Origin of the sequence: Kitasatospora herbaricolor, assembly GCF_030813695.1 — a bacterium.
Lineage (GTDB): Bacteria > Actinomycetota > Actinomycetes > Streptomycetales > Streptomycetaceae > Kitasatospora > Kitasatospora herbaricolor.
This window is the reverse complement of sequence record NZ_JAUSVA010000002.1, coordinates 228,179-343,521: the sequence shown is the minus strand read 5'-3', so window position 1 is coordinate 343,521 and position 115,343 is coordinate 228,179. Positions and strand designations below refer to the sequence as shown.

The 115,343-nt window shown below is 71.4% G+C and carries 102 protein-coding genes and 5 pseudogenes (2 of these 107 running past the window's edge); 69 read left to right on the top strand and 38 right to left on the bottom strand.

From position 1 onward, the window contains the following. Together J2S46_RS01930 and J2S46_RS01925 are read left to right on the top strand one after the other, a co-directional pair. Positions 1–127: the 3' portion of a hypothetical protein gene (locus tag J2S46_RS01930; RefSeq protein WP_191294472.1), read on the top strand. The gene continues 215 nt to the left of window position 1, outside the view; only the last 127 of its 342 coding nucleotides appear in the window; its start codon lies beyond the left edge, outside the window; its stop codon occupies positions 125–127. 288 nt (positions 128–415) lie between these two features. Next, positions 416–835 (top strand): hypothetical protein, encoded by a 420-nt coding sequence (locus J2S46_RS01925; protein ID WP_191294449.1) that lies wholly within the window; start codon positions 416–418, stop codon positions 833–835. Positions 836–1,374: 539 nt separating this feature from the next. On the opposite strand, the gene J2S46_RS01920 is transcribed toward J2S46_RS01925, so the two are convergent. After that, positions 1,375–1,674: a hypothetical protein gene (locus J2S46_RS01920; protein WP_191294450.1), complete on the bottom strand. Its 300-nt coding sequence runs from the start codon at positions 1,672–1,674 to the stop codon at positions 1,375–1,377. A gap of 263 nt (positions 1,675–1,937) precedes the next feature. Further along, positions 1,938–2,237 (bottom strand): hypothetical protein, encoded by a 300-nt coding sequence (locus tag J2S46_RS01915; protein WP_191294451.1) that lies wholly within the window; start codon positions 2,235–2,237, stop codon positions 1,938–1,940. A gap of 943 nt (positions 2,238–3,180) precedes the next feature. On the opposite strand from J2S46_RS01915, the gene J2S46_RS01910 reads away from it, so the two are divergent. Genes J2S46_RS01910 through J2S46_RS01895 form a run of 4 tightly spaced genes read left to right on the top strand, consistent with a single transcriptional unit; the run spans position 3,181 to position 7,574 of the window. Further along, on the top strand, positions 3,181–4,458 hold the full coding sequence (locus J2S46_RS01910) for a molybdopterin-dependent oxidoreductase (protein ID WP_229913393.1): 1,278 nt from the start codon (positions 3,181–3,183) through the stop codon (positions 4,456–4,458). A gap of 4 nt (positions 4,459–4,462) precedes the next feature. Continuing rightward, positions 4,463–5,278 carry a hypothetical protein gene (locus tag J2S46_RS01905; protein WP_191294453.1) on the top strand — a complete coding sequence of 272 codons (816 nt, stop codon included), beginning with the start codon at positions 4,463–4,465 and terminating at the stop codon, positions 5,276–5,278. Further along, on the top strand, positions 5,275–6,111 hold the full coding sequence (locus tag J2S46_RS01900; RefSeq protein WP_191294454.1) for a class I SAM-dependent methyltransferase: 837 nt from the start codon (positions 5,275–5,277) through the stop codon (positions 6,109–6,111). Before J2S46_RS01905 ends, J2S46_RS01900 begins: the two co-directional genes overlap by 4 nt. Then, the gene (locus J2S46_RS01895) at positions 6,108–7,574 is read left to right on the top strand and encodes a hypothetical protein (RefSeq protein ID WP_229913388.1); all 1,467 of its coding nucleotides are present in this window, start codon (positions 6,108–6,110) and stop codon (positions 7,572–7,574) included. The genes J2S46_RS01900 and J2S46_RS01895 overlap by 4 nt, the downstream gene beginning before the upstream one ends. A gap of 1,314 nt (positions 7,575–8,888) precedes the next feature. Here the strand turns inward: J2S46_RS01895 and J2S46_RS01890 are convergent. The 3 genes from J2S46_RS01890 to J2S46_RS01880 form a co-directional block, all read right to left on the bottom strand. Next, entirely contained in the window at positions 8,889–9,779 is an 891-nt protein-coding gene (locus J2S46_RS01890) for a DUF4394 domain-containing protein (RefSeq protein WP_229913389.1), read from the bottom strand. A gap of 902 nt (positions 9,780–10,681) precedes the next feature. Further along, the gene (locus tag J2S46_RS01885; protein ID WP_191294455.1) at positions 10,682–11,179 is read right to left on the bottom strand and encodes a hypothetical protein; all 498 of its coding nucleotides are present in this window, start codon (positions 11,177–11,179) and stop codon (positions 10,682–10,684) included. A gap of 3 nt (positions 11,180–11,182) precedes the next feature. After that, positions 11,183–12,109, bottom strand: a complete 927-nt coding sequence (locus tag J2S46_RS01880; protein ID WP_191294456.1) for a DUF6192 family protein — start codon at positions 12,107–12,109, stop codon at positions 11,183–11,185. Between the two features lie 435 nt (positions 12,110–12,544). On the opposite strand from J2S46_RS01880, the gene J2S46_RS01875 reads away from it, so the two are divergent. The 16 genes from J2S46_RS01875 (at position 12,545) to J2S46_RS01800 (ending at position 28,482) form a co-directional block, all read left to right on the top strand. After that, positions 12,545–12,970, top strand: coding sequence for a hypothetical protein (locus J2S46_RS01875; RefSeq protein WP_307348357.1), 426 nt, complete (start codon positions 12,545–12,547; stop codon positions 12,968–12,970). After that, a complete protein-coding gene (locus J2S46_RS01870) occupies positions 12,942–13,472 on the top strand; it encodes a DUF6879 family protein (protein WP_191294457.1) in 531 nt (176 codons plus the stop codon). Before J2S46_RS01875 ends, J2S46_RS01870 begins: the two co-directional genes overlap by 29 nt. A 22-nt stretch (positions 13,473–13,494) precedes the next feature. Then, complete coding sequence (locus J2S46_RS01865) at positions 13,495–14,343, top strand: helix-turn-helix domain-containing protein (RefSeq protein WP_191294458.1); 849 nt, start codon at positions 13,495–13,497, stop codon at positions 14,341–14,343. A gap of 269 nt (positions 14,344–14,612) precedes the next feature. Further along, positions 14,613–15,047, top strand: coding sequence for an ATP-binding protein (locus J2S46_RS01860; RefSeq protein ID WP_191294471.1), 435 nt, complete (start codon positions 14,613–14,615; stop codon positions 15,045–15,047). A gap of 221 nt (positions 15,048–15,268) precedes the next feature. Beyond that, positions 15,269–16,402 (top strand): methyltransferase domain-containing protein, encoded by a 1,134-nt coding sequence (locus J2S46_RS01855; RefSeq protein ID WP_191294459.1) that lies wholly within the window; start codon positions 15,269–15,271, stop codon positions 16,400–16,402. 895 nt (positions 16,403–17,297) lie between these two features. Further along, the gene (locus J2S46_RS01850; RefSeq protein WP_229913391.1) at positions 17,298–17,870 is read left to right on the top strand and encodes a DNA-binding protein; all 573 of its coding nucleotides are present in this window, start codon (positions 17,298–17,300) and stop codon (positions 17,868–17,870) included. 81 nt (positions 17,871–17,951) lie between these two features. Continuing rightward, positions 17,952–18,266, top strand: coding sequence for a hypothetical protein (locus J2S46_RS01845; protein WP_191294461.1), 315 nt, complete (start codon positions 17,952–17,954; stop codon positions 18,264–18,266). 113 nt (positions 18,267–18,379) lie between these two features. Further along, positions 18,380–18,676, top strand: a complete 297-nt coding sequence (locus J2S46_RS01840) for a hypothetical protein (RefSeq protein WP_191294462.1) — start codon at positions 18,380–18,382, stop codon at positions 18,674–18,676. Positions 18,677–18,805: 129 nt separating this feature from the next. Continuing rightward, the gene (locus J2S46_RS01835) at positions 18,806–20,317 is read left to right on the top strand and encodes a helicase associated domain-containing protein (protein WP_191294463.1); all 1,512 of its coding nucleotides are present in this window, start codon (positions 18,806–18,808) and stop codon (positions 20,315–20,317) included. Positions 20,318–20,779: 462 nt separating this feature from the next. Continuing rightward, positions 20,780–21,037 carry a hypothetical protein gene (locus J2S46_RS01830; protein ID WP_191294464.1) on the top strand — a complete coding sequence of 86 codons (258 nt, stop codon included), beginning with the start codon at positions 20,780–20,782 and terminating at the stop codon, positions 21,035–21,037. A gap of 606 nt (positions 21,038–21,643) precedes the next feature. Further along, on the top strand, positions 21,644–22,735 hold the full coding sequence (locus J2S46_RS01825; protein ID WP_307348353.1) for a dsDNA nuclease domain-containing protein: 1,092 nt from the start codon (positions 21,644–21,646) through the stop codon (positions 22,733–22,735). Beyond that, entirely contained in the window at positions 22,725–23,306 is a 582-nt protein-coding gene (locus J2S46_RS01820; protein WP_191294466.1) for a hypothetical protein, read from the top strand. The genes J2S46_RS01825 and J2S46_RS01820 overlap by 11 nt, the downstream gene beginning before the upstream one ends. Beyond that, on the top strand, positions 23,303–25,228 hold the full coding sequence (locus tag J2S46_RS01815) for a hypothetical protein (RefSeq protein WP_191294467.1): 1,926 nt from the start codon (positions 23,303–23,305) through the stop codon (positions 25,226–25,228). Before J2S46_RS01820 ends, J2S46_RS01815 begins: the two co-directional genes overlap by 4 nt. Positions 25,229–26,449: 1,221 nt before the next feature. Then, positions 26,450–26,674: a hypothetical protein gene (locus tag J2S46_RS01810; RefSeq protein WP_191291772.1), complete on the top strand. Its 225-nt coding sequence runs from the start codon at positions 26,450–26,452 to the stop codon at positions 26,672–26,674. 6 nt (positions 26,675–26,680) lie between these two features. Next, positions 26,681–27,703: a helix-turn-helix domain-containing protein gene (locus J2S46_RS01805; RefSeq protein ID WP_307348352.1), complete on the top strand. Its 1,023-nt coding sequence runs from the start codon at positions 26,681–26,683 to the stop codon at positions 27,701–27,703. A 260-nt stretch (positions 27,704–27,963) separates the two neighbouring features. Beyond that, entirely contained in the window at positions 27,964–28,482 is a 519-nt protein-coding gene (locus J2S46_RS01800) for a hypothetical protein (protein ID WP_191291774.1), read from the top strand. Between the two features lie 33 nt (positions 28,483–28,515). Here J2S46_RS01800 and J2S46_RS01795 read toward each other — a convergent pair whose 3' ends face one another. From J2S46_RS01795 to J2S46_RS01745, 11 genes and pseudogenes are all read right to left on the bottom strand, one after another. Continuing rightward, the gene (locus J2S46_RS01795) at positions 28,516–28,779 is read right to left on the bottom strand and encodes a hypothetical protein (protein ID WP_307348350.1); all 264 of its coding nucleotides are present in this window, start codon (positions 28,777–28,779) and stop codon (positions 28,516–28,518) included. Between the two features lie 220 nt (positions 28,780–28,999). Beyond that, complete coding sequence (locus tag J2S46_RS01790) at positions 29,000–29,701, bottom strand: HNH endonuclease family protein (protein ID WP_191291776.1); 702 nt, start codon at positions 29,699–29,701, stop codon at positions 29,000–29,002. A gap of 488 nt (positions 29,702–30,189) precedes the next feature. Next, a complete protein-coding gene (locus J2S46_RS01785) occupies positions 30,190–30,873 on the bottom strand; it encodes a hypothetical protein (protein WP_229912984.1) in 684 nt (227 codons plus the stop codon). Between the two features lie 205 nt (positions 30,874–31,078). Continuing rightward, the gene (locus J2S46_RS01780) at positions 31,079–31,657 is read right to left on the bottom strand and encodes a DUF6417 family protein (RefSeq protein WP_191291777.1); all 579 of its coding nucleotides are present in this window, start codon (positions 31,655–31,657) and stop codon (positions 31,079–31,081) included. Between the two features lie 139 nt (positions 31,658–31,796). Beyond that, positions 31,797–32,546: pseudogene (locus tag J2S46_RS01775) on the bottom strand (transposase); the annotation flags it as partial. A gap of 15 nt (positions 32,547–32,561) precedes the next feature. Then, a pseudogene (locus J2S46_RS01770) lies at positions 32,562–32,654 on the bottom strand (hypothetical protein); the annotation flags it as partial. Between the two features lie 12 nt (positions 32,655–32,666). Beyond that, complete coding sequence (locus tag J2S46_RS01765) at positions 32,667–33,281, bottom strand: recombinase family protein (protein WP_191291908.1); 615 nt, start codon at positions 33,279–33,281, stop codon at positions 32,667–32,669. Between the two features lie 404 nt (positions 33,282–33,685). Continuing rightward, positions 33,686–34,606 (bottom strand): carbohydrate ABC transporter permease, encoded by a 921-nt coding sequence (locus J2S46_RS01760; protein ID WP_191291778.1) that lies wholly within the window; start codon positions 34,604–34,606, stop codon positions 33,686–33,688. A gap of 13 nt (positions 34,607–34,619) precedes the next feature. Continuing rightward, the gene (locus J2S46_RS01755; RefSeq protein WP_191291779.1) at positions 34,620–35,564 is read right to left on the bottom strand and encodes a carbohydrate ABC transporter permease; all 945 of its coding nucleotides are present in this window, start codon (positions 35,562–35,564) and stop codon (positions 34,620–34,622) included. Between the two features lie 86 nt (positions 35,565–35,650). Further along, positions 35,651–37,087, bottom strand: coding sequence for an N-acetylglucosamine/diacetylchitobiose ABC transporter substrate-binding protein (ngcE, locus tag J2S46_RS01750; RefSeq protein ID WP_191291780.1), 1,437 nt, complete (start codon positions 37,085–37,087; stop codon positions 35,651–35,653). Positions 37,088–37,177: 90 nt separating this feature from the next. Continuing rightward, the gene (locus J2S46_RS01745; RefSeq protein WP_191291781.1) at positions 37,178–38,467 is read right to left on the bottom strand and encodes a Gfo/Idh/MocA family protein; all 1,290 of its coding nucleotides are present in this window, start codon (positions 38,465–38,467) and stop codon (positions 37,178–37,180) included. Positions 38,468–38,569: 102 nt separating this feature from the next. Between J2S46_RS01745 and J2S46_RS01740 the strand changes: the two genes are divergently transcribed. The 3 genes and pseudogenes from J2S46_RS01740 to J2S46_RS40755 form a co-directional block, all read left to right on the top strand. Further along, positions 38,570–39,751: an ROK family transcriptional regulator gene (locus tag J2S46_RS01740; RefSeq protein WP_191291782.1), complete on the top strand. Its 1,182-nt coding sequence runs from the start codon at positions 38,570–38,572 to the stop codon at positions 39,749–39,751. A 465-nt stretch (positions 39,752–40,216) separates the two neighbouring features. After that, positions 40,217–42,364 carry a discoidin domain-containing protein gene (locus tag J2S46_RS01735; RefSeq protein ID WP_191291783.1) on the top strand — a complete coding sequence of 716 codons (2,148 nt, stop codon included), beginning with the start codon at positions 40,217–40,219 and terminating at the stop codon, positions 42,362–42,364. A gap of 643 nt (positions 42,365–43,007) precedes the next feature. Next, positions 43,008–43,355: pseudogene (locus tag J2S46_RS40755) on the top strand (CocE/NonD family hydrolase); the annotation flags it as partial. Here the strand turns inward: J2S46_RS40755 and J2S46_RS01730 are convergent. Continuing rightward, positions 43,282–43,632 carry an ATP-dependent endonuclease gene (locus J2S46_RS01730; protein ID WP_191291785.1) on the bottom strand — a complete coding sequence of 117 codons (351 nt, stop codon included), beginning with the start codon at positions 43,630–43,632 and terminating at the stop codon, positions 43,282–43,284. The pseudogene J2S46_RS40755 and the gene J2S46_RS01730 overlap by 74 nt on opposite strands. 140 nt (positions 43,633–43,772) lie before the next feature. Further along, positions 43,773–44,255 carry an NUDIX hydrolase gene (locus J2S46_RS01725; protein ID WP_191291786.1) on the bottom strand — a complete coding sequence of 161 codons (483 nt, stop codon included), beginning with the start codon at positions 44,253–44,255 and terminating at the stop codon, positions 43,773–43,775. A 233-nt stretch (positions 44,256–44,488) separates the two neighbouring features. Here J2S46_RS01725 and istA point away from each other — a divergent pair, with 233 nt between their 5' ends. Both istA and istB read left to right on the top strand, forming a co-directional pair. Beyond that, positions 44,489–45,748: an IS21 family transposase gene (gene istA, locus J2S46_RS01720; RefSeq protein ID WP_191291787.1), complete on the top strand. Its 1,260-nt coding sequence runs from the start codon at positions 44,489–44,491 to the stop codon at positions 45,746–45,748. Further along, positions 45,748–46,572 carry an IS21-like element helper ATPase IstB gene (istB, locus tag J2S46_RS01715; RefSeq protein ID WP_191291788.1) on the top strand — a complete coding sequence of 275 codons (825 nt, stop codon included), beginning with the start codon at positions 45,748–45,750 and terminating at the stop codon, positions 46,570–46,572. Before istA ends, istB begins: the two co-directional genes overlap by 1 nt. Positions 46,573–46,989: 417 nt before the next feature. Here the strand turns inward: istB and J2S46_RS01710 are convergent, their stop codons facing one another. Together J2S46_RS01710 and J2S46_RS01705 are read right to left on the bottom strand one after the other, a co-directional pair. After that, positions 46,990–47,289 (bottom strand): hypothetical protein, encoded by a 300-nt coding sequence (locus J2S46_RS01710; RefSeq protein ID WP_191291789.1) that lies wholly within the window; start codon positions 47,287–47,289, stop codon positions 46,990–46,992. Beyond that, a complete protein-coding gene (locus J2S46_RS01705; RefSeq protein ID WP_268255708.1) occupies positions 47,286–47,420 on the bottom strand; it encodes a hypothetical protein in 135 nt (44 codons plus the stop codon). The genes J2S46_RS01710 and J2S46_RS01705 overlap by 4 nt, the downstream gene beginning before the upstream one ends. A gap of 881 nt (positions 47,421–48,301) precedes the next feature. On the opposite strand from J2S46_RS01705, the gene J2S46_RS01700 reads away from it, so the two are divergent. Beyond that, entirely contained in the window at positions 48,302–48,880 is a 579-nt protein-coding gene (locus J2S46_RS01700; RefSeq protein ID WP_191291790.1) for an RICIN domain-containing protein, read from the top strand. Between the two features lie 174 nt (positions 48,881–49,054). On the opposite strand, the gene J2S46_RS01695 is transcribed toward J2S46_RS01700, so the two are convergent. The 4 genes from J2S46_RS01695 to J2S46_RS01680 all read right to left on the bottom strand — a co-directional run bounded on the left by J2S46_RS01695 (position 49,055) and on the right by J2S46_RS01680 (position 53,940). Further along, positions 49,055–49,939 carry a phosphotransferase family protein gene (locus J2S46_RS01695; protein ID WP_191291791.1) on the bottom strand — a complete coding sequence of 295 codons (885 nt, stop codon included), beginning with the start codon at positions 49,937–49,939 and terminating at the stop codon, positions 49,055–49,057. After that, positions 49,936–51,315, bottom strand: a complete 1,380-nt coding sequence (locus J2S46_RS01690) for an NsdA family TPR-like regulatory protein (protein WP_229912986.1) — start codon at positions 51,313–51,315, stop codon at positions 49,936–49,938. Before J2S46_RS01690 ends, J2S46_RS01695 begins: the two co-directional genes overlap by 4 nt. 336 nt (positions 51,316–51,651) lie before the next feature. Then, a complete protein-coding gene (locus J2S46_RS01685) occupies positions 51,652–52,551 on the bottom strand; it encodes a phosphotransferase family protein (RefSeq protein WP_191291793.1) in 900 nt (299 codons plus the stop codon). 33 nt (positions 52,552–52,584) lie between these two features. Next, complete coding sequence (locus J2S46_RS01680) at positions 52,585–53,940, bottom strand: NsdA family TPR-like regulatory protein (RefSeq protein ID WP_191291794.1); 1,356 nt, start codon at positions 53,938–53,940, stop codon at positions 52,585–52,587. A 266-nt stretch (positions 53,941–54,206) separates the two neighbouring features. Here J2S46_RS01680 and J2S46_RS01675 point away from each other — a divergent pair, with 266 nt between their 5' ends. Beyond that, positions 54,207–54,731 carry an ATP-binding protein gene (locus J2S46_RS01675; RefSeq protein ID WP_191291795.1) on the top strand — a complete coding sequence of 175 codons (525 nt, stop codon included), beginning with the start codon at positions 54,207–54,209 and terminating at the stop codon, positions 54,729–54,731. 42 nt (positions 54,732–54,773) lie between these two features. Next, positions 54,774–55,376, top strand: a complete 603-nt coding sequence (locus J2S46_RS01670; protein WP_191291796.1) for a hypothetical protein — start codon at positions 54,774–54,776, stop codon at positions 55,374–55,376. 128 nt (positions 55,377–55,504) lie between these two features. Here J2S46_RS01670 and J2S46_RS01665 read toward each other — a convergent pair whose 3' ends face one another. Together J2S46_RS01665 and J2S46_RS01660 are read right to left on the bottom strand one after the other, a co-directional pair. Next, positions 55,505–55,993, bottom strand: coding sequence for an SAM-dependent methyltransferase (locus J2S46_RS01665; RefSeq protein ID WP_191291797.1), 489 nt, complete (start codon positions 55,991–55,993; stop codon positions 55,505–55,507). 78 nt (positions 55,994–56,071) lie between these two features. Beyond that, entirely contained in the window at positions 56,072–57,460 is a 1,389-nt protein-coding gene (locus J2S46_RS01660) for an NsdA family TPR-like regulatory protein (protein ID WP_191291798.1), read from the bottom strand. Between the two features lie 400 nt (positions 57,461–57,860). Here J2S46_RS01660 and J2S46_RS01655 point away from each other — a divergent pair, with 400 nt between their 5' ends. The 18 genes from J2S46_RS01655 (at position 57,861) to J2S46_RS01570 (ending at position 75,146) form a co-directional block, all read left to right on the top strand. Beyond that, positions 57,861–59,069: an ATP-binding protein gene (locus J2S46_RS01655; protein ID WP_191291799.1), complete on the top strand. Its 1,209-nt coding sequence runs from the start codon at positions 57,861–57,863 to the stop codon at positions 59,067–59,069. Continuing rightward, the gene (locus tag J2S46_RS01650) at positions 59,066–59,476 is read left to right on the top strand and encodes a roadblock/LC7 domain-containing protein (RefSeq protein ID WP_191291800.1); all 411 of its coding nucleotides are present in this window, start codon (positions 59,066–59,068) and stop codon (positions 59,474–59,476) included. Before J2S46_RS01655 ends, J2S46_RS01650 begins: the two co-directional genes overlap by 4 nt. Positions 59,477–59,496: 20 nt before the next feature. Continuing rightward, positions 59,497–59,820 carry a DUF742 domain-containing protein gene (locus J2S46_RS01645; protein ID WP_229912987.1) on the top strand — a complete coding sequence of 108 codons (324 nt, stop codon included), beginning with the start codon at positions 59,497–59,499 and terminating at the stop codon, positions 59,818–59,820. Next, a complete protein-coding gene (locus J2S46_RS01640; protein WP_191291802.1) occupies positions 59,795–60,397 on the top strand; it encodes a GTP-binding protein in 603 nt (200 codons plus the stop codon). Before J2S46_RS01645 ends, J2S46_RS01640 begins: the two co-directional genes overlap by 26 nt. Further along, positions 60,394–61,803 (top strand): cytochrome P450 family protein, encoded by a 1,410-nt coding sequence (locus J2S46_RS01635; protein ID WP_229912988.1) that lies wholly within the window; start codon positions 60,394–60,396, stop codon positions 61,801–61,803. The genes J2S46_RS01640 and J2S46_RS01635 overlap by 4 nt, the downstream gene beginning before the upstream one ends. Next, positions 61,800–62,906 carry a cytochrome P450 family protein gene (locus J2S46_RS01630; protein ID WP_229912989.1) on the top strand — a complete coding sequence of 369 codons (1,107 nt, stop codon included), beginning with the start codon at positions 61,800–61,802 and terminating at the stop codon, positions 62,904–62,906. Before J2S46_RS01635 ends, J2S46_RS01630 begins: the two co-directional genes overlap by 4 nt. Before the next feature lie 222 nt (positions 62,907–63,128). Continuing rightward, on the top strand, positions 63,129–63,710 hold the full coding sequence (locus J2S46_RS01625; protein ID WP_307348325.1) for a DUF5999 family protein: 582 nt from the start codon (positions 63,129–63,131) through the stop codon (positions 63,708–63,710). Next, positions 63,707–64,633: an SAM-dependent methyltransferase gene (locus J2S46_RS01620; protein WP_191291804.1), complete on the top strand. Its 927-nt coding sequence runs from the start codon at positions 63,707–63,709 to the stop codon at positions 64,631–64,633. Before J2S46_RS01625 ends, J2S46_RS01620 begins: the two co-directional genes overlap by 4 nt. After that, entirely contained in the window at positions 64,630–65,310 is a 681-nt protein-coding gene (locus tag J2S46_RS01615) for a hypothetical protein (RefSeq protein ID WP_191291805.1), read from the top strand. Before J2S46_RS01620 ends, J2S46_RS01615 begins: the two co-directional genes overlap by 4 nt. 88 nt (positions 65,311–65,398) lie before the next feature. Beyond that, positions 65,399–66,067, top strand: a complete 669-nt coding sequence (locus tag J2S46_RS01610; protein ID WP_307348321.1) for a hypothetical protein — start codon at positions 65,399–65,401, stop codon at positions 66,065–66,067. Continuing rightward, a complete protein-coding gene (locus J2S46_RS01605; protein WP_191291807.1) occupies positions 66,064–66,549 on the top strand; it encodes a hypothetical protein in 486 nt (161 codons plus the stop codon). Before J2S46_RS01610 ends, J2S46_RS01605 begins: the two co-directional genes overlap by 4 nt. Continuing rightward, the gene (locus tag J2S46_RS01600) at positions 66,546–68,501 is read left to right on the top strand and encodes a hypothetical protein (RefSeq protein ID WP_191291808.1); all 1,956 of its coding nucleotides are present in this window, start codon (positions 66,546–66,548) and stop codon (positions 68,499–68,501) included. The genes J2S46_RS01605 and J2S46_RS01600 overlap by 4 nt, the downstream gene beginning before the upstream one ends. Positions 68,502–68,695: 194 nt before the next feature. Next, entirely contained in the window at positions 68,696–70,726 is a 2,031-nt protein-coding gene (locus J2S46_RS01595) for a glycoside hydrolase family 15 protein (RefSeq protein ID WP_191291809.1), read from the top strand. Continuing rightward, complete coding sequence (locus J2S46_RS01590) at positions 70,723–71,805, top strand: helix-turn-helix transcriptional regulator (RefSeq protein ID WP_191291810.1); 1,083 nt, start codon at positions 70,723–70,725, stop codon at positions 71,803–71,805. The genes J2S46_RS01595 and J2S46_RS01590 overlap by 4 nt, the downstream gene beginning before the upstream one ends. Then, positions 71,802–72,809, top strand: coding sequence for an NUDIX hydrolase (locus tag J2S46_RS01585; protein WP_191291811.1), 1,008 nt, complete (start codon positions 71,802–71,804; stop codon positions 72,807–72,809). Before J2S46_RS01590 ends, J2S46_RS01585 begins: the two co-directional genes overlap by 4 nt. 213 nt (positions 72,810–73,022) lie before the next feature. Further along, entirely contained in the window at positions 73,023–73,157 is a 135-nt protein-coding gene (locus J2S46_RS01580) for a hypothetical protein (RefSeq protein ID WP_268255709.1), read from the top strand. 220 nt (positions 73,158–73,377) lie between these two features. After that, positions 73,378–73,767 carry a hypothetical protein gene (locus J2S46_RS01575; RefSeq protein WP_191291812.1) on the top strand — a complete coding sequence of 130 codons (390 nt, stop codon included), beginning with the start codon at positions 73,378–73,380 and terminating at the stop codon, positions 73,765–73,767. After that, on the top strand, positions 73,764–75,146 hold the full coding sequence (locus J2S46_RS01570) for an NsdA family TPR-like regulatory protein (protein ID WP_307348313.1): 1,383 nt from the start codon (positions 73,764–73,766) through the stop codon (positions 75,144–75,146). The genes J2S46_RS01575 and J2S46_RS01570 overlap by 4 nt, the downstream gene beginning before the upstream one ends. A gap of 45 nt (positions 75,147–75,191) precedes the next feature. Here J2S46_RS01570 and J2S46_RS01565 read toward each other — a convergent pair whose 3' ends face one another. From J2S46_RS01565 to J2S46_RS01540, 6 genes are all read right to left on the bottom strand, one after another. Continuing rightward, positions 75,192–76,559 (bottom strand): NsdA family TPR-like regulatory protein, encoded by a 1,368-nt coding sequence (locus J2S46_RS01565; protein ID WP_191291814.1) that lies wholly within the window; start codon positions 76,557–76,559, stop codon positions 75,192–75,194. Between the two features lie 74 nt (positions 76,560–76,633). Next, complete coding sequence (locus J2S46_RS01560) at positions 76,634–77,194, bottom strand: histidine phosphatase family protein (protein WP_191291815.1); 561 nt, start codon at positions 77,192–77,194, stop codon at positions 76,634–76,636. 27 nt (positions 77,195–77,221) lie between these two features. Further along, positions 77,222–78,343: an IS630 family transposase gene (locus tag J2S46_RS01555; RefSeq protein WP_307352705.1), complete on the bottom strand. Its 1,122-nt coding sequence runs from the start codon at positions 78,341–78,343 to the stop codon at positions 77,222–77,224. A 207-nt stretch (positions 78,344–78,550) separates the two neighbouring features. Next, complete coding sequence (locus tag J2S46_RS01550) at positions 78,551–79,444, bottom strand: glycosyltransferase family 2 protein (RefSeq protein WP_191291817.1); 894 nt, start codon at positions 79,442–79,444, stop codon at positions 78,551–78,553. Between the two features lie 148 nt (positions 79,445–79,592). Then, on the bottom strand, positions 79,593–80,195 hold the full coding sequence (locus tag J2S46_RS01545; protein WP_191291818.1) for an HD domain-containing protein: 603 nt from the start codon (positions 80,193–80,195) through the stop codon (positions 79,593–79,595). A gap of 22 nt (positions 80,196–80,217) precedes the next feature. Then, the gene (locus tag J2S46_RS01540) at positions 80,218–81,276 is read right to left on the bottom strand and encodes a helix-turn-helix domain-containing protein (RefSeq protein WP_191291819.1); all 1,059 of its coding nucleotides are present in this window, start codon (positions 81,274–81,276) and stop codon (positions 80,218–80,220) included. 555 nt (positions 81,277–81,831) lie between these two features. Between J2S46_RS01540 and J2S46_RS01535 the strand changes: the two genes are divergently transcribed. From J2S46_RS01535 to J2S46_RS01500, 8 genes are all read left to right on the top strand, one after another. After that, the gene (locus tag J2S46_RS01535; RefSeq protein ID WP_191291820.1) at positions 81,832–82,197 is read left to right on the top strand and encodes a hypothetical protein; all 366 of its coding nucleotides are present in this window, start codon (positions 81,832–81,834) and stop codon (positions 82,195–82,197) included. A 132-nt stretch (positions 82,198–82,329) separates the two neighbouring features. Then, positions 82,330–83,577: a methyltransferase domain-containing protein gene (locus J2S46_RS01530; RefSeq protein ID WP_191291821.1), complete on the top strand. Its 1,248-nt coding sequence runs from the start codon at positions 82,330–82,332 to the stop codon at positions 83,575–83,577. Between the two features lie 128 nt (positions 83,578–83,705). After that, positions 83,706–84,422, top strand: coding sequence for a uracil-DNA glycosylase family protein (locus J2S46_RS01525; protein WP_191291822.1), 717 nt, complete (start codon positions 83,706–83,708; stop codon positions 84,420–84,422). Between the two features lie 87 nt (positions 84,423–84,509). Next, entirely contained in the window at positions 84,510–85,289 is a 780-nt protein-coding gene (locus tag J2S46_RS01520) for a nucleoside 2-deoxyribosyltransferase (protein ID WP_191291823.1), read from the top strand. Between the two features lie 166 nt (positions 85,290–85,455). Continuing rightward, positions 85,456–87,240 carry an AMP-binding protein gene (locus J2S46_RS01515; RefSeq protein ID WP_229912990.1) on the top strand — a complete coding sequence of 595 codons (1,785 nt, stop codon included), beginning with the start codon at positions 85,456–85,458 and terminating at the stop codon, positions 87,238–87,240. After that, positions 87,237–88,370 carry a beta-ketoacyl synthase N-terminal-like domain-containing protein gene (locus J2S46_RS01510; protein ID WP_190213701.1) on the top strand — a complete coding sequence of 378 codons (1,134 nt, stop codon included), beginning with the start codon at positions 87,237–87,239 and terminating at the stop codon, positions 88,368–88,370. The genes J2S46_RS01515 and J2S46_RS01510 overlap by 4 nt, the downstream gene beginning before the upstream one ends. Next, complete coding sequence (locus J2S46_RS01505; protein ID WP_191291824.1) at positions 88,367–89,335, top strand: beta-ketoacyl synthase N-terminal-like domain-containing protein; 969 nt, start codon at positions 88,367–88,369, stop codon at positions 89,333–89,335. The genes J2S46_RS01510 and J2S46_RS01505 overlap by 4 nt, the downstream gene beginning before the upstream one ends. Positions 89,336–89,377: 42 nt before the next feature. Then, complete coding sequence (locus J2S46_RS01500; protein WP_191291825.1) at positions 89,378–90,520, top strand: thioesterase domain-containing protein; 1,143 nt, start codon at positions 89,378–89,380, stop codon at positions 90,518–90,520. Here J2S46_RS01500 and J2S46_RS01495 read toward each other — a convergent pair. Next, positions 90,457–90,846, bottom strand: coding sequence for a hypothetical protein (locus J2S46_RS01495; RefSeq protein ID WP_191291826.1), 390 nt, complete (start codon positions 90,844–90,846; stop codon positions 90,457–90,459). The two genes, J2S46_RS01500 and J2S46_RS01495, sit on opposite strands and share 64 nt — an antisense overlap. A gap of 357 nt (positions 90,847–91,203) precedes the next feature. On the opposite strand from J2S46_RS01495, the gene J2S46_RS01490 reads away from it, so the two are divergent. The 7 genes from J2S46_RS01490 to J2S46_RS01460 all read left to right on the top strand — a co-directional run bounded on the left by J2S46_RS01490 (position 91,204) and on the right by J2S46_RS01460 (position 98,196). Beyond that, a complete protein-coding gene (locus tag J2S46_RS01490; RefSeq protein WP_191291909.1) occupies positions 91,204–91,425 on the top strand; it encodes a hypothetical protein in 222 nt (73 codons plus the stop codon). A 67-nt stretch (positions 91,426–91,492) separates the two neighbouring features. Further along, positions 91,493–92,599 carry a phosphotransferase enzyme family protein gene (locus J2S46_RS01485; protein ID WP_191291827.1) on the top strand — a complete coding sequence of 369 codons (1,107 nt, stop codon included), beginning with the start codon at positions 91,493–91,495 and terminating at the stop codon, positions 92,597–92,599. Between the two features lie 523 nt (positions 92,600–93,122). Beyond that, entirely contained in the window at positions 93,123–93,257 is a 135-nt protein-coding gene (locus J2S46_RS01480) for a hypothetical protein (protein WP_268255710.1), read from the top strand. 125 nt (positions 93,258–93,382) lie between these two features. Then, positions 93,383–94,276, top strand: a complete 894-nt coding sequence (locus J2S46_RS01475) for an aminoglycoside phosphotransferase family protein (protein ID WP_191291828.1) — start codon at positions 93,383–93,385, stop codon at positions 94,274–94,276. A 509-nt stretch (positions 94,277–94,785) separates the two neighbouring features. Further along, a complete protein-coding gene (locus J2S46_RS01470; protein WP_191291829.1) occupies positions 94,786–95,865 on the top strand; it encodes a cytochrome P450 in 1,080 nt (359 codons plus the stop codon). A 25-nt stretch (positions 95,866–95,890) separates the two neighbouring features. Next, positions 95,891–96,643, top strand: coding sequence for an enoyl-CoA hydratase/isomerase family protein (locus J2S46_RS01465; RefSeq protein WP_191291830.1), 753 nt, complete (start codon positions 95,891–95,893; stop codon positions 96,641–96,643). A 383-nt stretch (positions 96,644–97,026) separates the two neighbouring features. Further along, positions 97,027–98,196, top strand: a complete 1,170-nt coding sequence (locus J2S46_RS01460) for a hypothetical protein (RefSeq protein WP_307348298.1) — start codon at positions 97,027–97,029, stop codon at positions 98,194–98,196. Positions 98,197–98,323: 127 nt separating this feature from the next. Here the strand turns inward: J2S46_RS01460 and J2S46_RS01455 are convergent, their stop codons facing one another. From J2S46_RS01455 to J2S46_RS01445, 3 genes and pseudogenes are all read right to left on the bottom strand, one after another. Continuing rightward, entirely contained in the window at positions 98,324–100,351 is a 2,028-nt protein-coding gene (locus J2S46_RS01455; RefSeq protein ID WP_191291832.1) for a helix-turn-helix domain-containing protein, read from the bottom strand. Positions 100,352–101,114: 763 nt separating this feature from the next. Beyond that, a pseudogene (locus J2S46_RS01450) lies at positions 101,115–101,792 on the bottom strand (SDR family oxidoreductase). Positions 101,793–101,818: 26 nt separating this feature from the next. Further along, positions 101,819–102,013 carry a hypothetical protein gene (locus tag J2S46_RS01445; protein ID WP_191291833.1) on the bottom strand — a complete coding sequence of 65 codons (195 nt, stop codon included), beginning with the start codon at positions 102,011–102,013 and terminating at the stop codon, positions 101,819–101,821. Between the two features lie 424 nt (positions 102,014–102,437). Here J2S46_RS01445 and mobF point away from each other — a divergent pair, with 424 nt between their 5' ends. The 6 genes and pseudogenes from mobF to J2S46_RS01415 all read left to right on the top strand — a co-directional run bounded on the left by mobF (position 102,438) and on the right by J2S46_RS01415 (position 113,220). Next, positions 102,438–107,273, top strand: coding sequence for a MobF family relaxase (gene mobF, locus J2S46_RS01440; protein ID WP_191291834.1), 4,836 nt, complete (start codon positions 102,438–102,440; stop codon positions 107,271–107,273). A gap of 166 nt (positions 107,274–107,439) precedes the next feature. Then, positions 107,440–109,365, top strand: a complete 1,926-nt coding sequence (locus J2S46_RS01435) for a hypothetical protein (protein WP_191291835.1) — start codon at positions 107,440–107,442, stop codon at positions 109,363–109,365. Further along, positions 109,362–109,649: pseudogene (locus J2S46_RS01430) on the top strand (WhiB family transcriptional regulator); the annotation flags it as partial. The gene J2S46_RS01435 and the pseudogene J2S46_RS01430, both read left to right, overlap by 4 nt. Before the next feature lie 335 nt (positions 109,650–109,984). Further along, the gene (locus J2S46_RS01425; protein WP_191291837.1) at positions 109,985–110,638 is read left to right on the top strand and encodes a hypothetical protein; all 654 of its coding nucleotides are present in this window, start codon (positions 109,985–109,987) and stop codon (positions 110,636–110,638) included. Between the two features lie 1,200 nt (positions 110,639–111,838). After that, complete coding sequence (locus J2S46_RS01420) at positions 111,839–112,894, top strand: beta-ketoacyl-[acyl-carrier-protein] synthase family protein (RefSeq protein ID WP_191291838.1); 1,056 nt, start codon at positions 111,839–111,841, stop codon at positions 112,892–112,894. A gap of 107 nt (positions 112,895–113,001) precedes the next feature. Next, positions 113,002–113,220: a hypothetical protein gene (locus J2S46_RS01415; protein WP_191291839.1), complete on the top strand. Its 219-nt coding sequence runs from the start codon at positions 113,002–113,004 to the stop codon at positions 113,218–113,220. Positions 113,221–113,320: 100 nt separating this feature from the next. On the opposite strand, the gene J2S46_RS01410 is transcribed toward J2S46_RS01415, so the two are convergent. Both J2S46_RS01410 and J2S46_RS01405 read right to left on the bottom strand, forming a co-directional pair. Further along, positions 113,321–114,145, bottom strand: a complete 825-nt coding sequence (locus tag J2S46_RS01410) for a hypothetical protein (RefSeq protein ID WP_191291840.1) — start codon at positions 114,143–114,145, stop codon at positions 113,321–113,323. Beyond that, positions 114,142–115,343: the 3' portion of a DnaB-like helicase N-terminal domain-containing protein gene (locus tag J2S46_RS01405; RefSeq protein ID WP_191291841.1), read on the bottom strand. 247 nt of this gene lie beyond the right edge of the window; the window shows 1,202 of its 1,449 coding nt (coding positions 248–1,449); its start codon lies off the right edge, out of view; its stop codon occupies positions 114,142–114,144. The genes J2S46_RS01410 and J2S46_RS01405 overlap by 4 nt, the downstream gene beginning before the upstream one ends.

The window sequence follows — 115,343 nt, the reverse complement described above, 5'->3', positions numbered from 1 at the left end:
TGCGGAGTGCCAGGCTGCGGAGGTGCGGCTGCGGGCGGGTGCGACCCCGGGCGCGGAGGTGGATCTGGTGCTGGGTGCGTTCGCGGCGCTGGCGTGGGTGTGCGGGCACCACGACGAACGGCCCTGACCTGGCAGCGGCGACCGGGGGCGAAGGGGCCGACTTTGCCGGCCGCCTGTCGGTCGGCGCCGGCCCCGGCCTGCACCCGCCGCAGGGCGAGGTCCAACACGTCGAGGAGCAGGTTCACCCTCGTGGAACGGTAGTGGTGCAGGACTGTGGGAAGGAGCCAGACGCGGGTGGCCGGCCACTTGCATGCCGCAGTGACCTGGGCCCGGCTGGCGAATCTCCAGGAATCGCCCGCTCCGGCAACCGGCTCACTTCCGTTGCACGACACGGCCCTGGGCGAGTGAGGTAGGCATGGTGAGCGGCAACGAAGAGGTCCCGCGGCATGTCCGTCCGGCAGGGATGGACGGTGCGACGGTCCAGGCGCTGGGTCTGCTGTCGCAGGCGTTGGAGACGACGCAGCGGGCGCGGTGGCGGTTGTACGACTTTCATCAGCTGATCGGTGGTGCGGACCGGATGGTCGGCGAGGCTGTGAAGGCGCTGCCGGAGGCCGGGCGCGGTGAGCAGGCCGATCTGGTGGAGCGCGAGGTGCAGGGAGCGGACGTGCTGCAGGGCGCCGACGTGCTGATGTGGACGCTCCAGGTCGTGGAGGCCTACGACGACGGCTATCACCGTCGGTTGACCGAGAGGGAGCGGCTCGTGCGCGAGGCCCTGGCGGACGGTGTGGATCACATCGCCGAGGTCGGGATGAACAAGCGCGGCCAGACGCGCTGACCACCGGCGGGTGCCGGCCCGGTGCGAGGGTGCTCGGCCCGCTCGCCTTTCGGTCGAAGTCCGGACCCGGGGCGGCTTCCTGGCGGTGAGGTGTGACCCCTTGGTGCTGGTGCCGGGTGGCTGATGCGGTCCTGCGTGGCTGGTACCGATGACCTCCAGAGGCTCGTCGACGCTGTTGAGCCGGTGGCCGGTGAGAGGCTCCAGGTGCCGGGGCCGGTGGCGCGTCGGGCCTGGTCGGTGGTGGCCTCCTACGCCCGCGACGAGGAGGACTGCCTTCTGCTGCTGCAGGTCTTGGGCCTGACTCAGGAGGGGGAGAGTATGTGGGGGAGGAGCCGCGGGTCGAGGGCCGGGCCGACGGCGAGGGGCGGCAGGTGCCTGCGCCTCCGCGCCCGGACGGCGATGAGGGTGCGGGCGGGCGGCGGCGTCTTCGGCCGTGACCGGCGGCGGCATGGCCGGGCCCGGGCCGCGCGCCACCGCCGACCTGGAACTCGTGCCACCGGCAGGGCAAGTACGGCCCAGGAGCGTCCAGTGCTGCCCGATCAGGGTGTTGGTGCGTGCCACGGCTGGGAGCGTTGGTGCAGGGGGCTGAGGCGCAGGTAGGCGGGGAGCGTCGTGTCGCTGGGTGCTCGGGGCGTGTCGGTGCCGGATCTCGGGACCGTGGTGGCGGCCGCCTGGGGCGGATTGCGGTAGAGGGCGGTGCCGGCGTTGATGAACGCGCTGTATGCGTCGTCGTCATCGGGGTCCGAGCTCCACAGGGCTTTGGCCCGCTGCCAGGCGAGGCGTAGTTCGGCCGGGGTGGGTGTCGGCTCCGGAAGGTCGTCGGGCCGGTTGTTCGTCACGGCCGTCATCGTAGGGCCGTGCCCGGCGGTGGTGGTTCGGCACGCCAGGGCACAGATGCACACATTATGCAGGTGCGAAATGTTTGTGGGCTGTCCGGGTGATTGCTGGTCCCGGGGGCAGTCCGGGGTTCTGCGGGCGGCGAATGGGGGTTGCGTGCGCGGGCCGGCTTCTGGGGCGGCTGTGCGCGCGGGGCGGGGCTCCGGCACTTCACGGGTGGGGCCCCGCCTCCTTCGGCCTCAGGGCCGGTGGAGGTGCTGCGGTGTTACAGGCCGAGCAGGCCCAGGCCCAGGATGCCGCCACCGTGGTAGCCGTTCTGGTGGCCGTAGCCGCCCTGCTGCCCGTAGCCGTTGCGGCCGTACTCGTCGCAGTCGTTCCCGGCGTAGTACGTGGTGCTCTCGCTGTAGTACACGTGCTCGGTGCCGGCCTGCACCTGGTGGTTGTAGAACTGCTCGGAGCTGCGGTTGCCGTGGCCGACGGCGAAGGCGGAGCCGGCGGCCGGGACGGCGACGATGCCGGCGGCGAGCACGGTGGTGGCCAGCGTCCGGGCTATGCGCTTGTTCATGGGGGATCACTTTCGGTACGGGGACGGCGAGTTCCGCCCCTCACCGGCGACGCTAGGCGCCCCGACCGGCCGGCGCGCGCCGGTGCGGCCACCCGGCCCACCCGGCCGGGTGGAGGCCGCTGCCGTTCGTGCGCCGCCCGGGTGAAGGCCACGAAGGTGCCGGTGCGTCCCGCCCGCTTCTCCCGGACCGGGCCTATGGTCGAGGAGCGGGTGTGACAGCACCTGGCTTTGCGGCTCGGCCACCGATCCCCCCGGTTGGCCGGGCCGCGCCGTACTCGGCTCGGGCTCCCAGCAGTGCCCGGCCGTGCTCGGGGTGGCCCGGGAGGTGTCCCGGGCCACCACAGCACTCAGCGGCCCGCCTCGCCGGTGCACACCTCGGCCGCCACTCCAGCTGGCAATCCGCCACCGCTCCCGGACCGTCGGCCCGCACTCACCTGTGGACGGTACAACGGGGGGCGTCGAGGGCCTGCCGGCCCGAAGGCACCCCTTTCGGAGCTGAATGGGGTCAATTTTCAGAGACCGGCGACAGCGGGCTCATGCCGGTACGCCGTGCCCTCGCGTCTGAGAGCCATGGGGACTGATCCGTGTCCGGCCTGCTTGTCTGCTGGGTTGGGCCGTAGGAGGGGTAGCGCAGCCCACCGGTTCGGATGAGCGGGGGTTGGCGCGCGGCGTCTCGGAGAATCGCGTTGCGGGAGCCCGTAGGACCCCGATCTTCGACAGGTGACGTTGGGACTCGGCAGTGTCAGGTGAAGAGAACCGCGAAGGCCCCGACGTCACCGACAGTGGTGTCCGTCCGGGTGGCCCGGTGGGAGAGGGCGTCCGTCCCGCAGGCCCGGGCCCCGGCGCGGCCTCCGCGGCCCCGAGGCCGACCGTGCCCGGGACATCCGAGGAGGACGGTAGCCCGTCCGGCCGGGTCGGTGTGCTGGTGGGGCGGGCGGTCGCGTTGGCGAAAGACCCGCCCCGCCCGCCGGGGCCGTTCGAGCCCGGGTTCTGGCGCTCACCGATCCGCGGGCCGTGGCTGACTGCCGTCCTCGGCCTGGTGCTGCTGGCGGGGATCGGCGTCCTGTTCGTCACAGGGCTGCTGTCCTACGCCGCCTACAACCCGCGACTCGGCGCGGTGAACGACCAGACCCCGGGCAAGGGGATCCTCGGCTTCTACCTCTTCACCTGGCCCACCGACCCCTCCTGGCTCTATCGACTCACCCAGGGCGTCCACGTCACCCTCGGCGTCGTCCTCGTACCGGTCGTCCTCGCCAAGCTCTGGTCGGTCATTCCCAAGCTCTTCGAGTGGCCGCCCACCCGTAGTCCGGCCCACGCCGTGGAGCGGCTCTCGCTGCTTCTTCTCGTCGGCGGTGTGATCTTCGAGTTCGCCACCGGCATCCTCAACATCCAACTGCACTACATCATCCCCGGCTCCTTCTACCCCTTGCACTTCTACGGCGCCTGGGTGTTCATCGCCGCGTTCGCCGTGCACGTCGCCCTGCGTCTGAACCGGATGTGGCGCGCGCTGCGGTCGCGCCGCCTCGCCGAGGTCCTGCGTACGGACACCGCACACACGGTGCCGGAACCGCCCGACGACTCCGGTCTCGTCGCGGCCGATGCCCGCGCGGCGACCATGAGCCGACGCGGCGCCCTGGCCCTGACCGGCGCTGGCTCCCTCGCGTTGCTCGCGGTGACGGCAGGCCAGAGCATCGGCGGCCCCTGGCGGCGCACTGCCCTGCTCGCCCCGCACAACCGCAACCCCTCCGACGGTCCGAACGGCTTCCAGGTCAACAAGACCGCCGCCGCCGTCGGTATCACGGGCGAGGACATCGGGCCCGCCTGGCGGCTGAACATCCACGGCCCGGCCGGCACCCTGACCTTCACCCGCGACGCACTGCTGGCGATGCCCCGGTTCACGGCGGCGCTGCCGATCGCCTGCGTGGAGGGCTGGTCCACCGAGGACCAGATGTGGTCGGGCCTGCGCCTGGCAGACCTCGCCGCGCTCGCCGGGCTGCCGGACGCCGGCAGCGTCCTGGTGGAGTCCGTCCAACGCGGCGGGTCCTTCAGCAAGGTGCTGCTGGCGGCCAACCAGATCCGCGACCCCCGCTCCCTGCTGGCCCTGCACGTCAACGGCGCCGACCTGTCCCCGGACCACGGCTACCCGGCACGGATCATCGTTCCCGCCAACCCAGGCGTCAACAACACCAAATGGGTCGGCAACCTCACCTTCCGGACGTGACCCGGTGAACCGACGCCCACCCGCACCGGACCGCTTCCGTCACTGGTACGGCGCCCACCCCCTGCACCTGCTCCTCATGGCCGCCTGCTTCGCCCTCGCCACCTATGCCGCCGTTCAGCTCCTCAGCGGCCAGACCCTCAAGGTCGCCCTCTGGTTCATCGGCGGCGCGCTCCTGCACGACCTCGTCCTCGTCCCGCTCTACTCCGGCGCCGACCTCACCACCCAAGCCGCCCTCCCACCCCGCACCACCACGTCCGGCCACCTCGGGAGGAACGGAGCCGTCAACCATGTCCGGGTGCCGGCCTTCCTTGCCCTCCTGCTCCTGCTGGTCTGGTTCCCCCTCATCCTCGACCTCTCCGAGCCCTACCCCGGCGCCACCGCACTCTCCGAGAACATCTACCTGGGCCGCTGGCTGCTGATCACCGCCACCCTGTTCGGGGCCTCCGCCCTGCTGCTCGCCGCGCGTCTCCTGTCAGGGCGACGCGGTGCCCGCCAACACCGGCCCCGGACCGCCCCAGAATCGGAGCCGGAACCGCCTGCGGGGGCAGGAAGCGAACCGGACGTCCTCCCCACCCCCGCCACCGGCGCACCACCCGTCCCCGGCGACGCCAACGCCCTTCCTGCACGACCATCCCCTTCCCCCGACACCGCCTCCGCCCGGCCCCAGGCCCCCCACCCCCCGGCCCCGGTCAGGCGACGTACCGGCCCCGCGATCGCGGCCGCCGCCCTGGTGGCCGCGGGAACCGCGGCACTGCTCGTGCGACGAGCACGACGCCAAAGGCACCTGCACCACGGCGCAACACAAGGAGGACGACAGTGACGCACCCTCCCCAGGACGCCGTCGACTCGGCCAATCGCGTGCCGCGCAGGCCCGCCGACCTCTTCGCCGAGGCCCTGCGCGCGACCGCTCCACGGCTGGCACTGCGCACGGCGGAAGGGACGTTGCTCCCCCTGGACGTACATCGCTGGCGCTGCGAAGCCGCAGGTGCCGATCAGCCGCTGCTGGACCGGTGCCGCGCCCCGGTACTGGACGTGGGCTGCGGCCCGGGTCGCCTCGTCGCCGCCCTGACCCGGCGCGGCACCGAGGTGCTCGGCGTGGACGTCACCCCGAGCGCCGGCGCACTCGCCCGCGCCGCAGGCGCCACCGTACTGACGGCCAGCGTCTTCGAGACGCTCCCCGGCGAAGGACGCTGGGGCACCGTGATCCTCGCCGACGGAAGCATCGGGATCGGCGGCGACCCCCTCACCCTGCTGCGCCGGGTGCGCCAACTGCTCGATCCCAGAGGTCTGCTCCTCCTGGAGGTCGAGCCACATGAAACACACGAGCGACTGACCGTACGACTGGAGGACGGCGAGGGACAGCGCAGCGCTCCCTTCCCCTGGGCACGCCTGGGCCCCCGTGCCGGCCGGCAGGTCGCGCTTCGGGCGGGGATGCGCCTGTGCGAGCAGTGGTCCGCCGGCGGCCGGCGCTTCCTTTCCCTCACCCCGGCCACCGGCGACGAGCAGGAACCGCTCACTGTGTCCTTCGACGACAACGCCGGCGTCCGCACCGGCCGCCGGCCCGGCGGCGATGACGGCGCGCCGAGCTTCACGACCGAGTCCGGAGCTGTCGCACCCGCAGCAGGTCGCGCCTCGAAGGGCCGCATCCGATGACCGACTCCCACCCGAGCGCGGCAGAACACCAACGACTGCACGTCGAGCAGCCCGAGCCTGCACCCGAGCACGACACGATCGTGGACACCGACCCCGAAGGCAACAAGACGCACCCGGCGCGAAGCGGCCGGCGGGCGGACGTGGTGGCCGCCGGCGCCGGCATCCTGCTGATCGCGGCGGCGGTCCTGATCGGGGCCGAGATCCAGCGCACCGACGGAACCCTCCACGTGCCGTGGCCACCCCTGCAGGCGTACTGGCTGCCCCACTGGGGCCCGGGAACGCCGGCCGCAGTGCTGGTCGCGGTGCTCGGCATCACCTGGATGCCCGGCCTCGCCCTGCGCCTGCCCTGGCGCCGGCTCCTGCTGGTGACCTGGGCAACGGCCATGGCCTGGACCTGGACGCTGGCACTCGTCGACGGTTGGCAGCGCGGCGTCGCAGGCAGACTGGCCACCGACTACGAATACCTCTCGGAACTCAACCGCTTCACCGACATCCCCGCCGCCCTGCGGGACTTTACCCACCACATCCTCAGCACCCAACCCCAGCCCTGGGCCACCCACGTCGCCGGACACCCGCCCGGCGCCGTCCTGACCTTCGTCGGCCTCGACCGCCTCGGCCTGGGCGGCGGAGCCTGGGCCGCGACCTGGTGCATCACCACCGGCAGCTCGGCAGCCGTCGCCGTCCTGCTCGCCGTCCGGGCCCTGGCCGACGAGACGACGGCCCGCAGAGCAGCGCCCTTCCTGGCCCTGTCCCCGGCCGCGATCTGGATCGGCGTCTCCGCCGACGGATACTTCACCGCCGTCGCCACCTGGGGACTCGCCCTGCTCGCCCTGGCAGCCATCCGGACCACGGCCAGACCCCTGGCCGCCGCCCTGGGCGCCGGGCTCATGCTCGGCTTCGCCGCCTACCTCTCCTACGGACTGCCGCTCCTCGCCGTCCCGGCCCTCGCCGTCCTGGCCACCGCCCGCACCGCGAGACCACTGCCCGCCGCCGTCCTCGGGGCCGCCGCAGTCGTGGCCACCTTCACCCTGGCCGGCTTCGCCTGGTGGCAGGCCTACCCACTGCTCGCCCAACGCTACTACCAAGGTGCCGGCGGCATCCGGCCCTACAACTACTGGGTATGGGCCGACCTCGCCTGCGCCCTCCTCAGCACCGGCCTCGTCGTCATCGCCGCAGCCCGCCGCGCACTGGCCGCCGCACCCTCGGCCCTCCACCACCTGCGCAGACGCACCCCCAGCGCCCCGCAAGCGGTCGCCGTCCTCGCCTGCGCCGCACTCCTCAGCATCCTGATCGCCGACCTCTCCGGCATGAGCAAGGCCGAGACGGAACGCATCTGGCTACCCCTCACCATCTGGCTCCTCCCGGCGGCAGCGCTGCTCCCCGCGCGCGACCATCGCCGCTGGCTCGTCAGCCAGGTCGTCCTCGCCCTCCTCCTCAACCACCTCCTGCTCACCAACTGGTGAGAGGTCCTGCGCCTGGCCCGGGCCTGACGACACTAGACTGCACGGTCCGAGCCCCGAGGTGGTGAGGGCGGCCGGGACGCCCCCACCACCACCGTCATCGCCTTCGCTTGCGTCTTCGACCTCGCGGCGCCGCCGCCGGCAGTCGGCTCCCTCGCGCCCAGGGTCGAGGTTGTTCCCGGCCGGGCAGCAGGTGGTCGGCCTTCGGGCTGGGCGGGGGCCGGATGGTGGCAGGTCGCGTGGGGTGTGGCTGGCGGCCATCTTCGGTGTGGCCGTCGATACCAGCTCGCTGGCCCGGCTGCTGGAGAACGGCCCGGCGGCCGCGTGGTCGGCTACCTGTTGTCGGCGCGGCTGGAGGGGCACACGGCCGCGGTGACCGGTGCCCGAGGCGAGGCGATGACGGCGTGGGCGAACCCGGACGAGCCGCTGCGCGCGCACCCGCTTGCACAGCCACCTCTGAGCACCCGCACGCGCGGCTGCGCAGAGCCGGCCGCCGCATGGATCGTGCTGCGCAGTGCGGCGCCCGGGGCGGTGTGCGGTGCGGCCGGTGGGCGTCGGTGAGGGGCGCGTCCTCTTCGTGGCGTGCTTCGTATCCCGGGTAAGTTCATCCGGTGACTGCCCATGGCCCCGAAACGAGAGGACGACTCGTCGGACGGGCTTGTACCGGGGGCCCGCCGTGTGGTTCGTGCGATGCTCCGCTGCAGCCCGGACCGAGGGGCCGCCTACCCCCGCAGCGCAGCTTGACGGCCCGGCCATTTCAGAATCGGCGCCTCGAGATCGCGAGCTCCGCTGACGGGACAACCGGTGCCGATCCCGCCTTCGCCGGCGCAGCCACCCGCGGCGTTCAGCGGGCGGTGGCCGGCAGCTCCGGCTGGTACTCCGTCACCGAGTGCGCGCCCAGGTGCGGACGCTCTGTGTGCTGCCGCGTCGATGCCTCGCAGGGTGTACCCGCCCGCCGGGTCGCGCGGGCTCTCACGCTCGCGGGCCCATGATCGGCGGGGCGGGCCCGCCTCTGGTGCACGCGGCCGTCGCCGTGCGGGCCCGGGTGCGGCCGACGCGCCGCCGGCCGGGGCCACCTGGTGAACCCCCGGGTGGTGGTGTCCGTCCCGCAGCGGCAGCCCGGGTGCGTTGGATCGTGTGGTGGGCAATCCGCTCGGGGGGCGTCTTCGAATGTGGTGTGCGGTCCGGTGCGTGCTGTTGCGGCGGGCACCGACCGCGTGGGCGGGACCGTCGGTACACCATGGCCGTGGTGGACGGTTCCGCCTCTTCTGTTGTCAGCTGACGGTGCGTCTGTCAGCCGGTGCTTCGGTCCGTGTGTCAGTCCTGGGCGAGCGGGACGGCGATGTCGACGACGGCCTGGTCGGAGGTGAAGTTGCCGAGCGCCACGGCCTGGCCGGTGAGGACGTCGACGCGGTAGAAGGTGCGCGTGCCGTTCACACCGAGGGTGGCGTAGCCGTGGTTGCTGCCGTGGCTGGGGGAGTAGTAGATGTCGAAACCGGCGTCCGGTCCGGCATCGACGCCCAGGCGTCCGGTGGGGGCGAGGGTGCCGGTGTTGGCGGGCGACTGCAGGGAGACGCGGTCGTTGCTGGTGTCGACGTCGAAGAGGGTGGTGGCGGTGGCCGCGTCGAGGTCGTTGTTGGTGTACGCCACGCCCGTGACGCCGGTGGCGGTGGTGCCGGTGGTCGCGGGCGGTACGGCCGGGTTGGTGAGGGTGCCGTCGACGGCCGTGGTGCCGGCCGCGGGAGCGCCGTTGGGGTCGTCGATGTTGTGGCGCAGGTTCTGCCCGGTGTCGGAGACGATCCGCAGGCGGTTCGCGGCGGGGTTGAAGTCGACGCCGAAGTACGTGCCCTGCAGCGCGACCGACAGCTGCGAGATCTTCGTGGCGCAACCCGTGGTGTCGTCGATCGTGTAGATGCCGCCCTGGTCGCCGACGCCGTAGAGCAGGCCGTTCTGGACGCGGTAGTCGATGCCGACCAGGCGGGTGTCCCCCTGCAGGCCGTCGATCTTCCCGATGGTCCAGGCCCGGTCGGGGTGCAGGACCGGGAAGGCGACCAGGCGCTGGTCGTCGGTGAGGCCGACCGAGCTGAGGTTCTCCCAGACCTTCCCGTTCGAGGGCTGGGCGGGCTCGGGGGCGACGGCGGCGTGGGCGGGGACGACGGCCGCGGCGGCGGCCATGACGACAGCCGCGGCGAGCAGAGTGCTGCGCAAGACGAACTCCTTGCTGGACGTGCGGTGCCGGAATGGCGATCCGCTGGGCCCAGCAACGCACGCCCGGCGGTGCGGGAGCGGCAGGCCGTCCGGGGAACCCGGGCATCTCACCCGCACGGCTCCCCGGCATGCGGTCGCGGACCCCGGCTGCCCTCGGATAGGCACGTCAGTGGCTGACTGCGCATCCACCGACTGCGGCTGCGCCTGGCAGGCACGGCCCCGGCCGCCCAGGGTGTGCGTGCCGCGGATGCGGCCCGCACCCGCACCCGCACCCGCACCCGGGCACGGGCACGCCGGGCCACGACCTGAGGCGGGCAGACCGCGTCCTGTGCCGCCGCAGACCCCCGCCGGGGATTCCGTCGTCGGCAGTCGCTGCGCCCAGGTGCCGCGCCCCGCGGCCCTCAGCGGTCCGTTGCCGTCGCAACCGCGGATCTCGTGTTCGACGCGGTGCTGCAGGAGGGGTCGGGGTGTGACCGGGCGATCACGACCGCCTCCTCTACAAGGCAGTGCAGGGCCACTGCTGGGCGGCTCCGGCGTCGGAGGCGGGCACACCGTGGCCCCCACCCGGGGTGGGAGTCTCGCTTCGGAACCCCGCCACCGGGCCTCGGCCAGCTCCGTTCGGACCGTGTGGTGCGCCGTCCAGCGCGGCCCACGCGGAGTTCGCCCGGGCCGACCCGGCTGCGGGCCAGCCGCCCAAGCAGGAGGGCTGATGCGTTGCGGTTCTACGGGGATCGAAACGTTCGCGGCGAGTGCCTGTGTGGGCGCTCTGTGGATCCACCCTGGAGCCGATCAGCGTGTACCGGCCCGAGGCGACGTTCGCCCGGGCCGGTCTCGCAAAGTCGTGCTCTGATTTGCGGTGCCCTGCTTGAAATCATCAGTGGGGCGGGGCGGCTGGGCACCTCTCACCGAGCGGCTGGTTTGCGGCTCCCCCGAGAAGCCGTAGATTTTCTTGCCCGCCGAGTGGTTCCTTCGGCCTTGACCGCAGTTTCCGGCGAGAAGCCGGAAGCCTCAAGGACGTCCATGGCAGCGATAATCGACTGGCACTGCACAGTGAGGAGCCTGACTGTCGGCAGCTTCTGGGCCTCCGGCGGCAGGACGGACAGCGAGCAGTCATAGATCCTGACCGCCTGCTTGTACAGGGACCTGAGTCGGTCGGAGGCGTAGAGAGTGCACTTGTCCGGGTCGAGGGTGACCACGTAGGCCCCGTGGTGGTAAACCCAGGCCTTCTTTTCGGACTTGCACTTTGTGTCCTTGATCCATGCCTTGCCGCGTTCGAACTGGCCTTGGGTGTTGTGCCCGATGGCCTTCTGTTTCAGCAGGCCATCCTCGCCCGCCTTCGCGACCCGGGTCCAGATATCCTCGCCGGTGTCGTGCGCCGCCTGGCGGCGCGTGGTGGTCATGGTCTATTCGCCTTCGTCCTCCAGCAGGCGTGCGAGCGCCTGGTCCATGTCGGTCCTTCCGGTCGTGATGGCGGACTCGCACCAGTCGAGGAACGAGCGCGCCTTCGTGACGTTGTCCAGAACGGCCTCCTTTGTGTCCTCGGTGTAGTCCTGGGAGTGGACGGCGGGGATGATTCGCTGCAGCGATACAAAGAACGAGGCGAACGTCCCGATCAGCTGCAGAATCTCCAGCGGCGCCTGCTGGTACCCGAGGGCCGGTGCTGTCGGCTCAGGTGCACTCGCGGTCTCCTGGGTGTCGTCGGCAGGCAGCAGGTCCTCGGCTTCCTCCACTCCTCGGTCGACCTGGCGCCAGTGTTCGAACTGTGCCTGACGCAGCATGTGCCGGTTGCGCTGATCGGAGACCACCCTGGCCCGGACGTCCGGGCGGCTGATGAGCTCACTCACTGCCTCGGCCGCGTCCTCGTCGCTGCTCAGAAGCCGCCGCGCCTTGTCGAGGCGTTCCTCCCGGTTGGTCGGCGTCTGGGGTACATGGGCGGCCGCGCGCTGCGCCTCGTTCACGGTCCACCGTTCTTCGCCGGTGAACGGGTCGCGGGGGTTTCGCTGGATCTGTGCGAACCGTCGGGGGGAGTAGGCCAGCTCCTTGTGGACCGTATAGGGGACGTCGTCTCGTCGCTTCTCCTGCGGCCACTTCTGCGCGACCAGATAGTAGGTGTGCAGTGTGTCGGCGTTAACGCCGATCTGGTGGGCAAAGAGCTCGATCACCTCACCCACCTCGCCATGGCCGCGGTCCCGGCCGTCCAGCATGTCGATCACGATGTCACCGAGGGCAAACTGGATGCCGCTGATCTGCTTGACCAGCTTTCGGCCCAGCCGGACGTATCTGTCCCACTCCGCCTTGGCATAGCCGGGGGGAATGATTGGCGTGGTCACAAAGCCACCTTCTTCCCTCACGTCGCAGTGCAAGAGAGGGAGTGGATCGGCAGCTGCGAGGCAGTGACTGCCGGGGCGCTCGGTCTGCCGTACATCGGCGTGAGACTCGACTGCGGGGACGCCACCAACTGCAGCGCCTTCGGCTGCCTCCAATCTACTCCTATGTATACAAACAGAAGTGGTTGGAGAGGCTTCCGAGCAACGCCAGGAAGTGGCAGCCAGGATCGGGGAGGTGCGGCCGGGGCCTCTGGGGTCGATGACCTGGGCTGCCCAGTCGTAGTCACGGGGCTCCGCCGAGATTGAGACTGTGCGACGGCCCGGCCCGAGCAGCGGATGGAACCGCTCCACTGGCCTGCCGATCCGCCTGCGGGGATGTGCTGGCTGCCGGCTGGCCCCCGCACCGCCGTCCCGGCCCCACTTCTTCGGAGGAGACGAGTGGCCGCCACCCACCCCACCAGTGGCTGCGGTTTCCCACCCGCCCCCCAAGAGTCTGCGGCGCGTGCCGCTCTGCTGCAACCGCGCACCCTTGACGGGCTGTCAGTCGCGCGGGACAGTGGCTCGCAAGTGACCGCAACCGGTTTGGTGCAGGAGGGTGTCGTGGGGCTAGATTTCGTAGGGATCGACCCGGAGACGGGTAAGGAGGGTTCGCCGACGGTGTGGGTGGACCGCCCCAACCGCAGGATCGTGTTCCAGGGCGTGAAGGCCGAGGAGGACCTGGAGGCCGAGATCGGGGGGCGGAGCTGGGCACCGGACCACGAGGCCGGCATCCCGGGCCACGAGGCCGTGGTGTGGATCCCCACCCGGATGATCCCGATCCTGCGAAAGGCATGCGATGACGCAGAGCGAGATGGGCTTCTCTGACCTGCTGGCCACCGCCCGGTACTCGGCGGTTCACCTGGAGATGCGCGACAGCTACGGCGTGCCGGACGAGGCCGAGGCCGTGGAGCGGTTCCGGCGGACCGGCGAGTCCGATCTCGACCCGGAGTCGGAGTACTGGCAGGACTGGACGGCCATGCTCCGTGAGGCGAACGCGCGGGGGGTCGTCATCCGCCGGGCCCGGATCGTGTCCGAGCCCGTCACCCTCTACACGCGGTACCTGCACGCCATGACCCCGGTCAACATCACGGCCGGCGAACAGGTGCGCTGGCTGGCGCGCCGCAACACCTGCGACCTGGCACTGCCCGGCACCGACTTCTGGCTGTTCGACGACCACGCCGTGCGCTTCAACCACTTCACCGGGGACGGCGACTGGGCTGAGCCGCGCACCTCCTACACCGAGGACCCCGCCGTGGCGAAGCTCTGCGCCACCGCGTTCGAAGCGGTGTGGGAGCGGGCCGTCCCGCACGACCAGTACCCCGTCTAGCCCCCGCCCGAGCAGACAGCCCATGCCCGCATCCCCCTCCTCCAGCGCCCAGGCGGCCCGCGCCGCGCTCGCCGCCCGCCTGCGCGAGCTGATGCTGGACGCCGGGATCGACGGCAAGGACCTGTCCGCCCGGTGCGGCTGGCACCCCTCCAAGACCTCCCGCATCCTCAGCGGGAAGTCGGCGCCCTCCGAGAGCGACCTGCGCACCTGGTGCACCGCGTGCGGCGCAGACGGCCAGGCCGCCGACCTGATCGCCTCGCTGCGCGCGGTGGAGCTGATGTACCTGGAGTGGCGCCGGATCCACCGCGCCGGCATGCGCCAGGTGCAGCAGGAGTCACTGGCCCTCCACCAGGAGACGTCGGTGTGCCGGGCCTACGTCTCCAACGTCGTTCCGGGCTTTCTGCAGACCACCGCCTACGCCACCGCCCTCATGCGCTCCATCACCGACTTCCAGGGCACCCCCGACGACGTCGCCGAGGCAGTCGCCGCCCGCACCGAACGGGGCCGGCTGCTCCACGACGGCCGCCACCGGTTCGTCATCCTCATCGAGGAGACGGTGCTGCGTTACCGGATCGGCGACGCCGAGACGACGGCCGGCCAGCTCGGCCACCTCCTGGCGGTTATGCCGCTGCCCACCGTCTCCCTCGGGATCATCCCCTTCACGGCGCAGCGCACCGTGTGGCCGCTGGAGGCGTTCTACCTCTTCGACAACGAGCAGGCCTCGGTGGAGACGCTGACCGCCGAGGTCACCGTGACCCAGCCCCGCGAACTCGCCGACTACCACCGCGCCTTCGCCGGGCTGGCGAAGATGGCCGTCCACGGCGCCGCGGCCCGCGCCCTGATCACCGCCGCGATCGAGGCCCTCGGGTGAATCCCCGCAATCGGAAGCAACCGCGTTGAAGCCGCGCGGGCCCACTCCCTACCGTCGAACCGTCGCCCGCAGTGACGGACCGGACACCCGGCCCCGTCGGTGTGCAGGCGAGTTGGGGCCGCTGCGCGGGCCCGTCCCCCGTCGGGCCCGCGCAGCCGTCACCCGCCGACCAGAGAGCGGAGTCCGACGTGACCACGCACCCCATAGCCCGCCCACCCACCGCGGTGCGGGTAGCGGCGGCACCGGCGGCTGCGGGGCACACGGTGAGCGTGGCCGTGGAGACCCAGGAACGGCCACCGGTCACGGACACCACGACCGCGCTGCTGCCCTACGAGCCGCAGTCCGCCGCCGCGGCCCGCCGCCTGGTGCGCACCGCCCTGCGGGGGTGGGGGTTGGGTGACGTGGTGGAGGCCGGCGAACTCATCGTCAGCGAGCTGGCTGGCAACGCCGCGAAGACCGGCTGCCGAGGCAGCATGGCGGTCACCGTCGAGCGCGTCACCGACCGGAGCGTGCGGATCAGCGTCCGCGACAGCTCCCGCACCCTGCCCTGCCTGATCGACGCGGGCCCCGCCGCCGAGTCCGGCCGCGGCCTGGCCCTGGTCCACCACCTCACCGGCGGCCACTGGGGTGCGACCGCCGGGCCCTTCGGCAAGACCGTTTACGCCGACCTGCGCGCACGCCCTGCCGGCCCCGGCCCGGCATGAACCCGCGCCCCGGTGCGCCGGCCGGGACCTCTACTCCTCCCGGTCCCGGGAGGGCACCATCACAACCACGACAAGGAGCCCGTCATGGACATCGCCCAGGCCCACAGCGGCGCGTCAAGGGGTGGTGAAGGGGACAACCTCCCCGGCACCCCGTGGACACCGCCCCAGGACCCGCCCTCGCCCGACGGCGGCCCGCCGCCCGGAGACGGGGGACACCGGAAGTGACGCTCGCACCCGAGAGCGAGGGCCGCCCCGCGACGGGGCGGTCCTTCCCGGTCGCCGACGCGTGGGCGCCGGCCTTCGACGCCGTCCCGCGCTCGCTGTTCCTGCCCGACCTGATATGGGCGCACGAACTGGCCACCGGGACGAGCCGGCCCGTCGACCGGACCGAGGACAAGGCCGCCTGGCTGGCGGCCGCCTACGCGGACGTCCCGATCGTCACCCAGTGGGACGACGGCGAGCACCAGGGCGCCGAGCCCGGCACGGTACCCACCAGCTCGGCCTCGCAGCCCTCGCTGGTCGCCTCGATGCTGGAGGACCTGCAGGTCGAGCCCGGGATGCGGGTACTGGAGCAGGGCACCGGCACCGGCTGGAACGCCGCCCTGCTGAGCCACCGCCTCGGCGACACCAACGTCACCACCATCGAGATCGACCCGGCAGTGTCCGCCCGCGCCGACACCGCCCTGACCGCCGCCGGCTACCACCCGCACGTCGTCTGCGGGGACGGAGCCCTCGGTCGCCCGGCCGGAGCCCCCTACGACCGGATCACCGCGACCTACGGCCTGCGCACCATCCCGCAGGCCTGGATCGAGCAGACCCGGCCCGGCGGACTGATCCTGGCGCCGTTCGGCACCCACTACTCCAACGCCGACGCACTGGTCCGCCTCACCGTCCACGGCGACGGCACCGCCTCCGGCCCGTTCCTCCAGCCGGTGGAGTTCATGAAGATGCGCTCCCAACGCCTCACCTGGCCCCGCAACCCTGCTGACGGCGGCACCGTCGCCGAACACACCACCACCGCCACACTGCCCGGCCACGGCAAGTTCGACCCCTTCCCGCTCGCCGCCGGCCTGCGCCTGCGCGACATCGTCCACGCCATCCAGCCCCACGACGACGGCGCCCGCACCCTGTGGCTCTACTCCCTGACAACCCCGGCCTGGGCCGCCGCGACCTTCCGAGACGGCCAGGACGCGCACCAGGTCCGCCAGTACGGCGGCCGCCGCCTGTGGGACGACTTCGAACATGCCCTCGCCTGGTGGCACGCCGCCGATCAGCCCGGAGTCGATCGGCTCGGACTCACCGTCACTCCCGACAGCTGGCACGCCTGGCTGGACGACCCTGCCCAGGCGTTCTGACTCACGTACCCTCCCAGCGCCCTGGTCGTTGACAACGTGCCCGACCAGGGCGCACGGCTGCACCGGGCCGGTCCGACCGACATCTTGGTGCGGATGCTGGAGATCACCGGCGCCCGGGTGCCCCGATCGTGGAACCCGGCCGGTTCAACGCTGGCTCCGGCTCCCGGGCGTGGGCGGGCTCCAGGACGATTGCCGTCGCCGACGGGCACGGCACCCGGCCCGGCCCCGCCGGTCAGGCGATGCGGTCGATGGTGGTGCGGGCGATGCCCGTGGCCTGGTGGATCGCCGCCGGCCTGAGCTCCGAGTGCCGGGCCCAGCGGACCAGCGGTCGCGCAAGTCCTGGACCGCGGCCCAGCCGGTCAGCAGGCTCATCGCGATGTGCACGGCGAGGGGCGCGAGGAATCGTCTGCGCCGGTCGTAGGCAGGTTCCAGGAGGTCGGGGCCGGGGCGGTGAGGTCGGCGGCGGCCAGCGCCACGGCCTGCGCCGTCGCGGCCTGCCCGCGCAGCCGGTCCATGGCCAGCCGGCCCACGCTCCGGCGCGCCCCCGGGACGCCTCCTAGGCGGTAGCTGGTAGGCGCCGCCGGAGTTCGGCACCGGCCAGCTCAGGCCGCCACATAGAGGCCCTGCGGCCGCAAGGCCCGCTCCTGGGCCGACTCCACGATGACGACATCGAGCTGGGCAGCGGCGTTCGACACGGCAGGGCTCCTCGAACCTGTGGGGGCGACACCCCTGACTGGGCCACGCTTATACGACTTGCTAAAAAGGCATGGCGGCGACGACGGAGAGGCGTAGGGTCGTCCTAGCTTTTCAAGTTAGGGCGATAGGCGTGGGGGTTGTGGGTGTGTTCGTGACGACGGGTCAAGCCGGGACGGCCCTTGGGTGCTCGATTCCGACGGTGAGGAAGCTGATGGCCACCGGCGTGGTCCCCGGCGTGCGCGACACGGGGCGGCAGGTGTTCCCGCTGGCCGCCCTCCAGCGGTTGCAGACCCGCCCGGCCACGGACCTCACCGTGCTTGGCGCGCCGGAGGTCGCGGTGCTGCGTTCGGATGCCCCCGTGCGGGTGGAGGAGCCGGGCCGGGAGTGGATCGGCTTCGGCACCGGCCTGGACCAGGCGCAGCTGCTGGCCGCGCTGTCCGGTTGGTGGCGGTGCGATCCGGCCCGCGTCGCGGCCGGCGCCGTTCTGCCGGTGACGGTGGCCTCCTTCGTGGTTGCGGTGCTGACCGGCCTCACCGAGTGGGAGGCCGACGGCGCGGTCGGCACTGCGGGCCGTTACCGGTTCACCAAGGCGCGGCTGGCCGGCTACCTGACCGACCTGACCTCCCCGGTGAACGCCGCAGACCCGGCTGACCCGCAGGACGCCCGGCTGGCGGGTCTGCTGCTCGGCACCCGCCTGTCGTCGGTCTCGGGCGGCCCGATCGCCTACGTCACCACCGATCCGACCGCCGCCACCGCCGACGAGGGGGAGTAAGCCTGATGGACCGCCGGACGTACACCGCCGAGCTCGCCGGCCTGCGCGAGCTGCGCACCGATCGGCCAGGCCGAGAAGGTCGTGGCGGCCGCGCAGAAGGAGCTGGACAAGCTCGCCGCTCAGCGTGCGCGCCGGGTTGCCGGGCTGGCGGGGTACGAGGGTGCGCAGGCCGCGCCGATCGCGAAGGCGTCCGGTCTGACGCTCGCGGACGTGGTGCGGATCGCGCCGCTGCTGGATCCCACCCCGGCCGCCGTCCGTACGGCCAAGGCCGGCGACCAGGCCGCACCCGCACCCGCACCGGCACAGGCACCTGCACCGGCATCGGGGCCCGTGCAGGCACCGGTTCCGGTGGCCGAGGCCGTGCGCAGCCTGTCGTCGCGGTGGCCCCGGCGCTGACCCGCCCCGCCCCGGCGCCCGTACCCGGGCAGCCGGCCCCAACTCCCGCTCCGGTCCAGGGCGAGGCTGAGGATCAGGGCGCCGCTCCGCAGACGGCAGGGGCGGCCGCGGGGGTGACAGAACCCGGCGTACAGGCCGCCTCGGAGCGCACCACCGCGTCGGTGCCCGGAGCCACCGGGCAGGATGCGGTCGATCCGGTCGCTTCGGTCGCTGTGCCGGTGCGTTCGGCGGGGGAGTCGGTGCCGCGTGAGCTGCCGGCCCTCCCGGAGGGTTCGGAGGGTGTGCGGTTCGAGGCGGTGACGACGGGCCTGGTGTCCAAGCGCCCGCCCTACACCCAGCAGGCCCGTTCCACGGTGTTCCTGGACGCCGCGAGCGTGATCTGGCGGTCCGCGACCAGGTCGTGCGCCTGACCCTGGGCGCCCGCACGCCGGGGGAGATCCTGGACGCCATCCTGGCCGCCGCGCCGGGTACGGAGCGTCTTCACCTGGACACTGCAACAGGGCATCGAGCACGGCTACCTCGCCGACTACCGGGTGCTGGTGCCGGTCGTCACGGACGAGGACCTTCGCGAACTGCTCAACCTGCCCGCCGTCGCCGACCTGCGCTCCCAGCGCTCCAACGAGGAACTGCTGAGCCTGGCCCTGCAGATCGCGGTGCTCCGCGCGGTCGCCGACCTTGATCTCCGCCGGGTCATCACCTTCCACTCCCGCGTCGCCGCCGCCCGGGAGTTCGCCGCCACCATGAACGCCACCGCCGAACTGCTCCCCGTCGCCGACCGCCCGGAGCGGGTGACCGCGCTTGCGGTGGCCGGCTCCGACCGCCTTTCGGAGCGCCGCGCCGCGTTCGCCACCTTCACGGCCACCACCGGCGAGCGGCCCGGCGAGGAGGGCGAGGAGTGCTGCATCATCTGCAACAGCCGGCTCCTGAACGAGGGCATCGACGTCGCTGCCGTCGACGCCATCGTCTTCGCCGACCCCAAATCCTCGGTCATCGACGTCGTCCAGGCCGTCGGCCGGGCCCTGCGCCAGTCCTACCGGCAGGGCAAGGTCTCCTGGGTCATCATCCCCGTCTACCTGCCCACCCCCGCCATCGGCGACGACACCATGGCCGCCGACCCGGCCGCGGTGCGCGATGCCGGGGAGGCGGCGCGGGCCGAGGCCGAGGAGGAGATCGAGGCCAGCTCGTTCCGCACCATCTGGCGCGTCCTGCGGGCCCTGGCCGCCCACGACGCCCGCGTCGTCGGCCGCATCACCGAGCTGCGCACCAAGCGGGCGGGCGAGAGGGACCACACCGCCGTGTCCGACCCCGACGCAGGCGAGGCCGTGGACGCCGGGGCCGGCCGGGGCGACGCCGAGCAGCCGGCGGGGGAGTCGCCGGTGGACTGGCTGCGGATCAACGCCCGCAAGCACGCCGCGCAGATCCTCCGGACGGTGAAGCTGCGCGCGTTCAACCCGCGCGCCACCGAGTGGCAGCGCATGTTCGCCCTGGCCGCCGCGTTCCACACCGGGCACCACCACCTCGACCCGACGGACAAGACCCGGGACGGCGCGCTGATCTCCTGGCTCGACCGCCAGCGCTACCTGCGCGGCGCCGGCCTCCTCGCCCCGGTGCGGACCCACGAGCTCGACCAGCTCGGCATGATCTGGGACAAGCACGCCCGCTCCTGGGACCGCGGCTTCGCCCACGCCCGCGCTTGGGCCGAGACCCACGGGCACCTGGCGATCCCGGCCGCCGAGAAGCTCGACGGCCACGCGGTCGGCGCCCGGATGGGCCGCCAGCGCAAGAACACCAAGCTCACGGTCGAACAGGACGCGAAGCTCACCCTGCTGGACGCGATGTGGCGCACCGAGCCGGACTGGAACCGCTCCTACCGCCGCCTGCTCGCCTACCTCGCCGCCGGCGGCACCCTGGACGGCCCCGCCAATCGCACCGGCACCGACACCGACCCGACCTTTCGCCCCGGCGCCTGGCTGCGCAAGCAGGACAAGGCCCGCACCGACGGCAAACTCAGCCCCCAGGAGACCGCCCTCCTCGACGCCCTCCACACCTGACCGACACCACCCCCGCACGCTCGCGCATGCCCATGAACACGACCGAAGGGGACCCACGCGGTTCCCGCTCACGCTCTACCGACACGACAGCGGCGAGCTGATGATGCCGGCGACCCACGTGACCGCCCTGCTGCGCCACACCGCCGAGACCTTCCGGCTGGCACGGGCGCGGGTGCGGGCGAGGAGCGACTGGACCTGGAGACCACCACCCGGCTGTACGACTCCCTGGTGCAGTACGCCGCCGACCTCGACGCCTTCATTGCCCACGCCGCTGCGCACGGGCAGCCCGACCCGACCCGGCGACGGCCCGCGCGAAGGCGGACGAACTCGCCCAGTACCTGTACCTGGCCGAGCTACCCGGCGCCTACCTCGCTGCCGGGTAGCTCTCTCCGGGACCGCCTGCCAGCTGACCCCTCACACCGCCGTCCCAGCCGGGCCGGCCCGCCTCTTCCGAGGAGACGAGTGACCACCACCCACACCACCCAGCAGCCGCCGAAGATCTCCTGGTACGCGCAGTGGGAATGCAGCTGCGGCGACGGCGGGGAAGCGCTGTTCGAGGACGGCACCATGGTCGACACCGACCACGACTGCGACGAGGAAGGCGGCGGCGAGATCAGCTGGGAGGGCCGCGCCGAGTGCACCTGCCGCTGGTCCCTGGAAACCCAGTTCGCCGACGGCGACTACGTCGAGGCCGACCACGACTGCAACGCCGACCAGTAGCGCCAGTGCCCCGGGATGGCCCGCATGCCGGGCTGCCCCGCACCGCTTGGAGGAGGACCTGATGCACGGCTACGGCCGCACCCTGCGCCTCCCCGCCGAACAGGCATCGGCGGCCATCTCCCGGCCGGAGTACGACGTCCTCGTTCAGGGCTGCGCCGCATCCTGGCGGAGGGAGGCCGCCCTGGAGCCGCTGCGGACCTGGCCCCGGTGGACGAGTTCGACCGGATCCGGGCGGCGCTGGCCGGCTCCTGGATGTGGGAGGCGAACCTGCTGGTGGCCGTCTCGGGGTCGTGCTCAACAGCCGGCCCGAGGCTGCTACCGCGCGTGCTTGCTGCCGGGCATCGGGCCACCACCGTGTCGGCTCGGCGATCCCTCGGGGCGGGCCCGAGCTGCACGACGTCATGCTGTTCGATTTGTGATGGATCTGGGCAATGGCGTGTGAATGGCCGGTGGATCTCTCGCGGACTGTTGCACCCATTGCCACCGTCCGTCACTGAGTGGTCTACTTGGCCGATCATCAACTGATGGTCTAGGGGGTGATGTTGGTGCCTCTGCCGCCAACATGGTCATCGGCGGTCACCACGCGGCTGTCCGCGGCGGATCGGGGTGCGGGTGTCTGCAGCGCCGGCTGACGGAGGACGGCGGAGCCGGCGCGGCTTCGCCTACCAGGACGTGATCACTCTCCTCGACTGCCTCGACATGCACGAAGGCATGTGGACACAGGTCTCTTGGGAGGACTTGGAAGACATCGTCTGTACCAAGGGCGAGGCCCCGGTCTACCGCCAGGTGAAGACGATTGAGGAAGCCGGCAAGCGCCACAGTGTCGCCGATGTCTGCCGCGCGGACATTCCCAAGAAGCCCGAGAGCAGCTACCTGGGCAAGCTGTTTCTCGGCAAGCCCCTCCCGACCGACGCCCGCTTCACCTTTATCGTCAACGAGAGCCCGCAGGCCGACTTCCACGCGTTCGTCACCGAGCGCGGTGTGCCCCGTGGCCATGTTCCGCTGGAGACGCGGGCCGACATCGTCAAGCGGCTCAACGGTGTGGTCCTGCCGGACGAGCGCGACGTTGGCTGGTGCGTCGACCGTCTCGAAGTCTTGATCGAGGGAAGAACCATTTCGGAGGTCGAGGACAGGGCGCTTCGGAGGCTCGGGCCGATCGTCGGCCAGAAGCTGGGGCAGCCACCTCTGACCACCGAGGTGGAGGAGGTGATGGTCTGGTTGGGCGTCCGCATCGCCCGCGACGCGATGACTCCCCAGCCCCGTGCCCTGATGGCCGCAGAGTTTCACGACATGTTGCAGGCAGCGATCGCCAAAGCCACTGGCCGGCGTCCTGACGGCAGCACCGCACCGTTGACGAAACTGGCGAACAAGCTCGCTGTCGCAGGCATCTCGGCCGAAGAAGCGGAGGCCCATCAGGAGAACGCCTTCAAGTACCGCCGGGCCTGGCGGGCCGGCCTCGCTCCGATGCGCGAGCAGATGGATGAGTTCGCGGACGAGGTCTACGCGGTCTGCTCCCGAGTCATGGCCGAACGCCGCGCCGGACGCATCCCAGCAGGGTCGGAGGCTTACTTCGAAACCCTCTCCCGGGTCGAGAGCCTTCCCGCAGTGAGCAGCGGAACCGTGTCCCTCGCTCGTGCCCACGCCGTCCTTGCGGACATCACCGCCCGCTGCCAGAACCGGTATGCCGATGCCTCGTAGCATCGGCCGAAGTGTCGTTCCACCGCTTCACCGGCCCTGGGACCCTGACGACTCGCCGGACTTCCACGCCTCGCGCCTGCTCCTTCTCCTCGCCGAGTGCGGCAGCCAGCCGGGCCCGCACATCGCCGGACGGACCAAGCTTGCGAAGCTCGACTTCTTCCTTCGCTACCCCGCCTTCCTGGAACGCGCGCATGAGGTACTCGCGGACACAGCCCACGGCGGCACGGTATTCCGAGCATCCATGCCCGAAGAAGTCGAGGCCCCGATGATCCGCTACCGCTTCGGCCCTTGGGACCCCCGTTATCGCCAGTTCCTGGCCTTCCTCGGAGCCCGCGACCTCGTCACCATCACGACGAGCCACAAGCCCGAGCGCGTCCGCCTGACCGTCAGGGGCAAGAAGACTGCCACCGTCCTGGCGGCGATGGAGGAGTTCCAGCCCATCGTGGCCCGTTGCCACGCCATGCGCGGCAACCTCGCCGAGTGGTCCGGCACCGAGCTGAAGGATCTCGTCTACCAGCTGTTCCCGACGGAAGTCGCAGACCTTGCCTACCACCAGGAGATCAGGCCATGACCGAGCTCACGGCACCATCCCGGTCCGGGCTCCGGATCGAGGCGATCACACTGGTCCACGCATCGGGCGAGATGGACAAGTACACCTTCAACACGGCTGGCCTGAACATCGTCCAAGGCATCCGGAACAGCTCGAAGACCACCACCCTCAACGCCATCGACTACTGCCTGGGCAACCGCTCCAGCCCCGCCGACGCGCTGAAGGCAGCGGTCGCTGACGAGTACACCGAGATCCTCGCCGACCTGACCATCAACGGAGATCCGACCGAGATCCGGCGCAGCCTGGAGCACGGGCGCCAGAACAAGGTTGTCGTGAACGGCAACGAATTTCCCGTCGCCGAGTTCTCCGGCCGGATCTTGAGAGCGCTTCGATGGCCCGACCTCAGCATCCCCAAAGGCATCCACGCCGCGTCTGCGACAGAACTTGTGCCCCTCAGCTTCCGCAGCGTGCTGCGCCACATCTACCGCAATGAGGACTCCTGGACCAAGTTCGCCGACAAGGAGCAGGAATTCCACCGGCGTGCGGTGATCAGCTTCCTGCTCGGCTTCGCCCCCGCCAGGTATAACAACAACGACTTCGCCGTCGCAGCGGCTCAGCGCAACCTTGCGCAAGCCCAAGCGGCGGAGAGGGAAGTCCACGACAGCACAGACCGGGCCATTGCTGCCCTGTGCGAGAACCTGCAGCTCCCGATCGCCCGGACACAGCAGCAGGTCGACTCGGTTCGCGTCGAACTTCGTGCCGAACTCGACTCGGTCCACGAGCAACGGCGCCGGCTGACCCAGGAGGTAGAACTCCTCGTCGCCGTGGGTGCCCCCAGTGGAGTTACGCCGGGCTACGACCCCACGCTTTCCGGGCAGTACGAGCGTGCCACCCAGGAGTTGGCACAGGCCGCCGAGACAGTTGCCGACCTCGAACAGGTCCTTGCAGCCCACATCCAGTCCCAGAACACCGTCAAGGCCGAGATCGCTCGCATGGACCGGCTGATCGCCTCGGTGGATGTGTTCGGCAGCCTGCCCGTACGGCTCTGCCCTGCCTGCGAGCAGAAGATCGACACACACCGTGACCACCCCGAGGGCTCCTGCTACGTGTGCATGCAGCCTGTGACCGACGACCAGCGCCGACGTCGCGGAGAACTGGAGCAGCGATCGCTGACCGCCGAGGCCGAAGACCTTGAGGACGTTGTCACCCGCACACGCCGAGACCTCCACCAGGCCAAGGCCGACCACCAGGGAGCCCAGAGCCGCCACCACGATCTCGCCGCCCGGCTGAACACTGATCGCGCCGCCAGCCTCGCGCCGTTCGTGAGTACCCTCGAAGAGATGGCAGCCCGACTTGCTCAACTGCAGCAGAAGCTCATGGCGCTGCCTGTAGTCGACGAAATGATCACCCGCAAAGCAGCCTCCACGGAAGCAGCCGAGGCGGCCGCTCGACGTCTCGATCAACTACAGCGGCAGAGCGAAGAGGACCCGCAGCTTGGCATGACACCCCTTGACCGATGCGCGGTATTCGCCGAACGGATGAACGAGTTCCTCGACCGCCATCGCGACGATGTGTGGGTGACCGGCAACGTGGCGATCAGCGCCGACGACCTGACCTTCTACGTCGGCACCCGGCCCTGGCATCAGGCCCTCGGCGCCGAAGCTATGGTCCTCTTCTTCCTCGCCTACAGCAGGGCACTGCTCTTCCTCGCCCAGGACATGGGCGGCGACTGCCCGTACCCCGGACTGCTGATGCTCGACAACCCCTTCCAACACGGCATCGCTAACGAGGTCGTCCACGGCGTCCTTCGCGACATTGCCGAAGCCGCCAGGCAGACCGGTGCCCAAGTGATTTCCACCCAGGCGGTGCCGGTCCCAAGTCCCGCGGCTTCGATCAAACAAATCCGCATGCCGAGGACTTACATCGGAGAATCGCCCAGCTGAGAGCGCGGGGCCAAGGTCGACAGGTGTCGGCCCGTCAGCCCCGGCACACCAGCCCCTTGGCCCGGGCCTTGGCGCGTGGCCGGCGGGGTTTCCTCGGCGGGGCCAACCTGGTCCCCGAGCTGGGCGGCCCTCCCCCGGTGACGGATCCCTGAGGTCACCACATGCCGCCCCGCTGGCTGCCGGGGTGTGGTGGCCGTCGGCCTACTTATCTGTGCTGCCCGGCCGGCTGCTGGGTTTGGGCTGGGCGGTTGGGTGACCGGCTGTTGGTGACGGAGTACGAACCGCCGGGACGGCCAGCCCGGGCCGCCGCGCCGTCCTGCGCTGGTCATTCGATCGGGTGGCCTCCTCTGCTGCCACGACCACACCCCGACCGCGGGCGGCGAGGGGCAGTCGGGTGTTCTGCGTCAAAGTCCTGCGAGGCGCGAATGCCCGGGCCGGTGGTGACCAGCCCACGGTAGGGCTCGGCCGGAGACGGTGCTCTGCTTGCGGCAGTGCCGGATCCGGACGTGCCGGGCCGCCCGGGCTCTGAGGACGGGGCCGCGCAGCGCGGTGTCCCCCGTCTTCGTGTCGGGGCAACCGTCCTCCTTCTGCACACAGTCGGAGAGCGCCCCACCTTGTTCCAGGCCCGGCAGGACAGTACCGATCACCAAGACCGTCGGCCGTCGGCTGCGTCCACGGCCGACGCCGCGGGTTGGGCGGCGTGGTCGGGGCGACGGCCGCTCGCGCCGGCATTCTCAGGCCCTGGAGACGAGCGGAGGGTGGTCGCACCGCTGGGGTGCGCCACCCTCGTGGGCGCCGCGCTCGAATTCGCGGTGATGCCCGGTCCCTGTTCCATGGTGCGGCCACGACGCCAGGGGTGGATCCGGCTCGGTGGCCGGATTCAGCGCTGTTGAGAGGGTGGCACCGTCGGTGGGGCCCGGGCAACCACGGCCCGGAAAAATGTGTACCAATCCGAGGCGTTCGGCATGTCTGAGCTGCTCGGACGATTCGGTGGTCGAACTGCCGGGGGGTGGCGTTCGGGAGGGTGTTCCGGCCGTCCGTGAATCAATGACCGCCATCTGTCAACACCGATTGTGATCGCGGGCTGGCTTAGTGGGAGTATCACACCGTCCGACGGTCAGGGGGCCTCGAATCCCCCTGTCGGACCGTCAAATATGCGGCCATGCCCAGCTCGTGCGCGTCCCTCCGGGTGACGCGCACCTTCAACGACAGGGAGAACCCTTGCGCTCCGTCACTGCCATGCCTGCCTGCGGCCCCGAACGCGGGGGCCGGACCCTGACCAACGGTGAGATCGTCATCGTGGTCGTCATCATGATCCTCGCTGCGTCCCTGGCCGTCGCCGGCCTGCCGATGTTCGGCATCCTGGAGTTCGTCGGCGCCGTCGCCTTCCTGGCCTGCCGCACCCTGGAGCGGCTGCGCGCCCCGCGCCCGGCCGAGGGCCTCTAGCGGCTCGTGGGACGGCGTGAGAGCGCCGTTGTCGTCGTCACCCGGCAGTGCGAGACGTTGGCGCTGTGGCTGCGTGAGCAGCGCCAACGTGCCGGGCTGACCTACACGGCAATGGCCGCGAGAACCTCCTACACCCCTTCGATGCTCTCCCGTGCCGCCAGCGGCCGCAGCGTTCCGTCGCTGTCCCTGGTGGAGGCGTTCACGAAGGCCTGCGACGGTGACCTGGCCAAGGCCCGCAAGTTGTGGAAGGGCGCCCGCTGGGCGCACGCCAAGCGCCGTCGCACCGAGCGCCGCGCCGCTCGCGCGGAGTTCCACGACCTCACGGTCGCCTACGACCGGCTCCTGCTGGTGCACCCCGGGATGATCGAGGACTACCGGCAGCTGGTGCGGGCCATGGTCGAACTGCGGGCCAGGAGCGGCCAGCCCTCCCTGCTGGAACGGCAGGACAAGGCCGGCCGGACCGAGGGTGGCGGGAGAAGGCTGCCGAAGAGCAGCCTCAGCGCGATCCTTCGCGGCGAGGCCCTTCCACGCCGCGGCCACGTCATCGCCTTCGCGGAAGCCCTCGGTGCCTCACGCGGCGCCGTCGCCGAGTGGGAGAGGGCATGGGAGCGGGCCGCCCGTACGGCTGAGCCGCCGTGGGCCCCCTCCCCTCGGCCCGCAGGAGCGGCCTACCGCCGGGTGGAGCAACCCGAGATACGGATCCGCATCTCCCCGCCCACCACCCGGTCGGACCGGGTCCTGCGCTTTCGGACCGCGCCCCCGCAACCACCCGGCCTATGGCTCGACGACCTGGACCGAATGCGCACCCGGATGCCGCACCCCACCCCGGAGACCCTGCTCCTCAACGTCCGGCTCGGCCCCCGGAGACCCAACCCGCCAGCCGGCCGCACCCACGCCGGACTCCCTATCCGAAACCCCCGCCGCTACGAACCCCCCAGCCCACAACGACACCGCCGCACCCACCCACTCGGCCCGGCGCACCCGGACCAACCACACCCTCCCCTGCCGAACCACACCCCAGCCCCGTAGCCACCTCGATTCCTGGCCGGACGCCTATCCACCAGCGGCGCGCCCGCCAAGGTGAGCAGAGCCGGGGCCGCCGGCGGCTCACGCGGGCCTGCCCGGGACCTGGGACGTTCGCGGGAAGGACGGAGCACTGTCCCTCCCGCCCGGACCTGCAGTGCGGCCCCAGGAGGTCACAGGACCGCCCGGGCCCGGCCGTGCTGCGGACGCCGTACTCGCCGCCGCCCGGCCCGTGACCCTCACGGGTTCGGGCGGGTTGAGAGGGCATGACGAACGAGGACCCTCGCCCCGACCGCGGCACCCTCCCGCCGGCCCGTACCGCGACCGCCCTCGCGGACCGCCCGCAGGACCAGGACCTGCTGGTGGTGCGCCGGGCGGCGGTGTGCGGGGAGCTGGCCGAGGAGTGGCTGCGAACCCTGGCCGGGCGGCACCCCTGGACGGAGACGGGTGCGGTCCTCACCGACATGGAGCACGCCGTCGGCGAGGTCCTGGGCCGGTACGCCCTCACGGACCTGCCCGCCGGCCAGGACGAGACGGACAGGCTGGGCAGGCGCCTTGACCTGTACTTCAGCCCGGCCGGCTGCCTCCTCGCACCCCTCACCGACCACCGCGAGCCCCTGAGTGCCCCGGAGCTGGCCACCGTGATGCTGCTGACCGGCTGTGCGCGCACCGCGCTCGCCATGACCGCCGTCGCCTCGGAGCGGGACCTGCCGGCCCTGCTCGCGGTCATGGAGTTCGCCCTCGACCAGGCCGGGTCGGCTGCGGGGCTCGCTGATGGCGAATGACCTGGTTGGCCCGCCACGCGCATCGCGGGAGAATCACCCGGTGACCAGCACCAGCGCCTCCCGGCCAGGCCAGCGTGGCCTGACCGCCCTCATCCCCAGCGCCCCGACGACTCCAGCCCCGGCCAGCGCGCCGCCGCCCAGATGCTGGCTCTGCGCGAGGTCACCCTGTCGGCCGCCGTCGTCGCGGCCGCCGCCGAACTCCTCGCCGAGAAAGTCGACCACGAGAGCGACCCCGTCACCCGCGAGGCCACCGCCGCTGTCCTCGCCCGCCTCCAGAACGCCGTCGCCCAGGTCCATCCCCGCCCGGAACACCGACGCTGCCCCGGCTGCCCTGGCGCGGCCGGGGCAGCGGTGAACCGCCGTCAGCGAGGGCTGCCGGTCTCGATCCGTTGGTCGCGGCGATCTGGTCCTCGCCTCACCACCCTCGGCTTCAGCGTCGGACCTGTCGGCTGAGAGCCCCGGCGCGTCTTGACGGCGGTCCGGTCCCCGATCTACGTGCAGCGGTACGGCGCGGTGGTCATCGGGCGAGGGTGACGGTGATCGGCTCGTCCGTGCAGTCTGCGGCGAGCCGGTGCAGGGCGTCGGCTTCGCGCTGGTCGACGGTCAGCCCCCAGCGGGTCTTCACGGTGGTCCAGTCGGTGAGGTAGGTGCAGCGGTACCCGGTGTTGGTCGGCAGCCAGTCCGCCGGGTCCTTGTCGGCCTTGGAGCGGTTGGACTTGGCGGTGACCGCGATGAGGGACCGGTCGTCGTCGAGGTCGTTGGCGTAGGCCTGGCGCTCCGCGGCGGACCAGCTGGAGGCTCCGGAGTCCCAGGCCTCGGCGAGCGGGACCATGTGGTCGACGTCCAGGCCGGCGGCGTCGGTGACGGTGACCGCGTCGTAGGGGGAGTACCACTCACCGCCCGTCAGGGCGCAGCGCGCACCGACCGCCGGGGCCTGGATGGCCTCGGTGATGATGACCTCACGACGGGTGTCGCAGCCGTCCTTGTCCGCGTCGATCCAGTGCCGGAAGGCGGTGCGGACGTAGCCGGTCCGGTCCTCGTCCGTGACGGGCAGCGCGTCGAGGGCGTCCAGCAGGGTGGTGGTGACCACTTCGCCCGGGGCCCGGTGGGCGGGCGCGGCCGACGCCGCGGCGCCGGCGGGGGAGGCGAGGGCCGCGCCGAGCAGCAGGGTTGCCGCCGTGGTTGCGAGGGCGCGCGTGAGGGTGGTCCTGGTCCGCATCCGGGAGGAGTCCGCTCTGTGAAGATCCGTCAGGTGATGTGGATCTTCCTAGCGGGCCCGGGCCGGCGAGGGGAAGCGGCGCGGGGCCCGGTTCACCCGGGCGGGGAACAAGTCGTACAGGAAGGAGCCTGGTTGGGTCGGTGTCCGGGACGCACGTGACCCGGCAGAACGGGGCGGCTCGCCGGCACCCGCGCTGGCCGAAGGACCTGCGGCTGACCGTTGAAAGCTCCGAGGTGATGGTCCTTTGCCCTCCGGGCGCAGGAGCATCAAGCGCTGTTCCAGGGGACATCCGGCGTGAGCATTTCGTGGATGCAGCGGCGTAGCCCGCTGCCGTGGTAGTCGACTGGGGGGAGCCATGGCGCTTGCTGGAACAGCTCGCCGAGTCGGTCGGTGTTGGGGTCGGTGAGGAGGGTGCGGAGTTCGTCGGGTGCGGGGCCGTCGACCAGGCACAGCCAGGCGAGGGCGGCGCCGACGCGGGTCTCGGGCGGTTAGGTGGCGTCCGACCACAGGGCCCGGGCCCAGGCGGGAGCGTGTTCGTCCTGGTCTTCGCGGGCGAGTTGGGCGATCGCCAGGATCAGGCTCACCCGGACCACTGGATCATCTTCCACGGCCAGCCTGCTGTGTACGGCGGAGGAGATGCGCGGCACCTCGGCGGCCGCCGCCAAGGCGAAGGCGGTGGCGGCGCGGACCTCTGGCTCGGGGTCGGGGAGAAAGGGGAGCAGGAGGTGCAGGTCGGCGGTGATGGCGGTGCGAGCGGCCTGGATCGTCCAGTCCACCGGACACATCGTGGTGCCCTCCGCCTCCTTCGGATCCTCGGCGACCTTGAGGAGCCCTTCGCGACTACCGTCCCCGAAGTGCTGGCACCGGGCGATCTCGGCGACCCGGCGAAGGGTTCCCGCACGGAGCCCGGGGGACCCGGTGGCCGCGATCCGGAGCAGGAACGGGACCGCCAGTGCTGCCACCGCGATCGTGCTGCCCTGGTGGTGCAGGCCCTCCCACAGCTTCTCCAAGGCCCGGCGGCCGGCGTGGGCATCGTTGGAAGCGAGCGTCACGAGTAGACCGGGAATCTCCTCGCCCGGGCCGTAGAAGTGCGGGAACCGCTGCCAAGGGATCTCGTCGTACCTGAACCCGTCCTTGACCTCCCGAGGGATCGCGCCCGCGACCGTCCGCATGTCGCAATCCGTGCCCACCCACGGCTCCGGCCACCGGTCCCATCGGTCATCGTCCATGGCTTGGCCTTCCGTCGGCATCGTCCGAGCCCCGGGAGTCTAACGGCCGATGATCAAGAAAGCGGTCCGCTTCTGCGGTACTCCGCTGGCACCGCACCACGGTGACGTTGCCCGGGTTCACCAGGGTTCGTGGTGAGCGAGCCCGTGGTCACCGGGCGGGTCGGATCGGGGGTCCGTACTCGCGCAGGAAGCGGTGCCAGGCCCGGGCGGTGCCCGCGAGTGCCTCCAGGCGCAGGACGAAGCCGATCGCCTCGACCTGCTGCGCTGTCGCGGTCAGCTGCCAGCGCCGGCCGCCCGGCACGGCCCGCGTCTGCTCCACGACGTCCCGGACCAGGACCACCCGAGCGTCGCCGAGGCCGGGGATCGCGAGGAAGCGCCGCAGCGGCTCCAACTCGGAGTCCAGGAGCTCCAGCGGGACCAACGCCGGGTCCGCCACCTCGGCCGGACGCGGTGCGGGTGCGGGCTGGTCGCGACGGCAGCGGTACTGCAGGGCCAGGACGCCGTCCGCGGTGATCCGCGCCGCCCAGCCGCCACCGCGCGGGCCCGCGAGCTCCGGACGACCCGCGGGCGCCAGCTCGCACAGCTGCGACCGGGCGAGGGCCTGAACGGCGCTGTTGCGCCGCCGGCCGTCTCCTTCTTCGTGGTCGCCCTGCAGCCAGCCCGGAGCGGAGGCGTGGGCGGCGGCGAGTTCTTCGAGGAGGCTCCACTGGCCGGGAAGCAGGCTCACGATCGTTCCTCCAGGAGCAGGTTGGCCCTCATCCTGCCGCAGCCCGGCGCCGACCGAGGGGCGATCCCGAGGAGGGGCCCCGGGGGAGTGGTCGGGCACCGGCGCATCGGTGCGACCGGCCTCCTTGCCTAGTGCCGCATCAAGCAACGTTCGCCCTGCTGATGACCTCACGTAGGCGCTGATCAGCAGCGTGCTTGTTCCGCCAGATGATGTAGCGGCGGATCATGGAGCCCTGGGCCTTGTGGTTGGGATGGTCGGTGCCGTCGAGGGCGAAGTAGCGCAGGGCGGTGAACTGGGCCTCGATCCGGTTGAGCCAGGAGCTGTTGGTCGGGGTGTAGGCGATCTCGACGTTGCTCGCCGCAGCCCAGGTTCCGACCCGCTGGCACCGCTTGGTGGTCAGGTGGGGCGAGTAGTTGTCGCAGACGATCGCGATCCGCACTTCCAGTGGGTGCAGCGAGCGCAGGTAGCGGCAGAACTCCAGGAACTTGGAGCGGTTGTTGGTCCTCTTGATGTGGCCGTAGAGCTGGTCCTTGGCCAGGTCGTAGGCGGCGAACAGGTGCCGAACGCCGTGCGGGCGGGTGTAGGTCGCCCGTCTGCGCGGTCGGGGATCGCGGTCGGGGTCCTTGTGCCTGCCGCCGCGCTCCGCCCACTGCCGGCCGGGGTGTGGCTGGAGGTTGAGCGGGCCGAACTCGTCCATGCAGAAGATGACTTCGGGCTCGCCTTCCTCGGGTATTACCTCGCCGTCGGCGATCGCGTAGAGGTGCTCGACGCGGGCCTTCTTCGTGGCGTAGTCGGGGTCGCGGGAGGTCTTCCAGGTATTCACGCGTTGAAAGGAGACGCCCTCCTCGCGGAGCAGGATGCGCAGGCCCTCGTGGCTGATGTCGTCGATCGTCTGGGTCTTGCCGAAGACGGCCTGACCTGCGTAGGCGGAGTTGCGGAGCATGCCCCACACCACGCTGCGGTCCCAGCGGGTCTTGCTGGTGCGGGTCAAAGTGCCGCTCTCGGTGAGTCAGCGGGTCAGGTCGGCAATCGAGACGCCGTCGTCGGTGTAGCGGCGGAACAGCTCGGCTACCAGCGCCGCCTCCGCCTCGAGGATCTCGTAGGTGGCGCCGCACTCGGGGGTTTTGCGCAGGTAGCGGTAGCCGAACGGGGCCCCGCCCCGCACGTTGACCGGCCCGGTGCGGGCCCGGTAGGTCTTGCCGCGCCGGTAGCGTTCCATCAGCTGGGCCTTCTTGTACTCGGCGAACATACCCTGGAACTGGATGAGCAGCTTGTCCTCGGGGCTGTCGCCGCGCGGGCCCTTGACGAATTCCACCCGGGTGCCGGTGCGGGCGAACTCCGCGATCAGCAGGGCCTGGTAGGCGAACTTGCGGGCGAGACGGTCTGGCGAATAGCACAGCACGACATCGACGCCGACCTGGGCGACCAGGTCCCGCAGCCGCTCCAGCGCCGGGCGGATCAGGGTGGCTCCGGAGTGGCCCTCGTCCTCGAACGCCCATTCCTCGGGCAGTTCAAGATGCAGCTGAGCGACGTGAGCCCGAAGCGCCGCCGTCTGCGAGCCGATCGTCTGGTCCTTCTTCTGCCGGCCGGACGACACCCGGGCGTAGATCGCCGCGCTGGTCATCCAGCGGCCCTCCCTCCTGCGGGCCAGCCCGTATCCGGACCCGCCGCTGTGGTACCAAGACCGCGTAGGCCGCGGACAGATCCGCCGCCGCGTGGCGGTCGAAGACGGCTTGCGACTCCAGCACCCGGCCGCTCACCTGCCCGCACGCTTCCCGGGTCGTCCCGATCGAGGAACTCGGCCAGGGCCCTGGCCACCACTGCCGAGATCGTGGCATCGCTCTCACGGGCATGTGCGCGGACCTGGCCCGCCAGCGAGCCCGGCAGTTTGACCAGCAGGCCATGGCTGCTGGGCGGGTTGAGGTTCCCGAGACGAGCGTGGTGTTCACCGGCGCCTCGCCAGTTGGTCCCGCTACCGGTGGGTTGAGGGCCCTGCCCTTCCACCGGCACCCCGGATCGGCAGGATCGCTACTTGAGGGTGCCGGAGGTGAGGCCCGCCTGGACCTGGCGTTGAAAGGAGAGATAGACGGCGAGGACCGGGAGCATGGCGATGGTCATGCCGGCGAAGAGGGACGGCATGTCGCCGGCGTAGCCCTGGGTGGCGGAGAGGTTGACGAGACCTTGGGTGAGGACCTGGTGGGCCTCTGTGTCGCCTCGCTGGCGCTGCATCAGGACGACGGGCAGCAGGTACTGGTTCCACTGGCCGAGGATGTTGAAGATGCCGACCGAGATCAGGCCCGGCCTTGCCATGGGCATCATGATCTGGAAGAACGCCCGGGTGTGGGAGCAGCCGTCGACGAAGGCGGCCTCCTGGATAGCGGTTGGGAGGGTTTTGAAGAAGGCGTGCAGGAAGAACACGGTAAACGGCAGTGAGAATGCGGTGTAGACCAGTGCAAGTCCGACGTAGCTGTTGAGCAGGTGGAACTGGTTGACCTGGAAGAAGAGGGGGACCAAGGCAAGGTAGACGGGGAACATGGCCCCCGCGACGAAGATGTAGTAGATGACGCGGTTTCCGCGGAAGTCGTAGCGGGCTAGGACGTAGGCGGCCATTGCGCCGAGCAGCATGGTGGCGGTCACCGACATTGCCATGACGAGAAGGGTGTTGGCGAAGTAGCTGCCGATGCCCTTGGACCATGCGCGGGCGAAGGCGTCGAGGGACCAGTTTGTCGGCCAGGTCCAGGCGCTGGTGCCGATCTGTGCACTGGTCTTGAAGGAGCCGAGCACGACCCATAGCAGTGGGAGGACGATCATCATGGCCCACAGGGCGAGGAAGCCGTGGGAGAAGACGTTGAGGACGTTGCCGGCTTCGCCGAATCTCTTCTGACTGGCGCTGGCGCTTGCACTGGGGCGCCGGCGTGCGGCGGTCGGCATCTCGGTTGTGCTGGTCATGGAGGTTCCTCGGTCAGTACTCGACGTTGTCGCGTCGGGTGAAGCGGAGCATCAAAGTCGCCAGGGCGAGGGTGATCGCGAAGATGACCACGCCCATGGCACAGGCGTATCCGGCCTTGCCGAAGGTCAGGAAGTTGCGCATCAGGTACGTGGCCAGCACTTCGCTGTGGTGGTCGGGGCCGCCGCCGTAGCTGGAGCCCTGGGTGAGGCTGGCGACGAGGGCGAATCCGTCCATGGCCGCAATCGAGAGATAGACCCACGCGGTCTGTACTGAGCCCCACAGGAGCGGGATCGTCACTCGCAGGAAGGTCTGACCTCGCTTGGCGCCGTCGAGGAGGGCGGCTTCGAAGATCTCCTTGGGGATCGACTGCATGGCGGCGGAGAACAGCACCATGTAGAAGCCGACCCATTGCCAGATGAGGATGGCGATGATGCACCACAGCACGGCGTCCGGTGATGCCAGCCAGGGCAGGGGGTGCGCGGGGTCGGTGATGCCCACTGCGATGGCGATGCCGTTGAGGAGTCCGGCTGCGTCCGACCGGTAGGTGGCCTGGAACATGACGATCAGGATTGCGACCGAGAGCACCTGCGGGACGAAGAAGACGATGCGGTAGAAGGCGGAGCCGCGCACGCCGCGGATACCGGCTGTGTTGCCGCGGCCGCCGACGTTGAGCATGAAGGCGAGGAACAGGGCCAGCACGATGGTGGCGGGCGGCAGGAGGATCAGGAGCAGGAGATTGTGCCACAGTGCGGTGCGGAAAACAGGGTCGTCGAACAGCGCGGTGTAGTTGTCCAGGCCGACGAATCGGCTCGGCGGGGCCACCCCGGACCAGTTCGTCAGGGAGTAGCCGAAGGTCTCCAGGTAAGGCCACAGGACGAAGACGGCGTAGAGTCCGACGGGGCCTGTGAGGCAGGCGGTGACGAAGAGGTTCTTGCGGGTGTTCTTGCTCAGTTTCACGGCGGGCCGTTCCTGGTGTTCGCTCGGACGTTCGGGCGCTCGGCGTGGGGCGCCGCGGTTGGGCGGCACCCCACGCCGACCGCGTGTCAGGCGCGCGTGTACTTCTGAATGGAGGAGGTGGCGGCCGTCCGGTCGGCGGCGCTCTGGGCGCGCTTGACGAACTCGGCGGGGCCGATCCGGTTGCCCATCAGCTCGCCCATCGCGGTCTCCAGGTCCGTCTCCAGCTGCGAGTACCAGGTGGGGTGCTTCCAGGTGATGACGTCGTCGGCCGCCGCGGCTATCAGGTCGCTGCTGGACTTGGTGCCGGGCGACATTGCGGCGGTGATCTCCGGGGTGAGGGCGCCACGCACCACCGGCAGCGACTTGGCCTCCTTGGCGAACGCGGCGGCGCCGGCCTTGGAGCACATGATCCGCAGCAGCTCCAGGCCCCCGGCTTGGTTCGCCGCTCGGGTGGGGACGATGAATGCCTCGGCAGCCACGGCACGCACTGCCGTGGCGGGCATCCGGTCGCTGGGGACGTGGGGGACCGGCATGACGGCCATGTCGAAGTCGGCAGGGATGCTGCCGGACATCTCCTGCTCCAGCCACGAACCGCAGGGGATGAAAGCCGCCTTGCCCTGCGCCCAGGCGGTCTGCGCCTCCGTGTGAGTCAGGCCCTCGGTGCCCGCCAGTGTGTAGCCCCCGGCGACCAGCGAGTGGATCCGCTCGACCGACCGCAGCACGGCATCCTCCTGCCAGGCGCCGGGCTGGAGGTTGTCGATCTTCTTCATGACGGCTTCGCCGCCGGCCTTGGCGATCATGTCCATCAGCACGACCAGCATGTAGAACGGGTACTTCCCCTGATGCGCCCAAGGAGACATACCCGCTGCCTTGATCGTCTCGCACAGGGCGGTGAACTCGTCCCAGGTCTTGGGGACCTTCCAGCCCTTCTTCGCGAACAGGCTCTTGGAGTACCAGATGCCGTAGACGGTGAGCGCGTAGTTGAGCGAGAACATGCTCGTGCCGATCTGCCCGGCCTCGACGGTGCCGGGGACCAGGACGTCCCGCACCTTCTTCGACGGGTCGTCGAGCGAGGGGGCGTCGAGCAGGACGTCCAGGTTGGCGAGCTGGCCGTTGGCGTGCAGGACGTCCAGCTTCATCTTCTTGTCGCCGTCGTCGAAGACGAAGTCTGGCGGCGAGCCGGCGTTGAAGCGGGGCTGGAGGTCGCCCGTGACGTCCGTTCCGCTGCTGTGGGAGATCTTGGCGCCGGGGAAGCGCTGCCCGTAAAGATCCTCGAATGCCTTGGCGAATCCCTCGCCGAGGCCGCCCTTGAAGACGTAGACGTCGAGCGGGGCGCTGGCAACGACGCCGAACGGGTTGTCCGCGGTCTGGGTTCCCTGTGCTGACGGCGAACCGGTGCCGGTACCGCCCGCGCAGGCGGTGAGCAGGCCGGCCCCGGGGACGGCGATGGCGGCCGCCGTGGCGGAGCGGATCAGCAACTGTCTGCGGGTCATCGGTGCGGGGGAGTGGGTGGGGGTGTGCATTGTCTTCTCCGTGAGGTGGGGGGTGGGGGCGAAAGGTCTTCGGCGGTCGGGCGGTGGCGCGGAGCTGCGACGGGGCAGGAGTTGCCGGGGTCAGCTGGGCGGGACGTCGAGGTCGTGGGGCAGGGTGGCCACGGTTCCCGTGCGCCGCGCGCTCTCTGCGGCCCAGACCACGCGGTGACTGGCCAGGCTGGTCCGGGCGTCGGAGCTCAGATGGCTCTGGTCGCCGCTGGCGACGGCATCGAGGAAGGCGTTTACCAGGGCATCGTCCCCGCCGCCGTGCCCGTCCGCGGCGGAGGCGCCGTGCAGGGAGGGTACCCGGTGCTCCTCCGACCGGTCGGTGACGAAGTCGTGCACTCTCACGGCCTCGCCGTCGCCCTCCAGGCAGCCGAGCGTACCGAAGATCCGGGTCTTGCGGTGGGTGAGCTCGGTGAACGCTGTCATGGTGAAGGAAGCGGTGGATCCGCTGGGGAACTCCAGGGCGACCACCTGGTGGTCCACCGCGTCGTTGTCGCAGGAGTATACGCAGCGCCCGTACGGGCTCTCACGCAGCGCCTCGAGCACTCCGGCCTCGGTGCGGTCGGATGTCACCATCGACAACGGCCAGTATTCCCGGACGGGATCGCCCAGGCACTGGAGGTAGGACCGCTTGGCGGAGAACGCGCAGGACTGCTCGATCGGACAGGTCACGCAGGTGTCCGTGGCCGTGGCAGGCTTATTGGCGGCGGTGAAGTGGCTGAGCGAGCCGAAGGACGCGACCCGCGCGGGGGACTCGCCCATCACGTGCATGAGCCAGTCGATGTCGTGGCAGGACTTTGTGAGCAGCATGGGGCCCGACTGGTCCTCGCGGCGCCAGTTGCCCCGGACGTAGGAGTGCGCCTGGTGCCACCATCCGACGGGCTCAAGGTGCTCGACGCTGACGATCGTGCCGATCCGGCCGGCGTCGAGCAGGCCCTTGAGAAGCCTGGTGTAGGGGGTGTAGCGCAGGACGTGCCCGACGGCGAAGACTACGCCGGCCTGCTCCACCGCCGTGATGACCCGGGCGCAGTCCTCCTCCGTGAGCGCCATCGGCTTCTCCAGCAGGATGGCGTAGCCCTGACGGGCGGCCAGAACGGCCTGGTCGGCGTGGCAGGGGTCCGGCGAGGCGATGACCACGGCGTCCGCGACGCGGGCGGCGGCCAGCAGGTCTGCGGCATCGGCGAAGGCCTGGTCGGGGGCGAGACCGAACTCCGTGGCGAAGTCGGCCCGTGCTTGGGTTCGTGGTTCGGCGACGGCCACGATGCGCGCCCCCTGGGCTGCAGCGCGGCGCGCGTACCCCAGTCCTCGAACACCGGCACCTACTAGGGCCACACTGGGTGCGTGATGTTCCTTGGTTCGCCCCATGGTTGGGTACCTCTCTGACGGGTGTATTTTTTTACCTGACATATATAACTGGGGGAAGTAAATGGATTCCCCTGTCCCGCCGTCAAGAGGAGCTCCAGCGCCGTGACCGAATCGTTTCCAAGTGCCGCCCGCGACCAGACCTCGCTCCGCAGGGTCAACGAACTCTCGGTGCTGGCAGTCCTGCGCGCCGGTGAGTCACAGCCGCTGAGGGAAGTCGCGGAGGCCACCGGGCTCTCCTGGCGCACGACCCAAGTCGTCGCCGAGGCGCTAGAAGCCCACGGCTGGCTGGCCTCGACAGAAACGGACATCGGCAACCGCAGGTCCGTGGGCCGCCCGGCGCGCCACTACCGATTCCGCCCGGGGGTCGGCCACGTGGTCGGCATCGACGTGGGCACCCGCCGAGTGCAGGTGCAGGTCGCGGACCTGGCAGCCACAACCGTGGCCGACAGCCATGAGGCCGTCTCACCGCGCGACTCCGCCACCACCCGGCTCGCCGCCGCCGAACGTGCCCTGCGCGCGGCACTCCAATCCGCAGGCTTGGACCCCGCTGACATATGGGCCGCCGTCATGGGCACCTCGGGTGTTGTGGGGCCCGACGGCACGGTGACAGCCTCGACCCTGCTCCCCGGGTGGAGCGGCCTCCATCCCGCTGAACGCCTGGGCGCAGTGCTGCCCTGCCGGATCGAGGTGGCCAACGACTCCAACCTGGCCGCACTGGCTGAACGGTGGCTCGGCCACCGTGCTCCTACGATGCTCTACCTGATGACAGGAGTGCGCTTGGGGGCAGGCCTGGTCATCGGCGGCCAACTGCACCGCGGCTCCACCGGCGCGGCCGGCGAGATCGGTGCGCTGCGCGGGGTGGGCTGGCACGACGCGGCCGACCGCCTGATCGCCCATGGTGACGGCGACCCCGCCGCCGACCCCGCCACCGCCGCCGATCAGGTCTTCCAGAAGGCGCGGAACGGGGACCCCGCCGCCCTCGGGGCGGTGGACCGCTTCGTGGCCGACATCGCTCACGGCGCCACCGCCATGGTGCTGACCCTCGATCCCGACCTGGTCGTGCTCGGTGGGGGCTTCGCGGGCGCCGCCGACCTCCTGCTTCCGCGCCTCGCCGACGAACTCGCCCGCTCTTGCCTGCACCCGCCCCGCCTCCAGGCCTCCGGGCTGGGCGACGACGCCGTGATCCGCGGAGCCCTACGGCTCGCGCTCGACGCCGTCGAGCAGCGGATCACCTCGCTCGACAGCGCAGTGCCGCTCACCCCGGCCGCCATCCGGCCGAACTGACACACAGGCAACCCTCCTAAGGACGGAGGCGGCCGTGGGACAATCCGCGGCCGCCTCCGCATGCCCGGACCTGGGCCGACCTGCCGGCGGACTCCCGGCGGGGCGCCCAGGCGGCACCTCGGAACCGCCCCCGCGTGGGTCACGATCCGGCAACGGCTCTCCGTCACGTCTTGACGCCCCCCGCCCGCGCCCATTTACTTCCCCCAGTTAGTTATCAGGGGTAAAGAATTAGCCCCTTCCGCTGCGCCCGCCCCCACCTGCCTACCGATCCGAAGATCCACGGCAGTCGCGCAGCGTCCGGCCCACGCAGGCGCCACGACCCACCGCGCCGGCCGACCGGCCGCAGCACCGCACCGTGCGCAGCGCGTTCGTATCCACGTCGCCCCCACGAGGAGGACCACAGTGTCCAGGCCTTGGCACAGACTCGCAACAGCCGTCTCCGCCGCAGCACTCGTAGCGGCCGGAATGGTGCTCCCCGACACCGCCGCCGCCACGCCCCCGCTTCCCCCCACGACCGCCTACGCGCTCACCGTGGGCGCCGTCGGCCCCAACAGCACCGTCGCCGACTCGCCCTCCACCCCCTTCATCGACAAGGACGGGACCTTCCGCACACAGCAGTCCACCGCCCTCTACGGGGCGACGGAGATGCGCGCATGGCAGTTCAGCACCGGCACCACCTTCGACAACGTCAGGGCGGACACCGCCCTGAACACCGCGAACGGTGACACCACCGTGCTGTGCAACAACAGCCCCACCGGTCTCACCTCCACCAACGCCTCAGCCGGCAGCTCGTACTCTCAGCGGAACTACTGTGACCTCATAGGTACCTGGGTCGACCCCGACACCGGCGCGTGGACCGGTCTGGTCCACAACGAGTTCACCCCGGCCCCGTTCGGCGACGGCATGCACTACGACTCCATCGACTACGCCACCTCGACCGACCAGGGTCACACCTGGACCATCGCCGGCCACGCCATCACCTCCCCCTACAGCACCACCCGGGGCGACACGACCGCGTTCCCGAACCAGACGTACTACTACGGCGACGGCGACCAGCGCCTGTTCGTCGACACGGCCTCGGGGTACTTCTACCTGTACTACGCCTCCAGCGTCATCAACAAGCCGGGCTGCCCGGGAGCCATCCAGCGCCTGGAGCGCGTCGCCCGGGCCCCGATCTCTGGAAAGATGGCGACCGGCACCTGGCACAAGTGGTACAACGGCGCCTGGTCCCAGGCCGGCGTCGGCGGCAACGAGAGCACCATCGTCCCGGTGGACGCCTCCAACGCCAACGGATACCTCCCCACGACCGCCGAGTACAGCCCGTCCAACACCGGCTGCGTCAACACCCAGCTCGCCGCCGGCACCATGCCCGCCCAGACGCCGCTGCTCTACATGAACGTCTCCTACGACGCCTACCTCGGGCTCTACATCGCGGGCGCCAACCCGTTGAACCCGAACAACTCCGCCCACGCCGAGCCGTTCTTCGCCACCGACAACCTGGCGACCCAGAAGTGGTACAAGATCGCCGACACCGGATCCGTCCTGTACAAGGACTACTGGTACCACTGGTTCGTAGACACAGGTAACCGCACCAGTAGCACGATCGTCGGCAAGACCTTCCGCAGCTACTGCAACTACGGCTGCCCCTCGGGCGGAGCCGAGTACCGAAACATCACCCTCGACTCCACCACGCCGGCCGCCCCACCGATCGACACCACCAAGACCTACCGCATCGCCAACGTCTCGGGCCGTACCCTGACCGGGATCTCCGGAAGCACACAGACCACCTCCCTGGCCGCGGCCACCGGCTCCGCCCTGGAAGCCTGGGCCTTCGTCCCTAACGGCGACGGCTCCTACCTCATCAAGGACAGCACAGGCCGAGCCCTCGGCGTCAGCTCCACCAGCCCCTCCACCCGTGCCTGGGGCACCAAGCCGACTCTGTCCACCGCCAACCCCGCTGACGTAGGACAGCAGTGGTTCTTCATCCGCAACACCGACCCCTCCTTCAACCCCATCGGCTCCTACCGACTGGTCAACCGCTACAGCGGCCTGGTCCTGAGCCTGTCCAGCGACACCACCCGGCAGGCAGAGACCACCGCACCGCGCAACTGGCCCAGTACCAACGCCGTCTCCGTCGGCGGCACCCGCACCGAACTGGAACAGGCGCTGACGTTCACCGCGGTCGGCACCGCACCCGCACTGCAGCAGAACGTCGCCCTCAACAAGCCCGCAACCGCACAGAGCAACGAGGGCACCCACTACGCCAACCTGGCCGTGGACGAGGACCCCGGCAACGACAGCTACTGGGCCGCCGGACCCGCCCCCCAGTGGTGGAAGGTCGACCTGCAGGGGACCTACACCCTCAGCAGCGTCATCGTCACCAACTACGTCGACGGCACCCGGTTCTACCACTACGACGTCGAGGCCAGCACCGACGGCTCCAAGTGGGACCCCATCGCCAGCAAGACCAGCGACTCGGTGGCCACCAGCGCCGGCGACGTCCTGCCCGTCAGCACCACAGCCCGCTACCTGCGCGTCACCATAACCCACAACTCCAACAACACCAGCGGACACATCACCAACTTCGAGGCCATCGGCGCCCCTACCCCCTGAGCCCGAAGGTCGACGACCACGCATCGCACGCAACCCGCCAGGTAGGCCGGACCGTCCCTCCCCAAGCAGATGCCAACCTGGCAGGGAGACCACCGCAGAGGCGGCCCGGCTGAGGTTGAACCTGGTAAGCCTTACTCCTCACCATGGCTGCACTGCGCCATGGTGAGGAGTGAGGCCACCCCCGTTTCTGCCCAGCCCACCCGCCCCTCTCCGCCCGGCCCTGCCGAGGTCCCCGGGCTCATCCGCGGCGACACCTTCGCGCTGCACCCCTTCGGCTCGCAGCCAGACCACTGTCAACGGGCCAATGTCATGGAACTTTGGCAGTGCCGTCGGCCGCTGTTCCTCTGGAAGGCTCCCGCCATGAGACACCTTCACGGATGACTCATCGTCGTGGCGATCGCCGGAGCACTCACCGCCTCCGGCACGGTTCGCGCCCGCGGCACCCGTGCCCGCGACTCCAGGTTCAGAACGTCGACAGCGGCATCTGTGACCCCACCCAGGCCAAAGCGACCTCTGTCGACTTCCGTGCGCAGGTCAAGGCCGCCCAGAACAGGTAGGCCAATCCCCAGACTCGAACCATGCCGCAGAGCGACATGGACCAGGCGTTCACCCAGACCGTCATGATCGAGACCCCGGTCAAGCGCCCGGACGGGAGTGGGACATGACCTACGAGCCGTTCTTCGACAACTACTTCCTCCCCCTCGGCTACGCCGTCGCCGACCTCGACGCGATCGGCACCGGCCAGTCCCAGGGCTGCGTCGACCCCGGCAGCGCCGACGAGCAGGCCGGCGTCAAGGCCGCCATCGACTGGCTGAACGGCAGCGCCACCGGCTACGACACGGACGGCAACCCCATCACCGCTGCGGACTCTGGTGTTCCCGGTCGGGCCTCCATTCACGATGGGGACCCGACCGGCCCTACGCCAGCGACGCCTCGAAGTCGCCATCGTCGCCGGGCGTCTCCGTGGCGGGGGCCAGCCTCATGTTTGTGAGCTGCTTGCCGAGTTTGCTCTGCGGCTTGATCGCCGGCCCGTCGGCCACCACGGCCCAGGGGATACCGAATGCCTCCAGGTAGTTGATGTAACCGCCGAAGCTGGAGTCGCCTCCGACGTCGATCATGGTGATGTTGGCGCTCCCCGGGTCGCTGAACCCGGCCGCGCCGTCCTTCCACCACTGGCCCAGGGCGCCCAGCTCGGTCGCTCCCTCGCACAGGACCACACCCGAGGCGAACAGCAACGCCCTCACGTCCGTCAGGAGGAGCTTCTGCATCCACTCCGTGAGCTGACCCCGGTGGCCCGCGGTCAGTACGCTCACTCTGGTCCCGTCGGCGTGAGATGTGAGCCGCACGACGCGGTCGAGGTCGTCGATGCCGGCACAGGGGACCAGACACTGTGATCCTGCGAGAGCTCTCAGCAGGGAAGTACAGGGACCACGACCGGCGCGTCTTCCTGACCGCCGGGCCAGAGCCAGAGTGCGCCGGGCGATGACGAGCCGTTCAGGAAGGATATGAGCGGCTCCCCGCGTCGGCGGGACGGGTGCGCGGCCAATCGGGCCAAGGCCTCGCCGACCGGGACCCAGGCGGCTTCCAGCACCAGCTCGTCGGGATCCAGGGGGCCCAGCGTCCCAGTCGGTCCCTCCGCTCGGAAGGTGAAGACAGTCCAGGTGCCGTCCCAGCCGGGATCGCCGGTGACAACGTGCTGGGAGATGCAGGCCAGACTCGTCGGCCCGGCCAGGGTCAGCCCGGTCTCCTCGTAGACCTCCCGTATGAGCGCTTGGTGCGCGAGCTCCCCCGGCTCGGCCACGCCACCAGGGAACACCCACTGTTCCCGCTCCCCTGGCAGACGTTCGCGAACCATCAGCAAATGGCCGTCTTGTTCAACTATGGCTGACACGATGGTTCCTGACACTCTCGACACCAAGACGCCTCTCGCCCGAACCTGCGCCAACGATATATCGAACAGGTGTAATTTTCAGAGGAGTTGCTCCACCTGATACCGGTGAGGAGCACCAATGGGACGTCTGTCGGCGACGGCCGAAAGCGGACCCTCTGACGGCGGATCAAAAGTGACCCACACGGTGCTCTCTGTCTGATCCTGGCCTTGTTGATCAAGGTCAGGAGGGAAGGGTGATCCTCGTGGAGGACTGGGCAGAGATCCGCCGGTTGCACCGGGCCGAGCAGATGCCGATCCGGGCGATCGCGCGGCACCTGGGAATCTCGAAGAACACCGTCAAGCGCGCCCTGGCGAACGACCGGCCGCCGAAGTACCAGCGTCCGGCGAAGGGCTCGGTCGTCGACCCGGTCGAGGACCGGATCCGCGAGCTGCTGCGGCAGACGCCGACGATGCCGGCCACCGTGATCGCCGAGCGGATCGGCTGGGAGCACGGGATGACCGTGCTGAAGGAGCGCGTCCGCGAGCTCCGGCCCGCCTACCTGCCGGTGGACCCGGTCTCGCGCACCACCTACCGGCCCGGCGAGCTGGCCCAGTGCGACCTGTGGTTCCCCGCGGTCGACATCCCGCTCGGCTACGGGCAGAGCGGCCGCCCGCCGGTCCTGGTGATCGTGTCCGGCCACTCACGGATGATCACCGCCCGGATGCTGCCCTCGCGGACCACCGCAGACCTGATCGACGGCCACTGGCGACTGCTGTCTGGCTGGGGCCGCGTCCCCAGGATGCTCGTGTGGGACAACGAGGCCGGTGTCGGCCGCGGCCGGCCGACCACCGAGTTTGCCGCTTTCGCGGGTCTGCTGGCCACCAGGATCTACTTCTGCCGGCCCCGCGATCCCGAGGCGAAAGGCCTGGTCGAACGCGCGAACGGCTACCTGGAGACCTCGTTCCTTCCCGGCCGCACCTTCGCCGGCCCCACCGACTTCAACACCCAGCTCGACGCCTGGCTCCAGATCGCCAACCGCCGCGTCCACCGCACCCTGCAAGCACGGCCCGCCGACCGCTGGGAAGCCGACCGGGCCGGCATGCTCGCCCTGCCCACCACCGGCCCCGGCCATTGGTGGCGCTTCCAGACCCGGCTCGGACGTGACCACTACATCCGCGTCGACACCTGCGACTACTCCGTCCACCCGCGGGCGATCGGCCACCGGGTCACCGTCCTGACCGACACCGACCAGGTCCAGGTCGTCACCACCGACGGCGAACTCGTCGCCGAGCACCCCCGCTGCTGGGCCCGCCACCAGACCATCACCGACCCCGAGCACGCCGAGGCCGGCCGGCGCATGCGCCACCAGGCCACCGTCCCGCACCTGCGACAGGCACCCGACGCCGCCACCGGCCCCGCGGCCGACGTCGAGGTCGAGCAACGCCCGCTGGACAACTACGACCGGCTGTTCACCGTCATCGACGGCGGCAAGAACGACAAGGAGGCCAGCTGATGCCCACCACCGCCGAAGCGACCCCAACGACCGACAGCCGGCGCCGCACCGGCCGCCAGACAACCGCCGACCTGGCCTTCCTCGCCCGAGCGATGAAGGCCCCGACCCTGCTGGACGCCGCCGACCGACTCGCCGAACGCGCCCGCACCGAGTCCTGGACCCACACCGAATTCCTCGTCGCCTGCCTCCAGCGCGAGGTCTCCGCCCGCGAATCCCACGGCGGCGAGGCCCGCGTCCGCGCTGCCCGATTCCCCGCGATCAAGACGATCGAGGAACTCGACCTCACCCATCTGCGCGGCCTGACCAAGCAACAACTCGCCCACCTGGGCACACTGGACTTCATCGCGGCCAAGGAGAACGCCGTCTTTCTGGGCCCGCCCGGCACCGGCAAGACACACCTGGCCATCGGATTGGCCGTGAGGGCCTGCCAGGCCGGCCACCGGGTCGCGTTCGCCACCGCCGCCGAGTGGGTCGACCGCCTCGCCGCCGCCCACCACACCGGCCGCCTGCAGGCCGAACTGACCAGGCTGGCCCGCTACCCGCTGATCGTGGTCGACGAAGTGGGCTACATCCCCTTCGAAGCCGAGGCCGCGAACCTGTTCTTCCAGCTGGTCTCGAACAGATACGAACGTGCGTCCGTGATCGTGACCAGCAACAAGCCCTTCGGCCGGTGGGGAGAGGTCTTCGGCGACGAGACCGTCGCCGCCGCCATGATCGACCGCCTCGTCCACCACGCCGAGGTCCACTCGTTCAAGGGAGACTCCTACCGCATGCGCGGCCGTGAACTCGGACGCGTCCCCACCGACCCCGACACCGCCGACTGAACCACCGAAACCACCAGCACCGGGTCCATTTTCATCCGGCCAAACTGGGTCACGGTTCGCGCGCCGCCGACAGACGTCCTGCAGGCGCAACCAGTCGTCCAGCGGTCGAGGACCCGGAGCCGCTCCGGCAAGGGCTGGAAAACCGGTTCGATCAGCGCCCGCAGCTCGTCATCGACCGTCCACGGTGCAGTCACATCACCACCAACGGACGAATCGTCACACCGGACACGGCCCACCACCCCACATCCACGAGATCGTGTTACGAGCTCTAAGCGGGGCTGCTCGTCCGGGCGCGGGCCGGCTGGGGGAGTCAGTCCGGGGGGACGGTCGTGGCTCGGATCGTCTGGATGAGTCTGGTGTCGTCGCACATGACCCCGACCACCCGGGCATTGATTGTGCCCTGGCCGTGGTCTCGCCTCATGGGCAGACGCTCCACCCGTCGGCCTTGATGTGCTCGTCGATCTGCTCGATCAGGTCGGCGGCCTCGTAGAGCAGCCCGAGCGGAAGCGCGGCACTGTAGGTCGTGGAGTCGGGGCCGATCGCGACTCCGATCTCGAAGACCAGGTCGGTGGCGTGCTGGACGGTGTGGGAGGCGTTGTTACTGGAGGCGTACTTGATCACCTTGGCCAGGGCCATCAGCGGGCGGGAGCAGATCCAGCGGCGCAGGCCTGCGGTGCGCTGGTCGAGCCGCACCGGTCGTACGCCGCACGCGGTCACGCACCTTCGGTGCCCAGGGCGCTGGCGTCGGCGATCTGGTCGGCGACGGCCGAGGGTTCGATGTAGCGCAAGGCGGACCGGGGTTGGATTCTAAGTCGCTGCGCGACCACGGCCACCTTGTGATTGAGCACGTCCGTCACGGCACCGGGGACGACGTCCAGTCCCCCGGTCAGGAGCTCCGTCTCGGTTTGGGTCGCGAGGCTCTGGAGCGCGGGGGCGAGAGCGGCGGGCGCCGAATGGCGTGGGCCGGGCCCGGGGGCTGGGGCACGGTGTTCAGTGCGGGCCTGGTCCGGGTGGTCTCTGCGGGGGTGAAGGTAGCGGAGCGCCTTGGAATTCCGGAGGCCGGTTACGGCGGCAAGGGTGAAGCCCCCGAGGGCGCGCCCGCCGGGCGCACCCTGGGACCGCTTGGGCACCGAGGGAGCTGCGCTGGTTTGCGTTCCCGGTCAGCACCACGGAGCCTGCGGCCATGGAGTGCGCCCGGAAGATCTACTTCTCTGTGTCGGAATCGCCTACATCCCGCTCTGCGGGATCTCAGTCCCTATTTTCCCGCATGGTGGATTCGCTGGCGCGGCAGATCTCGTGCAGGGTGCATTGCGGCGGGGTGTCCCTCTAGGGTCCGACCCGGGAATGGTCAAAGAGGCCAGAATGGTCGCCAGGCTGGTTTCGCAAGCCACTGAAGGTGAAACGGAGGGGTTCTGCGGTCCTGGTCGTCCGGCCATGGCCGGAGCGGCAGTATAAGCACTCTGCTCCTCTCCCAAGGTGCTGAAGTAAAGCCCACTCATGCCGGATTAATTGTTGTGTACCCATGATTTCTGGCGCCATCTCTTACCATCCTTTTGAGTCATCGACATTGCGTATGCTGCTGGATTTCGCTCGTGATGACCATTCCGTCAGGCGTAATGACAGTCGATTTCTGAGGTTGGCGAGTTCATCTAGCACTTCGTGGCGTGTCACGGACGGCTGATATCCCGTCGGCGTCAGTGGCCTGCACATTCAATCGAAGGAGACTTCCTTGCTTCGCCATGTCCGTAAACTCGCCGGTTTCGCGGCACTCGCCACCGTCGCACTCACCGTTCCCATGTCCGCCTCGCCGGCCGAGGCCGCCAGCGGCTGGAACTCCCTGAGCCGATTCACCATCCGCAGCGCGGCCACCGGCAAGTGCCTCGAGGTCGCCGACTGGAGCACCGCCCGCGGCGCGGCCATCCGCCAGTGGGACTGCCACGGCGGGGCCAACCAGAAGTGGACCTACGTCCCGGTGAACGGCAGGACCTGGGACGTCCAGATCCGCAACGTCAACTCCGGGATGTGCATCGACATCCCGTACGCCAGCAACGCCAACGGCGTGGGGCTCATGCAGTACCCCTGCAAGACCGGCGTGACGAGTACTGCCGACCAGAACCAGTTCTTCCACCGCGCCCAGGCCTACGGCCCCCAGCGATCGGAGGTCCGATTCGAAACGTGGACCTCCGGATTCTACAAGGCGATCGACATCCCAGGCTGGAATACCGCCGACGGCGTCCGGGCGATCCAGTACGACGTGAACGGCGGCGCCAATCAGATCTTCTACGACGGCGGACAGGGCTGGAACTGACCAACCTGTCGGGACGGGCGCGAGGCCGCCGTGTTGCCTCAATTCAGCACCATCCCAAAATCTGGCGCACCAAGAGTTCCTTGCCGTCCGCATGTCCTCCTGCAGAGCAAGTTGCACCGGCCAGCCACTACAGCAAGCCCAGCAAGCCCCCCACTACCAGGTCTGCCGCAGGACTCACATGATGCCGGTCCACTTCCACGGTCGATGTCCGTGTCGGCCGCGTAGGCAGTCGACACGGTACTGCGCCTCACGACGCCAATCGGGGTTGCGTGCTGCGTGCTGTGCCGCGTAACTGACCATGCGCAGCTCGCGGGCGCCGGCCAGGATGCCGAAGCCGTCCCAGGTGGTGACGTCGTAGCCGTACAGCTCGCAAAACTGGGCGTACTCGTCCTCGGTGACGGCCCCGGTTGTCCGGGCCCGAACCGCGGTGGAGATGAGGTCCCACTCGCGCGGGCCTCTTGAGAAGCGTTCGAGGTCCATGACCAGGGGGCCAGCGGCCGTCCTGACGATGTTGCCGGGCCAGGCGTCACCATGGATCGGGGTTGGGGCTGAGCTGGTGGCGAGGCCGGTCTCCCATGCTTCGGCGAGGTCTCGGTGAAGGTCGAGGAGCCATTGCCGATCGCTGTGTGGAAGCGTAGTGGCTGCCTGGAGCCGCTCGCCGATCCGGACGAAGGGGTCGAGTTCGCCGAGCTCGAAGTCGGGTTCGGGCAGGGCGTGGAGTGCACGTAGGACGGCCGCCAGGTCGGCGATGCTCCCGTGCTCGTGGCGAGGCACCTCGTTCCAGAACGTGACCGGCCGGCCGTCGGCTTCGACTGGCTGCTCCAGGTCAAGTGGCTCGACCGCTCGCACACCGTTGGCCGCCAGCCATCGGGCAACGTGCACTTCCCGGACCGCCGCTGTCCACCGTCCCGGCTGGCTGATCCGGACGATGACACCGTCCGGCAACCGCCAGTGCTCGTTCTCCGCGAGGCGCAGGGCGACCGCGTCGCGAGCGCTTGCGCCGATCGCGGCGCACGCCTTTACGAGAGCGGCTCGGGGCGGATGCGCGATGTCGGTCATGCCTGCACGGTAGCGGTGACACGTTCGTTGAGGTCGACCGCGTCAGGGAGTCGAGGATGGTGCACGGCGAACCTTCCCAGTTCCAGGAGGTCGTCGGCTGCCCGGCGCGAGGTGAGCACGCCGCTGAGGGCAACGGCCTGCCGTCCGAGAACGACGCCCTCGTGCGGGTCCCCCCGGTGCATGGTCAACGAGGCCAGTTTCGTTGCCGAGATGGCCCGGGACCGGGGGAAGGCCTCGCCGTGGCCGTGGACGGCGGTTCGGAATCGCTGCTCGGCCTGGGCCGGGTTGTATGCCTTCATGCCGACGGCGAGATCGAAGAGGGCGTGTGCGGTGTCGCCGTTGTGCTGGGCCTCGTCGTAGTACGTCATCCAGGGCGGATCGTCCTGGGGCCGGCGTGCGGCGAAGGCGTCGTCTGCGGCGCCGACGGCCGCGATGGTCTCCGGCACGTTGTGCATCTTGCCGAAGGCCCGCGCTCTGGCTGTGTGGAGCATGGCACGCTCGGTGGCGGTCAGGCGGTCCGAACGGACCAGGCCCTTCTCCGCGTAGGTGAGGCCGTCGTCCGGCTCACCGGTCCAGATGGCCTGTCGGGCGAGGAAGCTGTACCCCTTGGCGCGGAGGTGCCAGTGCTTGCCCTCCTCGGCGCACTCGACGGCGATCCGGAAGGATGTCTGCGCGGCTGAGTGTTCGAACACGTCGAACTTGCTCGCGCCGGCGACGAGCCCGAGCCGGGCGACAGCGGCCAGGAAGTCCGGCCGGATCGCCGACGGGCAGTCGACGGACAGGAGGGTCACGGCCCAGCGCATCGAGTTCGCGGCGAGTTCGCTGACGAGGCCGCCGCCGCCGTAGGCGTTGTCCCAGGCGTGAAGGCTGCTGGCGATCTCCTGAAGCTGACGGATCTCCCTGGGGCTCACCTTGGCTGGTGCCGTCAGGTCTGCTCCAGGTGTGAGGACCTTGGTGAGGTCCAGGGGGGCGAGGGCTGCAAGCCCTCCTATGGCGAGGAAAGCACGACGGTGCACGGACTCACTCCCGGCAGATGCAGACGATGTGCGTTCTCCCAGGATCTGCCCTTCGAGCGAGTGACCAAGCCGTTCTCCCACGGTGCTGGACGAAGTATCCGCATCACGAGGCTTCTTATCCGCATCGAAGGCCATAGCCCACGCCCGCTCGAACAATCCGCCGGTTTTCAGAGCCGCGTCGATTCGGGGCGCGAGATCCTTCGGGCAGCGGTACTGGCCCTTCTCGATCTTCAGCACCACATCCGCGCTGACCTGGACCTCAACCGCGAAGGCCTTGGACGTGGTGAAGCCGGCCTCCTTCCGCCGCAGGCGAAGCTCGGCGCCGAACCAAGCTTCGGGCGAACGCGTTGGGTCGAGCACCTTCTCAGGCTGGGGCATCCCTCACCGGCTTCCGGATGCGGATATCTGCGGGCAGTGACATGTATCCGCATCGGCCACTTCAAGATCGCCGCTCTGGCTCCTTGAATGGTTGCTGATCGGTACAGCACCAGTACACACCGCAACGAAGCTCCGTAAGGAGCCTTTCGGCCAACGAACTGGAACGAGATGCACATCCACTGCCACGCCGCGGACGCGGACGCCCCCTGCCGGGAACGCGGCGCCGACAGGTCAGTTGTCCGTGCCGAGCACAACCACACCGTGGCCATCCTCGCCCGCGTGCGCGAGCTTGCCACGGTGGCCGTCGGCCCGGGCTGCTCAGAGGATGTTCCAGCGCTGGTCGGCCGCCCGGTCGGCAAGCTGGCTGATGCGACGGCGGACCTCTTGGAGGGTCGCACTGTCCGGGGCCGCGCGCTTGGCGTTGGTGGTGATCATCCGGAGCTCGCGCAGTGCGGCCAGGACCGGATAGCCCTCCCAGGTGGTGATGTCGAGGCCGTACCGCTGGGCGAATTCCTCGTAGTGCGCCTGGCCGTAGCCGAACCGTCGGCAGTGGATCTCGATGGTGGTCAGGTCCCATTCCGGCTGGCCGAACGCTGCGGTGTCCCAGTCACACAGGACTGCCCGTCCGTCGTTGGTGTGCAGGGCGTTGCGGTGCTGGGGATCACCCTGGATGACGGAGGGCGGCAGCAGGTAAGTGACGTCGGAGAGTTGCACCTCCAACTGCTCCAGATGCCGACCGAGGTAGTTCCGTTCTGTCGCGGTCAGGGCGCCTGTGGCGGCAAGGGAGCGGCGGATGGCGGCGACGGTGTCCACGGAGGGCAGAGACACAGGCGGCCCGGTCAGCTGGTGCAGGTCTCGAAGGGGGTCAGCCAGCTGTTCGGCGGCGACCGGTCGGCCGGGCTGGGGCAGGTAGGTCCAGAACGTGGCGAGGTGGCCGTCGACCTTCACGGGCTGCTGGACGGCGTGCAGGTCTACGGTCGGGAAGTTCTGCTGGGTGAGCCATTTGACCAGGGCGACGGTGCGGCGGACGGCTGCAGGTGGAGTGCCGAACCGGGCGATCTTGACGACGACCTGTTCAACGGGAAGGTGGTAGACGGCGTTGGTGTGGCCGCGCAGCAGAACGGCACCGTCGGGAGAGAGTCCGACCGAGCGGCACGACTGCTCAAGGACAGTGGCGAGGTGTGCGGCGGTGAAGCCGCCGGCTGCGGTGATGGTCATGGTGGTCAGGCTGTCCTATGCCGAGGGCTGATGTCACGCCTGCCCGGGAGGCAGGGCGAGCATCTCTTCGAACTGCCGGGCCGGGCGGCCGGACTGAAGCCGGGCAGGGAGTATGGCGATGACGTCCCGGGCCCGGGCGCTAAGGATCGCGGTGCGGTGCGGGTCAGGTACCTCGCCGTAGGCGTGAACGGCCAGTTGCAGGGCCTCGGCCGGGCTGTGTTCCAGGACCAGGCACATCGCCTCCTCGAGGTGGAGGAGGGCCGGGTCGATGCCGGCGTGCCCTTGCGGGTAGAGCGCGAGTGCCTGTTGCTGGGCGTGCCGGGCCTGGCTGGTCTCACCGAGGGCGGTGAGCGCACCGGACAGGTAGAGCCACAGGCGCCGCTCGGGGAAAGCCCAGGCGTCGTCCGGATGTCCGGTTCGGGAGTGCTCGAACAGGTCCTGGGCCAGGCGGATGGCCGCCTTCGCGCCGTCACGGTCGCCCAGCCGGGCGAGCGCCCGGGCCTCGGCGGCGACGGCGAAGACTGCCGTCGGTCCGGGGCGGCCCCGGCTCAGAAGGCGGGCCTCGCGGGCGAGCTGCGCGGCGACCTGCAGGGGCCCGTAGTAGTAGGGGAGCATCGCGGTCTGTACGCGGACGCGGGCCCGGAGCTCAGGGTTGCCGGAGTCATCGGCAGCCAGCCGGGCGGTTCCGTACCAGCGCTGTGCCTCGGCAAGGCGCCCGAGCTTCATCATGGCATCGGCCACCAGGGTGGAAGCGATGGCGGTGAGCTCGGACAGGCGGGACTGCGCGGCGGCCGGCTGCCGCTCGGCCGCGAGCGCCTGGATGTCGTCCAGGTCACCGAGCAGGTGCCGGATCATCTGCTCAGGCGGGGCGGTGACGTAGAGGCAGCGGGCCATGTGGAGGCGTTCGTCGAGCAGGTCCAGCTCTCCCGGGCTGACCGTGGTCGCGGCAAGGGTCCGGTTGATCGCACGACGGGTCCGTTCGGCCAGGTCCTGCACCGCGTCAGGCTGCTCCAGCCGCACGGGAGCCATGGCAGGAAACACCGCGGCGGCCGAGCCCGAAGAGGCAAGACCAAGGCCGGCGGGCGCAGCCTGGTACAGCTCGCACAGCAGTTTCAGGGCTCGCTCGCGGGGTTGGACGCCGAGGTCTTCCCAGGTTCGCAGCAGTTCCCGGGTTCCCTTGAAGGGCGGCTCGCCGCGCTGGGCGGCGAGCGCGACCAGGCGGGTGATGGTCTCCGGGCGGCTCCAGCCGTTGGCCTGCCGGTGAGCGCGAAGAGCGCTGATCCCGCAGCAGCTCTGGAGGGCTGCCACGAGGGCGGGGTGGCCTCCGTCGAGTACCTCGGGGGTCTTCCGCAGTCGTCCCACGCATGCGCGGCCGTGACGATTCGTCATACCGGCCATTGTGCGTGCCTGCGGGGCTCAGCAGCGCGTGCTGTCAGGAAGTCGGGCCGAATTGGCCCGGATACGGAGATCAATCCGGGCCGGATTCCGGATTCGGCCCAACTTCCGGCCCGGATGGCACGGTTCGGCCCAAGTCGGGTTGGTTGCCGCTGTTGTGCGGCAGGGCGAGTCTGGGCGAGCCCGAGCAACGGGCGGCAAGCACCCGTCTGGCCTCCGTACCGGCGTGCGCGCCGACCATCACTCCGAAGGGGAACGGCATGACGCTCAGGTCTGTACCGCCCGGAGCCGCCTTGGTGGAGGGCGTGTTCGCCGCCGGTCGGCATCCCGAAGGGCAGCTGCATGCGGTGAAGCTGCTGACTCTGGCCGCTGACGACCGGTCCGCCGGGCTGGCCCGGTCTTTGGCCCGCGACGCGGTGGCGCAGTGGCACCTCGGTGAGGACATCGAGGGGGACGTCCTGTTGGTCGTCAGCGAGCTGGTCACCAACGCTCTGCGCCACGGGCCCGAGCAGGTGACCGACTTCGAGATCCGCCTTCGGATCGGCCACGTGCCCGGAGTGCTGGCGATCGGTGTAGAGGACCCGCACCCGGGTGAGCCGATCGTGCTCCAGCCGAGCCTGCACAAGACCGGCGGCCGAGGCATGGCTCTGGTGACGGCCCACTGCGACGAGTGGATGGTCCTGCCCACCGCTGACGGCAAGCAGATCTGCGCCTTCTGGAACCTGCCCGGGCCGCCCGCGTACGGCACCGGCTGGTGTCACGGCTCAGTCTTCCTCGCGGGCTGACCTCACGGTGCATCCCTCGATCCGACTTCCCTTGGAGGGACGATGACCAGCGCGACTCAGGCGGCCGGGCTCCGGCGCCGGGCGAATTCCGGTTTCTTCCGCCGCCTCGGCAGCCGCCTGCCGAGCTACGGCCAGAACACCTCGACGGCGCTCTGCCCGCGGATGCCCCCGGGGATGGGCGCGGTGCCGGTGCCGAAGGCGCCGCGACCCGCAGCGGTGGCCCCGGCTGTGGCCAGGGGCGACGGGTGGAGCGAACTGACGCTCGAATTTGTGGTGCGGGCCCAGTTGGTCCGGCTGGCCAGCGAGGTCCAGCGCAAGGAGGTCGTCCTCGCGCGGTTCGGCGGGTACGGTGCGGCTGAGGCCTACCTCACCGACGTCCGGCACGCCGTCACCGCGTTGACGCAACTGGTGGACGAGCACGGGTGGCCTGGGCTGGACACGGCCGGGCGGGACGGCTGCGATGCCGCGCTGGTCATCGCGCAGGCGGCCGGGCTCGACGAGCAGCGTCGCCTGCAGCCCGCCCTGGCGCGGGCGGTGGCTGCCGGCCGCCTACCGGAATCGCACCTGCTGCACCTGTCCACGCTGATCGCTCGCGCCACCGGTACGAGGCTGGACGATGTCGCCGCTGCGGCAGGCCCGCGGTGAGCGTACGCGCCATGAAGGTGTCACAGCCCTCACACCCACGACAGTTCGGCGCCGGAACTGTCGGGTGCCGCCCCGGCGGGGAACTCAAGGGGCTCGGCTGCTACGTCGGTCCTTCCGGCCGGGCGATCTCACACGGGGCGGTCGGCGGCGTCGGCCCAGTAGGTGGCGAGCATCTCGTCCGGCCAGGCCGGTTCGGTTACCGGTCCGCGCGGGCCCATCGCTTGGAAGTACGGCGCGATGTCGATGATCGGCGTTCCGTGGACGGCGTCGAGGTCGGTGACGTGCAGGTCCAGGCCGTCGACCTTCAGCAGGCGCGGGTAGGAGATTGCGAGCTGGTTGGGGCGCCGGTGATTTCGGTGGGCGAACGTTCCGGTGGCCGGCCAGCGGGGGTTGCCGCGCGGGCTGCGGGCGTGGAGCTCGACGTCGTCGGGCGACGCGAGGTGGAAGTGCCAGGTGACGGTCAGGTGGCTGAAATCCTGGAGGCCCTGCACCGCGTCGAGGGGGTAGTCGGGGTTGAGGCGGATCACGGACTGGACGCCGCCCTGGTAGTCGTCGGCTGGCTCGCGGTGCCCGCCGACGACGGTAGCGACCGGCGTGACCACGATCGGTTCTGGCATGGCTGCTTCCTGTCTCCCCTGATCCGTATGAAACGCCCGAACGGCACGGCACGACGGGCATGCGTGGTGCTGGCGCCGTCAGCCTACGGCCTGCAGGAAGTCCCGGGCACGCTGGTCGAGGCTGGCGGCGGGGCCCTGGCCGCGGGTCCGGATCGGGGACAGAGCGCTGCGCATCCGGGTCACCGTGTCATGGGTACGGCCGGACTGGATGCCGGCCATGGCGTCGAGCGCCCGGTGCCAGGTGTCGCAGGCGGCGTCGACGTGGCCGCGGCGGGCCTGGACATCGCCCAGATATCCGAGGGTGACGGCGTGAGTGCGGGCCAGATGCGCCGGTCGGGTGCGGACGCTGCGCTCGAACTCGGCTTCGGCGCCCGGGAGGTCGTCAAGGTCTCGCAGGGTGCAGGCGGCCTCGTGGGCGAGGCTGCCTTCGGTGAAGAAGTGCACCCGGGCCGGCTCCGGGCTGTCGGCCGGGGTGCCGGCGCCGCGGAGGTCGTCCTCGGCGCGCAGCAGGGCGGCCAGCGCGTCGTGCTTGCGGCCGGCGGCTGCCAGGGCGCGGGCGTGGACGACACCGAGGAGGGACTTCTCGCGGTGGCTGGCGGCGCCGTAGCGGGATCTGGCCATGGAGGCTTCGGTGTACTCCAGTGCCCGGCCGGGGTGTCCGAGGTCGACGGCCTGGTGTGCTGCGGCGCGCAGGATGTGGCCTGCCAGGGCGCCGTCGCCGGCCTCGGCGGAAAGAGCGAGGCCGAGGCGGAAGTTGGCCTGGGCGCGTGCGTGGGCGCCGGAATCGAAGTCCATCCAGCCGGCCACGTAGACGATCTCGCCGGCTGCGGAGACGAGGTCGCGCCGGGTCTGCTCGTCGGGGCAGCGTCCGGCCAGGTAGTCGGCGACATCGGTGCGCAGGTAGGTGCCGAGGGCGGCCCGTCCGGCCCGTCCGCCAAGTCGCTGGTCGCGGTTGGAGAACCAGGTCGTCGCCTCGCGGAGCGCCTCGACGTGGACGCTGGTGACTATGAGGGTGGAGAGCGGTGGGCGCCGGCGGGCGAGCAGCAGGCGCTGGTCCCACCACTGGTCGGACGGGAGAGCGGTCCCGAGGGCCGAGTAGAGGGAGCTGCCCAGCAGCTCTCGGCGGTTCATCATGTCGCTGCCCCCGTGGTCGGCCAGAGCGGAGAGTGTGTCGACGTCCCATCCGGACACCCCGTTGTTCTCGTCGCCTGCCGGGCCGAGCCCGACCTGCGACAGGGTGACCGCGCGTCCCAGTCCGCGGGACAGCGTCGCGGCCAAGATAGCCGGGGCTTGGCCCGAGGGCTGCACTCCGCGCAGCCACTGGGAGATGTGAGAGCGGGTCACCGACAGCAGCTCCGTGGCACCCTGTTCCGCGGCCACTCGCCTCAGGTGGGAAGCCAGGCGGTCCTGGGACCAGCCCAGCTCCTTGACCACGGCCTCCAGCAGGGTGTTGCGGGTCAGCGCCACGGTGCGCTCCCTGTCCTCGAAATGATCCTTAGCGACGTTAGCGGCATTCGCCCCGGCCACGGGATTCCCACGAGCTGTCACAGGCGGTTCGCTCAAAGTCATGACGATAGGGCCCAACGACGCCCCCCACAGGTGGTTTCCCCGAGATCCCGCCTGGCCCGGGTGAGCCCCGGAGCCGGCCCCTTTCCGCGTCCTCCCCTGACCATCTCGGCATGCCCTGCAGCACGCCCGACCGCCCTGGAGCGATCACTGTGACGTCGTCCAACCGAGGCCGGCAGCAGCCCCTGCCGCCAGACCCGCAGCGGAGCTGCCGGGTCCTCGGTAGTAGGCCTGGGGCCCTTGGCGTCCCGGCTCAGCAGTTCGGGCAGCCGCTGGCGCTCTACCTGGCTCGGGGGCTGCGGTGAACTCGGAGCTTCTCGCGGCGGCAGTCGCGGTGCCGGCCGTTGCGGCGACGGCCGGGTGGCTGCGGCAGTACGCCGTCGGCTCGCGGCTGCGCGGCACAATGGCCGGCCTGGAGGCAGACCGCCAGGCGCGCGAGGCGGAGCTGCGTGCGTTCGTCCAGAGTGAGGTCCCCGCCCTGCTGCTCGGTCACCTCGATGGCACACACCCGCGATCGGTGCGGGCGGAGCTTGCGGGCACCGCCTTCGGGGAGCTCCTCCAGGAGGCCGCGGCGGGCATCGCGCGGACGGTCGGCGGCATCCGTGAGCAGGCGGAGAACGCCGCAGCTACGGCGGTGCGCTCGACGATGCGCGGTGTGCTGGCCCACGCCTACGAGCAACAGAAGCTGATCGGCCACATGCAGGAGGCGTTCGACGATCCGGATGTCTTCGAAGGGCTGATGCGGATCGACCACACCAACGCGCAGATCAGCGCCCGTGCCGTGGCGCTGGCCGTTCTCGCTGGCGCCCCGTGGCCCGGACGTCAGCACCCCGACACCCCGCTGATCGACGTGGCCCGCGCCGCCAAGGGACGCATCCGCGACTTCCACCGGGTGGTGGAGCAGGGCGACTTCGCCACGCTGATACGCGGCCGGGCTGTCGAGCCCCTGGCTCTCGCCCTGGCTGAGCTCCTCGACAACGCCGCACGTCACTCCGAGGGCAGCTCCCCGATCGAGGTCGCGATGGAGCGGGTCCCAGCCGGCGTGTTCATCACGATCGACGACCGGGGCGTGGGCATGGAGCAGCGCGTGAGGGCTCGTGCCGCGGAGATCCTCGAGGGCCGCTCCACGCTGCCGTTCAGCCAGATCGGGGAACCGGCGAGCCTGGGCCTGTTCATCGTGGCCGCCGCAGCCGGCCGCTACGGCTTCCGTGTCTCGGTGGACAAGCAGTCGCCGTACGGAGGGGTTCGCGCGGTGGTCCTGCTGCCCTCCGGTCTGCTGGCCACCGCCGACCCCGAGCCGCAGCCCGTCCCTGCTGCGCCCACGCCATTGGTGAACGGACTGCCCCAGCGCCGCCGCCAACGGCGATCTCAGCCGGAGCTGCCGACGGCTCGTCCCGAGCAGCTGGTGGCGAGTACCGACGCTGAGGCGAGCCGCTCGCGCTTGTCGGCTTTCACCCGAGGCGTGCGCGACGCGCGCGCCACCGCATCCCCGGAAGGACAGCACCCGTGAACAACTTCGCCGTCGTCAGTGGCCTCCTCACCGACGAGGTCCGACAGATTCCCGGAGCGAAGGGCGCGGTGCTGGTCAGCGCGGACGGCCTCCTCGCCGGCGCGTCCGAGGGCCAGGACCAGGCGTCCGCGGAGCGCTTCGCGGCCGCTGTCACCGGGCTGCAGGCCCTCAGCCGCAGCCTGGCGCCGTTCTGCAGGGCCTCCCCGTCCGGGTGGCTCGAGAATCTGATCACCTACGAGGGCGGACTGATCTTCCTCTGCGCCGCCGGTGACAGTTCGTTCCTGGCGCTGGCGGCCGACGGCGCCGCCGACGTCGGGAACATCGGCTACCGGATGACCAAGCTCGTGGAGCGGATCGGCACGGCGCTGGCCACACCGGCCCGGACCGCTCCGGGGCATTCCGGATGAGCGGGGGGCGCCCGGCCCTGGTGCGCGCCTTCGTGCTCACCAACGGCCGGGCTCGCCCAAACCGGGACATCCTCAACGCTGTCGAAACCCTGGTCGAAGCGCACCATGAGGTCACCGCGACGGGAGCCGGTCCCGAACACCGTGCAGCTCTCGCCCTGTGCGCCCAGGGCGCTCTGTCCCTCATCGAGGTCGCCGCGCATCTCGATCTGCCGGTCACCGTCACCCGCATCCTGCTGACCGACCTCGTCGACACCGGAGACCTGCGGGTCATCCCGATGGCCCAACTCCCCGACCGTAAGAAGCTGGAGGACATACTCGATGGTCTTCGCAGGCTCAAGGCCTGACCGCGTCCGTCATCTGCCGGCCGGGGTGCACGCGACCGCGAAGATCCTGGTCAGCGGGCCGTTCGGCGTCGGCAAGACCACGCTGATCGCCTCGCTGTCCGAGATCGAGCCGCTGCGCACTGAGGAACCGCTGACCGTCGCCAGCATGGCGCACGACGACCTGGCCGGAGTGGAGACGAAGACCACGACCACGGTCGCGCTGGACTTCGGCCGCCTCACGCTCGACAACGGCCTCGTCCTGTACCTCTTCGGGACACCCGGGCAGGCCCGCTTCCTGCCGCTGTGGTGCGACATCGCCACCGGCGCCACCGGCGCCCTCGTCCTCGCCGACACCCGCCGCCTGGACCAGAGCTTCGACTCGATCGACCTGCTGGAACAGCGACACATCCCCTACGTCGTCGCCGTCAACACCTTCCCGGACAGCCCCGACCACCACACGGCCGACATCCGCCAGGCCCTCGACCTCGAACCCCACACCCCACTGAGCCTGTGCGACGCCCGCGACCCGCAGTCCTCCCTTGCCGCGCTCATCGCCCTGATCCAGTACCTGCTGACCCGCACCCCGGAGGTTTCGTGAACGCCCGCGCCGCGGCCCCGCCGCCCGGCTGCCCCGCCCACGCCGGCCACCGGCCCGCCCCGCTTCTGTCACTGGCCGATCCACGCTTCGCCGACAACCCCGAGCGGTTCTACACTCACCTGCGCCAGTGGGGGCCCGTCGTACCGGTGGAGTTCGAGCCCGGCGTCACCGTGATGCTCGTCCTCGACTACCGCGCGGCCCTGGAAGTGCTGCGCAGCCCCGGGCGGTTCTCCAAGGACGCCCGCCGCTGGGACCTCACCGCGGTTCCGCCCGCCAGCGCCGTGCTGCCGATGATGGCCTGGCGGCCCAGCCTCCTCTTCGCCGACGGCCCCGCCCACGACCGGCTGCGAGCCCCTATCGAGGACGCCCTGGAGCGCGTCACCTCCCACACACTGCGCCGCTACGTGCAAAGCTGCGCACAGCGCCTGATCGACCGGTTCGCGGCCGACGGACACGCCGACCTGGTGGCGCAGTACGCCGCCGTCCTGCCCTTGCAGGTGATCACCGAACTCCTCGGGGTGCCCGAGGATCTCGGGCGGCACATGGTCGCGGCCGCCGCGGCGATGATCGACGCCGGGCCCCACTCCGAACGCGGCAGCGCCGACCTCGCGGCCCTGCTCGGCCAGCTGGTGGCCCACAAGCGGGCCCACCCCGGCGCGGACGTCACCTCCTGGCTCCTCGCCCACCCGGCCGCCCTCAGCGACGAGGAGATGATCCACCAGCTCGTGGTCATGGTCGGCGCGGGCACCGTGCCGACCACCGCCTGGATCACCACCGCACTCATGCTGCTCCTCACCGACGAGCGGTTCGCGGACCGGGTGGCCGGCGGCAGCACACCGACCTCCATGGCCCTCACCGAGGTCCTGTGGAGCCAGTCCCCGATGAGCAACTTCTCCCTCCACTACCCCGTCGGCCCGCAACTCCTTCACGGCGTGGACCTGCCCGAGGGTATGCCGATCGCCATCAGTCACCACGCGGCGAACACCGACCCGAACCTCGGACAGCAACGCCGCGACGGCAATCACGCCCACCTCGCGTTCAGTGCCGGCCCACATCGCTGCCCGGCCGCCGGCCCCGCCGAAGTCATCACCACGGCCGCGATCGAAGCCCTCCTCGACCGGCTTCCCGACCTCGCGCTCAGCGGATCTGCCGCCGCCATCCGCTGGCGCCCCGGCCCCTTCCACCGCTGCGCCGTCGCACTGCCCACGACCTTCCGCCCCCCCACCACGACCGTCCGCACGACCGAACCCGCCCAGGAGACCTCATGGAACCCCGCTGCCCCCACGCCCGAGCACACGTCCTGGACACCCGCGGCACCGACGTCCACGCCGAAGCCTCCCGCCTCCGCGCATCGGGGCCGGCCGTCCTGGTGGAACTTCCCGGCCAGGTTCAGGCATGGTCGGTGACCCGCCCCGAGGTCATCAAGCAGCTCCTCACCGACGGAAGCCTCGCCAAGAACCCGCGCCGCCACTGGCCCGACTGGATCGACGGCACCATCGGCGCCGACTGGCCCCTCGCCAGCTGGGTCGCGGTGGAGTCGATGTTCACCAGCGACGGAGCCGACCACCAGCGGCTGCGCGCCCTGACCGCACCCGCCTTCGGCCCCCGCCGCATCGACGCCCTGCGGCCCCAGGTCCGCGCGATCGTCACCCGCCTCATCGACGACCTGCGCACCGCCGCGCCGGGCGAGGAGGTCGACCTCCACGCCCGGCTCGCCTACCCGCTGCCCACCACCCTGATCTGCGACCTTTTCGGCGTCCCCGAGGAACAGCGGCCCGAGATGCGGCGCGTGGTCGACGGCGTCCTGGACACCACCGCCGCCCCCGACCAGGCGCAGGCCAACCTGGACGACCTGTTCGCCGCGATGCACCGCCTGGTCGCCGACAAGCGGAACACCCCGGGCGACGACATGACCAGTGAACTGATCGCCGCCCGCGACGCCACCGGGTCCCAGCTCACCGAGCAGGAACTCGTCTCGACCCTGATCCTCATGATCGGCGCCGGGTCCGAGACCGCGGTCAACCTGATCGACCACGCCACCGCGCTGCTCCTGTCCCACCCCGAGCAGCTCGCCCAGGTCCACCGCGGCGATGCGACCTGGCGTGACGTCATCGAGGAGACGCTGCGCCTCGAGCCGCCGATCATGCACCTGCCGCTGCACTACGCGGCGCAGGACATCGACCTGGGCGAGGACGTGCTCATCCGCACAGGTACGCCGGTCCTCCTCGGGTTCGGCGCCGCCGGCCGCGACCCGCACCTGCATCCCGACCGCCCGAACGACTTCGACCTGACGCGCCCCGACAAGTCCCACCTGGCGTTCGGACATGGCCGCCACTACTGCCTGGGTGCGTCCCTGGGCGTCCTGGAGGCCGAGGAGGCCCTCACCGCCCTGTTCCGCGCGTTCCCGGACGTGCGCCTCGCTGTGGGCCGCGAGCAGCTGCTGCCCCAGGAGTCGTTCATATCGAACGCGCTACGCGCCCTGCCCGTCCTCCTGGCCCCCGCCGCGTAGCCGCCGCCACTCGCCCGTCCCGCCCGGCGAAGCAACCCGCGCGCCGGGGCGGGGCGGGGCCACACCGTCCCGACTCCGTCGTACCCGCCACCGCAGGCGGGGCCCTCGTGCCTGCCCGGCCCTCGAGACCAGCCGACCACTCAACCCGGAGCAACCGTGCCAAGAACCGACCTCCCCAGCGCCCCGCCGCCGGCAACCGGCCCGACTGGCCGATCCGGGCCCATGGCCGTCCTGGTCGGCCACCGGCTGGCCGCCACCGCCGCGCAGGAGAACCGCAACGGCCGGCCTGTCGCGGTCACCCGGTACGCGGACGGAGCCTGGACGGCCGTCCACGGCCCCGGTCACCCTCCGCTCGCCCTTCTCGCCGCCAGCGCAGTCCCGGAAGGCCTCGCGCTGTTCGGCTCCCTCATCGTGGCCAGCCAGGAAGTGGAGGCGGTCGAAAGCCGTGGCCCGGACTGGGTCGCTCGCGCCTGCCAGTGGAACGGCCACGCCCTCGTCGTCGTGTGCCCCGCCGACGACCTGAGGATCCCGCACCTCACCCCGATCCTGCTCGCCGCGCCCGTCGGCGCACCCAGCCCGTGCACACCCGATCCGGAGAGCCCCGTGACCTGCACCCACAGACCAGAATGCCCCGCATTCGAGGAGCCCGACGCCGGTGCCGCCGTGGTCATCGCCAGCCACCCCGTTCAGGGCTGGGGGTTGCTCTGCAACGGCATCCTGACGTTCGAGGACACCGGCGGTCTGCGTCCGGACGGCCGGCAGATCCCCCCTTCGCGCACGCAGCCGGCGGAGCGCGCGGCATGACCCGGCCCAAGCGCCGCGCCCCGGCCGCGGCCGTCGGGCCCGCCGGCCGACCGGGGACGCTGCGCGCCGTCGGCGTCATCCACGTCCAACCCAAGCCCACCATCGAGCCCGAGGGCCTCGCCCCCATGCCGTGGTACGTGCCGACACCACCACCCTGGCCCCGCGAGGACTTGCGCTTGGACCGGCCCACGTCCGCCCGTCTCGCGAACCTCGCGCTCGGTGGGAAGGACCACCTCGGCCCGGACCGGACCCTGCTCGACCTCCTACAAGCCGAGGACCAGGACTGGACCACAACGGCCCTGCGCGCCAGGCAGGACCTCCACCGCGTCGTACGGCGCCTGGCCGAGGACGGCTTGGACCAGTTCGTCGACCTGGGCTGCGGTCTGACGACCGGTGCGCCCGGCAGCCCGCTCGCTCCGATCCACACCTCCATCCTGCCGATCCGCCCCACCGCCCGGATCGCGTACGTGGACATCGACCCGATGGTGATGACCCACGCCCGGGCGCTGCTCCACGCACCCGCCCCGGGCCAGGTCCGCCACATCCGCGCCGATCTGACTGCACCGGAAGGCCTGCTGCAAGAACTGCGCCAGCACTCCGACGTCGACTGGCAGCGCCCGATCGCCGTCGTCCTCGCGGACGTCCTGCACGAGCTGAGCGACCCCCAGGCCCGCGGGCTGTTCTCCGCGCTGCGCCTGGCACTGCCTCAGGGCAGCGCGCTGGTCCTGACTCACCGCTGCACCGGGGAATCCGACCGGGACGCGCGGGTCTCCGGCCTCTTCGCCCAGGCCCGGCTGCCGCGGCATCCGCGTGGCCGCGACGCCGTCGACACCCTGCTGGACGGCTGGCAGCGGCAGGCGCCGGCCCACGGCGGCGACACGGCCGTCGTGCGCACGGTGGTGGCGTACGGAGGCACGAAGTGACCCGGGCCACCGCTGCCCCGCTGCTGACGGTTCCCCGCATCACCCGCTGGAGCGAGGAGGAGTACGACAACAGCCTGACGTCCCGCACGGACGCCGGCGGCCGGCCGACGGGGATCGCCTACCCCACCGAGCTGCCGTCCGACCGCGTGAACGGAGTCCTCATCCTGCGCTGCACCGGCAAGACCGCAGGGGTACCCCTCTGGAGCAGCCCCCACCCCGGCCGCCAGCACCACCTGATGCTGCACCTGAGATGCCGGGTGTGCGGGGGACCGGCAGATCGCACCAACGACGGCCACCTTTGGCTCCTGCCACTCCCGACCACCCCCGGCGGGCGCCCGCTCACCCTCGAGGACTCCTGGCCGGAGGGCACCGCCGTCGAACATCCGCCGGTGTGCGCCCCGCACGCCCTGTCCTCACCCACCCACTGCCGGGCCCTGAACGGCGCCCTGCTGGTGCGGGCCCGCACGGCCACCCTGTGGGGATTCGCCGGCCTCAAGTTCCTATCGGACCCCTCCGACCCCGATGGGCCCGGGCCCGTACGCGGCCACTTCTCGACAGGAGACCCGGACCTCCCCTGGGTCCTCGCCACCCACCTGCTGCGCACCCTCACCAACTGCACCCCGCTGACCGAACAGGAGCTCCGCGCCGAACTCGCCGGTCGCGGAGCGCCGACCTGAGAGACGACACCGGGCCTTCGCCCCCACCAGCCAGAGCACCAAGGTCCCCGCGGACCTCGCACGCGCCAGACGAATGGAGTCCATCCTCGTGTCCACCACCCCAGCTGCGCAGGCGCCCACTGCCGGCCTACTGGTTGAGCCCCTCGCAGCCGTACTGGCCGCACGCCATCTCGAGCTGGATGCCGATGTGACGCACTGGCATGCCGCAGGCGAGCCGGGCGGCGCCGAGCTGGTGCTGGATCCGGGGTTCGGCCGAGACGGCGCGCCCATGCCCGTGCAGAACAGGGCCTCGTACGTCAGCGGTGCCACGGGGCTGCCGGTCGCCCTTCTGGCAGGCGGTGGCCAGCCGGTGCGGATCACCGCCGAGGTGCAGCTGGTAGGAGGTGTCAGGCACTACACGCGTGTGGAGGCCCGGTATGCGGACGGAATGCGGGTCACCGTCGCGGTTCCCTGCGACCTGCCGCCGCTCGGCCCCGGGGCGCAGGCCGCCTCGCAGCGGGCGCTGGAGGTGTCCACCACGTTCAGGTCGAGCCGCCTGGTCGTGGACGGCGAGAGCGTCGAGGCCGTCACCTACCGTCCGAGGCCCGACGGGCCGGCCGCGACGCGGTGTGCGGAAGTCCGGGGCTGGAGCCTGCGTGTGAGCGGCGGCGTCGCGGGGGTCCCGATCCGGAGGTCGTCCTGCTGCCGCCCGGCGTCGCCCGCACCGAAGAGTGCGGCCTGGCCGCCCGCGGCCGGGCCCGCGGACCCGCGCACATGACCGACACCCAGACCTGCCCCAGGAATCCCTCGATGACCAGCACCGCCCCCGTGCCGGCGATGACCGCCGCGACTCCCGCGACCCTGACTGTTGCGCTGCTCGACGCGGCCCCGCTGCCGTACCGCACCGACCAGGTGCTCACCCCCGACCGGATCAGCGTGGGCACGCGTACCACCTACTCGGACGGCACCGAGGTGTGGCTGCTGACCAATCCGGCCCCGCCCGACCTCACCCGGACCGTCCTCGGGCCTGGCCCCGCCACCGGCGGGCCGGTGGTGTTCATCCGCGTCGACGGCTTCGCCCTCGCAGCGGAGCAGGTCCGCGGCCAGTACGCGACCGCGCGCGCGGCACGGACGCGGTCCGCCACGGTGATGCCGGTGACCGCCGGCTTGCCGAGCGGACCCGCCCCCAGCCTTCGCCTGCGGAAGATCAACGGGGCCGAGGCACCCGGCCACCACATCCTCGGCGGGGGTCACCGGTGAGCGCGGTGCAGCACGGCGGGGCGCTGCCCGCCGATCCGATGTCGCTCGCTTGGGCCCGGCACCTGGCCGGGCCGCTGCCGCTGAAGGCCGTCGCGGCTGGACTCGGTTGCCCGCGTGACAGTGTTGAGGCGGAGCTGGGTGCGCTCGCGGTGGCGGCCGGTGTGCGCGGGCGCTCCGGGGTGGTGGCGCGCTACGTCCTGGCCGGGCATCTGACCGCCGAGGACTTCCCGCCGGTCGCGGACGGCTTGATGGCGGGACTTTCCGGTGAGGAGCGGCTGCTGCTGCGCCTGCTGGCCGGCACGTCGTCGCGGGCGGCCATCGGGGTGGAGCTCGGCATCGCCCGGCCCACTGCGGGCAAGCGCCTGGCTGCGCTGCTGGACGCGCTCGGTGTATGGGAGGACCACGAGGCGGTCGCTCTGGGCTGCCTGGCAGGGATCGTCCGCCCGGCCGACGTGGTCCCGCAGTCGGCTCCGGCCGTGCCACCGGCGCCACCGGAGCACCTGCGGGAGCTGGTGGACCCGGTTCTCGGAGCGCTGACGTGCGGGCGGGCGATGGTGAGGGTACCGCGCTGCGAGCAGCCGGACCTGGGTACGGCGATCGCGTGGCACGCTGACGCGGGCAGGGTGCTGGTCGTCGTGCCGCCCGGCCCGACCTGGAGCGCGACGGTGACGGCATTCGCGGAGCAGCGCCGCGAGCGCGGGGCGACCGTGGCAGTGCTGCATCGGGACGAGGCAGCCCGTCCGGCGATCGTCACCCCGCTCGACGTGCCGCAGGTCACCGCGGCGTCGGCGGTCCTGGGGTGCGTCGGGTCCACCCTGCCGGGCACCGTGATCGTCTCCCCCCGGGGGTTGGAGATCGTCGCCGAGGCCTACCGGCGGGCCCGCCACCCCTCGCCGTACGACCTGATCGTCGCCCTCGACGCACACTTGCCGGACGTTGCCGAGCGGGTGGGGCGTCACGAATTCTGCCCACCAGGACGCGCGGTGCTGTGGCTGTCGTCGACGCCTGTGCTGACCTCGGTGGACCGGGATCAGGCCGAGGGCGTCGATCCGGACCGCACGGGGCTGCTGGTCGCGAAGCTGACGCCGCGCCAGGTCGTCGCGGCCGGGCGGATGCGCGACTACCGCCTCATGGCGGCCGCGCTACCTCCCGGCGGCTCCCGTACCGGGCGTCTGGCCACTCTCGTACTCGACCTCGCCTCCACACACGCCCTGTCCCGTGTGGTCGTGCACTGCGCAACGAGCGTCGTCGCGCGTCGGCTGGCCAACGAGATCATCGGCTCGCCGGGACCGGACGTACAGGCGCAGGTCCTGCCCCGGCGCGGCAGGCAGCGTGAGGAGGTCCTGCACGCATTCACCCTCGGCACCGGACCACTGCAGGTCCTGGTGACCGCCGGGCAGCTGCCGCCGGGCCTGGACGCGGACGCCCTGGTCCATGCCGCCGCGAACCACCCGACCACCCACACCTCGGAGGTCGTGGAAGCCGCGCTGATTCCGGGTCGCGCAGGTGCCCGAGAGTTGCTGGCGGTGGCGGCCGACGGTGCCGAGGACGGCACGTGGCCGGCGCTCGCCGAGCTGACCGGGGCGTTCGCTGCCCTCGACCCGGACCTGCGCACCGCGCTGCGTCGCATCCGTGAGGAGCGGCCCGACGACGGCTGGAACGATCTGGGGTTCGCGCTGCCCCTGGCCGACGCGCGTCAGCGACACCGGGCACAGGCGGTGTGCGCATGGGCGGACACCACCGTCGCCCTGGAGATGCACCGCACCGCAGCCCGCTCCCGGCTCGTTCACGGGCAGGAGCGGCCCGACTTCCTGTCCCCGACCGGTCAGCGGCTGGGCGCGTGGATGGACCGGCGCCGCCACACCCAGCGCACCGCGACCGACGGTCCTTCCGTCCTGCGGGTCGGCGGCCAGCCTGCTGAAGGCCGCCGCAGCCTGGGGCGTCGCCCATGAATACGCACGACAGGGGCGTTCGCCCCGAACGGCACCGTCCGTGTCGACACCGAGCCGCCGACCGGACGCCCCACCGCCGAGCCAGACGCCGAGCGCCGCCGGTGCGACCTGGATGCCGCGCCGGCCATTACGGCCGGACAACCTACTCCCCTTCCCCACCCACCCACCCACCCACCCACCTCTGGGACGACTTCATGCCGCACAGCACCACGGCCCCGGCCACCGCATCAACCGCCCTCACGCTCCTGGACGACGCCGTGCCGCAGCACGCGAGGGCTGGCCGCGAGCTCACCACGGCGAGCCCCCGGCTGGAGGACCTGACCCTGGTCGGCGACCTGCGCTCCAGTGCCCTCGTCGACCCCAACGGGGCCGTGGTGTGGGGCTGCGGCGCCCGGCCGGACTCCGCTCCGCACTACACCCGGCTGCTCGGCGATGCCACCCACGGCCACTGGACCGTCGGGCCAGCTACCGGCAGCAGCCGCGCCGACAGCAGCGTCTACGACGGCGAGAGCCTGGTCCTGACCCAGACCTGGACGACCGGCACCGGAACACTGCGGGTCACGACGTTCATGCCCCCATACCAAGAGCACGAGCAGACGGGGCCCCGCCTGGTGCGCACCGCCGAGGTCCTGGACGGAACCGTCCACGTGCGCTCGGTGTTCGCACCCCGCTTCGACTACGGGCGGGCCGTGCCGTACATGTGGCCGTCCAAGCACAGCTCGGGCGGGCGCTGCGTGGTCGCCACCGCAGGGCCCGCGTCCCTGTGGCTCGACGTCACCGCCACCGGCCGCGCAGCCAGCGCGGGCGACGACCTGGCCCGGATCCGCCCCGACGCAGTCGCCGTCACCAGCCTCGAGCTGCACGCCGGCGAGAGGGTCCACTTCGCGACGACCTGGCAGGACAGCCACCTCGCCGCGCCGGCCGCGGCCGACCCGGCCGCCGACCTGCAGAGGACGTACGCGTTCTGGGACGAGTGGACGAACCCCGTCAACTGCCAGAGCACCTACCGCGACGCGGTCACCCGAGCGCTGATCACCCTCAAGTCCCTCACCTACGCCCCGACCGGCGCGGTGATCGCCGCACCGACCACGTCCCTGCCCGAACTCCTCGGCGGCCAACGCAACTGGGACTACCGGTACACGTGGTTGCGGGACTCCGCCCTGATCCTCACCACCCTGCTGCGCCGCGGGCACCTGGAGGAGACGCGGGCGTGGCTGGGATGGCTGGTGCGGGCTGTGGCCGGCGAGGCGCAGCCGCAGATCATGTACGGCGTCGGCGGCGAACGGGACCTGCCGGAGGTCGAGCTCGGGCACCTGCCCGGCTACGAATACTCCGCGCCGGTCCGGGTCGGCAACGCGGCGGCCGGCCAGCTGCAGCTCGACGTGTTCGGCGAGGTCATGGACCTGCTGTGGCTCGCCCACCGCAGCGGAATCGCCCTGGACGACGCCACCGGCCGGCTGTGGGTGGCGATGGTGCGCTGCCTGGAGGACCTGTGGGAGCATCCGGACGAGGGGATCTGGGAGGTCCGCGGCCCCCGGCGCCACTTCGTGCACTCCAAGGTGATGGCCTGGACCGCGTTCGACCGCGCCCTTCGCCTGGCCGCCGAGACGGACGTCCAGGTCCCGCAGGAGGTGCAGCGACGCTGGGCGGGCGTCCGCGACCGGATCCACGCGGAGGTGTGCGAGCGGGGCTACGACGCGAACCGCAACACCTTCACCCAGTTCTACGGCGGCACCGACCTGGACGCCTCCTTGCTCCTCATGCTCCGCAGCGGCTTCCTGCCCGTGGACGACAAGCGGGTGATCGGCACGGTGGAGGCGATCCAGCGCGAACTCGCCCCCGGCGGGCGGCTGGTGCTGCGATACCCGGTGGCGGGGCACGGGCGCGGGGACGAGAACGACGTGGACGGTCTGCCCGGCGGGGAAGGGGCGTTCCTGCCTTGCTCGTTCTGGCTCGCCGACGCGCTCGCCCTCATCGGACGCCACGACGAAGCGACCGCGCTCTTCGACCGGCTGCTCTCCCTGCGCGGTCCTGCCGGCCTCCTCTCGGAGGAGTGGGACGAACAGAGCGGGCGTCAGGTCGGCAACACACCGCAAGGGCTGACCATGTGCGCCCTCTCCGACACCGAACAGCTGCTGACCGAACTCGCCGACCCGCGGCAGGTGGTGCTCCCGCGCCAGGCCGACGGCACCCGGGAGCGCACCGTCGCGGAGCCGGTCCGGTGACCGCCCCCACCACCGTGACCGGCCAGCGCCCTGCCGACACGTCGCCGGCCAGGCCGGACCTGAACCCGACGGAGGTGCGCCTGCTGCGCCTCGTCCTGGCCGGTGCGAACCTCGCCCGCAGCGCGGTGCCGGAGGGCCTCACGCGCAAAGAGGTCACCGGCGGCCGCGCGACCGTCCTGGCCGCGCTCGGTGCCCGCACCACCCACCAGGCGGCCGGACACGCCGCCTGGTGGGAGCCCGTCTCCTCAGCCGAGATCGGGATCGAGAAGTCGGCGTTCCCGGTCATGCTGGGCCCGCGGGTCCGCCGCGCCCTCGCCCTCACTGCCCAGGGCCTCACCCGGCAGGAGACCGCTGAGGCCATGGGCATCAGTGAGTACACCCTCGTCGGATACCTGGCCGAGGCCCGTCATCGCCTCGGCGCCGGCTCACTGGAGCATGCGGTGTTCGCTGCGGTGCGACGGAATGTCCTCACCGGAAGCGATCTCTACCCGCTGGCGGAGCCACCAGGCAGCGCCCCGACGGCCGGCGACGATCCGGCGGCGCAGAAAACCCTGCCGCCCGCACCGATCCTCAGCGAACAGGACCTGGCCCTGATCCGGTTCGCACTCCTGCCTGACGGGAGACTCCGCCGCGAGGCCGCCGTCGGACTGCCCGACCTGGAGACAGAGGATCCCGTCGACCGGGTGTGCTGCCTCCTGGGGGCGACCACCCTGGTCCAGGCGGCAGCCCTCACCGCAGCCCACCGGCTGCTGCCCGAACACCTGCTGGGTATCGCTCCACCTCGCCCGGTCCGGCTCTCCCCCCGCCGATCACGGGCGATCGCTCTCGCCGTCGGCGGCCTGACCAGCGACCAGATCGCCCAGCAGATGGCCATCCGGGCAGGCAGCGCGGCAGGACTGTGCGAGGAAGCGACCGCGGTCCTCGGCGTCCCCACGCTGCCGCTCGCCGGATACGCAGCCGTCGTCACCGGGGCCGTCCTCCTCAGCCGCATCCGCAGCTCCTTCCCTCCTCTCACCCTCCACGACGCCCTGCGGAGCGCGTCACAGACCGCCCACACCCGCCCCGGAGCGCCCTCGTGACCACCACCGCACCAAACCTCGACCGCCCGGCGACCCTCACGACCGGAGCCGGCACCCCGGCGATCCGGGCCGAACTCCTGATCACCGCCTTCGACGGGCGCATCCTGCTCACCCCGGCCGGCTCGACGCCATCCGCCCTGCCCGGCGGCACACCGCTGCCGCAGGAGAGCCCGGCGCAGGCGGCAGCACGCCACGCGGCCGCCCTGACCGGTCTCGCCCGCCTGGACCCCGCAGCACTCCTCACCGTCGACTGGTACCCCGACGCCGCCGTGCCCCGAACCGTCACTGTCCACGACCACCCGCCACTCACCAACGCCCAGCTCACCGCCCTGACAGCCGACCGCGGCCACCGCGGCGCCCTGCGTCTGGTGACCCCCACCGACCTGGCGACCCAGGTCCCGGGCGACGCCGAGCGCATCCTCACCGCGCTGCGCGCCAGGATCGACGGTGCCTGCGTCGAGCTCCAGCACGGCCGCCCCCGCACCCCGAGGGTCCTGGACATCCACCAGGTCGCACCCCAGCCCCAGACCACACCCGAACCCTGGACGCCCCTCGGCCGACGCCACGAGACGACCGTCACCGGGGTCGCCGGCTGGCTCTTCGCCCCCACCGGGCTGGTACTGCTGCACCACGACCCGGTGTCCGGCCGGACCCGCCTTCCGGGTGGCCCGCTCAGTCCAGCTGACGGCGATGACCTCCCGCGCGCGTTGGCCCGCATCTGCGCCACTACGGTCGCCACCCGCCCCGCCCACGCCGAGCTCATCGGGCATCGCGGAGCCCAGGCGCGGCTGGCGGACGTTGTGCGCCGCTTCGGACCGCTGGTCCAACGCCCGTGCGAGCCGGCCGTGATCCGCCTGCTCGCCACCCCGGAGCAGGCCGCGCAGCTCTGCGACGGCAGCGTTGACCCGAATGAACTGCGTGCGGCCCTAGATGCGGCAGGCATCGCACCGGGCCTCGTCCGCCAACCCGTCACGGCGCTGTCCGCAGAAGGGCTCGCCTGGTGACACTCCCGGACCGGCGATCTGCTGCTTACGGCCGGCTGGGTGGTGACCGGTGGTCTTGCCGGGTGCAGGGCGAGCAGGACCGGCCTCAGCACCCGGCACCCGGTCGCCGCCGCCACCGTCCGGGTGCCGCACGGTGGAGCACCGACCGTGAACGCGGGAACCCCGCTGCGGATGGCGCAATCGGCGCCCCGGCCTGGTCCTGATCCGGCAGGCATGGCCGACACCGGAACCAGTACGGCGGTCAACGACTTGAGCATCCACGCGCTGATGGCGCTCTGGAATGCCGCCCACCACCTGGCGACCCGGCAGCCCCGCACGGTGACTAAGCCGGTCAGCCGGCTCTCCTGAATGCCTGGCCAGGGCGGCCGTGCCGAGGCCAGCGCCCTCGACGCGGCCGCCCCCGCCTGACCCGACCATCCCGTTCCCCGCGACGCACAACCTCTGCGAGCCGACCATGACCGACCGCCCTTCACCCCACCCCGTGCCCACCCGCACCGGGTCGCCCGACAACTGGCCCGACCAGCGCCGACCGCGATCCACTTCGCGCAGGCGACGGAAGGGGGCGGGCATGATCCTCTCGGCCTTCGCCCTCCTGCCACTGCTGACGGCCCTCGCCGCCCAGTACGGCGGCCACCTGGTCCACGGATACACCTACCCCCGTGACGTGAGGGTGGTTCAGGCGCGGCCCGGCCAGACGTCCCCGCTGCACTGGCACGTCGCGGTCGACCCGGGCATGGAGCACCTGCCCATCCAGCCCCTGCCCGATCCGGCGGTGCTGGAGTTCGTAGGGGCGGACCGGGTACCAGCCGGGAGATGGGTGGAGACCTCGGGCGACGCCTGGGAGCTGGCGAAGAACCGCGGCATCACCACTGCGCATGTCGAGAGCGGCCAAGGCTGCCCATCGGACTACAACAGCTACCGCGAGCACGACGTCTACCTGGTCTCCGTCGCTCCGTGACCGGCGACACGAGGCAGCCGAACGTGCGGCTGGGCGCACTCGTAGCGGCGTGCGGGGCGTCGCACCGGGAACTCGCCCGCCTCGTCAACGCCGCGGCGCAGGTGGGCGTTCGGCGGACGGCGTACACCCACACCCACGTCGCCGCGTGGCTGGCCGGCGCGACTCCGAGGAAGGCGGCGCAGGAGTGCGTCGTCGAGGTGCTCGGCAACCTTCTGGGCCGGGTTGTCACTCTTTCGGATGCAGGGTGGGGCGTTGCGCCGGTTTCCGGGACGGACACCGGGTTGGATTTCCCCCACGACTGCGAGGCCGCCCTTGCGGGTGCCGTGAACTGCTGGAGAAGCGTGGACCGTCGTGACCTGTTGCTGACGGCGGGCGCGGCCTTCACCACGCCGACCCTCCGCTGGCTGGCCGACCCGGCCGACGAGCCGGACGAGCCGGACGAGCCGGACGAGCACGTCGGATCGGTGCGCGTCGGCCCGACTGACGTCGAGCGCCTGTGGTCGGCGGCCGCCGAAGCGCAGGTGGCCGACTCCCGCTTCGGAGGCGGCAACTGGCGCCGCAGCCAGGTCATGGACTGCCTGCGGGAAGCCGGGCCGCTCCTGGAGGGCACGTACTCGGACTCAACGGGGCAGGCCCTGCACAGGGCGCTGGCCGAACTGTCGCGGGTGGCCGGGTGGGCCGCGATGGACGCCGGCGACCGCGCCGCCTCCGACCGGCTCCTGATCCAGGCGCTGCGCATGGCCCGCGCCGCGGGCGACGTGGAGATGGGCTCCTACGTCCTGGCCACGATGTCCCTCTCGGCGTATCTGGCCGGCCGGTGCGCGCAGGCCACGGAGATGGCCTCCGCCGCCTACGCCCGCGGACGCGGCCACGCCGCCCCAAGGGTCCTGGCGTTCTGCAAGCTCGCCGAGGCCCGGGCCCTGGCCAAGCAGGGCGACGGCGCTGGCGCGGGAGCGGCCCTTGCCCTTTGCGAGAGGTTGCTGTCGGGAATCCGGCCCAGGGCGCACGACCCCGGGTGGCTCTCATACCTGACCCCGGAGCGGTTGGCCACCGACGGCGTCGAGGCGCATCGGGATTTGGGCCTGACCCGGTCGGCGATGGTGTGGGCCGACCGGGCGGGGGCGATGCCGGTGGAGCGCTTCACCCGGGCGGTCGGCATCAGGCGCGCCGTGCTGGCCGGCGTCCATCTGATCGACGGCGACCTCGAACCGGCGCTGGACGAGGCGCACCGGTCGGTGGACATCCTCAGAGGGGTCCGCTCGCCCCGCGCCCACACCTACCTGCACGACCTGGTGGACCGGCTCGGCCGGTGGCGCGACGAGCCTGTGGTGCGCGACGTCGTCCACCGGATTCGCACCGAACTGCCATCCGCGGTGTGACCGCTGCCTCCCGTAGGCGCTCGCGCCCGGTACGGACGGCTCGCCCTACGAGGTCGCCGCCAGGCGGGAGGCGCGGTCCGCGAGGTCGGCCGCGCCGCGGATCCCGCGCCGCGCGTACAGCGCCAAATTCGGCCGCATGGCGAGGAGTTCGCGGCGGGCCCGGTGGGAGGCGATGCCGTCCGTCAGGTCGAGGCTGCGGGCGAGGAGGTTGACGGCCTCCTCGTGGCGGTCCTGGGCAGCGACTGCGCGGGCGATGTTGGCGAGGGTGAGGGCGCGGGTGCGGCGGTAGACGTGGTCGGTGCGGTCGGTCAGGGCGGCGCGGTAATGCCGCTCGGCGGCGGCATGGTGGCCCATCTCGGTCAGGGTGCGGCCGGTGTGGGAGGCGATGACGGCGTCAGTGGGGCCGGCGGCTGCCGCGTAGGCGGGCAGCGCGTCGGTGCCGGTGCGGGCGGCGTCGCGGGCGGCGTCGATCAGGGCCGAGGCGGCGTTCGGGCTGCCGCTGGCACCGTGCGCGCGGGCGGCGGTGATGAGCAGCAGGGCCTCGGTGCGCTTGTCTACGCGGCCGCGGGTACGGGCGAGGGCGGCTTCGGCGAGGTCGACGGTGCCTGCGGGCTGTCCAAGGTCGAGGGCCTGGTGGACGAGGGCCCGCATGCCCCAGGCGGCCTGTCCGGTGCGGTCGTCGGGGTCGGCTTCGCGGGCGAGGTGGACGGCGAGCTGGTAGTGGCGTTGGGCGGCACCCTCGTATCCGGCGTCGTGGCACTTGAAGCCGACGAGGGTGGCCAGCGCGGCGGCGGCTTCGAAGGCGTCGGCGCGGACGCGGTCGTCGGCGTAGGTACCGTGCAGCATCGGCGCGACGACGTCGCTGAGGAAGACGCCGGCGACGCTGAGGCCGTGCCCGCCGCCCAGGAGCTCGTCGGAGGTCCGGAAAGCGGCGGTGAACTGGCGCACCGCCGTGACCTCGCCGCTGCCGATCCGGCGTCCGGGGCCGGCTGCGGGCAGAGCCGTGGCGGTTGGGGGATCGAGAGCCAGCGGGGCCAGGAGGGCCGCGGCGGAGAAGCCAAGGGCGAGGAAATCGCGGCGGTGGTGCACGAGGAGCCTTCCGGTTTCGGTTGCGGCGGCCGCGGGGCTCAGGAGCATGAAGTCGGTGCTCGTGTCCTCGCCCAGGCCGATCTCGGCGACCGTGACAGGTCGTCGCAGTCTTCGGGACAGCGCCTCGGCGACGTAGGCGGGGGTGTTGCCCGCCGGAACGGCACCGGCGCTCACCCAGGCGTGGACGGCCGAGCGGGACGTGCCCAGCCGGACTCCGGACTCGGCTGCCACCGCTTTGGTGGCGCGGGCCAGCGCTTCGAGGGTGAGGCCGACCTCGTCCATCACGCCGGCCAGCTGCTGGTTGGGTGTTCTGGGTGTCGCCACTGCCCGCCCCCTGACATCGCACCACCGACGGACCTGGTCGGTGGCGACCACGCTAGTGCCGTGACCGAGAAGGTTCACCGGGTCGAGGCGATCCAGCCGCCGGGAAGCGTGTAGTCCCAGCCCGGGCGCCAGACGGGTGGGGCTTCGAGGAGGTCCTCCAATGAGGCGCCGGTGAGCAGGCAGTCCAGGACCCACCGGTTGGCCGAGTGGGCGATCACCAGGATCCGACTGCCGTCCCAGCGTATGGCCAGGTCGTGGAGGAACATGTCGGTGGCCGCGAGGACCTGGCGGTAGCTCTGACCGCCAGGGAAGGGTTCGTCGATGCGACGAGCCCGCTGGGCGGCAATGCGGGAGACCGGGGTTCCGTTGAGGTCGCCGTAGTTGCACTCGCGTAGCCGAACGTCCTGGTGGATTGGGGGCCTGCCGTCGGGGAACGCGATCTGGGCTGTTTCCACGGCTCGATGGAGGTCGGAGGTGAACACCGCGGCGAAGTTGCCAGCGCGTCGGCGTTCGCCGAGTTCCGCGGCCTGGCGGCGGCCGAGTTCCGAGAGCTGACCGGGAAGCCAGCCGGTGGCGATGCCCGCCACGTTGTCGATCGTGGTGGCGTGCGTCTCGTAGACGATCTCTACTGCCATCGCGGGGCTCCTGGATGTGGGGGCGGGTCAGGCTGCATCGGTGAGCGGTCGGCCTCCCCAGCGCAGGCCCTTCTCGCTGCGGATACGGGCGCGTTCCTTGCGCTGGGCGGCGAGGACATCGGGGTGGCGGGCGTTGGCATTGCGCCTGCGCAGGTAACGGTGCAGTTCACGGGTCTGGACCGTGTGGTTGGGGTGGTTGGAGTTGGCAAGGGTGAACTGCCGCAGCGGTCCGAAGTGGGCCTCGATCGGGTTCGCCCAGGACGCGTTGGTGGGGGTGAAGCAGAGGTGGGCGTTGTTGTTCTTCGCCCAGCGGAGGATCTTCTTGCCGTTGTGGGCGGAAAGGTTGTCGAGAATCACGTAGACCGGGGCGCCGTCCGGCCGGGCGGCCCGGATCGACTTGAGCGCAGCCAGCGTGTTCACCATGCCCTTGCGGCGCCGGTTGACTCCCCACAGAGTGTCGTCACCGATCGAGTAGCAGCCGTGGAAGTACGTCACACCGTGGGTGCGCTGGTAGGTCGCCGGGAGCCGGTCGGGCCGGCCCTGCTCGGCCCAGCAGTTGCCTGCGGTGGGACGGATGCCGAGCGGGCCGAACTCGTCGAACGCGAACGTCCTGTCGGGGAAGCGGTCCAGGACGTCCTCGATCCGGTCGAGCTTGGCGTCGAACTCGGGGTCGATGGACTCCTTCCAGGTCTTGGTGCGTTGGAAGGTGACGCCGCGTCGAGCGAGCAGGCAGCGCAGAGCCTCGCGCCCGATCCGGATCACCCGGCCGTGAACCCGCCGAAGGTAGGCGAGCAGTTTGCGGATCGACCAGCGGGTGAACGGCTGCCCGAGTTTGGCAGGGCGGGTGGTGGCCGTCTGGACGACGAAGTCCTCGTCATCAAAGCTGAGCAGGCGGGGACGGCCTCCCGCCCACCGAGGGTCCAGGCAGGCCAGCCCGATCTCGTTGAACCGGTGGATTACATCCCGCACCGTGTCCTCGTCCGCCTGGACCAACTGAGCAATGACCGGCACCCGGTTGCCACCGGCGGAGGCCAGCAGCATCATCGCCCGCCGGTAGCGCACCGAATTCGTGCTGCCCCGACGCACGATCCGCTGCAAAGGCTGGCCCTCCTGGTCGGTCAATCGACGCGCTCTGACCGGCTCCGCCACCATGCCTCCCCGTTCCTCGGATGTCCGCTCACATCCAACCGGTTCAAGCCTCGCCACCGCCAACCCGGCGAACCTTCTCGGTCACGGCACTAGCGGCGCTGCGCACCCGCGGTCCGCGACTGCGCGAAAGCAGCACATCACGTTCCGCGCACGGTGGTTGGCGGCCCTCGGCCGCAGGGGCGGGATCAGGACCGCGCCTGTCCAAGGTCAGATCACCGGGGGGCGTCCGGCCTGGGTCAAACGCCACGCGGTGTGCCAGGAGATCGGGCGCCGCTCGCCGTGGCCGCCGCGCAGCCCCTCCCACAGGCCGGAGAACCACGGGGTCAGCGTGCGGGGGGCGCGCCGGGCCCGCAGGACGGTGATGGCGACCCATGTGGCGATGTAGAGGGGGACCAGGGGCGCGGGGAGGCGCCGGTAGGCGACCCAGACCCGGTTGCGGGCGACCAGACGCTGGTAGAGGGCGTGGCGGGCGGGGTCGCTGGCGGGGTGGTGGACGACGACCTGCGGAGCGTAGTAGCCCGTCAGGCCCGCGTCCCAGCACCGCAGGGCCAGGTCGAACCCTTCGTGGTAGAGGAAGAAGTGGCCGGGCCACCCGCCGACCTGTTCGAAGGCGCGGCGGCGGACGAGGACGACGCCCTCGGCCATCGCCGCGACGGTGCCGGGCCGGTCGGGGTCCGCGGTGCGCAGCCGGGGCACCCAGCGCCGGACGGTCACCCCCGTGTCAGGGTCGGCGATCCGGGGCTGGACCCAGGCGGTCCGCAGGTGCCGCCTGGCCTCCTCGACGAGGCGGGCCAGGGTATCGAGGGCTGGTAGGTGAGCGTCGTTGTCGAAGAAGAAGACGAACTCGCCGCCGCCGTCTTCCGCCAGTGCCCGGGCGCCGATGTTGCGGCCCTCGGGGATGCCCACGTTCTCCGGCAGTGCCAGGGTCGCCACGCTGGCGGGGACGTCCTCGGGCTGGACGCCGTTGCCGACCACGACCACGCGCAGGTCGACTCCTTCCTGGGCGAGCAGGGAGCGCAGCGCCCTCGCCTGCTCGGGGCAGTCGTTCATGGTCAGGACGACAGCGTCCACCGCGGCAAGGGCGGTGTCGGTGGGGGTCATGCGCGCTCCGGGGGCAAAGGGGCTGGGCGGTCCGGTGCGACCAGTGAAGCGCCGCCTGCCGGGCCGGGGTAGGGGGTCGGGGCCGCGTGTGTGTTCATCGCGTTCATGATCGCTGCCCTTGGCGGTGGTGGGCGGCTGGTGCGGCCGCTCAGCGCGCGGCCGGGACGCGGAGCAGGTCGTGCTGCCACTGGGCCGGATCCATGGTCGCGGCAGCCGCCGCGAGGCGCTGCGCGGAGGCAGTCTCCAGGGCTTCTCGGCAGCGCCGGGCCTTGCCGCCCACCGGGTAGCCCAGGCGCAGCAGGCGCAGGGCCTGCAGGTAGCAGTCGAGCTTGTCCGCGTCGTGGGCGCACCGGGCTTCGAGGGTCTTGTCGTCCTCGAACTCGCCGATTGCGCCGAGCACGACACTCTGGACGTCCGGGTGCGCGGCGGCCACCTGGTCGGCGGCCACGCCGCGGGGGTCGGCGGCGGTGACGTAGCGGCGGGTGACGGGGGTCTGGTCGCCGGTGCGGGTCTCGGGCAGGTCGTGCAGGACGCACAGCAGGGCGGTGCGCCCGGGGTCCGCGCCTTCCATTGCGGCCAGGACGAGGCCGATGACGGCGGAGCTGTGGCTGTGGTCGGCGACGGTCTCGACGACGGCCAGGGGGACGCCGTCGTAGCGCCAGCCGGTGCGCGGCAGCTCGGCCAGCTCCCGGGCCTCGAACAGGAGAGCGGCGGTTCCTGTCGCCGTGGGTTCGTCGGTGTGTTCGGTCACGTCGTGTGCTCCTGCCGGTGCGTCAAGTCGTCTGCTGCAGACGGTAGTGGACCGACTCCAGCGCGCGTGCCGATACCGAGGAGACGACGCGCAGGTCGAGGAGGTTCGCGGTCAGCGTGAGCAGGTGCCGGGTGGTGGCGGGGTCGGCGGCGGACAGCCAGGGGTGGAGGTCCAGGAGCGTGGTGACGGAGTGGACGTACAGGTCGACGGTGCCGGGCGCCGGATGCATCGAGCCGACCAGGCCGCGGAAGAGGGCAAGGGGGTTCCACGCGGCGGATTCGGGTCGGTCGAGGAAAGCGTCGTCGGCCTGGTCGGCGGGCATGGCGCCCAGCCAGTATGCCCAGTACCCAAGGTTGGCGAGTTCGCCGTGCTGGTCTCCGCTCAGCGCGGTGGCGACGAAATGGATCAGGGGTTCGGGGTCCCCCTGTCGGGCGGCGACCGTGGCGGCGGTGCGGGCCTCGATCCAGCGGGGGGTGTACCCGCGCAGGGCCAGGGCCGGCCGCATGGCGGCCAAGGCGTGGGCGGCCCAGTCCTCGGCATCCGGGGCCGGGTCGTAGGAGGAGAGGTAGAGCGTCTGGCGGCGCAGCGGCGTCCGGTCGCCGCGGGATCCCGCGATCTCGGAGGTGCGGCGCAGGTTCAGGAAGAACGCCTCGCGGTCGGCGGCGGACAGGTGCGGGCCGGTGGGCACCGGCCCGCGGCGGGTGCGCGCCGCGTACGGGGCGAGGCCCGGCGGGGTGATGCCGCGCACCGCCCAGGCCACCAGGTGCGCGCTCTCGCGGGACTGCACCCACCCGGCCAGGGGGTGGAGGGCGAGGTCCTCGGGCGGCTGCAGGGCGGCGGCCAGGACGAGGTCGGCGTCCATCGCCGCGTCCAACCACCCGAACAGGGCCCCGGCCGCGCCGAGGGCGGCCAGGCGGCGGCGAAGCTGCAGCAGCTCCGCGCCCCGGACGTTGCCCAGCGGTCTGCGCCCGCTCTCCCAGCCCTGGAGCGTGCCGAGGTCCACGCCGAGCAGTTCGGCCAGGCGACTCTGCGGCAGGGCAGCGCTCTCGCGCAGCAGGCGCAGCACGTAGCCGGAGATCACACCGGTCTCCGCTCGCCTACGGCCAACGGTCGCCATCACGCCCCCTGCTTTCGATCATGAAGGCGATGAACGTGTTCACGTCTTCCACCCCCTGGCCGGGAAGACCGCGCGCCGGGTTCACTGGGACGACCGCGGCGCGCAGCGGCAAACCCGTACTGCGGGTGAGTCCTCGTCATTTCACCTTTTACGTAGCGTAGTTGTGCACCGCCTCGCGAGGCCGGTAATCGCACATCGTCGTCCCACTCAGGGGCGCCGGGTGCTACCGGCCCTTTCGGAACGGCTCTCGGTGACCGCCCGAGGAAGGAAGGGACAGAGGCGGACGCCGATGCCCGACCGCGCCGAGGCGGCCGAGGGCCGTCCTCGCCGAAAAAGTGCCCCTCAAACGTGCCTCCCGTCGACGGCGGATCTGGTGTGTGCTGGTGCCCCTGAACGCCCCGTGTGCTGGTCGACCGCCGCAGGGCCGGCAGTGGGGTGCGCCCACTGGACCTGCAGAGGACGAAGTTCGACTAACGATCGCTGCGCGCGGCCGAGTGCCGTCACCTCCAAGGAGCCTTGATGGACTATTCCACCCTCACGGTGTCCAGCGGCAGCCACGAGCTGTTGACGAACCGGCCGCCGAACGGCCCACCGGCCGCTCTCGCGCCGCTTCTTCGAGCCGTCGCCCCTGGAGTCGACCTGCGCCGGGTCGCTGCTGGGGCCGAGCACTGCCGTACCCGCCCCAGCGTGCTGCGCCCGTACCCGGGGCAGGGCACGCTCGGCCGGCGACTGGTCATGATCGAGCACCTCGACGGCCGGTGGGCGGTGGCGGACCTGTCCGGCCCGGTACACGAGAGCCGCCACTGGCCGCAGTCGCCGAGCACAACGGACCGGACGACAAGTTCGTCGACGCCGCGTACGCAGCCCGGCGAGCCGAGCCGGTAGAGCTCGGCCCGCTCCGCTTGCGGGATACGGCGTCCGTGCCGTGTATCCCCCGGACCGAGCCGGGCCGCCCATGTCCCTGCGGAGCGATGACGCCCCCGCATGTTCCGCGCAAGGTAAGAATTGGAGGCCCAGATGAGCCCGAACAGTACCCATTGGATGAAGCACGTCATTGGGGTCGCGCAAAGGGCGCCGCAGTCAGGTAGGAGAGTCGGCGTTGCGCTCGTGTCTGAACACAACGAGCTGATCTGCTCCGCCTTCGAGGGCGAGATGCGCGGCGCATCCTGGTACCGCACTCTGCGGGGCAAGATGCAGGAGCTCGGAACATCCAGCGCGCACAGCATCTATCTGACGGTCAACACCCTGTCGGCGAGGGGGTCGTTCGAGCTTGCCGAGCTCTTGAAGGAAGTGCGCGTCGACAGGGTGTACATCGGCCTGCCCGACCCCGCGCTGACTAGCTACCTCGACGACGATCCCGTCACTGCACAGGGGCATGTACACCGCTTCCCCGACGATCTGCAGCGGGAGATCCTCGAGCAGAACCGAGGCTTCTACGCGGCGAGCGAGCAGAACATCGACCGCAACCCCCACTACGCCACACACCGCATCAGCGAAGCCGTCACCGCTCAGCTGCGCACGAGGGGGTTCCTCCTGTCCCGGAGTGACGTCAACGCGAACCGGGGGAAGGCCGCGCTCGCTTCTCTCATCCGCCAGAGGTACGGGATCGGGAGCGAAGAGGCTGATCGCGTCGTGAGCGGCGCGCTGTCCGAAGCGTTCGACGCGAAGTACGGCTCCTACGACTACGCGGTCGACGCTCGTGCCGCCAACCCGGGATGGGCCGACGACTTCAGGTCGGTGCACAGGGGTTCGTCCGCCATGCCTCTGTCTGCCATCAACATCCTCAACGTCGGCGTCGGAGCCGGCTTCGAAGCGGAAGCTCTGTTCTCAGATTGTCCCCAGATCACCTTCGTCGACATCGCGGAACGTGGCCTTGCGAATATCGGCGGACGCATTCCCTCGTCGAGGACCGTCGTCTCGAGTGCCGGAGACCTGTCCGCCCTGCCGGAAGACAGTTTCGATCTCTATGTCTCCCTGAGGACATACAACTCGTCGTTCTTCGACACGTCCGCGGCGGCCTCGGAGGCGCACAGGGTGTTGAAGTCCGGTGCGGCGATCATCATCTCCGTGGCCAACGGATTTCTGTATACTCAGCGCGGCCGCGTCATACCGGGGCTGATCATCCCCGGCACTGAATTCGTCGATCTCTACCGCGGGATGGACACGGCCAATCTGATCGGCGCGGAACTCGACCGCGCCGGGTTTAAAGACGTTCAAATTTCACCGAAAATCACCGAGATCTACCTGACGGCTGTCGCCGCCTGACCTTTCCGCCGCTCCTCCAGCAGGCCGTTTCCGCGATGGCCCACCGGCTCTGGGGGAAGGCTGAAACGAGGACGGCCGGGTGCGATCGGACTGGTCCGAGTGGCCAGCGTGAAGGAAGGAATTCCGCCATGGCCGCGCGAACGACCGTTGCCCATCGGATCCTGCAGTTCAACGAGGTCCTTGCGGGGACGACGCTCCAGGTACCTCCCGGGTTCGCGGTCATCAACCCGTTCAGCGGCCCCCAGAGGGACCGGGTCAGGGAGGTGACGACGGCGTTCTACGGCAAGTACTACGGCGACGACAAGCCGCGTCGCCTGGTACTGGGCAGCTCGCCCGCCCGACGAGGCACAGCCGTGACCGGGGTCCCGTTCGAAGACGCCAAGCTCCTCGAGAGCGAAACGGGAGTCGATGTCGACGGCTACGCGGTCAGCCGGCCTTCCGCCGGGTTTCTGCACGACGTCATCAGTCGCTACGGGGGCCGCGACAGGTTCTACGCCGACTTCGTCATGAGTTTTGTGTGCCCCCTCGGTCTGGTGAGAACGGGCCCCAAGGGGAAAGAGGTCAACTGCAACTACTACGAGAACAAGAAACTGCTGGAGCTCCTGCACTTCTTCCTCGTGGACACCCTGGAGCAGCAGCTGACATTCGGAATCGACGCCTCCGTGTGCTACTGCATCGGCAGCGGCGAGAATTTCAGGTTCCTCTCGAAGGTGAACGAGGGACGGCGACTCTTCGAGAAGATCGTGCCCTTGGAGCACCCGCGTTTCATCACCCAATACAACCGGGGCCGAGAAGAAGAGTTCGCCGCAAAGTACCTCAGCGCCTTCCGCGGGCAAGGCGGCTGATCCCCCCCGGAACGCCCGCGAGCCTCGCAGTCGATTCGGCGAAGGTCGCAATTACCCAATGCTTTGGAACGAGAAGGAGAGCAGAAAATGACGGCAGAAGACAGGGTCCTGGTCCACTTCGGATCGGAGCGGGTGAGCGTTTTCCGCTCCCAGGGGGATGAGCTGGAGCTGCTCACGAGGGAGCAGCTCGCGCTCGACGGCAGCCTCGGCCACGAGGCCCTGGCAGAACGAGTCGGCGAGTTCTGCGCCGGGCTCAAGGAGTTCCACGAGGTCGTCGACAACAAGGGAACGCGGCTGTACGCCACCGGGGCGTTCCAGCAGCTCCCGCAGCCGGACGTGGACGCGCTGGTCACCAGCGTCTACGTCGACACCGGCCTCTACTTCAACATCGTGGGGCCCGAGCTGCAGCGGTTCTACCTGGAGACAGGCATGTCCGCGTGCGGCTCGGACGACATGATGGAAGGCGTGATCCGGCGGGAGTTCCGGACAGCCGTCGTCTGCGGCAGCTTCCAGCAGTCCCTCGGGGACATCGAGGACACCGTCGCCCGTCTGCGCGAGAGCGGCGCCGACGTGCTCAGCCCGCTGAGCACCAGGATCAAGCCGGAGACCGCGGGCACCGACTTCATCCTCTTCGATTACCAGGACCACCTGAAGAACGACCGCGACACGTGGCGGCACAAGTTGGTGCACATGGACGCGTTCCGGCGAGCCGACGCCGTTGTCGTCTGCAACCCCGGCGGGCCCGTCGGCAAGGGCACGATCTTCGAGCTCGGGTTCATGGCCGCGATCTCCAAGAGGGTCATCTTCACCGAGGAGCCCCAGGGCGTCTCCGTCCGCTTCCCCTGCGAGGTCGGCCTCGGAGCCTGAGCGCTCCCGTCGAGCTCTGCGCCATCCCGCCCCGTTCTCCCCTCCCGACCGGAGCCAAGCGACGTGCCGGCCGGTGCAGCTCCGGGAGCAGGGCTCCGCCTCCTTCACGCTCTCCTCCCCATCAGATCCCCCTCTCGGCCATGAAGATTCGGAAAGGACCCCGCCGGTGCGCGACGCAGAGACCACCGACACCACGCGCGACAAGCTGCGAGAGATCGTGGCGTCCGTCCTGGAAGTGGACAAGGACGACATCGAGCCCGGCGCCCTGTTCTACGAGGACCTCGGCATGAGCTCCCTGGAGAAGGTCGCGGTCGCGGCCGCGGTCGAGCGCGAGTTCGGCCCCCTGTCCGCCGAGGGAGCCGCGGCCCTCACCAGCCTGGACTCCGCGGTGTGCGTGCTCAGTGAGAGGGCGGCAAACCCCCAGGGCATCGACCTGGTCGACCACCTGGTGGCGGGTCATGTCTTCGCCGGCCGGGGCGGACGGGCCAGCTACCTCGACCCCCAGGCCGAGGAGATCACCTACGCGGGCCTCCTGGAGGCGGCACGCGGGTACGCGGGCGCCCTCAAGGCCGCGGGAGTGCCCGAGGGCGCCCGCGGCCTCCTGGTCGCCGACGACTCCGTGGCGACCGTCGTCGCCGTCCTCGGCCTGTGGTGGCACGGCTGCGTCCCGGTGGTGATCAGCCCGGTGCTCACGGACGACGAAGTCCGCTACATCGCCGCGGACTGCGCCGCCGCGACGGTGCACCTCGACGCCGCCCCCACGCGGCAGCGCGCCTTGGAGGAACTGTTCGCCACGGCCACCCGCTTCGCCGGCGCCGACGTCCGCGCCGGCCTGGCGGCGGCCGAGCCCGGTCCCGCGCGGCGCCCGACGGAGGCCGGGCCACCGGTCGTGTGGAATGCGGGGCGTGAGGCGCTGGTGCAGTACACCTCCGGGAGCACCGGCATGCCCAAGGGGGTGCGGCACTCGGCGGGTGCGATCGCGGCCATGGCCGACGGCATCAGCAAGGTATTGGCACTGATACCCGAGGACACCGTGCTCTCCAGCGCCCGGATGAGCTTCGGGTACGGCTTCGGCGCTTCCGTCCTGTGCCCGCTGGCGGCCGGCGCCCGCGTCGCGCTCGTCCGCGGCCCGGTCGACATCCACTCCCTGGCCGCCGCGCTGCAGCGCCACCGGCCCACCGTGCTGTTCTCCGTCCCCCGGCTGTACGCCGCGCTGCTGAACGCCCCCGGGACGGAGCTCGCCTCCGACTCCGTGCGGCTGTGCGTGGCGGCGGGCGAGAACCTGCCCGCTCCGCTCGGCGAGCGGATCCGCACCGCCTTCCAGGCCGGGCTCGTCAACGGCCTCGGCGCCACCGAAGTGCTCCACATCGTCGTCGGCACGCCGCCGGACACCGGTTGCCCGGGTACCTTCGGGGTCCCGGTGCCCGGGATCACCGCGACCGTCCGGGACGCGGACGGCACGCCCGTCGCCGACGGCCAGGTGGGCCGCCTGCACATCGCCGGTCTGACCGTCGCCCTCGGCTACATCGGCTTCCCGGAGGCCGCCGCGGTCACCTTCGCCGACGGCGGTGCCTACACCGGCGACGTGGTGCGCCGTGCGCCGGACGGCACGTTCACCCATCTGTGCCGCGCGGATGACCTGCTCAACCTGGGCGGCTACAAGGTCGTGCCGAGCGAGATCGAGAACGTCATCCGCGGCGCGGAAGGGGTCCAGGACTGCGTGGTCGTCAGCAGCCGCGACGCCGACGGCCTGGAACAGGCCGTGGCGTACCTGGTGGCCCGGCCGGGATCCGACGAGGCCGCGGTGCGGCGCGCGGTGAGCGCCGCGATCCGCAGCGGCCTCGCCGCCCACAAGCGGCCCGCCCGCCTGGAGTTCCTCGACGCCCTCCCAACCACCTCGACCGGCAAGCTGGCCGCCTTCGAGCTGAGGAAGGCGGCTGCCCGACCGTGACCTGGGACATCACGGGCATGGCCGCCATCGCCAACATCGGCGCCAGCCCCGAAGAGATCTTCGCCGCGCTGTGCGCGGGCCAGGAGAGCCGCACACCCCTGAAGGCGTTCGACCCGGAGAAGTACCGGGCGGCCTACGCCTACGAGATCGACGACCGGCCCGCCGGCGGCGACATCCCGCGCCGCGCCACCCGCTGGCTCACCACCGTCGTCCGCCAGGCGGCCGCCGACGCGGGCCTGGGCGAGGACCTCTCCCAGATACCCGTACTGGTCGGAACCACCATGCGCGAACAACGCAGCCTCGAACTGTGGTGGCGCGACGGCGTGGACGTCGCCCTCGAAGACCTGCACTTCGGTACCGCCCTGAAGGCGGCCTTCGGGGCGTCCACCACCTACACCTTCGCCAACGCCTGCTCCGCCACGCTGTACGCGCTCGGCCTGGCCACCGACATGATCGAGGCCGGCACGGCCGACACGGTCGTCGTCGCGGGCACCGACGCCGCCACCGAGAGCGGCTTCGGCACGCTCGACCGGGTGCAGAACGGCATCCCCGACGCGCTGCGCCCCTTCGACGCCACGCACAAGGGCATGCTGATGGGTGAGGGCGCGGCGGCCGTCGTCGTCCAGCGCGCCGGCACCGGGAACGGGCCCGTGCACGCCCGGGTGCGCGGTGTGGGCATGAACTGCGACGCTCACCACGCCACCGCACCGGACCCCGACGGCATCACCCGCGCGGTGCTCGACGCCCACCGCAGGGCGGGGGTGCGGGCCCGCGACATCGACCTGGTGATGCTGCACGGCAGCGGCACCCCCCTCAACGACGCGGCGGAGGCGGGCGTCCTGCGCCGCATCTTCGATGGTGCCGGATCCGGTCCGCGGATGACCGCCATCAAGGCGATGACCGGCCACACCCTGGGCGGTTCGGGACTTCTCAGCCTCGTGATGGCGGTCCTCGCTATGAAGGAAGGAACGGTCCCCCCGGTCCTGGGACTCACCGAACCGATCCCCGAGGCCGCGGGCCTGGGCCTGGTGCGGGGCGTCCCCGCGGCCGGCCCCCTGGCCATCGCGCAGATCGACGCGTTCGGCTTCGGAGGGATCAACGCCGTCGCGATCGTGGAGGCAGCCCGATGAGCACGACGAGCATCGCGCGCAGGAGGATCCCGAACGTCCGGGAGGTCGTCGTCGCGGGTATCGGACTGGCGCTGCCCGGCGTGGCGACGTACGGCGACCTCCTCGGGCCCCTGCCGGGGGCGGGCGGCTTTGATGTCGCCACCGGACTCAGCGGACGCGAGCTGCGCCACAAGGACCGCGCGTCCCGCCTCGCCCTGTGGGCTGCCGAGTCCGCCCTCCACGACGCGGGCCTGACCGACGACGCCGCCGCGTTCACGGGGGCGGCCGATGAGACCGCGGTCGTGGTCAGCACCAACCTGGGCAACGCGGACAGCGTGTGCGAAGCCGCCGCCACCATCGCCGGAGCAGGCGTCAGGGCTCTCAGCCCCCTGGGCCTGCCCCAGACCTCCAGCAACGTCACCGCGGGCTGGGTGGCCATCCGCTACGGGCTGCGCGGCCCCAACCTCACCGTCTGCAACGGCGCCACGAGCGGGCTGGACGCCCTCGCCTGGGCCCGGAACCTCGTCGTGGCCGGGCGCGCCGAAGCGGCCGTCGTCGTCGGCGTCGAACCGGCCAACGACGTGGCGACGAAGCTGCTCGGCCGGCAGTCCACCGACGTGGCGGTCGCCGTCGTCCTCGAACCGGCGCACGCGGCCGCTTCCCGCGGCGCACGGCCTCGCGCCACGATCGCCGGGTACGCGCGGGCACAGGACCTCTCCGGGGCGCTGGCCGCCGCCGGTGTGGCGCAGGAGGAATCCGTCGGCCTGTGGCTCGGGGACGGGGCGGAAGCCGGGGCGCGCCGGCTGCTCGCAGCCACGCGCCACATCGACCTGGAAGCCCAACTGGGCCCGCTGTCGGGGGCTCTGGGCATCCTGCAGTGCGCCGCCGCAGCCGCCCACTTCGAGAGCGGCGCCACCGGTAGGGTGCTCGCCACGGCCGGAGGCCCTCGCCACGACGCGGCAGCCGCTGTGCTGCTCACTCCTTGACCGACCCACTCGTCCATCCACACAGGAACCGGGGGAACACCCGTGACCAGTACGACCGTGACCATCGAGGATCTCCGCGCCCTGATAGCCGGCGTACTGGAGATCGACCCCGGGGAGGTCACCGACCAGGCGCACTTCGCCGACGACCTCGACATCGACTCGCTGCTGATGCTCGAGATCTCCACCCGCATCGAGAACGCGTTCGACTTGCCGGAGAACACCGTGGTCATCAGCGGTGCCGCCACCCTGGCGGAACTGCACGCCCTCGTCATCTCGAAGCGCGTCGGCGAGACACCGGCTGGCCCGGTCATCCGCCCGAGGCCGCTGAGCGACCCGGCGGCGCGCCTGTTCCTGTTCCACCACGCCGGCGGCTCACACCTGCTCTACCGGGGTTGGGCGGAGCACTTCCCGAAGGACTGGGAACTCTGCCTCCTGGAAACCCCCGGCCGAGGCCACCTGCAGACACTCCCGCTGATCGACGACTGCGACCGGCTGGTCGACTACTTCCACACCGCTCTCGCTCCCCTGCTCGACCGGCCCTTCGGGTTCTTCGGCCACAGCCTGGGCGCCCTCATCGCCCACCAGCTCACCCGCCGGCTCCACCACGAGGGGAACCCGCTCCCCACCTGGCTGGGTGTGTCCGCCTACGGCGCCCCGCGAGGCGCAGCCGACGCCGACGCCCACCCTCACCTGATGTCCGACGACGAACTGCGAGACTGGCTGCGAGACGTCGGCGGCAGCACGCCGCAGCTCCTCGACGACGAAGCCCTCTGGCGCACGTTCGCCCCGGCGTTCCGCAGCGACTTCAAACTCCTGGACACCTGGGTGCCTCCCCTCGTCCCCGAGCCGCTGCCCGTTCCGCTCTCGGTCTTCGGGGGCCGCCGCGACAGGCTGATCGGCGAGGAACGCCTCCTCGCCTGGCAGCCGTTCACCACGCACTTCCGCGGACTCGAGATGTACGAAGGCGACCACTTCTACGTGACGGACCACCAGCGGCCCCTCGCTACCGCCATCACGGCCGCGATGCGCTCCGCAGCTCCTCAAGCCCGCTCTCACCACCACGCCACCCGCCAGATGATCAACTCCAACGAGGTGCTGGCGGAGGGTGCGGGGGCGAGCCCTCAGGCGTCGGGATCGACTTCGGGGTGCGTGAACCGCACGGGCCTGCCCAGCGACCGGGCGTAGGCGATCTCGGCCCGGGTGCTGTCGCCGATGTAGTCGCCGACCACGAGCACCTCATCAGCGAGCAGGATCTTCGACCGGTGCAACTCGTCGAGTCGAAACTTCAGCGCCTCAGCCTCGACAGGATCGGACCACATTGCGTGCGGCGACTTCAGGTCGCAACCCGGCTTGACGACAATCCTCCCGGCCTTGGTCTCCCGCACATCGGCCTCGGCCATCTCGGCCATGAAACGAGTGGAGCCACAGATCACGACGATACGGGGGAAACCCAACTGCCTCTTCGCCTCGGCGAGCTGGTCCACGGGGGTGATCACTTGCGGGGATGACACTGATTCCTCCTGGTGGTGCGGCCCAAAGGAAGCCTGCGGAGACGAAAGCGAAGGCGCCCAAGATCATCTTCTGGTGAACGACGTGGACACCCGCGCGCCCGCACTCTATGCGACGAGCATCCCTACTCGGTGCCGCAGCGCCCGCGGTCGGCCCTACGTTCCGCCTGCGCGACGCCGAACCGGCCAACCTCGCCACGAAGAGCCGTGCCGGTCACCGCGCTCACTGCCTCAATCAGCCGATTCACGAGGCAGGGCGCCGCGGTGTCGGCCTGGACGGTCTGATTCGTGCCTGCAACTCGTGGCGGTGCCGGGTCGGGCCCGGGAATGCCACAACCCGAACGGGGGAGGCGCAATCAGATGACCGCATTGACGGAGCTCTGTCCGTCGGCGATCTTGCGACCCTGCTGCACCCGGCGCGGCCCGCCGCAGCTCGCTGAGCACCTGGCGGCCGGCCGGGCCGGGGAACCGGTCGCTCTCGGCCAGCTGCTGCAGGCCTGCAGCAGAGGTGTCCACCCCACGCTCACCCCGCACACCGCCCGCCCCGAACACCTCACCAGCACCGCCGTGCCCGCATCCTGATCGACCCGACCACCTGCCACTCGCTCATCATCCGACCAATAACGCTGCGCGCTTCGACGAGGAGACCATGTCCACCGCATCTCACCAGCCCGCCACCAAGCCGGTCGCCGCGCCCTCCAAGCCCGGCCGCACCGCGGAGGGGGCGCAGATCACGGCGGTCGCCGACACGCTGGTGCTCGCGTACGGACTGCGCCCGGCGGAAATCACGCGAATCCCGGAGGGCACCGCGACGGACAACTACGCCATCGTGGACCAGACGGGCTGTCGGCACTTCGCCAAGGTCTATCGCGGTCGAGACCGCTTGGATCTGGATCGGGCATCGGTCGAGCTGTCCGAGTACGCCGCCGACGGAGGTGTCGCGACTGCCCGGGCAACCCGCACGCGCGAGCACGAACTCCTCGCGACCCACGGCCGCCTGCCGATGTCACTGTGGTCATACGTGCCGCACACCGAGACTGCCGAGGGCAACCTGACTGGTGCGCGGTGGGCGGCAGTCGGCGCAGCGATGGGTCGCCTTCACAGCCGGCTCGCCACTCACCCCGCCGCCGCACCCACCCTGGAGCCTGGTGCCGCGGTGTGCAACGTGACCGCCGCACGTGACCGCTTCGAAAGGCTGATTCTCGCATTCCAGAACAGGCCCAGGCTCGGACAGTTCGAGACGTGGGCGCTGCAGGCGGCGCGTGAGCGACAAGCCGTTCTGGGGCACGTCGAGCGCGTCCTCGCTTCGCTTCCACAGCTGACGGTCCAGGTCATGCACGGCGACCTGGCCGGTCCCAACGTCCTGTTGAAGGACGACGATGTCGCGGCGATCGTGGACTTCGGGCCACCTGCACCTGGGTATCTCGCCTGGGAGATCGTGCGTCTTGGTTGCGACCCCAAGAGCGTCCTGTCCAACGGCGTGGAGAGCTGGCTCAAGGGATACACCGATCTCGCCCGCGCCTATCGAGACGCCAACCCCGAAGCGCCCGCGGACGACCTCTTGTCCTCACTGCGTGTCGGCTGTGCAGCCATGCTCTGCTCGACCTTTCCGTTGTCGGCACCAGTGGAACGACCGCACCTCGTCGACGCCGCGCTCGAGTCCTACGCGCGGGCACGACATGAGGCAGCTCTGATGCTGCTGGACCGGCTACCTGACCTGGAGGGAGCCCTGCGTGACATCTTGCCGAGTTCATGACCCCCATGGTCACGCAAGCAGCAGGGCGCTCAGAGCCCACCGAAACGCGGATGCCGGTGCGCCGAGCTCGGGGTGGAGCCGGGCGGGATCACAGTGTCTCTGCCGCGGGGTACGGGGCGAAGGACAGTGTCGGAGGACGTGCGGTCCGCGCAGCGGTCGCTCCCGGCCGGGCGGGTGCGCACCTGCCTGGTCCGCCTCGACGCCACCGGCCTTCGCCCGTTCCCACCGCCTTACAGGCCCCGACCGGTGAACCGTGGTCGGCCGACGCCTGCTGGAGCGCCTTGCGCCGCATCCGGGGAGGAGGAGACCAGAAGGCACGCCTAATCGAAAGGTTTGTCTTCGTCCATTCTTTCCGGGGATCTCCTGGCTTGATCGGGCGCCTCGAACAGCGGGAGGATCTCCAACCCGGAACCGTTCCCGACGAGGCATCAACTCCTTTCTAAGAAAGGCCATTGGAGCTGCCATGCAACGTGATGGCGCCGGGTTGCACTGTGCTCGCCTTCCAGGAAGAGGGGCTCTACGAATGATCGACTTCGAGGTGCTGACGGCATCCGCCCGCCGCGAAGGAATCGAACGCTTCGGGGTCGTCGACGGCGGCGTGTGGCCGCCGCCGCCCGGCAGCGGCTCGCCGACGCCGGCTGCGGGCAGGTCCGCCTGACCGTGTCCCCGGACGGCGAGCAGCTCTACCGCGGCCTCGGCTTCACCGACCCGAACCGGGCCGGTCCGATCCCCCTGACCTGGAGGCCCCGTGACGACCACCGTCCTGTTCGGAGACCCGATCCGATGACCGACTTCCCGCCCCCGCCCGAGCTGCTCGTCTGGCTCGCCGGGCACCTGCCGAGCCCGGTGACGGCGGCCGACTGCTCCTGGCCGCGGGCCACCTCCCGGGTGTGGCGCCTCAGCGGCCCCGACGGCGCCGCCGCGTTCCTCAAGATCAGCTCGGACGACGGCGCGTTCGCCCGAGAGGTCGCTGGCTACGCCTACGCCGCGCGCTACTTGCCCGAGCGGCAGGCGCCCCGGCTGCTGGCGAGCGACCCGGGGCTGCGCGCGCTGCTCAGCACCGCACTGCCTGGCCGCGTCGTACGGGACCTGCCGTTGGGGCGTGGCGCGGAGCTGCGGCTGCACCAGGACGCCGGGCGGCTGCTGCGGCGCTGGCACGACCGCTCAGACGCGGGCACCGCCGACCACCGGGCGGCGGTGCGCGAGGCGATGGGCGCGTACGCGCGGGAGGCGGCGCAGTGCCGGGAGGCCCTGGCCGGGCAGGTGCCGGACCACGTGCTCGCCCTCGTCGACGCCGCGGCCGCCGAGATCCCCGCCCTGGCCGACCGGCTGCCGCTGCGCTTCCTCCACGGCGACTACGCGACCCGCAACTGGCTGGTCGACGAGACCGGGCAACACGGATTGATCGACTTCGAGCAGGCCCGCCACGGCCCGGTGGTCGAGGAGTTCGTCTGGCTGCTGGGGGCGTTGTGGCCCACGCGCCCCGAACTGCGGGACGCCTTCTTCACCGGCTACGGCCGACCGCTCGACGCCGTGGAAGAACACCTGCTGTTGCTGCTGACCGTCCGCCTCGGCGCCTCCTACCTGCACACCGGTCTGCGCGAGGGCCGAGCGGACCTGCAGGATCGTGGCCACCTCGCCCTCGGCCGCATGACCGCCGGGCCCCTCCGCTCCTGACCCGCGCCACCGGCGCCTGCCCCCACCCCCGTCCGCCTTCAAGCTTTCGGTATGAGCCCGTCCCCAGTCGTGGTGGCCCAAGGGTGCGTGGCACGGACAGCTCCGCTGCGGACCACAAATTCCGTCTGACGGGATCCTGTGGCGGGCCATCCCGCAGTGTGGGTCACCTCTCCCGTCGACGGCCACGAACCCAGACACGGATCCGGAAGGGTGGCTAGCGTCCGCTGCAGTGCGGGCCTCCGATGGGTGCCGCCCTCAGGCCGTTGGCCTGGCAGCCACGATGTGGAGGAAGCGACGAGATGAACCCGGCACCGACCCGGACTGTAACCAGCCCGCGCGGGCGGGAGGCGAGCTTCGAGCCGGGCGAAGCCCGGAATGTGGTCGCTCTGCTCTCCCAGCTCCGCTCCGCTCGTGGGCAGAGCGACCCACTGCCTCTCTTCGCACAACTCCACCAACTAGGCGCGGTACTGCCCTCCCCCTGGGGCGGAGTACTCGTCACCAGCCATCAGGTGTGCGAGACGATCCTGCGCGACCGGGCATGGACCTCCCTGGACTGGCACTGGCGACAAAGCCAGGGCACCCGGTGGACATCCCGGTCCGCCCAGGAACTCGGTCACGTGATCATGTCCCTCAACCCCCCGGAGCACACCGAACAACGCCGAGTCCTGCGCGAGGCCTTCGGCAAGCAGACTCTCCAGCGCCTCACCACCCCGATACGCGAGACAACCGACGAACTGCTCGACCAACTCGAAGACGCCCTGACCGAGGGGCCTCGCGCCGACTTCGTGCACACCAGTGAACAGTTCCCGATCAACGTCGTCGGCCGTTGGCTGGGCCTCCCGGCGCGGGACTTCGACCGGCTGCACCAGCTCACACGGGAACACATCTATGCCCAGGAGCTCTTTCCCACTCCCCGGCGCCTCGAACAGGCCGACCTGGCCAGCGGCGAACTCCAGGCGTACTTCGCGGCAATCATCGCCGACAGGCGAGCCTGCCCCCGAGACGATGTGATCACCAACTGGCTGACCGTGTGGGACGCGGCGGCGCCCAACCGCCCCGCATCGGATGTGACCGTCCGCCGACTGGCGATGTTCTCCCTGATGGCCGGGCTCGAGACCACCGGGGCGCTCCTGGCCAGTACGGTGCTACTCCTGGTACAGCATCCCGAGCAGGCCCGCTGGCTACGCTCCCACCCCGAACACACGTCCATGCTGGTCGACGAAGCCCTGCGCTTCGACCCACCGGTCCAGGTCATCAGCCGAGTCGCCCCCCGGAACACCACCCTCGCCGGCGTGAATATCACCGCAGGCCAGGTGGCCTACCTGCTGATCGGCGCAGCCCAGCACGACCCGACGGTCTACGAGCAGCCCAACACCTTCGATGTTCGACGCACCGGCCGCAGGCACCTCGCGTTCGGAGCCGGCGCTCACTACTGCATCGGCGCCGGCCTTGCCCGGACCATGGCGATCCACTTCGTCGAAGCTCTCCTGAGCCGCTTGCCCGGCCTCTACCTGCCGTCGCCTCCGCTGTGGGAGTCGCGGGTCGCCTTTCGGCGGATGGAGAGCCTTCCCATCGCACGGCGTCCCTGAAGCTCCCGACGCGAAGGCTGACGTGATGCTGCAACTGCCCTGCCTTTCCTCGCTCACCGCCGTCACGTCGGATCAGGGGAGCGTGGCCCGGATCCAGCTCACCAGGGCAGTCCTGGATGCGCAGATGCTCCGGGACCTCCTTGCGGTGCTCACAGCAGTGCGCGAAGCCTCGAGTGTCCGGGTGCTCGTCATCTCGGGGGAGTCCGACGATTTCAGCCTCGGCGGCGACCGCCAGGAGCTCGACCGACTCATCACCCAAGACCCGAGGGGAGCGGAAATCCGCCGCCTCGGCGAATCCGCCCGCCTCGTGTTCAGCGGGCTTGCGGAACTTGACGCTGTCACCATCGCCCGTGTCCAGGGGCGGGCCGTTGGCGCCGGCCTCGCGCTCGCGGTGGCTTGCGATCTGCGCGTCGGCGCACACGACAGCCTGTACCGCCTGCCCGAGGTCGCTCTCGGCCTTCCCGGCACCTGGGGAGGAGCCGCAGCCCGGCTCATCAGTGAGATCGGCCCGGCCGCCACCCGCGAGCTTCTCCTCACCGGCCGGTCGGTGGACGCCGAGACGGCCCTGCGCATGGCCATCCTGCACCGGGTGACCCTTGCCACCGAGTTGGACGACGCAGTCAGCCAGTGGATCCGGCCCCTTCTCAGGCGGCCGGCAGCGGCCGTGCGGACCACGAAGCGGGTTCTCGCCGCGTACGAGGCCTCCGCGCGAATGGCGGACCTCACCCGCCTGGAAGGCCACCTGATGGCAGCCGAGATCGGCTGGAACCAGCGGTGACACCAGGCGATGCCCTGCCTCACCCGACTGCTCCCGCATTCGCACGACGCGCGACCGCGGGTCGCGCGTCCTCACGAAGGAGTCCCATGCCCGACCCGTCCCATCTGTCGACGCGGAACCATCCGGACCCAACCCTGCCCCCGTGGGCCGATGGGGCCTACAGCGTCCCCCGGCCCCCCTACCCCCCTGGTCCGGCCACCCCCACGGCCTCGCAGCCGCCGCGCAAGGGCAAGGGCAGGGGCAGGGACAGGAAGGTTCTCCTCATCGTCCTGGCCACGGTTCTCGGCCTCGCCTCCGTCTGCCTCGGCGCGGTCGTCCACCACGTCTCGAACCAGAAGCACCCCGTCCACACCGGATCCCCGTGGCAGAGGGTGGCCGACAAGATGACCGCAGCGCTGGCGGCCAAGGACGAGCAGGCCTTCCTCAGCCCCTTCACCGGGGAGGAGGTCGAGAAGCAGCGCAAGGTCTTCCGAAACCTGGTCAAGATTCCCTGGGAGACAGCCCGCTGGGAGACGGAGTTCGCTGTCCCCATGGACGGCCGCGACATGATGGTCACCTTCGTTCACCAGGTGAAGGGCGTCGACATCCTGCCGGTGCCAGAGGTCTACAACTGGCGGGTCGAAGGCGGGGACGCCCCGACGATCACTGCCGTGGGCGGGTCGAAAGACCTGCAGGGCAAGGTCTCCGACGGCAGCTACTACCCCGCGCCGTGGGACTACTACGACGACCTCACCGTCGAGCACCGCGACCATCTCGTGGTCGTGGCCGGCAAGGCCCAAGGCGCGGAAGTGACCCGCGACATCGACCTCATCGCCCAGGCCGCCCACGACGACCTCGAGGCCTGGAACAAGTCCGGCCTGCCCGGGGCCGGCGGACGCGAAGCCGCACACGGCTTCTTCGTCGTCCTGGAGAAGGACCGCGCCGTCTACAACCACCTCTACTCCGGCGAAGGCCGCGACGACGACGCTCTGGAAGCCGGCGTCAACATGGCGTTGCCCGCCTACGACTCCAAGCAGCTCACGGAGATCCTTTCCGGCGGATCGAGGATCGTCATGGACACTGCCCAGAGCTACTTCACCGGAGCCGACTGGCGCGACGGCGTGAGGGAGATCAGCCGCCACGAGATGGGCCACGCCATCGTCGCCCCGTTCCGCACCGAGGCAGTCCTCGTCCAAGGGCTGCAGAACACCCGCCCATGGGTTGTCGAAGGCTTCGCCGAGTACATGGCGCAGCGCGGGAAGGACGACCGGGCCCAGCTCGAAGCCCGTTCCGCCCTGCGCGGCTACCGCTTCGACGGCCACCTCCCCGACGGCCTCGACGTCTACGCCGACGACGGCAGGGCCCGCAACGCCAACTACGACCTCGCCGGCCTCGCCATCGCCTACCTGGCCGAGACGTACGGCGAGGAGAAGGCCTTCGCATTCGTCGCCGCCCACTACGCCAAGCCCAAGGAGTACGACCAGCAGATCGCCACCGCCACCGGGCTTGCCCCGGCGAGCTTTGAGGCCAACTGGGCGGCGTACGTCCGCGCCAAGGTACCGACGGTGCGCTGACCAGCACCGCAAGGTGTGGCCGGGGGATGCGGGCCTGCGGGCGCCGGGTCGATTTGGAGAGTGTCCAGACGGCCAGTTACCGGGGTGGCCGGTGCCGCCGTCGAGCGAGCCGGGGCGTCGCCGGTGTTCATGAGCACTCCTGAAGGTCTCGGCGGTGGGACCGCACGGTGGTCGGGTAGGGCTGCCGCAGGGAGCGGACGAACCGCAGCTGCTGCTCCAGCAGCTCGCGGGCGGCGGCCAGCCGGGCGCGTTCCCCGGCTTCGAACGCGGCCTTCTCGGCGTCCGAGCGGCTCTCGTACCGGTGGGCGCGGCGCAGCTCGGCCGCGCTCACCAGCTCGGCCTCCTCGCAGGCGGCGGCGGAGCGGGCCCAGTGCTCCAGCGCGCGGTGGTGTGCCTGGTCGCGGTAGGTCTCGGCGTTGACCCGGTCGGAGGCGGCGATCATGTAGCGGTCCGCCCCGGGGTTCCGGGCTTCGATCAACTGCCCGGTGATCTCGGCGTTGACCCGGTCGACCACGGCCCGCACGTCGTCCCAGCAGGTCAGGGTGGTCACCGCGAGGTGGAGGTTGACCGTCTCGACCATGGCCGCGCGGGTGCTCCGACGGCTGCTGCAGCGCAGGCACAGCCCGGCCGACTGCGGCGCTTGGCAGTCCTCGCACGGCACGGCGAGGCGGGCCGCCTCGGCGGATGCCTCCCTGGCCTCGCGCTCGGGACGCTCGGCCTCGTGGCGCAGGCGGCGATGCGCCGTCTCGCGTTCGGCGGCGGCCAGGGCCTCGGCCCGGCGCGTCGCCAGGTCGTGCAGGCGCCGCTCGTGCTCGGCCTGGCGCTCGCGGTCGGTGGCGTCGGGCATCGCGGCCAGGACCTGGCTGGCCACGGCGGCGCGGGTGCTCCGCCGGTCCTGTACGCGCAGCTCGCAGGTCACGCAGTCCGCGCCGGAGTTGAGGCGGATGCCGTCGTCGCATGCCTCGTGGCGACAGCACCGGCCCTGGGGCAGGCCGCGGCGCAGCATCCAGCCGACGGGGTTGTCGACGAGGGCGCTTCCGCGTTGGCGTTTGAGTCGCCAGGTCAGGCGCTCGGCCAGCACGGTGGGCGCGTGGGCGGTGCCGGTCCAGCGGGCGATGTCCTCCAGGGCGGTGCGGACGTGGCCGGCGAGGAACTCCCGGGTCGAGGTGCTGGTCAGGCGCCGCAGCAGGTCCTCGACAGGCTGCAGGGCGACGAGCAGGTCCGCATCGAGGCCGACGTCCCAGCGCAGCAGCCGGCCCCCGGACTGCTGGCCGTACCGGATGCCCGCCTTCGTTCCCGTGGCGACTGGAGATGGTTGCGTGTCCCCGCGAAGCGGGCGGCCGAAGGCGTCCACCGAGCCTGGCCCGGCGGGCACGTCCTCGCGCGCACGTGCGTCGCGCGTCACCAACGTGTCCGCTACGCGGGACAAGCAACCATCGACGGCCCGGGGCTTGTTGCAGTGGGCTTGTTGTAGGTGGCCTGTTTGTGGAGCTGCAACGAGGGGGGCCTGCGGAAGCGAGACCACGGGGGTCGCGGGAGCCGGAACGACGGGGGTTGCGGGAGCTTCGGAGCCCTCACCGAACAGTGCCAGCTGGCCCGTGCAGACGACATCGGTCAGGTCGGCGGCATCGGCCTCGATCGCGGGCACGCCCTCGGGACGGGCCGACTGCCGGGGCTGCGCAAACAGCGCGAGCTGCGCCGCCGCACCGGCCACGGGAGCCGGGTGCACGTCGTACTTCGGGGCCCGGCCGACTGCGGCGGCGCGGGACACCCAGCCGTCGGCCACCAGGTCCCGGGCGATGGTCCGGCATGCCTCCGCGGTCATCCCGCAGGTCTGCGCCAGCACGGACGCGGAGGCGCTGAGCCCGAGGTGGGCGCGTAGCGAGATCGCGCAGTAGACCTTGAAGCGGTGGCCGGACAGGGTGTTACGGGCAACTGCGGAGATGGTCACCGCGAGCTCGGTATCGTCGACCGGCTGAGTCCGCCGGCCGAGCGTGCCGTTGGGCGAGGGCTGGTCAGCCAGCACCAAAACGCCCTCCATCCCCCGCAGTGCCGCCGCCACGGTCTTCTCGTGCAGCCCGAGAGCGCCGGCGAGGGTCGAGTTCGACGCCCAGCACGAGCCGCTGCGCCGGGCGTAGTCGGCGATTATGGTCACGGTGCGGATCATGTCCCCGGTGTACCGAGCCAGCCAGGCGGCCGGGAACCTGCACCAGAATGCCCGCTCGGCGCCCGCCTGCGTACCGTCCGGTTCGGCCGAGGTGGACGGCACAGATGACATCGGGCGCTGGCGTGGCAGCCTTCCGGGGCCGCCAGTCCGGGCCGCCGAGGCCGCGGTCACCGGCTGTACCTGGGGTCGATTGCTCGCCACGGCCGCTCTCAGGCGAAGCCTCATCGGCTCGTCCAGCCGCAGCGGCTCCAGCCTCGCTGCGGAAACGGAGGCTTTGGGCTCTTCTTGTGCAATACCGCGTGTTGACGAGGCGTCACGGCCCGTAGATTTGGTATAGGGCGCGCTCGCGCCTGCGTGACAAACGGGAATGAAGTCAGGCATCATCGAGGTGTCTCTGCTGGAGGTGGAGGCAGCACGAACCCCTGGGGCCCGCTATCGCCCCCCAGGGCTGGCATCGCCTGTTGGACCCGCCCGCGACCGGGCGGTACACCGGGTGGCAGGTCCTCTGTCGAGGATGGCCGCCCGGGTCGTCGCCGGAGATGACATGAGCGCGAACTCGGTCATCCATCGGCGGTGATGGGAAGGGCTTGCCGTCAGATCTGGTGCTGGTAACACCGGTGTCAGGCGGCAGCCCAGCGGCCCGTGCTCCTCCGGAGCGGGCCGCACGCCACGTCATCTCATGATCGACCTCTCATCTCGTCTCAAGTCCTGATGTGGGCGGTCCAGCCGACTTGTGCGGCAGCGCGGGAGTTCAGTGCCCCATGGACGTGCCGCCGTCGAGGGCGAGGGCCTGCCCCGTGATGTATGCGGCCTCGGCGAGATGAGGCACAGTGCAGCTCGCGCGATCTCCTTCGGGAGGGCCAGCCGGCCCAGCTGTACCCCTGCGGCCAGTGCCACCATCGCCGTGTCCGTCGGACCGGGGGAGAGGACGTTCAGCGTGACCCCGTGAGGCGCGAGCTCGCGCGCCCAGGGACCGGGCGAAGCTGCTCAGGCAGGCCTTGGAGGCGGTGTCGTCGGACTGCCCAGCATGCCCGTAGATGGCTGAAGCGGAGGAGATGAACAGGATCCGGCCCTCGCGGCGTCGGAGCATCCTGCGTGCCGGCAGCTTGGTGACCCGGTAGGGACCAGTCAGGTTCGTGTCCAGCACTGAGGTGAAGTTGTCCTGGGTCATCGTCAGCAGCATCTTGTCGCGGGTGATTCCGGCATTCGACACCAGAACCTCAACCGTGCCGTGCTGCTCCTCGATCCTGGTGAACGCCGCGCTGACCTCGTCGGGTTGCGTGGTGTCGCAGGACACCGACGGGAAGCCGGCGGGCGCGGACCTGGAGCGGCAGGTGATCACGACGCGATCGCCGGCGGCTTGGTAAGCCTGGGCAATGGCGAGACCAACGCCCCGGCTGGCGTCGGTGATCGGGACTGGGTGGCTCATGACTTATTCCCCCGAAAGACTTCTGTTCAGCAGGCTTGCAGCAGGATCGGCATGGTCTGCCGCTGGGCGCGGGTGTGATCCAGGTGCCGGGACAGGGCTGCGGCGGTGTCCATCGTGGTGTCGGCGAGGCGCTCGGCGCGCCGCTGAAGGTAGGCGTCAGGGGCGAGGAGGCTGACAGAGCCGACGAGGACGGAGCCGCGCCACAGCGGCACGGAGAGCATCTCCCACGGCCTTGCGCTGGACCCCCTTCGCCATGACCATCCCGCCTCTCTCACTCATCCGCACCGAACGGCGCGATCGGGGAACCCGCGTCGCCCCCGGAAGAGAACACCCGGGCGCCGCGCCGACCACCAGGCAACCCACCAACGCCCCCGCCCGGGAAGTCCGCGCCCGTCAGATCCCGCCAGGCGGAATCCTGCGAACCCACTCCGCGGGCACTTCCCACCCGGCGGCACCGGCCCACCCCGCACCCGAGCCCCACCCCCGCAGCCGTCGCCATGCCCTGGGCCTGCGACAACACCACCCGGTGACGCCCTGTGCCGGGGCAGCGCACCAGGGGGCCCCGGCCACCAGGGCCCCGAGGCAGGGGGCCAAGTTCCCGACACCTCTTGCATCTTTGGCACAGCGTCGCGGACCCTGGCGCCCATGACGGTGGCGTTCGGCAAGACCAGCCCGGGGGACGGCTACCGCTACTTCATGCGTCAGATCACCAGCGGTGACGACCTGCGCCCCCGCGGCCGGGACCTGGCCGAGCACCAGACGGCCCTTCAGGTGCCGCCCGGGCGGTGGACGGGGCGGGCCGCAGCCATCCTCGGTGTCGCCGGCGAGGTGACCGAGGCGCAGATGCGGGCCCTGTTCGGGGAGGGCCTGCACCCGCGGGCGGACGAGCTCATCGCCGAACAACTGCGCTCGGGTGCGACGGTGCGCCAGGCACACCGAGCAGCCCGTCTGGGAGCCGCCTTCTACCAGCTCGGCCAGAAACCGACCCCCCTCGCCGTGGCGATCGACGAGCGGACCAAGGCCTGCGAGAAGGACGCCGGGCGCTCCGCGACCGACAGCGAGCGCCGCTCGCTGCGCCGCCAGGTCGGGGCGCTGGCCTTCCGCGCCGAGTACGAGCGCGACCCGGCTGGCGGCACCGAACTGCACCGCTTCATCACCCGCCGCACCCGGCCGCCGCGCCAGCCCGTGGCCGCGTTCCACCCGGTGTTCGCACCGCCCAAGTCGGTCATCCTGCTGTGGGCGCTGGGCGACGAAGCCACCCGCGTCGCTGTCGAGAGAGCCCACGAGGAGGCTATCAACGTCACCTTGGCGTGGATCGAGGACCATGCGCTGGCCACCCGCACCGGGCCCGGCGGCGTGGCCCAGCACGACGTGACCGGCGGCCTGGTGGCGGCCCAGTTCCGGCACTTCGACTCGAGGTGCGGGGATGCGCTGCTGCACGATCACGTGCTGATCGCCAACAAGGTGCAGGGCCCGGACGGGCGGTGGCGCACCATCGACGGCCGGCTGCTGCTGGCCCAGGCCGTCGCCGCGTCCGAGCTCTACAACGCGCAGGTCCTGCGCCGCACCTGCACCGCACTGGACCTGGTGGTGGCCGAGCGCCAGCTCGAGGAAGGGCGGCGCCCGGTGATGGAGATCGCGGGCATCAGCGCGGAGCTGATCGACGCGAACTCCGCCCGCACCCGGGCGATACTCGCCCAGCTGCCCCGGCTGATCGCCGCCTACCGGGCCGAGCACGGCAAGGAGCCCTCCCCGGCGGCGCGGATCGCCCTGATGCGCCGCGCGACCTTGGAGACCCGCCCGGCCAAGAAGTCAGCCGTCCCGCTCGCGGTGCTGCGCGAGGGCTGGCAGCTGGGGGTGGCCGCCGCGTTCGGCCGGCCCCTGGTCGACAACCTGCTGGCGAACGCCCGCAGGGTGGCCCGTGACGTACGCCGCGACAAGGGACCACCGCCCCGCCTGGACGTGGCAGCGGCCGCCCGCGAGGTGGTGGCCACCGTCTCCCTGCACCGCGCCGTCTTCGGCAAACGCCACCTGCTGGCCGAGGCCCACCGTCACGTCACCGCCGCCACCTTGGGCCGCGGCAGCGAGGGCTGGGCCGAAGCCATCACCGAACATGCCCTGGCACGGCTGTGCCTGGACCTCACCCCGCCCGACATCAACCCCGCCTTCGCGCCGCTGCAGCGCGCGGACGGCACCAGCGTCTACCGCCGCCGCGCAGCCGAGCTCTACACCACACCGGCGATCCTGGCGGCGGAGGACCGCATCGTCGCCGCCGCCCGAGCCCGCCTCACCCCCGCCTGCCCGCAGCGGACCTTCGACAAGAGCGCGGCCCGCCACAAGGGCCCGCTGGACGCCGGGCAGCGCGCCATGGCGAAAGCGTTCGCCACCTCGGAGCGGGCGCTGGTCGCCGCGATCGGACCGGCCGGCGCCGGCAAGACCACCGCGCTGCGCCTGGCCGCGAACGCCATCACCGCCGCCGGCCGCACCACCGTGGCGCTCGCACCCTCCGCCCGCGCCGCCCACGTGATGTCCGAGGAGCTCGGCCGCCCGGCCCACACCCTCCACTCCTGGCTGCGCCGCCAGGGCCTCGCGGATGCCGGCAAGCTCGTCCTGCCGCGCGCCGAGCGCCTGCGCAAGGGCGACGTCATCATCGTGGACGAGGCTGGCATGGCCGCCACCACCCAGCTGGCCGCGATCGTGCGCCGCGCCGCGAAGGCAGGCGCCCACGTGCGCCTGATCGGCGACCCCGCGCAGCTCGCCGCCGTCGAAGCCGGCGGCGCACTGCGCCTGCTGCAGAGCGAGGTCGGCGCCGTCCACCTCACCGCCGTGCACCGCTTCCGCCACCCCCAGGAGGCCGGCGCCTCCCTCACACTGCGCGACGGCGACCCGGGCGAGGCCTTCACCTGGTACCGCCGGCACGGCCGCATCCAGGGCGGCACCACCGCCGCCATGGCGGACGCCGTCTTCACCGCCTGGGCCGCCGACCTCACCGCCGGACGCACCCCGCTGATGACCGCCCCCGACCGCGACCTCGTCGCCACTCTCAACCGCCGCGCCCAGAAATGGCGGATGGAACGCGGCCAACTCCTGGCCCCCTCGCGCTGGCGCCCGAACCCCGTCAAGCTGCGCGACGGCCACAAGGCGCACGTCGGCGACCTCATCGTCACCCGCCGAAACCAGCGCCGACTCACCTGCCGCGGCGGGAAAGACTTCGTCAAGAACGGCGACGTGTGGGCGATCGAGCGCTACACCCCCCAGGGCGACGCTGTCATCCGCCACACCCAGCACCGCGGCCGCCTCACCCTGCCCGCCGACTACCTGCGCGAGCACTGCGAGCTCGGCTACGCCTCCACCATCCACCGCGCCCAGGGCATGACCGTCATCCGCTCCCACGCCCTGCTCACCACCCGCACCTCCCGCGAGGCCGCCTACGTCGCCGCCACCCGCGGCCGCACCGGCAACCACCTCTACATCGCCCTCGAGGACGACCAGACCCTCGATGCGGCCCTGACCCGGATCGCCACCTACAGCAGCTTCACCCCGAGCGCCCGCCAGACCATCCGCACCGAGCAAGAGCGAGCCTGGGGCATCCGGCAGCTGACCGCCGAGTACGCCCACGCCACCGAACAGGCCACCCGCCTGCGCTACGCCGCCGCCGCCCGCGCCGCCCTCAACGCGGCTGCCGAACCGCTCATCGCCGACGACGCGTTCACCGCCATCGTCAACGCACTCGGGCGCGCGGAGAAGGCCGGCTTCACCCCCGAAAGGATCCTGGCCGCCGCCCACCAAGAGGGCACCCTCGCCGGGGTGGATGTGCCCGGCGCTGTCCTGGCATGGCGCATCGACCGGCGCCTGCGTACCGCCCGCGCCGCCGAAGCCCACGCCGAAGCCGACCCGCACCCGAACGCCCGCCTGCTGCGCACCCTGGGCGACGACCAGCTGCAGCGCATCACAGCCCTCGCCCAGCAGCACCGCGCCCGGGCCTTGGACGAGTTGCACGCCGCCGACGCCGAGACCGCCGCGGCCCCCCGGGCGGTCACCGCCGGCGGCCGCCGCCACCCGGCGTGGCCGCAGCGCCCGTACGGCACGTTCACCGCTGGCCAGCTCGCGGAGCGCCTGCGCGCGACGCGCCGAGCCCGCCTGAGGGCCGAGGACGAAGGCGACCACCGGGCGGAACTCGCTGCCGTCGAGGACCTGGTGCGCCTGCGCGCCGAGCAGGCGCTGCGCCGCGCGATGCCGTGGCGTGACCGGTCCCGGGAGGACTACCAGCGCGCCCGGCCCGGCTCCCCGGCCACCGCGCCCGACCCCGCCGCCGCAGCGCAGCAGGACGCCGAACGGGCCCGGACCCGCACCGCAGCTGCCCGCGAGGGCTGGCAGCGGGCCGAGGCCGTCATCGCCCGCACGGCTGCGGAGCGGCACCTGCGCCGGCTGCTGCCCGACCGTCCGCCCACCGGCGGCGACGCCGCGGATCTGCCTGACTGGCTCACTCCCACCGCCGCCCTCACCGACCCGCACACCCCCGAGAACTGGCGGCGCCACCTCACCGAGCGCCGCGACGTCCTCGAGCGCCACCTCGCCGCCCGCGGCGCCCAGCTCGCCGCCGACATCCCCGCCTGGGCCGCGCCGCTCGGCCCCCTCCCACCACCGCAGGGCGGCCGCGCCCTGCGCGCACGGTGGGAACGCACCGCGGCGCTCACCGACGCCTGGCGCACCCTCCACCAGGTCCCCGCCCACCTACCGGCACTGGGCCCGAAGCCCGAAGCCGAGCAGCACGCCGCCGCCTGGAGCGCCCTCGACGCCCGTATCCGCGCCCTGCACCACCGCGCCCGCACCGCCCACCAGCCCCACCCCGGGCCGGCGCCCGAACAGCTCACCCGCCAGGCCCTCGAGCAACTCGCCCACCTGCGACTGCTGCGCGGCCGCCACGCCCCCGACCCGGCGGTGCGGCCCGATCCGGCGGCCAGCGCCGCCCCCGCCGCCCCCGCCGTGGCCGGGTCGGCCGACCGCCGGCCCGCCGCGCCCATCCTGCTGCCCCGTGCCGAACGCCTCGGCCAGGACGCCCTGGCCGCGACCCTCGCCGGCCAGGAAGCGCCCGAGGAGTGGATCGAGCAGATCCCCGCCCCCGACGAGGACGACACCGGCCAGCAGCACCTCTACCGGCGCCTGGTCGCAGCCGTCGCCGACTGGCGGCTGCGCCAGAACGTCACCGGCACCGACCCGCTCGGCCCGCCCCCTGACAGTGACCGCGGCGCCGAGTGGCAGCACCTGTCCAAGGCCCTCGACCTCTACCGCACCGCCCGCATCACCGACCGCCTGCACCTGCTGCGCGTGCGCCGCGAAGCCGACCGCGAACGCCTTGAGGCCGCAGCCCAGCAAGCCGCGCAAGCCGGCGCCGGGACCCCGCCCGGCCCACCGCCGCGCCGGGCGCCCGCCTCCAAGCCCTCCCGCCCGCGCCGCCCCGGCGGCCGTCGCCGCCGGTGAGATCCGCCCGTCGGACGGTGCCTGATCCCGCCAGGTGGGAGGGACAGGCCACCGCTCCCGCCCACCGGGACCGAGGCGCCCCTGCGGTTGTCCCCGCCCGCGCCGCCCGCGCACGCTCGCCCTGCGACCCCATCCGGTTCCCGCCACCAGAAAGAGAGCCAGGCCGTTGACCGCGCCCCCGCCGCCGTCCGAGCCCGTGCAGTACGCGCTCACCAGCGTCTACACCGACCCCTTTCTCGGCGGTACGGACGGACCCTCGCTGCTCACCGCCGACCCGACCGCCGCCGCGCACTTCTTCCTCGACACCGACCGCCTCGGACACCTGGAGGTCATGGCCCACGCCACCGACCACGACGCCACGCTGGTGCCGATCAGGGCGGGCGACATCGTGCACCGGGCGCTCGCAGAACTGCCCGCCGGCGACGCGCGCCGCGACACGCTGCGCACGGCGCAGGCTGACTGGCTCGAGGACCGCCTGTGGGACCGCGCGGACGAGCCGTTCGGCGCCGCGCCAGGCGGACCGGACTGGATCCGCGCCGGGAGTGCCTGGGGCGCGGCGTTCACCGCGCTGCCCGGTGCCGACGTGCTCGCCGAACTCGCCTCGCACTACCCGGGCGTGCAGGTGCCGCAGGTGCCGCTGGTGATGGCGGCCTTGCGTACCGCCCGTGCCATCCGGCAGGCCGCCGGCCCCGTCGTCGAGGAGGACCGGCAGCTGCTCGTCGCGAACTGGCGGATGCTGAACTCCTCCTGGCCGGCGCGCGAGGAACCGGCCGTTCTCGCCGCGGCCCACTGGTACCTGGAGCGCCTGGCCGACCTCGACCCCCTCACGGCGCAGCCTGCCGCCGACCTCACCGACACCCAGCGCGCCCGCTGGCGCGAGGACGCCGTCGACCTGCAACGCGACCTCCTCGTCCTGGACCCGCACCTGCACCCGGCCCGCATCGAGGCGGTCACCGCCCACGTGCGCACCGAACCCGCCGACCGCACGCCGGACAAGGCCGCCCGTGCCGAGGAGACGGACCACCGGCGCCTCGACACCGCCCTTGCCGTGACCCTGCGCCACCTGCCGCCGCTGGACGAAGAGGTGCGCGAGAGAATGCGGAGCGCCGCTGCCGGAGTCCTCCAGCCGCCTCAGCCGCTCCCGCTGCCCGGCCAGCCGGCATCCGACGCCGACGCCGCTCTCGACTGGCGCCGCCAGGTGCCCTCCGCGCAGCGGGCGGCCGCGGACACCGACGCCGTCCTCACCCAGGCCTACACCCACGTCGCCCGGGCCCGCCGGGAGGCCGGCGAAGGCCGCCGGTCCCTGGCCGACCAGAGCAGCACCGCTCCCGCACACACACTGGCCGCCGAGACGACCGGGCGTCACGCGGTCATGGGGCGCCTGCTCGCCCTCGCCGACGCGGAGCGCGCCGCCACCGCCCACGAGCCACACCTGCACGACGTGGCGGGCGCCGCAGCCCAAACGGCCCGCGCCGCCGCCCAGGCCCTGGGCCTAAGCCCGATGGAGGCTCACTACGCCGAGCAGGCCGCCTACACGGCGACCTTCGACGCCGGCCGTGCCCTCCTGGACGAGGTCCTCACCGAGCAGCGCGCCGCGGTGCGGGCCACCATCGCCGCGCACTACCCCCGACCAGACCACCGTCTGACCGACCAGCTCGCCGCCGGCATCGACAACAAGGCCGCCGCCCGCGCGCAGAACGCCGTCGCCGTCCTCGGCCGTGAACTGGACAATCTCCTCGCCCAGGACCGCGACCCGGCGACACGCCTGCGGCCCACCGCCGAGCAGATCAAAGAGGCACGCTCGCGCTCGGACGCCGCCGGCCGACGGCTCAACGACATCGTCAACAAGGACAGACCCGCCACAAGGGCGGCACTGAGAGCCCTGCGCGAGGTGATGGACCTGCCCGCCGCGCCCCCGCCGGGCGACGGTGCGGACCGCCTGACCCGCCACCTTCACCGGCTCACCGAACGTCTCACCGGCGCCCTCCCGGCCGCCGCCACCACCGGACCGGCCGCCGCCACCACAACACCAAGGCCGCGCCCGGCCCGGCACCAGCCCCGTCCCACCACCGTGAAGCGAGGAATGCGATGACCCGCCGCGAAGACCCCCAGGCCCCGCGGCGTGACTGGCTGGACCGCGCCCTGTGCCGCGAACGCGACCCGGAGCTGTTCTTCCCCGTCGGCAACCAAGGCCCGGCCCTCCTGCAGATCGACGAGGCCAAGGCGGTGTGCCGGCCGTGCCCGGTACGCCCCCAGTGCCTGCTGTGGGCGCTGGAGACCAACCAGGAGAGCGGCGTGTGGGGAGGCGTCAGCGAGGACGAACTGCTCGCCATCCGCACCCGCGCCGCCCGGGCCCGTCACAGGACCAAGGAGGCCAGCGACGCCAAGGACGCCAAGGAGACCGGCCGGGACGGACAGCGCCGGCGCTCGCCCACCGCCGCCCGCTTCCCTGCCCTTGCGTGAAGGTGCCCGCCGCACGGCGCCCGCCACCCCGGCCTCCTGCGGACATCGGCCGGCCCCTATCCCGTGGGCGCTCCGCCCCCGCGCCGGGAGCACACCACCGTCCACGGCGCGGTACCCCTGAGCCGGGGCGGTCAGAGCATCCCCTCTGCGGGGTGATACATCTGGACACCGGGCAACGCCTTTGCCCGCCAAGCCGATTGCAGAGCTCCTCACCCCGGGCCGCTCTGCCGCGACCATCGGAGAGCGCCGTGTCCCGCGACCCCTACCAGCACCTGTACGAGGACGGCGAGATCTTCGCGGTGGACCTCGTGCGCCGGGCCGCCGACCCGACGGCCACCACCGACCCCGCGCACGCACTTCGCGACCTGGCGCACCGCCACCCGGCCCTGACCGAGTACGACGCCGCGATCGCCCTCACCGGAGCCCTCGCCCGCCTGTCCTGTACGACGCTGCGCGCGGCCTACATGCGCCATCACCCGCTCGCCGCCCGGCTGCTGGACGACCAGCCGACTCCGAGCACCGCCCAGGCCCGCGATATCACCGAGGTCCTCGACCGGATGGACGCCGACCTGCTCAGCGCCGACCGCACCCCGCTCGGACACTGCTTCATCGAACTCATCCGCCTCGCCCTAGCCGAGCTGCTGCCCGGCGGCCGGCCCCTGCACGAGAGCGCTGCCGAGCCCCTCGACTGCGCCCTCTCCAGCGTGCCCGGCCCCGCCGACGCACTGCTGCCGCTCGTCCTGCGCGCCGCACAACTCACCCTCGCCTGCCTGCACCACCTGCTCGACCTTGACAGCGACACCACTCACGCCACCGGCCAGGACAGCGTGGTGGAGCAGGTCCTGGACGGCTTCGAGCTCTACAAGATCACGCAGCAGGCAGCCGGTGCCGGCGCGTCGTAGCAGCCCCCCGCCACGTTCGCCTCAGAGCCGTCGTCGGTGAGGATGTGAGCAGCGGGTCACCGTCGTCCGATTCGACCGGTGTGCCATTCCATCCGCTACTCCACACGTTGCAATCGAGGCCGGCGGACAGTTGGGCAGGGCCGGCCAGTGCGTGTCCTCCTCACATCACGCCGTGGATCGCTTTCGTGGTCGAATCCGTGGAGGAACATCCGGCCGGGGCCGCAATGATCCCGGACCGGGCAGCGGAGCCGTCCTGCATGAACGGCCAGGTCCACGCCCCCATGCCAGACGGATACGAACGAGTTTGCTGGGGCAAGGGCAAGGCGGGAGTCGGGCAGGTTGGCGCCCCGCGCCCGGCGCGGGGCGGAACTCCGGTGGAGCGCCGGGGCCACCAGGTCATGACGGGACATGGCGCACCGGCAGCAACCCGCCGCGGGCGCTCCCGTCGGTCAGCCCCGCCCTCCTGTGATCGCCCCCGAGTTCACCATCAGGAACCGAACGCTGGGTAAAGGGTCCTCAAAGTCACCCAGCCCGTTTCAAGCCGGCCCACGCGTGAACGGCGCCCGCCACCGAGGCGGTGTAAGTGCACCCACTGACCCCGGTTGCACCTTTCCGCTCATTTCCGAACGGCCGATGGCAGACCCGAAATCGCGGGGTAGCGTGATCGCCAGCAGCATCCGTCAGGGGGAAGGATGTCATGGCGCCCAGCCGTCACATGCCCGCGCACCACGCCACCAGAGCACCGGGGACAGACAGATCCCGCGGGGCCCCAGGAGCCGTGCGCGCGCCCACCCGACCGCACCGCCCGCCCCGGCGCCGTCCCCGGCCGCGCAAGAGCGCGGCCCCCGCAGCCACCCACCAAGACCACGTGCAGGCAGGCCACGGAGCCCCGCACCAGGCGGCGGGCCACCCGGCCCGCCCGGGGCGCCGAGCTCCTCATGACCGCCCGTCATGACCACCCGCCGCCGGCACGGCCGCGGCACCCACCCGCCGCCGGCACCGCGCTGACACCCGTTCCTTCATGGCGCGGACGCCCGGCACCGCGCGACCGGGCCACCCGGCGAACCCGCCGCACGACGTGAGCGCCCTCCCCCCCGCGGCCGCCAACCCGCCACCATCAGCCCCGGCCCCCGCCACCCGCCGGCCCTCACCCACCCGGCTCCCACCGGCCCGCCCCCGGGCCAGACCGAAGGACCCACGTTGAGCGCATACGTCAGCCGCCCCGCCCTCGTCCTGGGCGAACACGTCGTCGACGCCGCCCAGATCCGCGACGACATCCTCACCTGGAACCCGAACCACCCCAAGCTCGAAGTCGCCCGCAAGGCCCTCACCAACCTCCCCGGCACCCGCCGCTACCTGCGCCCCTACGAAGAGATAACCGCCGAGCGCACCACCGCCCAACGCAAGGACGACGTCTTCGACACCATCCTCCAAGCCGCCCAACACGCCGCCCGGGCCGCCATCGACCACGCCGGCGTCACCCCTGACGACATCGACTGCATCATCACCACCAGCTCCAGCGGCGACCGCATGCCCGGACTCGACGTCCACCTGCAGAACACCCTCCCGCTACGCCCCGGCATCCGGCGCCGCCCCATGACCCAGCTCGCCTGCGCGGGCGGCAGCCAGGCACTGATCATCGCGGAGGAGCACCTGGCCCGGTACCCGGAGCACAAGATCCTCGTGGTCGCGGGGGAGTTCCTCTCCTCCCTCTACCAGCAGTCGCTGCTGTCGATCGAGGACCTCATCTACAAGGCACTGTGGGGCGACCTGGTGGCCGCCACCGTCGTCTGCGCCCGCCCGCTCGGGCCGGGGGCGTCGCTGCGCATCGACCACACCCTCGAGTACGTCATCCCTCACACCACCGACCGCTACCGCAAGGAGACCGACGAGCGCGGCGACCGCTTCTCCTCCACCCGGGCCTCCCTGCGCTCGGTCACCGACCTGGCCCCGGTCCTGATGGATTGGCTCGACAAGAACACCGACGGCCCCCTCGACTTCGGCATCCTGCATCCGGGCGGCCCGGCGATCCTGGCCAAGCTCGCCACCGCGCTGGACGTCGACGAGCAGTTCACCCGGCACTCGCGCGACGTCCTCGCGGAGGAGGGCAACCTCGGCGGCCCGACCATCTTCTCGGTCCTGGAGCGCACCTACCGCACCCCTCCCACCGACGGCGCTTGCGGCCTCGTCTTCGGCCTCGGCCCGGGAGTCGCGATGGGCGCGCTCCTGGTGACCTGGACCGAACCGCTAGCCTGACCCCCTCCGCCGGCGGGCCGCCCGGAAGCAGACCCCGGGCGGCCCGCCCGGGCGGCGCGGGGCACCAGGAGGAGCCTCTCGGCCGCCGTGCCCGCTACGTTGGACGGATGGCGCAGGGCATCCCGCAGAGCATGCAGACGACAGAGGACTCCTGGACGGTGCAGGCCCGCTCCGACGGCCGATGGCGAGCGGTGAGCGGGATGTACCGCGAACGCGGCGAGGCACTCGAACGGCTGGAGTGGTACCGCGTCCACGCCCCCAGGTCGGTGTCCTATCGGCTCGCGCGCGTGACCACGACGGTGACCACCACCGTCGAGACGGTGTAGACGAGCGCGTCGACAGAGCCCTGATCGTGGCACCGTCGCCGTGCTCCTCGCGCGTCAGTTCCTCGTGAATGCCCACCTTGCCGGGCGCCACGCTGTCCCGTCAGGCCATTGCCGTCCGGGAACCACAGCGTCGTGTGCGTCGGGGGAAGAGCTCACGTGAGCGTCGTCCGGAGGGCGCGCCGGGGCGCCAGGAGGAGCCGGGCGGACCGGGCCGGCGAAGGAGGACCGGGGAGGCGGGGGAGAGCGGCTCGAACCCCACCCGCCCGTAGAGGCGGGCCAGGCGCTCGTCGGCGGCCACCGCCACCAGAGCGATGCCGTTGTCGTCGGCCCAGGTGAGGACGGAGCGCACCAGATCGCGGGTTGCCTGCCCGTCACGCCCGCCGGCCAACGATCCCACCTCCGCCCACGGCCCGCGCAGGGTCCGAACCTCACGGCGCAGCCGCGCACCTGCCCGGGTTGTCCGCACCAGGGAGGCGAGCTGCCACAGCAGCAGAGCCGCGACCACGAGCAGCACCCCGTGCATCGCCCACCGGCCGCCGTCCGCTCCGGCGACGGCGCCGCCGACGAAGGCCCCTGCCAGGGCGGTCGGGGTGAGCACCGCCGTGAACGCGGCCACCGCGGCGGGCAGGAGCAGCACGCTCTGCCGTGCGGTTCGCGTCCAGGGCTGGGGCCGGCGCAGGACGAGGGTCGCCGCACCGCAGCACAGCACCCGGCCCGAGCACCGCTGGATGCCGCTTTCGATCAGCCAGAACGGGGCGAACAGTCGACGCAGCCACCGGGGGCGGGCGGCGGCGGGGGCGAAGGCCTGCGCGAGGACACCGGCGATCCGCGGCAGGCTGCGCCACGGCGCGAGCATGCCGGGCGGCGGGCCTACCTGCGCGGCGGTGTCCTGTCCGGGCGGCGCCGCCACGGCGGGGGCCGTCACCGCACCCCTGCGTCGGTGCGGGCTGTGGACCAGGTGGCCTGGGTGAGGCGGGCGGCCTGGGCAGAGGCCTGCTGCAGGTGTCCGCGGGTGGTGCCGATGACCATGCCGGGGGCGGCGGTGGGGTCGCCGACGGCGGTGTTGATCGCCGACGTCGCGCAGCGCACGTGGTGCACGATGCTCGCCTCCACCAGCCGGCGCCCCTCGCCTTGGGCGATGCCGGGCCGGCCGTTCTGGTACATCTCCCAGACCTGCTCGGGAGCGAGCGATCCGGGCCCGGCGGTGCCGCGCCGGTGAGCGTCCCACACCATCAGTGCCGGGTCGACGGTGCCGCGGCTGTGGACCGCGTCCTGGAGGGTGGTGAACAGCTGGGCCCGGCCCGGCTGGGTGAAGTCCTCGGCGCGCAGCCAGCGGCCCACCTGCTGCAGCTGACCTGGGTCGCGCAGCAGGGAGCCGAGGACAGCGTCCTCGGTGGAGGCCGTCGCCGGGCGCGGGGAGGGCTGCGGGGCCATCGCCGCGCCGACGGCGCCGGGCCGCCCCATGGCCTGCTCCCACCGGTCCTCCAACTGCTGGAGGGTGGCGAGCATGGAGTTGATCTCCATCTCGGCGCCAGGCGCGCCCGGCACCCGCAGGGTGCTCTCGATGCGCCAGGAGCCCTCGGCGACCTGCTGCTGGATGCTGGTCTGCAGGACCCGCTGGCCGAGCTGCGCTGCGTGCTCGGGGTGGGGGACCTGCTGGGTGGTGGTGAGGGCGTGGATCTGCTGGGCGACGGCGGGCCAGGCGGTGGCGGGCACCGACCAGCGTTCGCCGGCGGCCTTGTGCTGCAGCTGCTCGTCGAGCATCCGGGCGAGCACCTGCTGCCGCTCGGCGGGGGAGGAGCGGACGGTGACCGCCGGGTGGGCGTACAGCTTCTCCTCGACCAGGGCCTTGTACATCTGCCCGAGCCACGGGTCCTGGAAGTCCGCGGCCCCCAGCCAGCCGGCCAGCCGCGCGCCTTCCTCCGGGCGGGCCAGGACGGCGGCCAGCACCGCCCGTTCCGCGAACTCGCCCTGCGCTCCGACGGTTCGCCCCAGGCTCGCCTGGGCCACCACCCGGCCGTACTGGGCGGCGTTGGCGGCGTTCGGCACGCCCGCTGGCAGGCCCGTGACGTAGGCGGCGACCTGCTGCCAGTCGCCGCCGCTCACCTGCCACCCGTCGGCGC

What these genes read in the sequence shown, in the direction of transcription:
- J2S46_RS01925 (WP_191294449.1), top strand. Translation starts at nt 416, where the DNA reads ATGGTGAGCGGCAACGAAGAGGTCCCGCGGCATGTCCGTCCGGCAGGG.
- J2S46_RS01745 (WP_191291781.1), bottom strand. Translation starts at nt 38,467, where the DNA reads ATGGGGCGAACCAAGGAACATCACGCACCCAGTGTGGCCCTAGTAGGT.
- ngcE (WP_191291780.1), bottom strand. Translation starts at nt 37,087, where the DNA reads ATGCACACCCCCACCCACTCCCCCGCACCGATGACCCGCAGACAGTTG.
- J2S46_RS01490 (WP_191291909.1), top strand. Translation starts at nt 91,204, where the DNA reads ATGACCGCATTGACGGAGCTCTGTCCGTCGGCGATCTTGCGACCCTGC.
- J2S46_RS01915 (WP_191294451.1), bottom strand. Translation starts at nt 2,237, where the DNA reads ATGAACAAGCGCATAGCCCGGACGCTGGCCACCACCGTGCTCGCCGCC.
- J2S46_RS01800 (WP_191291774.1), top strand. Translation starts at nt 27,964, where the DNA reads ATGACGAACGAGGACCCTCGCCCCGACCGCGGCACCCTCCCGCCGGCC.
- J2S46_RS01815 (WP_191294467.1), top strand. Translation starts at nt 23,303, where the DNA reads ATGACCGAGCTCACGGCACCATCCCGGTCCGGGCTCCGGATCGAGGCG.
- J2S46_RS01550 (WP_191291817.1), bottom strand. Translation starts at nt 79,444, where the DNA reads ATGACCCCCACCGACACCGCCCTTGCCGCGGTGGACGCTGTCGTCCTG.
- J2S46_RS01870 (WP_191294457.1), top strand. Translation starts at nt 12,942, where the DNA reads ATGACGCAGAGCGAGATGGGCTTCTCTGACCTGCTGGCCACCGCCCGG.
- J2S46_RS01415 (WP_191291839.1), top strand. Translation starts at nt 113,002, where the DNA reads ATGGCGCAGGGCATCCCGCAGAGCATGCAGACGACAGAGGACTCCTGG.
- J2S46_RS01580 (WP_268255709.1), top strand. Translation starts at nt 73,023, where the DNA reads ATGGCCGACACCGGAACCAGTACGGCGGTCAACGACTTGAGCATCCAC.
- J2S46_RS01685 (WP_191291793.1), bottom strand. Translation starts at nt 52,551, where the DNA reads ATGACCATCACCGCAGCCGGCGGCTTCACCGCCGCACACCTCGCCACT.
- J2S46_RS01525 (WP_191291822.1), top strand. Translation starts at nt 83,706, where the DNA reads ATGGCCGCGCGAACGACCGTTGCCCATCGGATCCTGCAGTTCAACGAG.
- J2S46_RS01560 (WP_191291815.1), bottom strand. Translation starts at nt 77,194, where the DNA reads ATGGCAGTAGAGATCGTCTACGAGACGCACGCCACCACGATCGACAAC.
- mobF (WP_191291834.1), top strand. Translation starts at nt 102,438, where the DNA reads ATGACGGTGGCGTTCGGCAAGACCAGCCCGGGGGACGGCTACCGCTAC.
- J2S46_RS01735 (WP_191291783.1), top strand. Translation starts at nt 40,217, where the DNA reads ATGGTGCTCCCCGACACCGCCGCCGCCACGCCCCCGCTTCCCCCCACG.
- J2S46_RS01785 (WP_229912984.1), bottom strand. Translation starts at nt 30,873, where the DNA reads ATGCGGACGGTCGCGGGCGCGATCCCTCGGGAGGTCAAGGACGGGTTC.
- J2S46_RS01480 (WP_268255710.1), top strand. Translation starts at nt 93,123, where the DNA reads ATGATCGACTTCGAGGTGCTGACGGCATCCGCCCGCCGCGAAGGAATC.
- J2S46_RS01680 (WP_191291794.1), bottom strand. Translation starts at nt 53,940, where the DNA reads ATGACGAATCGTCACGGCCGCGCATGCGTGGGACGACTGCGGAAGACC.
- J2S46_RS01665 (WP_191291797.1), bottom strand. Translation starts at nt 55,993, where the DNA reads ATGCCAGAACCGATCGTGGTCACGCCGGTCGCTACCGTCGTCGGCGGG.
- J2S46_RS01605 (WP_191291807.1), top strand. Translation starts at nt 66,064, where the DNA reads ATGACCGACACCCAGACCTGCCCCAGGAATCCCTCGATGACCAGCACC.
- J2S46_RS01675 (WP_191291795.1), top strand. Translation starts at nt 54,207, where the DNA reads ATGACGCTCAGGTCTGTACCGCCCGGAGCCGCCTTGGTGGAGGGCGTG.
- J2S46_RS01790 (WP_191291776.1), bottom strand. Translation starts at nt 29,701, where the DNA reads ATGCGGACCAGGACCACCCTCACGCGCGCCCTCGCAACCACGGCGGCA.
- J2S46_RS01795 (WP_307348350.1), bottom strand. Translation starts at nt 28,779, where the DNA reads ATGGACCTGGGCGACGGCGTTCTGGAGGCGGGCGAGGACAGCGGCGGT.
- J2S46_RS01520 (WP_191291823.1), top strand. Translation starts at nt 84,510, where the DNA reads ATGACGGCAGAAGACAGGGTCCTGGTCCACTTCGGATCGGAGCGGGTG.
- J2S46_RS01885 (WP_191294455.1), bottom strand. Translation starts at nt 11,179, where the DNA reads ATGACCACCACGCGCCGCCAGGCGGCGCACGACACCGGCGAGGATATC.
- J2S46_RS01595 (WP_191291809.1), top strand. Translation starts at nt 68,696, where the DNA reads ATGCCGCACAGCACCACGGCCCCGGCCACCGCATCAACCGCCCTCACG.
- J2S46_RS01505 (WP_191291824.1), top strand. Translation starts at nt 88,367, where the DNA reads ATGAGCACGACGAGCATCGCGCGCAGGAGGATCCCGAACGTCCGGGAG.
- J2S46_RS01765 (WP_191291908.1), bottom strand. Translation starts at nt 33,281, where the DNA reads ATGACCAGCGCGGCGATCTACGCCCGGGTGTCGTCCGGCCGGCAGAAG.
- J2S46_RS01620 (WP_191291804.1), top strand. Translation starts at nt 63,707, where the DNA reads ATGACCCGGCCCAAGCGCCGCGCCCCGGCCGCGGCCGTCGGGCCCGCC.
- J2S46_RS01475 (WP_191291828.1), top strand. Translation starts at nt 93,383, where the DNA reads ATGACCGACTTCCCGCCCCCGCCCGAGCTGCTCGTCTGGCTCGCCGGG.
- J2S46_RS01670 (WP_191291796.1), top strand. Translation starts at nt 54,774, where the DNA reads ATGACCAGCGCGACTCAGGCGGCCGGGCTCCGGCGCCGGGCGAATTCC.
- J2S46_RS01695 (WP_191291791.1), bottom strand. Translation starts at nt 49,939, where the DNA reads ATGACCGACATCGCGCATCCGCCCCGAGCCGCTCTCGTAAAGGCGTGC.
- J2S46_RS01895 (WP_229913388.1), top strand. Translation starts at nt 6,108, where the DNA reads ATGACCGACTCCCACCCGAGCGCGGCAGAACACCAACGACTGCACGTC.
- J2S46_RS01460 (WP_307348298.1), top strand. Translation starts at nt 97,027, where the DNA reads ATGACCGCAGCGCTGGCGGCCAAGGACGAGCAGGCCTTCCTCAGCCCC.
- J2S46_RS01760 (WP_191291778.1), bottom strand. Translation starts at nt 34,606, where the DNA reads ATGACCAGCACAACCGAGATGCCGACCGCCGCACGCCGGCGCCCCAGT.
- J2S46_RS01575 (WP_191291812.1), top strand. Translation starts at nt 73,378, where the DNA reads ATGATCCTCTCGGCCTTCGCCCTCCTGCCACTGCTGACGGCCCTCGCC.
- J2S46_RS01730 (WP_191291785.1), bottom strand. Translation starts at nt 43,632, where the DNA reads ATGCAGAAGCTCCTCCTGACGGACGTGAGGGCGTTGCTGTTCGCCTCG.
- J2S46_RS01485 (WP_191291827.1), top strand. Translation starts at nt 91,493, where the DNA reads ATGTCCACCGCATCTCACCAGCCCGCCACCAAGCCGGTCGCCGCGCCC.
- J2S46_RS01530 (WP_191291821.1), top strand. Translation starts at nt 82,330, where the DNA reads ATGAGCCCGAACAGTACCCATTGGATGAAGCACGTCATTGGGGTCGCG.
- J2S46_RS01820 (WP_191294466.1), top strand. Translation starts at nt 22,725, where the DNA reads ATGCCTCGTAGCATCGGCCGAAGTGTCGTTCCACCGCTTCACCGGCCC.
- J2S46_RS01865 (WP_191294458.1), top strand. Translation starts at nt 13,495, where the DNA reads ATGCCCGCATCCCCCTCCTCCAGCGCCCAGGCGGCCCGCGCCGCGCTC.
- J2S46_RS01640 (WP_191291802.1), top strand. Translation starts at nt 59,795, where the DNA reads ATGGTCTTCGCAGGCTCAAGGCCTGACCGCGTCCGTCATCTGCCGGCC.
- J2S46_RS01535 (WP_191291820.1), top strand. Translation starts at nt 81,832, where the DNA reads ATGGACTATTCCACCCTCACGGTGTCCAGCGGCAGCCACGAGCTGTTG.
- istB (WP_191291788.1), top strand. Translation starts at nt 45,748, where the DNA reads ATGCCCACCACCGCCGAAGCGACCCCAACGACCGACAGCCGGCGCCGC.
- J2S46_RS01445 (WP_191291833.1), bottom strand. Translation starts at nt 102,013, where the DNA reads ATGCTCTCCGTGCCGCTGTGGCGCGGCTCCGTCCTCGTCGGCTCTGTC.
- J2S46_RS01625 (WP_307348325.1), top strand. Translation starts at nt 63,129, where the DNA reads ATGGCCGTCCTGGTCGGCCACCGGCTGGCCGCCACCGCCGCGCAGGAG.
- J2S46_RS01465 (WP_191291830.1), top strand. Translation starts at nt 95,891, where the DNA reads ATGCTGCAACTGCCCTGCCTTTCCTCGCTCACCGCCGTCACGTCGGAT.